The 112860-nt window shown below is 71.0% G+C and carries 107 protein-coding genes (2 of these 107 cut by a window edge); 51 read left to right on the forward strand and 56 right to left on the reverse strand.

The annotated features are described in order from the left end of the window. Positions 1–8: the beginning of a S8 family serine peptidase gene (locus AC2DFQ_RS11235; protein WP_484533949.1), read on the reverse strand. Its footprint begins 3595 nt before the window's first position; 8 of the gene's 3603 nt are visible here — the first part of the coding sequence; its start codon is at positions 6–8; its stop codon lies off the left edge, out of view. Positions 9–195: 187 nt separating this feature from the next. On the opposite strand from AC2DFQ_RS11235, the gene AC2DFQ_RS11240 reads away from it, so the two are divergent. The 4 genes from AC2DFQ_RS11240 to AC2DFQ_RS11255 all read left to right on the forward strand — a co-directional run bounded on the left by AC2DFQ_RS11240 (position 196) and on the right by AC2DFQ_RS11255 (position 4833). After that, complete coding sequence (locus tag AC2DFQ_RS11240) at positions 196–750, forward strand: ECF transporter S component (protein ID WP_484510084.1); 555 nt, start codon at positions 196–198, stop codon at positions 748–750. 80 nt (positions 751–830) lie between these two features. Beyond that, positions 831–2672, forward strand: a complete 1842-nt coding sequence (locus AC2DFQ_RS11245; RefSeq protein ID WP_484533950.1) for an ABC transporter ATP-binding protein — start codon at positions 831–833, stop codon at positions 2670–2672. Continuing rightward, positions 2669–3484, forward strand: coding sequence for an energy-coupling factor transporter transmembrane component T (locus AC2DFQ_RS11250; RefSeq protein WP_484533951.1), 816 nt, complete (start codon positions 2669–2671; stop codon positions 3482–3484). Before AC2DFQ_RS11245 ends, AC2DFQ_RS11250 begins: the two co-directional genes overlap by 4 nt. Positions 3485–3564: 80 nt before the next feature. Then, a complete protein-coding gene (locus AC2DFQ_RS11255; protein ID WP_484533952.1) occupies positions 3565–4833 on the forward strand; it encodes an LCP family protein in 1269 nt (422 codons plus the stop codon). Positions 4834–4915: 82 nt separating this feature from the next. Here the strand turns inward: AC2DFQ_RS11255 and AC2DFQ_RS11260 are convergent, their stop codons facing one another. Both AC2DFQ_RS11260 and AC2DFQ_RS11265 read right to left on the reverse strand, forming a co-directional pair. Beyond that, positions 4916–6079 carry an acyl-CoA dehydrogenase family protein gene (locus AC2DFQ_RS11260; protein WP_484533953.1) on the reverse strand — a complete coding sequence of 388 codons (1164 nt, stop codon included), beginning with the start codon at positions 6077–6079 and terminating at the stop codon, positions 4916–4918. Between the two features lie 256 nt (positions 6080–6335). Next, positions 6336–7439, reverse strand: coding sequence for a M15 family metallopeptidase (locus tag AC2DFQ_RS11265; protein WP_484533954.1), 1104 nt, complete (start codon positions 7437–7439; stop codon positions 6336–6338). A 107-nt stretch (positions 7440–7546) separates the two neighbouring features. On the opposite strand from AC2DFQ_RS11265, the gene AC2DFQ_RS11270 reads away from it, so the two are divergent. Next, positions 7547–8650: an Rv2578c family radical SAM protein gene (locus AC2DFQ_RS11270; RefSeq protein WP_484533955.1), complete on the forward strand. Its 1104-nt coding sequence runs from the start codon at positions 7547–7549 to the stop codon at positions 8648–8650. Positions 8651–8753: 103 nt separating this feature from the next. Here the strand turns inward: AC2DFQ_RS11270 and AC2DFQ_RS11275 are convergent, their stop codons facing one another. Next, positions 8754–11348, reverse strand: a complete 2595-nt coding sequence (locus tag AC2DFQ_RS11275; protein ID WP_484533956.1) for a DEAD/DEAH box helicase — start codon at positions 11346–11348, stop codon at positions 8754–8756. Between the two features lie 263 nt (positions 11349–11611). Here AC2DFQ_RS11275 and AC2DFQ_RS11280 point away from each other — a divergent pair, with 263 nt between their 5' ends. Next, on the forward strand, positions 11612–12526 hold the full coding sequence (locus tag AC2DFQ_RS11280; protein WP_484510076.1) for an aldose 1-epimerase family protein: 915 nt from the start codon (positions 11612–11614) through the stop codon (positions 12524–12526). Positions 12527–12662: 136 nt separating this feature from the next. Here the strand turns inward: AC2DFQ_RS11280 and AC2DFQ_RS11285 are convergent, their stop codons facing one another. The 5 genes from AC2DFQ_RS11285 to AC2DFQ_RS11305 form a co-directional block, all read right to left on the reverse strand. Continuing rightward, positions 12663–13406 (reverse strand): hypothetical protein, encoded by a 744-nt coding sequence (locus AC2DFQ_RS11285; protein ID WP_484533957.1) that lies wholly within the window; start codon positions 13404–13406, stop codon positions 12663–12665. A gap of 28 nt (positions 13407–13434) precedes the next feature. After that, on the reverse strand, positions 13435–16689 hold the full coding sequence (locus AC2DFQ_RS11290) for an efflux RND transporter permease subunit (protein WP_484533958.1): 3255 nt from the start codon (positions 16687–16689) through the stop codon (positions 13435–13437). An 83-nt stretch (positions 16690–16772) separates the two neighbouring features. Beyond that, positions 16773–17141, reverse strand: a complete 369-nt coding sequence (locus tag AC2DFQ_RS11295; protein WP_484510073.1) for a fluoride efflux transporter FluC — start codon at positions 17139–17141, stop codon at positions 16773–16775. Further along, positions 17138–17509: a fluoride efflux transporter FluC gene (locus tag AC2DFQ_RS11300; RefSeq protein WP_484533959.1), complete on the reverse strand. Its 372-nt coding sequence runs from the start codon at positions 17507–17509 to the stop codon at positions 17138–17140. Before AC2DFQ_RS11300 ends, AC2DFQ_RS11295 begins: the two co-directional genes overlap by 4 nt. A 23-nt stretch (positions 17510–17532) precedes the next feature. Then, positions 17533–18498 (reverse strand): DNA topoisomerase IB, encoded by a 966-nt coding sequence (locus tag AC2DFQ_RS11305; RefSeq protein ID WP_484533960.1) that lies wholly within the window; start codon positions 18496–18498, stop codon positions 17533–17535. A gap of 317 nt (positions 18499–18815) precedes the next feature. On the opposite strand from AC2DFQ_RS11305, the gene AC2DFQ_RS11310 reads away from it, so the two are divergent. The 3 genes from AC2DFQ_RS11310 to AC2DFQ_RS11320 all read left to right on the forward strand — a co-directional run bounded on the left by AC2DFQ_RS11310 (position 18816) and on the right by AC2DFQ_RS11320 (position 20665). Beyond that, on the forward strand, positions 18816–18980 hold the full coding sequence (locus AC2DFQ_RS11310) for a hypothetical protein (protein WP_484510070.1): 165 nt from the start codon (positions 18816–18818) through the stop codon (positions 18978–18980). 225 nt (positions 18981–19205) lie between these two features. Further along, the gene (locus AC2DFQ_RS11315) at positions 19206–20057 is read left to right on the forward strand and encodes a DUF4097 family beta strand repeat-containing protein (RefSeq protein ID WP_484533961.1); all 852 of its coding nucleotides are present in this window, start codon (positions 19206–19208) and stop codon (positions 20055–20057) included. Then, complete coding sequence (locus AC2DFQ_RS11320) at positions 20057–20665, forward strand: PadR family transcriptional regulator (RefSeq protein WP_484533962.1); 609 nt, start codon at positions 20057–20059, stop codon at positions 20663–20665. The genes AC2DFQ_RS11315 and AC2DFQ_RS11320 overlap by 1 nt, the downstream gene beginning before the upstream one ends. A gap of 2 nt (positions 20666–20667) precedes the next feature. On the opposite strand, the gene AC2DFQ_RS11325 is transcribed toward AC2DFQ_RS11320, so the two are convergent. Continuing rightward, positions 20668–21213, reverse strand: a complete 546-nt coding sequence (locus AC2DFQ_RS11325; protein WP_484510067.1) for a universal stress protein — start codon at positions 21211–21213, stop codon at positions 20668–20670. A gap of 149 nt (positions 21214–21362) precedes the next feature. Here AC2DFQ_RS11325 and AC2DFQ_RS11330 point away from each other — a divergent pair, with 149 nt between their 5' ends. Next, positions 21363–21560, forward strand: a complete 198-nt coding sequence (locus tag AC2DFQ_RS11330) for a DUF3073 domain-containing protein (RefSeq protein WP_484510066.1) — start codon at positions 21363–21365, stop codon at positions 21558–21560. Between the two features lie 60 nt (positions 21561–21620). Here AC2DFQ_RS11330 and phoA read toward each other — a convergent pair whose 3' ends face one another. The 3 genes from phoA to purM form a co-directional block, all read right to left on the reverse strand. Continuing rightward, the gene (gene phoA, locus AC2DFQ_RS11335; RefSeq protein ID WP_484533963.1) at positions 21621–23495 is read right to left on the reverse strand and encodes an alkaline phosphatase; all 1875 of its coding nucleotides are present in this window, start codon (positions 23493–23495) and stop codon (positions 21621–21623) included. A gap of 117 nt (positions 23496–23612) precedes the next feature. After that, entirely contained in the window at positions 23613–25175 is a 1563-nt protein-coding gene (locus AC2DFQ_RS11340) for an amidophosphoribosyltransferase (protein WP_484533964.1), read from the reverse strand. Between the two features lie 6 nt (positions 25176–25181). Further along, the gene (purM, locus tag AC2DFQ_RS11345; protein WP_484510063.1) at positions 25182–26327 is read right to left on the reverse strand and encodes a phosphoribosylformylglycinamidine cyclo-ligase; all 1146 of its coding nucleotides are present in this window, start codon (positions 26325–26327) and stop codon (positions 25182–25184) included. Positions 26328–26493: 166 nt separating this feature from the next. On the opposite strand from purM, the gene AC2DFQ_RS11350 reads away from it, so the two are divergent. Next, positions 26494–27105: a zinc-binding alcohol dehydrogenase gene (locus AC2DFQ_RS11350; protein WP_484510062.1), complete on the forward strand. Its 612-nt coding sequence runs from the start codon at positions 26494–26496 to the stop codon at positions 27103–27105. An 8-nt stretch (positions 27106–27113) separates the two neighbouring features. Here the strand turns inward: AC2DFQ_RS11350 and AC2DFQ_RS11355 are convergent, their stop codons facing one another. Next, complete coding sequence (locus AC2DFQ_RS11355; RefSeq protein ID WP_484533965.1) at positions 27114–27449, reverse strand: potassium transporter Trk; 336 nt, start codon at positions 27447–27449, stop codon at positions 27114–27116. Between the two features lie 62 nt (positions 27450–27511). Continuing rightward, positions 27512–27880, reverse strand: coding sequence for a sterol carrier family protein (locus tag AC2DFQ_RS11360; RefSeq protein WP_484510060.1), 369 nt, complete (start codon positions 27878–27880; stop codon positions 27512–27514). Between the two features lie 49 nt (positions 27881–27929). On the opposite strand from AC2DFQ_RS11360, the gene purD reads away from it, so the two are divergent. Continuing rightward, complete coding sequence (gene purD / locus AC2DFQ_RS11365) at positions 27930–29201, forward strand: phosphoribosylamine--glycine ligase (protein WP_484533966.1); 1272 nt, start codon at positions 27930–27932, stop codon at positions 29199–29201. 10 nt (positions 29202–29211) lie between these two features. On the opposite strand, the gene AC2DFQ_RS11370 is transcribed toward purD, so the two are convergent. Beyond that, complete coding sequence (locus tag AC2DFQ_RS11370) at positions 29212–29391, reverse strand: hypothetical protein (RefSeq protein ID WP_484533967.1); 180 nt, start codon at positions 29389–29391, stop codon at positions 29212–29214. A gap of 1 nt (position 29392) precedes the next feature. On the opposite strand from AC2DFQ_RS11370, the gene AC2DFQ_RS11375 reads away from it, so the two are divergent. Both AC2DFQ_RS11375 and AC2DFQ_RS11380 read left to right on the forward strand, forming a co-directional pair. Further along, positions 29393–30328 (forward strand): phosphoribosylaminoimidazolesuccinocarboxamide synthase, encoded by a 936-nt coding sequence (locus AC2DFQ_RS11375; protein WP_484533968.1) that lies wholly within the window; start codon positions 29393–29395, stop codon positions 30326–30328. A gap of 169 nt (positions 30329–30497) precedes the next feature. Next, positions 30498–31850: a uracil-xanthine permease family protein gene (locus AC2DFQ_RS11380; protein WP_484533969.1), complete on the forward strand. Its 1353-nt coding sequence runs from the start codon at positions 30498–30500 to the stop codon at positions 31848–31850. Between the two features lie 321 nt (positions 31851–32171). Here AC2DFQ_RS11380 and AC2DFQ_RS11385 read toward each other — a convergent pair whose 3' ends face one another. Beyond that, positions 32172–33185, reverse strand: a complete 1014-nt coding sequence (locus tag AC2DFQ_RS11385; RefSeq protein ID WP_484533970.1) for a LacI family DNA-binding transcriptional regulator — start codon at positions 33183–33185, stop codon at positions 32172–32174. A 24-nt stretch (positions 33186–33209) separates the two neighbouring features. Then, complete coding sequence (locus AC2DFQ_RS11390; protein ID WP_484533971.1) at positions 33210–34688, reverse strand: GH1 family beta-glucosidase; 1479 nt, start codon at positions 34686–34688, stop codon at positions 33210–33212. A 142-nt stretch (positions 34689–34830) separates the two neighbouring features. Here AC2DFQ_RS11390 and purS point away from each other — a divergent pair, with 142 nt between their 5' ends. The 3 genes from purS (at position 34831) to AC2DFQ_RS11405 (ending at position 36779) form a co-directional block, all read left to right on the forward strand. Continuing rightward, positions 34831–35079 carry a phosphoribosylformylglycinamidine synthase subunit PurS gene (gene purS, locus AC2DFQ_RS11395; protein ID WP_484510054.1) on the forward strand — a complete coding sequence of 83 codons (249 nt, stop codon included), beginning with the start codon at positions 34831–34833 and terminating at the stop codon, positions 35077–35079. Beyond that, positions 35076–35783, forward strand: coding sequence for a phosphoribosylformylglycinamidine synthase subunit PurQ (purQ, locus tag AC2DFQ_RS11400; protein WP_484533972.1), 708 nt, complete (start codon positions 35076–35078; stop codon positions 35781–35783). Before purS ends, purQ begins: the two co-directional genes overlap by 4 nt. Positions 35784–35849: 66 nt before the next feature. Beyond that, on the forward strand, positions 35850–36779 hold the full coding sequence (locus AC2DFQ_RS11405) for a 2-hydroxyacid dehydrogenase (protein ID WP_484533973.1): 930 nt from the start codon (positions 35850–35852) through the stop codon (positions 36777–36779). 98 nt (positions 36780–36877) lie between these two features. Here AC2DFQ_RS11405 and AC2DFQ_RS11410 read toward each other — a convergent pair whose 3' ends face one another. After that, the gene (locus tag AC2DFQ_RS11410; protein ID WP_484533974.1) at positions 36878–37630 is read right to left on the reverse strand and encodes a lytic murein transglycosylase; all 753 of its coding nucleotides are present in this window, start codon (positions 37628–37630) and stop codon (positions 36878–36880) included. A 71-nt stretch (positions 37631–37701) separates the two neighbouring features. Beyond that, on the reverse strand, positions 37702–38274 hold the full coding sequence (locus AC2DFQ_RS11415; RefSeq protein WP_484533975.1) for a nucleotidyltransferase family protein: 573 nt from the start codon (positions 38272–38274) through the stop codon (positions 37702–37704). 70 nt (positions 38275–38344) lie between these two features. On the opposite strand from AC2DFQ_RS11415, the gene AC2DFQ_RS11420 reads away from it, so the two are divergent. The 3 genes from AC2DFQ_RS11420 (at position 38345) to AC2DFQ_RS11430 (ending at position 41827) form a co-directional block, all read left to right on the forward strand. Beyond that, positions 38345–39382 carry an XdhC family protein gene (locus AC2DFQ_RS11420; RefSeq protein WP_484533976.1) on the forward strand — a complete coding sequence of 346 codons (1038 nt, stop codon included), beginning with the start codon at positions 38345–38347 and terminating at the stop codon, positions 39380–39382. A 319-nt stretch (positions 39383–39701) separates the two neighbouring features. Beyond that, complete coding sequence (locus AC2DFQ_RS11425; RefSeq protein WP_484533977.1) at positions 39702–40469, forward strand: nucleoside phosphorylase; 768 nt, start codon at positions 39702–39704, stop codon at positions 40467–40469. Further along, on the forward strand, positions 40469–41827 hold the full coding sequence (locus AC2DFQ_RS11430) for an 8-oxoguanine deaminase (RefSeq protein WP_484533978.1): 1359 nt from the start codon (positions 40469–40471) through the stop codon (positions 41825–41827). Before AC2DFQ_RS11425 ends, AC2DFQ_RS11430 begins: the two co-directional genes overlap by 1 nt. 115 nt (positions 41828–41942) lie before the next feature. Here the strand turns inward: AC2DFQ_RS11430 and AC2DFQ_RS11435 are convergent, their stop codons facing one another. Beyond that, positions 41943–42899 (reverse strand): hypothetical protein, encoded by a 957-nt coding sequence (locus tag AC2DFQ_RS11435; protein ID WP_484533979.1) that lies wholly within the window; start codon positions 42897–42899, stop codon positions 41943–41945. Further along, complete coding sequence (locus tag AC2DFQ_RS11440; protein ID WP_484510045.1) at positions 42896–43459, reverse strand: RNA polymerase sigma factor; 564 nt, start codon at positions 43457–43459, stop codon at positions 42896–42898. Before AC2DFQ_RS11440 ends, AC2DFQ_RS11435 begins: the two co-directional genes overlap by 4 nt. A 256-nt stretch (positions 43460–43715) precedes the next feature. Between AC2DFQ_RS11440 and AC2DFQ_RS11445 the strand changes: the two genes are divergently transcribed. The 9 genes from AC2DFQ_RS11445 (at position 43716) to AC2DFQ_RS11485 (ending at position 55485) form a co-directional block, all read left to right on the forward strand. Continuing rightward, positions 43716–44528, forward strand: coding sequence for an FAD binding domain-containing protein (locus tag AC2DFQ_RS11445; protein WP_484510044.1), 813 nt, complete (start codon positions 43716–43718; stop codon positions 44526–44528). Then, positions 44525–47356, forward strand: coding sequence for a molybdopterin-dependent oxidoreductase (locus AC2DFQ_RS11450; protein ID WP_484533980.1), 2832 nt, complete (start codon positions 44525–44527; stop codon positions 47354–47356). The genes AC2DFQ_RS11445 and AC2DFQ_RS11450 overlap by 4 nt, the downstream gene beginning before the upstream one ends. Positions 47357–47382: 26 nt before the next feature. Beyond that, positions 47383–48777: an SPFH domain-containing protein gene (locus tag AC2DFQ_RS11455; RefSeq protein WP_484510042.1), complete on the forward strand. Its 1395-nt coding sequence runs from the start codon at positions 47383–47385 to the stop codon at positions 48775–48777. A gap of 389 nt (positions 48778–49166) precedes the next feature. Next, complete coding sequence (locus AC2DFQ_RS11460; RefSeq protein WP_484510041.1) at positions 49167–49745, forward strand: helix-turn-helix domain-containing protein; 579 nt, start codon at positions 49167–49169, stop codon at positions 49743–49745. Positions 49746–49838: 93 nt separating this feature from the next. Next, entirely contained in the window at positions 49839–51350 is a 1512-nt protein-coding gene (locus AC2DFQ_RS11465; protein ID WP_484533981.1) for an aldehyde dehydrogenase family protein, read from the forward strand. Beyond that, complete coding sequence (locus AC2DFQ_RS11470) at positions 51350–52744, forward strand: NtaA/DmoA family FMN-dependent monooxygenase (protein ID WP_484533982.1); 1395 nt, start codon at positions 51350–51352, stop codon at positions 52742–52744. The genes AC2DFQ_RS11465 and AC2DFQ_RS11470 overlap by 1 nt, the downstream gene beginning before the upstream one ends. Positions 52745–52811: 67 nt before the next feature. Continuing rightward, a complete protein-coding gene (locus AC2DFQ_RS11475; RefSeq protein ID WP_484533983.1) occupies positions 52812–53312 on the forward strand; it encodes a thiamine pyrophosphate-binding protein in 501 nt (166 codons plus the stop codon). Next, on the forward strand, positions 53309–53923 hold the full coding sequence (locus tag AC2DFQ_RS11480; protein WP_484510037.1) for a thiamine pyrophosphate-dependent enzyme: 615 nt from the start codon (positions 53309–53311) through the stop codon (positions 53921–53923). Before AC2DFQ_RS11475 ends, AC2DFQ_RS11480 begins: the two co-directional genes overlap by 4 nt. After that, entirely contained in the window at positions 53923–55485 is a 1563-nt protein-coding gene (locus tag AC2DFQ_RS11485) for a GMC family oxidoreductase (RefSeq protein WP_484533984.1), read from the forward strand. Before AC2DFQ_RS11480 ends, AC2DFQ_RS11485 begins: the two co-directional genes overlap by 1 nt. Before the next feature lie 358 nt (positions 55486–55843). Here AC2DFQ_RS11485 and add (AC2DFQ_RS11490) read toward each other — a convergent pair whose 3' ends face one another. From add (AC2DFQ_RS11490) to AC2DFQ_RS11530, 9 genes are all read right to left on the reverse strand, one after another. Further along, the gene (add, locus tag AC2DFQ_RS11490) at positions 55844–56887 is read right to left on the reverse strand and encodes an adenosine deaminase (protein WP_484533985.1); all 1044 of its coding nucleotides are present in this window, start codon (positions 56885–56887) and stop codon (positions 55844–55846) included. Continuing rightward, positions 56884–57492: a helix-turn-helix domain-containing protein gene (locus tag AC2DFQ_RS11495; protein ID WP_484533986.1), complete on the reverse strand. Its 609-nt coding sequence runs from the start codon at positions 57490–57492 to the stop codon at positions 56884–56886. The genes add (AC2DFQ_RS11490) and AC2DFQ_RS11495 overlap by 4 nt, the downstream gene beginning before the upstream one ends. A 13-nt stretch (positions 57493–57505) precedes the next feature. Continuing rightward, complete coding sequence (add, locus tag AC2DFQ_RS11500) at positions 57506–58546, reverse strand: adenosine deaminase (protein ID WP_484533987.1); 1041 nt, start codon at positions 58544–58546, stop codon at positions 57506–57508. 46 nt (positions 58547–58592) lie between these two features. Then, positions 58593–59474: an ABC transporter permease gene (locus tag AC2DFQ_RS11505; protein WP_484533988.1), complete on the reverse strand. Its 882-nt coding sequence runs from the start codon at positions 59472–59474 to the stop codon at positions 58593–58595. Beyond that, complete coding sequence (locus tag AC2DFQ_RS11510; RefSeq protein ID WP_484533989.1) at positions 59471–60307, reverse strand: ABC transporter permease; 837 nt, start codon at positions 60305–60307, stop codon at positions 59471–59473. The genes AC2DFQ_RS11505 and AC2DFQ_RS11510 overlap by 4 nt, the downstream gene beginning before the upstream one ends. Next, positions 60297–61121 carry an ABC transporter ATP-binding protein gene (locus AC2DFQ_RS11515; RefSeq protein WP_484533990.1) on the reverse strand — a complete coding sequence of 275 codons (825 nt, stop codon included), beginning with the start codon at positions 61119–61121 and terminating at the stop codon, positions 60297–60299. The genes AC2DFQ_RS11510 and AC2DFQ_RS11515 overlap by 11 nt, the downstream gene beginning before the upstream one ends. A 29-nt stretch (positions 61122–61150) precedes the next feature. Beyond that, positions 61151–62230, reverse strand: coding sequence for an ABC transporter substrate-binding protein (locus AC2DFQ_RS11520; RefSeq protein ID WP_484533991.1), 1080 nt, complete (start codon positions 62228–62230; stop codon positions 61151–61153). Positions 62231–62468: 238 nt separating this feature from the next. Beyond that, positions 62469–63173 carry an SDR family NAD(P)-dependent oxidoreductase gene (locus tag AC2DFQ_RS11525; RefSeq protein WP_484533992.1) on the reverse strand — a complete coding sequence of 235 codons (705 nt, stop codon included), beginning with the start codon at positions 63171–63173 and terminating at the stop codon, positions 62469–62471. Then, on the reverse strand, positions 63173–64129 hold the full coding sequence (locus AC2DFQ_RS11530; RefSeq protein ID WP_484510027.1) for a quinone oxidoreductase family protein: 957 nt from the start codon (positions 64127–64129) through the stop codon (positions 63173–63175). The genes AC2DFQ_RS11525 and AC2DFQ_RS11530 overlap by 1 nt, the downstream gene beginning before the upstream one ends. A 49-nt stretch (positions 64130–64178) precedes the next feature. On the opposite strand from AC2DFQ_RS11530, the gene AC2DFQ_RS11535 reads away from it, so the two are divergent. Then, positions 64179–64763 (forward strand): TetR/AcrR family transcriptional regulator, encoded by a 585-nt coding sequence (locus AC2DFQ_RS11535; protein ID WP_484533993.1) that lies wholly within the window; start codon positions 64179–64181, stop codon positions 64761–64763. A gap of 113 nt (positions 64764–64876) precedes the next feature. Here the strand turns inward: AC2DFQ_RS11535 and AC2DFQ_RS11540 are convergent, their stop codons facing one another. The 6 genes from AC2DFQ_RS11540 to AC2DFQ_RS11565 all read right to left on the reverse strand — a co-directional run bounded on the left by AC2DFQ_RS11540 (position 64877) and on the right by AC2DFQ_RS11565 (position 72583). Further along, positions 64877–66184: an allantoate amidohydrolase gene (locus tag AC2DFQ_RS11540; RefSeq protein WP_484533994.1), complete on the reverse strand. Its 1308-nt coding sequence runs from the start codon at positions 66182–66184 to the stop codon at positions 64877–64879. Between the two features lies 1 nt (position 66185). Continuing rightward, positions 66186–67382 (reverse strand): pyridoxal-phosphate-dependent aminotransferase family protein, encoded by a 1197-nt coding sequence (locus AC2DFQ_RS11545; protein ID WP_484534105.1) that lies wholly within the window; start codon positions 67380–67382, stop codon positions 66186–66188. 44 nt (positions 67383–67426) lie between these two features. Then, positions 67427–69088, reverse strand: a complete 1662-nt coding sequence (locus tag AC2DFQ_RS11550) for an AtzH-like domain-containing protein (protein ID WP_484533995.1) — start codon at positions 69086–69088, stop codon at positions 67427–67429. Then, entirely contained in the window at positions 69085–70236 is a 1152-nt protein-coding gene (locus AC2DFQ_RS11555; RefSeq protein WP_484533996.1) for an acetamidase/formamidase family protein, read from the reverse strand. The genes AC2DFQ_RS11550 and AC2DFQ_RS11555 overlap by 4 nt, the downstream gene beginning before the upstream one ends. Beyond that, complete coding sequence (gene allB / locus AC2DFQ_RS11560; protein WP_484533997.1) at positions 70233–71588, reverse strand: allantoinase AllB; 1356 nt, start codon at positions 71586–71588, stop codon at positions 70233–70235. Before allB ends, AC2DFQ_RS11555 begins: the two co-directional genes overlap by 4 nt. 134 nt (positions 71589–71722) lie before the next feature. Beyond that, positions 71723–72583: an alpha/beta fold hydrolase gene (locus AC2DFQ_RS11565; protein WP_484533998.1), complete on the reverse strand. Its 861-nt coding sequence runs from the start codon at positions 72581–72583 to the stop codon at positions 71723–71725. A gap of 96 nt (positions 72584–72679) precedes the next feature. On the opposite strand from AC2DFQ_RS11565, the gene AC2DFQ_RS11570 reads away from it, so the two are divergent. The 4 genes from AC2DFQ_RS11570 (at position 72680) to hpxO (ending at position 75333) form a co-directional block, all read left to right on the forward strand. Then, positions 72680–73192 (forward strand): CGNR zinc finger domain-containing protein, encoded by a 513-nt coding sequence (locus AC2DFQ_RS11570; protein ID WP_484533999.1) that lies wholly within the window; start codon positions 72680–72682, stop codon positions 73190–73192. A 73-nt stretch (positions 73193–73265) separates the two neighbouring features. After that, complete coding sequence (gene uraD / locus AC2DFQ_RS11575) at positions 73266–73793, forward strand: 2-oxo-4-hydroxy-4-carboxy-5-ureidoimidazoline decarboxylase (RefSeq protein WP_484534000.1); 528 nt, start codon at positions 73266–73268, stop codon at positions 73791–73793. Then, the gene (uraH, locus tag AC2DFQ_RS11580; protein WP_484510018.1) at positions 73790–74140 is read left to right on the forward strand and encodes a hydroxyisourate hydrolase; all 351 of its coding nucleotides are present in this window, start codon (positions 73790–73792) and stop codon (positions 74138–74140) included. The genes uraD and uraH overlap by 4 nt, the downstream gene beginning before the upstream one ends. Further along, complete coding sequence (gene hpxO, locus AC2DFQ_RS11585; RefSeq protein ID WP_484510017.1) at positions 74137–75333, forward strand: FAD-dependent urate hydroxylase HpxO; 1197 nt, start codon at positions 74137–74139, stop codon at positions 75331–75333. The genes uraH and hpxO overlap by 4 nt, the downstream gene beginning before the upstream one ends. A gap of 499 nt (positions 75334–75832) precedes the next feature. Here the strand turns inward: hpxO and AC2DFQ_RS11590 are convergent, their stop codons facing one another. Beyond that, positions 75833–76363, reverse strand: a complete 531-nt coding sequence (locus AC2DFQ_RS11590) for an adenine phosphoribosyltransferase (protein WP_484510762.1) — start codon at positions 76361–76363, stop codon at positions 75833–75835. A 527-nt stretch (positions 76364–76890) separates the two neighbouring features. On the opposite strand from AC2DFQ_RS11590, the gene AC2DFQ_RS11595 reads away from it, so the two are divergent. From AC2DFQ_RS11595 to AC2DFQ_RS11630, 8 genes are all read left to right on the forward strand, one after another. Then, entirely contained in the window at positions 76891–78570 is a 1680-nt protein-coding gene (locus tag AC2DFQ_RS11595; RefSeq protein ID WP_484534001.1) for a glycoside hydrolase family 13 protein, read from the forward strand. A gap of 63 nt (positions 78571–78633) precedes the next feature. Continuing rightward, a complete protein-coding gene (locus tag AC2DFQ_RS11600) occupies positions 78634–79644 on the forward strand; it encodes a LacI family DNA-binding transcriptional regulator (RefSeq protein WP_484510760.1) in 1011 nt (336 codons plus the stop codon). Between the two features lie 110 nt (positions 79645–79754). Beyond that, a complete protein-coding gene (locus tag AC2DFQ_RS11605; protein ID WP_484510759.1) occupies positions 79755–80969 on the forward strand; it encodes an amidohydrolase in 1215 nt (404 codons plus the stop codon). 75 nt (positions 80970–81044) lie between these two features. Continuing rightward, on the forward strand, positions 81045–82976 hold the full coding sequence (locus AC2DFQ_RS11610) for a helix-turn-helix domain-containing protein (RefSeq protein WP_484534002.1): 1932 nt from the start codon (positions 81045–81047) through the stop codon (positions 82974–82976). A gap of 112 nt (positions 82977–83088) precedes the next feature. Continuing rightward, positions 83089–84366 carry a hydroxymethylglutaryl-CoA reductase, degradative gene (locus AC2DFQ_RS11615; protein WP_484534003.1) on the forward strand — a complete coding sequence of 426 codons (1278 nt, stop codon included), beginning with the start codon at positions 83089–83091 and terminating at the stop codon, positions 84364–84366. After that, on the forward strand, positions 84363–85367 hold the full coding sequence (locus AC2DFQ_RS11620; RefSeq protein WP_484534004.1) for a hydroxymethylglutaryl-CoA lyase: 1005 nt from the start codon (positions 84363–84365) through the stop codon (positions 85365–85367). Before AC2DFQ_RS11615 ends, AC2DFQ_RS11620 begins: the two co-directional genes overlap by 4 nt. Next, on the forward strand, positions 85364–86608 hold the full coding sequence (locus AC2DFQ_RS11625; RefSeq protein ID WP_484534005.1) for a CaiB/BaiF CoA transferase family protein: 1245 nt from the start codon (positions 85364–85366) through the stop codon (positions 86606–86608). Before AC2DFQ_RS11620 ends, AC2DFQ_RS11625 begins: the two co-directional genes overlap by 4 nt. Further along, entirely contained in the window at positions 86605–87423 is an 819-nt protein-coding gene (locus AC2DFQ_RS11630; RefSeq protein WP_484534006.1) for an FAS1-like dehydratase domain-containing protein, read from the forward strand. The genes AC2DFQ_RS11625 and AC2DFQ_RS11630 overlap by 4 nt, the downstream gene beginning before the upstream one ends. Before the next feature lie 81 nt (positions 87424–87504). Here AC2DFQ_RS11630 and AC2DFQ_RS11635 read toward each other — a convergent pair whose 3' ends face one another. The 10 genes from AC2DFQ_RS11635 to AC2DFQ_RS11680 form a co-directional block, all read right to left on the reverse strand. Next, the gene (locus AC2DFQ_RS11635; protein WP_484534007.1) at positions 87505–88077 is read right to left on the reverse strand and encodes a hypothetical protein; all 573 of its coding nucleotides are present in this window, start codon (positions 88075–88077) and stop codon (positions 87505–87507) included. Next, positions 88065–88610, reverse strand: a complete 546-nt coding sequence (locus AC2DFQ_RS11640) for a hypothetical protein (protein WP_484534008.1) — start codon at positions 88608–88610, stop codon at positions 88065–88067. Before AC2DFQ_RS11640 ends, AC2DFQ_RS11635 begins: the two co-directional genes overlap by 13 nt. A gap of 12 nt (positions 88611–88622) precedes the next feature. Next, positions 88623–89204, reverse strand: a complete 582-nt coding sequence (locus AC2DFQ_RS11645) for a hypothetical protein (protein WP_484510751.1) — start codon at positions 89202–89204, stop codon at positions 88623–88625. A 118-nt stretch (positions 89205–89322) separates the two neighbouring features. Continuing rightward, on the reverse strand, positions 89323–90012 hold the full coding sequence (locus AC2DFQ_RS11650; protein WP_484534009.1) for a response regulator: 690 nt from the start codon (positions 90010–90012) through the stop codon (positions 89323–89325). Further along, positions 90009–92531, reverse strand: coding sequence for a DUF4118 domain-containing protein (locus AC2DFQ_RS11655; RefSeq protein WP_484534010.1), 2523 nt, complete (start codon positions 92529–92531; stop codon positions 90009–90011). Before AC2DFQ_RS11655 ends, AC2DFQ_RS11650 begins: the two co-directional genes overlap by 4 nt. A 12-nt stretch (positions 92532–92543) precedes the next feature. Continuing rightward, the gene (kdpC, locus tag AC2DFQ_RS11660; protein ID WP_484534011.1) at positions 92544–93149 is read right to left on the reverse strand and encodes a K(+)-transporting ATPase subunit C; all 606 of its coding nucleotides are present in this window, start codon (positions 93147–93149) and stop codon (positions 92544–92546) included. A gap of 11 nt (positions 93150–93160) precedes the next feature. After that, complete coding sequence (kdpB, locus tag AC2DFQ_RS11665; protein ID WP_484534012.1) at positions 93161–95326, reverse strand: potassium-transporting ATPase subunit KdpB; 2166 nt, start codon at positions 95324–95326, stop codon at positions 93161–93163. 2 nt (positions 95327–95328) lie between these two features. After that, positions 95329–97002, reverse strand: coding sequence for a potassium-transporting ATPase subunit KdpA (gene kdpA / locus AC2DFQ_RS11670; RefSeq protein WP_484534013.1), 1674 nt, complete (start codon positions 97000–97002; stop codon positions 95329–95331). Then, positions 97002–97091: a potassium-transporting ATPase subunit F gene (locus AC2DFQ_RS11675; RefSeq protein ID WP_484510745.1), complete on the reverse strand. Its 90-nt coding sequence runs from the start codon at positions 97089–97091 to the stop codon at positions 97002–97004. The genes kdpA and AC2DFQ_RS11675 overlap by 1 nt, the downstream gene beginning before the upstream one ends. Then, positions 97088–97291 (reverse strand): hypothetical protein, encoded by a 204-nt coding sequence (locus tag AC2DFQ_RS11680; protein WP_484534014.1) that lies wholly within the window; start codon positions 97289–97291, stop codon positions 97088–97090. Before AC2DFQ_RS11680 ends, AC2DFQ_RS11675 begins: the two co-directional genes overlap by 4 nt. A gap of 165 nt (positions 97292–97456) precedes the next feature. Between AC2DFQ_RS11680 and AC2DFQ_RS11685 the strand changes: the two genes are divergently transcribed. The 4 genes from AC2DFQ_RS11685 to AC2DFQ_RS11700 all read left to right on the forward strand — a co-directional run bounded on the left by AC2DFQ_RS11685 (position 97457) and on the right by AC2DFQ_RS11700 (position 99829). Next, the gene (locus tag AC2DFQ_RS11685; RefSeq protein ID WP_484510743.1) at positions 97457–97786 is read left to right on the forward strand and encodes a PadR family transcriptional regulator; all 330 of its coding nucleotides are present in this window, start codon (positions 97457–97459) and stop codon (positions 97784–97786) included. A 2-nt stretch (positions 97787–97788) separates the two neighbouring features. Continuing rightward, the gene (locus AC2DFQ_RS11690; protein WP_484534015.1) at positions 97789–98151 is read left to right on the forward strand and encodes a DUF1048 domain-containing protein; all 363 of its coding nucleotides are present in this window, start codon (positions 97789–97791) and stop codon (positions 98149–98151) included. Positions 98152–98267: 116 nt separating this feature from the next. Further along, a complete protein-coding gene (locus tag AC2DFQ_RS11695) occupies positions 98268–99071 on the forward strand; it encodes an ABC transporter ATP-binding protein (RefSeq protein WP_484534016.1) in 804 nt (267 codons plus the stop codon). After that, positions 99068–99829 carry an ABC transporter permease gene (locus AC2DFQ_RS11700; RefSeq protein WP_484534017.1) on the forward strand — a complete coding sequence of 254 codons (762 nt, stop codon included), beginning with the start codon at positions 99068–99070 and terminating at the stop codon, positions 99827–99829. The genes AC2DFQ_RS11695 and AC2DFQ_RS11700 overlap by 4 nt, the downstream gene beginning before the upstream one ends. A gap of 84 nt (positions 99830–99913) precedes the next feature. Here the strand turns inward: AC2DFQ_RS11700 and AC2DFQ_RS11705 are convergent, their stop codons facing one another. Both AC2DFQ_RS11705 and AC2DFQ_RS11710 read right to left on the reverse strand, forming a co-directional pair. After that, the gene (locus tag AC2DFQ_RS11705; protein WP_484534018.1) at positions 99914–100891 is read right to left on the reverse strand and encodes an SRPBCC family protein; all 978 of its coding nucleotides are present in this window, start codon (positions 100889–100891) and stop codon (positions 99914–99916) included. 40 nt (positions 100892–100931) lie between these two features. Then, a complete protein-coding gene (locus AC2DFQ_RS11710; RefSeq protein ID WP_484534019.1) occupies positions 100932–101276 on the reverse strand; it encodes an ArsR/SmtB family transcription factor in 345 nt (114 codons plus the stop codon). Positions 101277–101395: 119 nt separating this feature from the next. On the opposite strand from AC2DFQ_RS11710, the gene AC2DFQ_RS11715 reads away from it, so the two are divergent. From AC2DFQ_RS11715 to AC2DFQ_RS11735, 5 genes are all read left to right on the forward strand, one after another. Next, on the forward strand, positions 101396–101800 hold the full coding sequence (locus tag AC2DFQ_RS11715) for a hypothetical protein (protein ID WP_484510737.1): 405 nt from the start codon (positions 101396–101398) through the stop codon (positions 101798–101800). A gap of 180 nt (positions 101801–101980) precedes the next feature. After that, positions 101981–104290 (forward strand): phosphoribosylformylglycinamidine synthase subunit PurL, encoded by a 2310-nt coding sequence (purL, locus tag AC2DFQ_RS11720; protein ID WP_484534106.1) that lies wholly within the window; start codon positions 101981–101983, stop codon positions 104288–104290. A gap of 9 nt (positions 104291–104299) precedes the next feature. After that, positions 104300–104434, forward strand: coding sequence for a hypothetical protein (locus AC2DFQ_RS11725; RefSeq protein ID WP_484510736.1), 135 nt, complete (start codon positions 104300–104302; stop codon positions 104432–104434). Positions 104435–104492: 58 nt separating this feature from the next. Continuing rightward, positions 104493–105320, forward strand: coding sequence for a hypothetical protein (locus AC2DFQ_RS11730; protein ID WP_484534020.1), 828 nt, complete (start codon positions 104493–104495; stop codon positions 105318–105320). 38 nt (positions 105321–105358) lie between these two features. Next, entirely contained in the window at positions 105359–106276 is a 918-nt protein-coding gene (locus tag AC2DFQ_RS11735) for a hypothetical protein (RefSeq protein WP_484534021.1), read from the forward strand. A gap of 102 nt (positions 106277–106378) precedes the next feature. Here AC2DFQ_RS11735 and AC2DFQ_RS11740 read toward each other — a convergent pair whose 3' ends face one another. The 6 genes from AC2DFQ_RS11740 to AC2DFQ_RS11765 form a co-directional block, all read right to left on the reverse strand. Further along, on the reverse strand, positions 106379–107839 hold the full coding sequence (locus AC2DFQ_RS11740; protein ID WP_484534022.1) for a DUF4832 domain-containing protein: 1461 nt from the start codon (positions 107837–107839) through the stop codon (positions 106379–106381). Between the two features lie 135 nt (positions 107840–107974). Continuing rightward, positions 107975–108718 (reverse strand): DeoR/GlpR family DNA-binding transcription regulator, encoded by a 744-nt coding sequence (locus tag AC2DFQ_RS11745; RefSeq protein WP_484534023.1) that lies wholly within the window; start codon positions 108716–108718, stop codon positions 107975–107977. 50 nt (positions 108719–108768) lie between these two features. Further along, entirely contained in the window at positions 108769–109668 is a 900-nt protein-coding gene (locus tag AC2DFQ_RS11750; protein ID WP_484534024.1) for a carbohydrate ABC transporter permease, read from the reverse strand. Continuing rightward, positions 109661–110626 carry a carbohydrate ABC transporter permease gene (locus tag AC2DFQ_RS11755; RefSeq protein ID WP_484510730.1) on the reverse strand — a complete coding sequence of 322 codons (966 nt, stop codon included), beginning with the start codon at positions 110624–110626 and terminating at the stop codon, positions 109661–109663. The genes AC2DFQ_RS11750 and AC2DFQ_RS11755 overlap by 8 nt, the downstream gene beginning before the upstream one ends. Beyond that, a complete protein-coding gene (locus tag AC2DFQ_RS11760) occupies positions 110623–111930 on the reverse strand; it encodes an ABC transporter substrate-binding protein (protein ID WP_484534025.1) in 1308 nt (435 codons plus the stop codon). The genes AC2DFQ_RS11755 and AC2DFQ_RS11760 overlap by 4 nt, the downstream gene beginning before the upstream one ends. Continuing rightward, positions 111927–112860, reverse strand: partial view of a Gfo/Idh/MocA family protein gene (locus tag AC2DFQ_RS11765; RefSeq protein WP_484510728.1) — the 3' portion only. 299 nt of this gene lie beyond the right edge of the window; only the last 934 of its 1233 coding nucleotides appear in the window; its start codon lies beyond the right edge, outside the window; its stop codon occupies positions 111927–111929. Before AC2DFQ_RS11765 ends, AC2DFQ_RS11760 begins: the two co-directional genes overlap by 4 nt.

Consider the following 112860-nt stretch of genomic DNA (forward strand, 5'->3'; position numbering starts at 1 on the left):
ACGGGCATATGCGCTCCAAGAGGGGGGATGATGTGAGCGGTCCGCGCGACGACGGCGCACGTGCGTTAAACATAGCTCACAGCACAATCCCAGCCAACGGTCGGTTTCGGGCGGATGTTCAGGGCCGTGCCCGCACCCACCGACCGCGCCCTCGCCGGCGGCCGGTGCCGAGGAGGCCGGGAGTACGCTGAACCGGTGACCGCGGCATCCCGGGTTCCCACGCGGATCCTCCTCATCTGCGCCGCGATCGGGGTGGGGACGGGCCTCCTCTCGGCCGGGTGGGCCGTGCTGCACGCGGTCGCTGCCGTCGGCGCCGTCGCCGTCTACGGCCTGGTGCTGGGGTTTCATGCGCTCCCCGGCGTCATCGCACAGGAGTTGCTGCGACAGCCCTGGGTGGCGCTGCTCACTCACGCGATCGCCGCGATCGTGGCGTCGGCCATCGCGCCGGCGATGGTGGCGGGCTACCTCGTGGCAGCGGTCGTGTTCGGCGGCGTGCAGGAGGGGGTGGCGGCCCTGACCCGCTACCGGCACTGGGAACCGTGGCGGTTCTTCCTGTCGGCAGCGGTCACCGGCATCGTGCTGGCCGTCCCGCTGTGGTTCGCGTTCGACCTGGCCCGGTTCGCACCATGGGCGCAGGTGGTCTTCGTCGCGCTGTTCATCCTCGGGCCGGTCGCCTGGACGGCGGTCGGTCTCGGCGTGGGTGCGGGGCTCCGGCGAGCGGGCGTCGCGCGCCCCGCCGTGCGGCGCTGAGCCGTCACTGCGCCGTCCTCGTCGGCGTCCGGCGGGTAAGGATAGGCTAAGTTCCTCCTCGAGCCTTCCGACTGGACGCCGTGAACCCTTCCGAGCGCGATGCCTCCGGCCGCGCTGCGCCCCCTGTCGGCCCGCCGCTGGCGCGCGTGCGGAACCTGGCCGTGACCCACGACGGGACCGATACGGCCACCCCGGCAGACGTGAGCTTCGACGTCGCTCCCGGCGAGGTCGTGCTGATCCTCGGCCCCAGCGGGTCGGGGAAGTCCACCATCGCGCTCTCCTTGAACGGCCTCATCCCCTCCGCCGTGCCCGCGCACGTCAGCGGCACCGTCGAGGTGTCGGGGATGGATGCGGCGACCACACCGGTGCCGGTTCTGAGCACGCGCGTGGGCATGGTCTTCCAAGACCCCGACGCGCAGTTGGTGACCGGAACCGTCCTCGACGAGGTGGCCTTCGGTCCGGAGAATCTGCGGCTTCCGGTCGATGACGTGCGGGCGCGGGCCGCGGACGCCCTGCGGCGCGTGGGGCTGGAGGGCCGGCACGCCGACAACCCCGACCACCTCTCCGGCGGCGGGCGCCAGCGCCTCGCCCTCGCCGCGGCGCTGGCGATGGGCTCGCCCCTCCTCGTGCTCGACGAACCCACCGCCAACCTCGACCCCCGCGGCATCGAGGAGGTCTACGCGACACTGGCGGACGTCGTCGCCGCCGGCGATCGCGCGATCGTCCTGATCGAGCACAACCTCGACTCCGCCGTGGGGCTGGTGGACCGCGTCGTCGTGCTCGATGCCGACGGCCGGCTCGTCATCGACGGACCGGTGGATGCGGTGTTCCGCGAGCGCGCCGAGGAGCTCCACGCGAGCGGGGTCTGGCTGCCGACGTCCACCCTGGCGGCGCTCCGCCTCCGCCGCGCGGGGTACCGCCTCGACCCCCTGCCACTGACCCCTGCCGAGCTGCGCACCGCACTCGAGCGGACGCCCGCGCCCGCCGCATCCGCCCCACCGGGCCCGCTCGGGCGGGCCGGCCGGGTGCGGGAGGACACCGCTCCGGATGGGCGGGACGCGACGGATCCGGCCGCTTCCGCGAGGGTGCGACCGGCAGGTGGCGAGGAGCCGGTCGTCCGGGTGCGCGGGCTCACGCTCATCCGGGGCCGCGGGCGCTCCCGCACGACCGTGCTCGAGGGCATCGACCTGGATGTCGCCGCCGGCGAGTTCGTCGCCGTCGTCGGGGAGAACGGCGCCGGGAAGACCAGCCTCGTGCAGGCGATCGCGGGCGTCCTCCGCCCGCCGCGGGGGACGGTGCACCTGAACGGGCTCGACGTCGCCCGCACCGATGCCCGCACCCTCGCAGCCCACGTCGGCTTCGTCTTCCAGAACCCCGAGCACCAGTTCATCGCGCCCACCGTCTTCGACGAGATCGCGCACGGGCTGCGGATGCAGCGCCTCCCCGACGAGATCGTGCGCGAGCGGACGCACGACCTCCTGCGCCGCTTCGCACTGACCCGCCACGCGCGCACGCACCCGTTCCTCTTGTCGGGCGGGCAGAAGCGGCGCCTGTCGGTGGGCACCGCGGTGGTGGCCGGAGCGCGCACCCTGGTGCTCGACGAGCCGACATTCGGGCAGGATCGGGCGCGCGCGGACGAACTGATGGCGCTGCTGGAAGATCTCCGCGGCGGCGGCACGACCATCGTCGTCGTCAGCCACGACATGCAGCTCGTCACCGACCATGCCGACCGCGCGGTCGTGCTCTCCGGCGGGCGGATGCTGGCATCCGCGGCCACGTCCGCGGTGTTCGCCGACGACGCGCTGCTCCGCCGCGCAGGCCTGCGCCCGCCACCCCTGCGCGTGGCGCTGGCGGATCTGACGCAGCATCCCGAGCTCAGCGGTGCGACGCGTCTGAGCGACCTTCCCGGGGGGCGCGCGTGAGCTCGGTCGCCGACCCCTTCGCCACGGCCGCGGCGGGCCGGGGCCTGCGGTTCCTCCCCGCTCTCAACCCGCTCGCCAAGCTCGCCGGGCCAGCGCCGGCGATGGTGCTCCTCGTCTTCGTGCGCGATCTGGGGACGCCCCTGACCTTCCTGGTGCTCGCCTGCGGGGTGCTGCTCGTCGGCGCGCGGTGGTCGGCCCGAAGAGCGGCAGCCGTCTTCCTCGCGTTCCCGGCGGCCATCGCCGCGGTCGGGGCCGGTTTCTCCCTCTGGGCCGACGTCGACCGCGTCGACCGGTCGGTCACCCTCTCGCAGCTGGGCCCATGGACCCTCTACGCCGGCGCCCTCGACGTCGGCTTCGCCACGGCGCTGCGCCTGGGCGCGATCATCGCCCTCGCCCTCATCGCCGGGATGACGACCGCCGGGCCGGACCTCGTCCGTTCGCTCGTGCAGCAGCTGCACGTGCCCTACCGGATCGGGTACACCGCACTCGCGGCATTCCGTTTCGTGCCGCGCTTCGGCTCGGAGCTCGACGTCATCCGCCAGGCGCACAGGGTGCGCGGACGACGCCGCGGCCGAGGCCCGTTCGCCGCTCTCGCGCGGTGGGCGGGGTACCTCATACCGCTCCTGGCCGGCGCGATCCGTCACGCGGAGCGGGTCGCGCTCGCGATGGATGCCCGCGCCTTCGGCGCGTACCCCGATCGCACCGAGCGCCACGTCGTGCCGTTCCGTGCGCGCGATGTCGTCTTCGTCGCGGCGGCGTGGATGCTCTCGGCCGCCGTGTTCTGGTACTTCCGGCCCTGGCAGGCGGGCTGAACCGACCCGATATCCCCGGATCGGCCGAGGCCGTTGCCTAGAATCGGGCCGATGCCTCGACCGGCGTCGAAAGGGGAGCCATGGTGCGGCGACGCAGAACAGTGGCCCGGCACGCCCGGCTGCGTTCCCCCAGCATCGCCGGTCAGCTCCTCACCCTCGTCGCCGTGGCGGTCGCGGTGGTGCTGGTGGCGACAGCGGGCACGATCGGGTACGCGACCTACGACCTGGCCGCCAGCTTCACCGAGGACGCGGTCGAACTCCAGGACCAGCCCGCGCCGCCCCCCGACATCGGCGAGATCGAGGGCGGGGTGAACCTGCTCCTCACCGGCATCGACGCGTGCGAGCCCGAGTACGCCCACCTCTTCGGGGCCCGCTGCACCGGGCCGGATGCATCCAGCACCCTCAACGACGTCAACATCCTGCTGCACATCTCCGACGACCCACGGCGGGTGACGGTGGTCTCCTTCCCGCGCGACCTCGTCCTGCCGTCGCCGGGGTGCACGCGGGTGGACGGATCGACGTGGCCCGGCGGATCCGTGCAGATCAACGAGCTGTTCGACATCGGCGGGCTCAACTGCGTGGTCGATACCGTGTCCGACATCAGCGACCAGGACATCCAGTTCGCCGCGACGGTGACCTTCGGCGGCGTCATCGAGATCACCGACGCGGTCGGCGGGGTCGAGGTGTGCCTCGCCCGGGGGATGCGCGACCGCAACACCGGCATCGATTGGCCGGCCGGTCCGCGCACCATCCAGGGGATGGAGGCGCTGCAGTTCCTGCGCACCCGCTACGGCGTCGGGGGCAGCGACCTCGCCCGCATCAGCAACCAGCAGCAGTACATGTCGCGGCTGGCCCGGAAGCTCGTGAGCGAGGAGGTGCTCACCGACCCCGCCACGATGTACCGGCTGGCCTCGAGCGCCCTGCGCAGCGTCGATCCCTCGACGAGCCTGACAAATCCGCTCACGCTCGTGCAGATCGCCCTGGCCGTGCGCGACGTGCCGTTCGAGGAGATCGTGTTCGTGCAGTACCCGACGAACGCCGCGCCCGGCGACCCGAACCGCGTCGTACCGAACTACGCCGCCGCGGAGCCGCTGTGGCAGGCGCTCGCCGACAACCGGCCGATCGCGCTCACGGGCGAGGTCGGCGCCAACGACGGCGTCGTCGAGGTGGCACCCCAGGAACCGGCCGAAACCCCCGCGCCCGACCCCACGGTCACGACGCCCGACCCCACGGTCACGACGCCCGCTCCGCCGGCGGACCCCGGGGACGAGGCGGTCGAGCTCCCCCCGAGCATCACGGGGTCCACGGCGGCCCAGGAGACCTGCTCGGCCGGCAACCTCTCCCGCTAACCACCGGTCGACTCGCCAACAAACGTCGCGAATCTCGGCGATTCCGCGCGTTTGTTGGCGAGTCGACGGGGGGACGAGGAGCTCAGCGGCGGCCGGCGAGCTGGCGGCCGACGATCTCGCGCATGATCTCGTTCGTGCCGCCGTAGATGCGGTGCACCCGGGCGTCGAGGTAGGCGCGGGCGATCGGGTACTCGGTGATGTACCCGTAGCCGCCGTGCAGCTGCACGCACGTGTCGAGCACCTCGCCCTCACGCTCGGTCGTCCAGAACTTGACCTTCGCCGCTTCCTCGGGCGTGAGCTTGCCCTCGCCGTAGAGCGCGATGGCCCGGTCGACATACGCCCACTGCACGTCGACGGTGGTCGCGACATCCGCGAGCCGGAACCGCGTGTTCTGGAAGTCGATGACCGGCGTGCCGAACGCCTCCCGGCTCTTCACGTATTCCAGCGTCCAGACGAGGCCCGCTTCGGATGCGGCCGCGGCGGCGACACCGATCGAGAGGCGCTCGAGCGGCAGGTTGCGCATCAGCTGGATGAAGCCGTGCCCTTCCTGCCCGCCGATGAGGTTCTCCTCCGGGACGAACACGTCCGTGAAGGACAGCTCCGCGGTGTCGTGGCCCTGGAAGCCCATCTTGTGCAGCTTCTTGCCGTGCTCGAAGCCCGCCATGCCATTCTCGATCAGCAGCAGGCTGAACGCATCCGGCCGGTTGCCCTCCCCCGTCTTGACGAAGGTGACGACGAGGTCGGCGGTCTTGCCGCTGGAGATGAACGTCTTGGCGCCGTTGACGAGGTATCCGCCGTCGACCTTCTTCGCGGTCGTGGTCACCCCGCGGAGGTCGCTGCCGGTGCCGGGCTCGGTCATGGCGAGCGCGCCGATCACTTCGCCGGTCGCCATTCCCGGGAGCCACTTCTGCTGCTGCTGCGGCGTGCCGAAGTGCGCGAGATACGGCACGGCGAGGTCGTCCTGGATGCCGAAGGCACCGGCGAGCGAGCCGGCGCCCGCCTTGAGGATCTCCTCCATGACGATCGTGCGGAACCGGTAGTCCTGCAGCATCCCGGCGCCGCCGAACTCCTCCGGCACCGACAGTCCGATGAGGCCGGACTGCCCCGCCGCGAGCATCGTGGCTCGGTCGATCTCGCCCTCCGCGTCCCAGCGCTCGCGCGCCTGGTTGCTGACGTAGCGCTTGATGAATTCGCGAACGACCTCGCGGAACGCCTCGTGGTCTTCGTCGTAGATGTCGCGGTCCATGCCGACTCCTCTCCGCTCCGAGTGGATGCTGCGGGCCATGGCCGATCGACCAGGCAGCGCGAGCGAGTCTAGGTCAGCACGCGGTCGCTCGCGCGTTCGCTGTCCGGAACCGCATCCCACCTCTCGTGACACCGCGTGCCGCGTTGGAGGTTGGCGCCAGGTGCGCCCTCCGTCGAGTGCACGGCATCCTGCCGAACGCACGACCTGTGCACGCCGATACGCCGTGCACTGGGCACCACGTCGTGCAGTCGCGGAGTTACTGCGCGTAGCCCGGTGCGGCGGGCAGTCCGAAGAACTCCTCCAGCGTCGTCCATCCGCCGTCGTGGTAGGCGCGCGCCAAGTCGGTTCCGATGTAGCGCAGGTGCCACGGCTCCGGCGCGTAGCCGGTCACGTCGGTGCGCCCCTCGGTATAGCGGACGATCCAGCCGTACTCCCATGCGTGCTCCGCGAGCCAGGCGCCCTGCGGCGTCGCGGCGAGGTCGTCGATCGTTCCGCAGACCTCGGCGCACGGGAGCACGTCCACGGTGAGACCCGACTGGTGCTCGCTGAACCCGGGGCGAGCGCTCACGAGGTCGGCGCCCTCGACGCCGCGGTCGGCGACATGCCCGGCGTAGGTGGACTCCTGCGTCGTGAACGAGCGGTACGCGCTCTCCAGCGCGACCTCACCGGCTCCGGCATCCGCGGCCGCGCGCACGAGCGCCGTCAGCGCAGCCGCCGCATCCCGCCGCAGGTCGCTTCCCACGAGGCCCCGGACCCCCTCCGGCTGCACCAGGGGCGCGGGAACGGCATCGATCGGCGCGTACGGCCGCTGCTTGTTGACCACCACCCACACGCGTGCGGGATCGTCCAGGCGGATGCAGGGAGCCGTGCCCGCCGCGACCGCCGCGCGGAACGGCTCTGGACCGCCGGTGGCGGCGATCGTCGCGGCATCGTCCCCGGCCGCGAGCGCCCCGAGGAGCGCGGGCTGCTCGCAGAGCGTTCCGGCAGCGGTGACCTCGGCCGCCTGCTCGGGGACGGGCAGGCCCTCGGGCGGAAGGGCGAGGATGCGGGCGTTCACGTTCACGCTCACGCTCTCGCTCGGGACGGGGGCGGGCGTGGCACGGGCGGCGGGAGAAGAGTGGCTGATCGGGGACGACATGGCCGGCGGGGCCGTCGTCGCCACCGTGGCCCCCGTCGCCACCGTCGCGGCCGTCGCCCCGGCGACGAGGATCACGGCTCCGGCTGCGGCAACGGCCATCCGCGGTCCGAGGCGCCGACGGCGCGCGTGGCGAGCGATCGGAGTGGGCGCGCCCGCGGCAGCGCGCTGCGCCGCCTCGCGCAGTGCGCGCCGCGTGAAAGCGTGCGGTTCGGGTTCCGTCACCGCTCCATTGTCCCCCGCGGCGGCGCGCGTGCCATCAGGCCGCTGACGTGTTCGACCTGGGACCGGTACGTCTTGACACAGGTTCGTATATCTGTTCCCATTAAGGCATGAGATGGCAAGGGCAGCAGTTGGGCGTGGATGACCCCGCTGCCCTTCCCGGCATGGAGCGGATGGACGGCCTTGTGCGCTCCGTGACCACGCCCGAGTTCACCGGCATGACGTTCCACGAGGTGCTCTGCAAGACCGCGCTCAACCGGGTGCCCGGAGCATCCGCCATGCCCTTCGACTGGACGGTCAACCCGTACCGGGGATGCAGCCATGCGTGCACGTACTGCTTTGCTCGTGGCACGCACGAGTACCTCGACCTCGATGCCGGCAGCGACTTCGACTCGCAGATCGTCGTGAAGGTGAACGTCGCCGATGTGCTGCGCACCGAGCTTCGCCGCGGATCCTGGTCGCGCGAGCCGGTGATGCTGGGGACCAACACCGACCCGTATCAGCGCGCCGAGGGCCGGTACCGGCTCATGCCCCAGATCGCCTCCGCCCTCACCGAGTCGGGCACGCCGTTCTCGATCCTCACCAAGGGCTCGTTGCTGCGGCGCGATCTGCCGCTGCTGACGGAGGCGGCGGCCTCCGTGCGCGTGTCGCTGGCGATGTCGATCGCGGTCTTCGACGATGCGCTGCAGAAGTCGATCGAGCCGGGGACGCCGACCGCACAGGCACGCCTGGACACCGTCCGGGCTGCCACCGAGGCGGGCTTCCGCGTCACGGTGTTCCTCATGCCGGTCATGCCCCACCTCACCGACTCCGTCGCCGCGCTCGACGACGCACTCCGCCGCATCCGCGAGGCGGGAGCGGCGCGCGTCATCTACGGAGCCCTGCACCTGCGCCCGGGCGTGAAGCCCTGGTTCTTCACCTGGCTCGAGCGCGAGCACCCCGAGCTGGTCTCGTCCTATCGCGGTCTCTACCCCGGAGCCGCCGCGCAGGCGCCCAAGCCGTATCGCACGTGGCTCGCCAAGCGCGTGCGCCCGCTCCTGCGGGTGCACGGCCTGAATGGGCGGGATGAGGACGAGCATCCGCGCGCGCGTGCCACGCCCGGCCTCGCCGACCGCACCCCCGGTGCGTCCGATCCGGGTTCACTCCGCGGACTCGGACCCATCAGGACGACACGGCCGCGCGTGGCCCCGGCGAGCGAGCCGACCCTGTTCTGACGCCGGGCCCCGGAAACCGCGAAACCGCACCCTGCCGACGAAGCAGCGACATAATGTCGCCGTCTCGTCGGCCGGATGCGGTCTCGCGGAGTGGCTGCTCCGATCAGGCGGGGGCGTCGCCGGTCCGCGCGGGCACGGCGGGCTCCTCGTCGAGGAGCTCGGTCCGCTCAGCGGCGGCCTCGGGCTCCTCAGGCGCGGCCGCGGGAGACTCGGGCGCCTCAGCGGAGAGCTCGGACTCCTCAGCGGAGACCTCGGTCGCCTCAGCGGAGAGCTCGGGCTCCTCAGCGGAGACCTCGGTCAGCTCGGGCTCCTCAGCGGCGAACTCGGGCTCCTCAGCGGAGACCTCGGTCACCTCGGGCTCCTCAGCGGCAGCCTCGGGCTCCTCGGCGAACTCCGTCGCCGCGGGCTCGGACACCTGGCGCGGTGCCGGCACGGCAGGCTCGGCCACCTCGGCCGTGATGCCGAGACGGATGTCCTCGAGGAGGTCGTCGCCGACGCGCACGTCGTCGAAGGGCGCCTGAATCTCCGCACGCTGCAGCATCTCGGTCATGCGCCGGCGGCGCTGGCGCGGGATGAGCGTCACGACGGTACCCGCGCGCCCCGCGCGACCGGTGCGGCCCGAGCGGTGCAGGTACGTCTTGTACTCGTCCGGGGCGTCGGCCTGGATCACGAGGTCGATGTCGTCGACGTGGATGCCGCGGGCCGCGACATCCGTCGCCACCAGGACGTTGACGCGGCCCGAGGTGAGCCGCTCGAGGTTGCGCGTGCGCTTGGCCTGGTTGAGATCGCCATGCAGCGCGACGGCTGAGATGCCGGCGTCGTCGAACTGCTCGGCGAGCATCTCGGCGTAGGCGCGCGTGCGGGCGAAGACCAGGGTCTTGCCGTCGCGGTCGACGAGCGAGGTGAGGATCTCGGCCTTGTCGCGGTGGTCGATGACGAGGATGCGGTGGTCGATGGTGCTCGACTCCTGCGTCTCGCCGGCGACCTCGTACACCGCGGGATCCACGAGGAACTCGTCCACGAGGGCTGCGACCTCACGGTCGAGCGTCGCCGAGAACATCAGCTTCTGTGCACCGTCCTGCACCAGGCGGAGGATGCGCTGAATCGGCTCGAGGAATCCGAGCTCGCTCATGTGGTCGGCCTCGTCGAGCACGACGATGCGCACCTCGGAGAGGTCGAGCTTGCCCTGGCGGATGAGGTCTTCGATACGCCCGGGGGTTCCGATGATGATGTCGACACCCTTGCGGAGCGCACCCACCTGGCGCGCCTGGGGCACGCCGCCGTAGATCTGCGTCGTGAACAGGCCGACGCTGCGAGCGATGGGCTGGATGGTGCGGTCGATCTGCAGGGCGAGCTCGCGCGTCGGAGCGAGGATGAGCGCCTGCGGCAGGCGAGCGAAGGCACGCTTCTGACCGGCCTGCGAGCGAAGAAGGCTCTCGACCAGGGGCGCACCGAAGGCGATCGTCTTGCCCGAGCCCGTGCGCCCACGTGCGAGCACGTCACGGCCCTCGAGGATCGGGGCGACTGTAGCTGCCTGGATCGGGAACGGCGTGGCCGCACCGAGGTCGGCGAGCGTGCGGACGATGTTGTCGCCCAGTCCGAGGCTCGTGAACGTCACATCCGAGCTCTCCTGCGTCTGGACGGCCTCGGCCTGCAGCTTCTCGTGCACGACGTCGACGTGCTGCTCGTGCGCCTTCGACGCGGTCTCCGACTTCCAATCCGAGCGGTTCGGTCCGGCGTCGCGGCGCGGGCGATCGTCGAAGGAGCGGGCCGGGCGGTCATCGCGACGCGGGCGGTCATCGAACGAACGCGCCGGGCGGTCGTTGAACGTCCGCGCGGGACGGTCATCGCGTGCCGGACGGTCGTTGAACGTCCGCGCCGGACGGTCATCGCGTGCCGGACGGTCGTTGAAGGAACGCGCCGGACGGTCATCCCGCGCCGGACGATCGTTGAAGGAACGCGCCAAACGGTCATCCCGCGCCGGACGGTCATCGCGACGCGGGCGGTCATCGAACGAACGCGCCGGGCGGTCGTTGAAGGAACGCGCCGGACGGTCATCGCGTGCCGGACGGTCGCCGAACGACCGCGCAGGACGGTCATCACGGGCCGGACGGTCGCCGAACGAACGAGCGGGACGGTCATCCCGGCGGGGGCGGTCGTCGAAGGAACGCGCCGGACGGTCGTTGTAGGGCCGTGCGGGACGGTCATCGCGCGCCGGGCGGTCGCTGGACGTGCGCTCCGGACGGTCATCCCGAGTGGGACGGTCGTTGGTGCGCGCGGGACGGTCGTTGTACGGCCGTGCGGGACGGTCATCGCGGGCCGGGCGGTCATCGAACGAACGCGCGGGGCGGTCGAAAGACCGAGCGGGGCGGTCGTCGTACGAACGTGCCGGGCGGTCGTCGAAGGAGCGACGCGGGCGGTCGTCGAACGAACGGGCCGGACGCTCGCCCGAGCGGATGCCGCGTGCCTCGTCGCGCCCGGCGCGCTCCTGCGCGGTCCAGCGGCGCTTCGGCTCTGCCGCGCCCGCCTCGGCGGGGCGATGGCCGCGGTGGTTGGGGCTCTTGGTCCCGGGCTTGGACGCCGCGGGGCGCGCGTCGTCGGGGCGGCGCTTGCGGTCCTGGTACGACGGCTTGTCGCCGTAACGGGGCTCGAAATTCTTGGCGGGGCGGCCGCCGGCCGGGTTCTTGCTTTTCGGCATGGGGATCTTCCTGGGTTGTATTCGCGCAAACAGCACGCGCCGTGCACGCGGCACGGCACAAACCCGGACATCCGTCGGCCGGGGCCATTAACTCTGATGATCGTCGGAGCGGATTCGCTCCTCCCATCGGCCCCTTGGACTCACAAACCCATCCGCGCACAGCGCGGTGTCCAAAGCCGACTCATCAACGCTAGCGCACCCACCTGGGAAGGTGCCCGACGCGCCGCCCACGGCGTGTACGCCGCGGGCCATACCCTGGGCGTATGACGTGGCTCCCCGCAGATCCGACGGGGCGACGGTTCCGCCTCACGACGGACACGGCGACGGCCGAGGTCGCCCAGGTCGGCGCCGCCCTGCGCGCCCTCACCGTGGGCGGCGTGGACCTCGTGCCGCGGTATCGCGACGACATCCCCACGCCGGCCGCGTCGGGGATCGTGCTGGTGCCGTGGCCGAACCGCGTCCGCGACGGCCGGTGGACGCAGCGCGGCGTGACCCGTCAGCTCGCGATCAGCGAACCTGCGCTCGGCAATGCCAGCCACGGCCTGCTCCGCTTCGCCCCCTACCGGGCGGAAGAGGAGGCGACAGATCGCGTCACCCTCTGTGCCGACATCTTTCCGCAGACCGGCTACCCCTTCACTCTGCAGACGCGCGTCACGTACACCCTCACCGACGACGGGATCACCGTCCACCATGATGTGCGCAACGCCGGCGCCGATGACGCCCCGGTCGCCGTCGGCGCACACCCTTTCCTTCAGATCGGCACCGCGAACACCGCCGATCTCGTGCTGCGCTCCTCCGGCGCCACGCGCGTGCTGACCGACGATCGGAAGCTCCCTGTGGGCGAGGCGCCCGTGGATGCGGCGACCGACCTGAGGGAGGGCCGCCGCGTCGGCGACCTCGATCTCGACACCGCTTATCGCGACCTCGATCGCGACTCCGGCGGTCGGGCGCGCACCACCCTCACCGCCCCGGATGGCACATCACTCACGCTGTGGCAGGGCGAGGGGTTCGAGTGGACCCAGGTCTTCACGACCGACCGCTTCCCCGACCACCCCGTCGCCCTCGCGGTGGAGCCCCTGACGGCGCCTGCGGATGCCTTGAACTCCGGCACCGGCGTGCGCTGGCTGCATGCCGGTGAGGCATGGTCCGTCGAGTGGGGGATCACCCGGACGTCGTAAAAACGCTTCCGACCGCGCAGGAACGCCCACTTGTGAGAGAACTCTCACGCCCCTGAGCCAAATTGGTCGTCCTGACGCCCATCTGGCCTCCCTGTGCATGCCTTCGGCGGGATACCATGACCGAGACGGCATGCCGTCACGCTGGGGGAGTTGATGTGGGCCATCCGGCGTTCGCAAGCCGACGAGCGGCGGGGGCCAAGGGAGCTCGACGGTACGTGGACGCCCTGTCCGTGCTGGGTGGAGAGACCCGAGAATGAGTGTCGTCATACCGGTCACCCGAACGGTGTTCATCGTGTCGCCCCGTGCCGTCCTGGCGCGGGCCACTACGATGCAACTCGCGTTGGGGGTCCTGGTCGTGCTCGTCGGCGGCATCCTTCTGTCCGTCCTGACGACCACCGATCCGCTCTGGTGGCACCTGCACTTCAGCAGGCTCGGCACCTTCCACGACACCTCCGGGGTTCTCTTCAACGGCACACTCGTCGCCGCCGGCTCGCTGGTCGCCATCTTCGCCAGCCGCGTGGGGCGCGACCTCGCCCGCCTCGGCCGGCTGGCCGGTCGCCGCGGGTCGGGCTTGGCCGCCCAGACCTTCCTCACCACGATCGGCGTGAATCTCGCCCTCGTCGGCTGCGTACCCCTCAACGTCAACCAGACCGTGCACGATCATGTCGCCGCGGCCATGGTGCTCGGCTTCGCCGCTCTCCTGCTGACGTCCCCGCTGCTTCTTCACCGGATGCCGCGACGCCTTCACCTGACGACGGCGGTCACCTTCGCGTTCCTGTTCGCGTCGGCGTGGCAGTTCGTCGGCGGCAGCATCAACCTCGCACTGTTCGAGGTCCTCGCCTTCAGCGCGATGTTCGCCTGGTCGGGGATGTTCACGCACAGCATCGCCGTGCGCTCCAAACCCGCTCTCAGCGTTCCGGCTGCGCCGGCCGATCGCGTCGCAGCGCACGCCGTGTCGCCGAATCCGACGCAGCCGGCGCGCTCGCACCTGGCTCCTCGTCGGCGGGTGCGTTCGCGCCAGTTCGCGACGACTCCCGGCGTTCGCGCCGCCGCCGCGCCCGGTCTGCCCGGCGCTCGGTATCGGCAACCAGCCGCTCGGGGCGCCTCTCCCGCCAGCCCTCGACCAGGTTATACAGCGTCGGGAGCACGAGCAGCGTCAGGACGGTCGACGATATCAGTCCGCCGATCACCACGATCGCGAGTGGCTGAGAAATAAACCCGCCGTGCCCGGTGATGCCCAGCGCCATCGGGGTCAGCGCGAAGATCGTCGCCAAGGCGGTCATCAGGATCGGACGCAGTCGCCGTGATCCGCCGGCGACGGTGGCGTCGTGGGCGCTCAGCCCGCTGACCCGGTACTGATTGACCAGATCGACGAGGACGATCGCGTTCGTCACGACGATGCCGATCAGCATCAGTACGCCGATCAGCGACGCGACGCCCAGCGGCACACCGGTGGCGATCTGCAGCAGGATCGCGCCGGTGGCAGCGAACGGCACCGAAACGAGCAGGAGCAGCGGCTGGCGCAGCGACTTGAACGTCGCGACCATCACGATGTAGACGATGAGGATCGCGGCCAGCATCGCGAGGCCGAGCTGCGTGAACGCGTCCGTCTGATCGGCGAGGACCCCGCCGATCTCGGCGTCGGCCCCGCTCGGGAGCTCGGCGTCCTCCAGCGCAGCGGTGACCGAGGCCGACGCCGCCGTCAGGTCGTCGGTGGACGGGGTCACCGTCACCGTCGCCGTGCGCAGACCGCGCTCGGTCGTGATCGAGGTGGGTCCTTCGCTCTCCTCGACGGTGGCGATGGCGTCCAGCCGCACCGGGCCCGCGGCAGAGGGCACCTCGAGGGCGCGCAGCTCGTCGAGGGTCGCCGGCGGCTGGGATGCGGCGAGGTACACCGTCAGCGACGTCCCGTCGATCTCCACCGTGCCGATCTGGCGCGGCTGCATGGTGCTCGACACCAGGCCGCCGACCGCCACCTCCGACAGGCCCCGCTCTGCCGCCGCATCCCGGTCGACCGTCACGGCGATGTACGGCAGCGACGCGGCAAGGTTGCTCGTGACCTGACCGATGCCGTCGCGGCCCTCGAGTTCGGCGACGAGGGCGTCGGCGGCCTCCTGCAGGGTCGCGCCGTCGGGGGCCGCGACGTCGATCGCGATGTCGGACGAGCCCAACCCGCCACCCGCGGCGGCCACGGTCACGGTACCGACGTCCTCGAGGTCGGCGACGGCCTCCTGCACGCTCTCACGGACGACGATCTGGTCGGCATCGGGGTCGGTGGTGACCGAGTACGTCACGCCGCTCCCGCCGCCGGAGAACGCATCGCGCAGCGCCGAGCCGCTGGAGCCGATCGACACCTGCACCGTCTCGATGCCGTCGACCTCGGCCAGGGCCTCCTCGACACGCTGGGCGGCGGCATCCTCGGCTTCCAGGCTCGCCGCGGGGCCGATCTCCTGCGTGACGGTGAAGGTGTTCTGACCGGAGTCACCGAGGAAGTTCGTCTTCATGAAGGGCGCCGCCGCCGCGGTGCCTGCCAGAACCAGCACCGCCAGCCCGAGCGTGGCCCACGAGTGCCGCAGGGTCCAGTTCAGCACCGGCAGGTACGCCTTCTGCAGGCGGCTGGGCGGAGCTTCCGGCGCCTCGGGGTCGACCGGGTTGCCCTCGGCGTCGTGCAGTTGCTTCCCCGGCCGGAGGAACCAGTAGGCCAGCACCGGCACGATGGTCAGCGCGACGAACAGCGACGCCGCCATGGCGATCGTCACAGTGAGCGCGAAGGGGCGGAACAGCTCACCGGTGACGTCGCCGACGAAGGCGATGGGGAGGAACACCGCGACCGTCGTGATGGTGGACGCCGTGATCGCCGCGGCCACCTCGCGGACCGCGCGGAGAATCGACCCGAGCTTGTCGGCATCGCCCACGTAGTGGCGCTTGATGTTCTCGATGACGACGATCGAGTCGTCCACGACGCGGCCGATCGCGATCGTGAGGGCGCCCAGGGTGAGGATGTTCAGCGAGTAACCGAACGCCTGGATGCCGACGAACGTGATCAGGACGCTCGTGGGGATCGAGATGGCCGTCACGAGCGTCGAGCGCACCGACAGCAGGAACAGCAGGATCACCAGTACGGCGAAGGCGAGACCGAGCAGGCCCTCCTGCGCGAGGGCCTCGATGGACTGCTGGATGTACGGAGCCTGGTCGAAGACGACCGTGAAGGACGCGCCCTCCAGCGATGCTTCGAGATCGGGAAGGGCCGCCAGGACGCCGCGGGAGACGTCCACCGTGTTGGCGGCGGGGAGCTTCGTCACGGCGATGGTCAGCGCGGGCTCACCGTCGACGCGCGAGATGCTGGAGACCGGGTCGGAGTCCTCGACCACGGTGGCGACGTCGCCGATCGTGGTGAGACCTTCCCGGAACTGGGCGGCATCGGAGGGGACGAGCGGGAGCGCGGCCACGTCCTCGACGGAGGTGAGCTTGGCGCCGGTCTGGACGGTGAGACTCTCCCCACCCTCCGTGATGTCACCGCCGGGGAAGAGCACCCCGTTCTGGTCGAGGGCGTCGGTGATGGCCTCCTGCGAGAACCCCCGGTCCGCGAGCCGCGCGGGATCGGGGGTGATCGTGACACGCTGGCCGAGCCCGCCCACGATCTGCGCTGCGTTGACCCCGTCGACGTCTTCGAGGTCGGGGATCACCGTCGATTCCAGCGTGGCTTGCGCATTTTCCGCATCATCGAAGCCGGTGACGGCGATCTGGATGACCGGGAAGTCATCGATGCTCGCGGAGATCACGTTCGGCTCGACCGACTCCGGCAGTTGGCTGCTGACGCGATTGATCGCCTGGGTGATCTTCTGCTCGGCGGTCGCGAGGTCGGTGCCGTACGTGAACGACGCGGAGATGATCGAGGCGTTCGTGGTGCTGGTGGCGCTGGTGGCCTCGAGCCCGGGTACACCCTGGATGGCCGTCTCGATCGGGGTCGAGACGTCGTTCTCGACGACTTCGGGCGAGGCGCCGGGGTAGGTCGTGACGACCGCGAGCTGGGGGAACTCGATCGAGGGGATGAGCTCCTGCTTCAGGTTCACCAGCGCGAGTCCGCCGAACACCGCCGCCACGATCGTGATGAGCGCGATGAGCGCCCGGTTCTTCAGGCTCAGGACGGCGAGATTCGACACAGGGGCCCTTCGGGCGGATCGTCGGGGACCCGATACCCACGTGTATCGGGGCCTCAGTATCCCATGCCCGACCCTGTGTTTCCTCAGACGAGGAGCGCCACCGACCCCGCCCCGAGGAGCGCACAGGCCACGGATCCCGCGAAGGTTCCCACGGCGTACCCGACGGCGGCGCGGGGACGCCGTTGCTCCGCCATCGACACCGTCGAGAGGGCTACCGCACTGAAGGTGGTGTAGCCGCCGAGCAGGCCTGTGCCGAGCACCCACGACCCCGTCGCATCCGCGGCGCCGGCCGACAGCACGCCCATCGCGAAGGCGCCGGTCAGGTTGACGACGAGGATGCCCCAGGGCGCGCGCGACCCCACCGCCCGCTGAAAGACGAGATCGACCAGGTAACGCAGGCCCGCACCGACCCCTCCCGCCACGGCGACCCCGGCGAACAGGAGCGGGGTCATGCCGCCGCACCTCGTCGCCGCGCGAGGACGAGGCCGGCCCACGCCGCCGCGGTGCCGGCCACCACCGTGCCGATGCCCCACGCGACCTGCGAGGGATCGGCCGACTCGACGGCGAGCGCGCTGTACGTCGTGAAGCCGCCGAGGAGGCCGGTGCCGAAGAACTGGTGCGCCGCGCGGCGACGCGGTGACGGGCCGCCGCGGGAGAGAAGGCCGACGACGACCCCGAGGGACAAAGCCCCGAGCACGTTCACGATCGGCACGAGCGCGGGGCCGAGGCGCTCCCCCGCGGCGAGCACGAGGCCGGCCCGCGCCGCCGTTCCGAGCGCCCCGCCGAGGACGACGAGAGCGAGGTGGGCCCACGAGAACACACCGACACCCGAGACCGCCGGCGTCACTGGCCGAGGACGAGGCGGCGGATGGCCGCGTCCCGCGACCCGTCCAGGTCCATGAGCTGCCCGCGACGATACAGCGTGAACACGCGCGGATCGATGTAGCTGCTGCGAGCCACCGAGGGCGTGTTCCCGAGCTTCTCGGCCGTGGCGCGCACGGCCAGCAGTTCGGCGCGCTTGAGGTCGGTCTTGGTGTCGACGGTGCCGATGCGGGCGAGCGCGTCGGCGGCGAGAATGGTTCCGCGCAGCGTCCGGAAGTCCTTCGCCGTGAATGACCCGCCGGTGAGGGCGCGGACGTAGGCGTTGACGTCGCCGGGTGTCAGGGGCACATGGCGGCGTCCGCGCCGATAGGCCAGCAGGGGTGCGCGCGGCCGACCGGCGGCAAGCTCCGAGATGGCCGCGGCGAGATCCTCATCGTCGAGTTCGAGAAGCGCCCGCTTCCCGCTCTTGGCGGGGAACGACAGCGTCACGTGAATGCCGTCGACCACCGCATCGCGGCGCTGCAGCGTGGTCAGGCCGCGGCTGCCATTGCTCGCGAAATATCGCGCCGATCCCACGCGGGGGGCGACCTGATCGAGGAGCCGGAACGCGACCGCCAGGACGCGCTCGCGGTCCAGCTCTTCCCTGCGCAGCGACTGGGTGACCCGTCGCCGCGCGCGCGGAAGCGCCTCGGCCAGCGCGAGTGCGCGGGCGTATTTGCCCTTGTCGCGGCGCTTGGACCACTCCGCGTGATAGAGGTACTGCTTGCGTCCCGCCTCATCCACACCCACCGCCTGGATGTGTCCGCGCGGTTCGCGCGAGATCCATACCTCCCGCCACGCCGGCGGGATGACCAGGGCGTGCGCGCGCTCGGCGTCATCGACGGGGGCAGAACCGCCGGTGTGATCGACGTACCGGAACCCGCGGCCGGCGCGGAGGCGGCGATACCCGGGGTCCTCGTAAGGTCGCACCCGGACCAGTCGCGCCACCGTCAGTGCTTGCGGAGCATCGAGATGAGCTCCGACATCTTCTTGCCGAAGCGGTCTTTCCGATTCGATCCACGTCCACCGGGCATGAGGACTCCTCTCTGGATGATCCGACGGTACGAGACCCGCACGGGGTCGTGACGGGGCTTGACACGGGGACCCCTCTGTCCTCGCGCGGACGCGCTGGTACCATTGGTTGTCGAGGGGGTCAAGCCCCTCCGTCCCCGCACCTGGATAGGGAATAGTTGGGCTGCGCCGTCTGCGGTGCCCGGCGCCCTGCCTCAGCGGGACGCCGGCTCAAACAAGGAGTAGACCTCGACATGAACATCGCCCTCATCGTCATCATCGTCATCGCCATCATCCTGGCAATCGTGGGCGGGCTGAACGCCGCTCTGAACTGGCTGCTGTGGGTGGCGCTGATCGTCGGCGTGATCGCGCTGATCGCCTTCCTCTTCCGCGTCATCAGCGGCCGTAAGAGCGTATAACCCCGGGATGGGTCGATGCCTCGGTGCATCCACCCATCGCCCCGGCGGTTGCAACGACCGCGAGAACGAATGCCACGCCCTCTCCGGAGGCGTGGCATTCGTCATGTCTGGAGTCCCGCGAGAGATCGCTGCAGGTCGCTGGCGGCCTTGACAGACTCGCGATATATCGTGTTACCCTCCTGACACGCGATATATCGCGACTCCCCCTCACCTCCTGGAGTTCTCATGACCATCGAGAAGTGGCTCGTCCACCCCGGCGAGACCCGCGTCATCGACATCGAGTCCGCGCGCAAGCTGAAGGTCGGCCTCGTCGGCGGGCAGATCGACATCGTCGCGCACGACCAGCCGGGCGTCCGGATCGAAGTGCATTCCGTCACGGTGAAGGACCTGCGCATCGAAGTGACCGATGACGGTCTGGAGATCGACCACCCGCAACTGCGCTGGGACAACTTCCTCGAAGTGTTCCGCAATTTCGGTGCGGGCGGCCCCAAGGCGGAGATCAGCGTGGCCGTCCCGCGCGACATCGCGCTGACCCTCGGTGTGGTCAGTGCCAGCGCCCTGGTCTCGGGCCTGCACAGCGACGCGCGGCTGAACACCGTCTCCGGCGACATCATCGTCGACGGACTCGCCGGCGACCTCAACGTCAACGCCGTCTCGGGCGATGTGCAGATCCGGCAGCTCGAGGGGGCCCTGAGCGCCAACAGCGTCTCCGGTGACATCGCCGCGACCGGCGCCGTGAGCAAGGCGTCCATCGACACCGTCTCGGGAGCGATACTCGTCGACTCCCATGGCCCCGTGCACTCCATCGGACTGAACACCGTCAGCGGCACCACGACCATCCGCCTGGACGACGAGCTTCCGGCCAACTACGCCGTGCGTACCGTCAGCGGGCGCGTGCTCGTGGACGGCGTGACCCGTTCCGGGTCGGGGCCGACCAACTACGCCGGATCCACGGGTGAGCTCAGCGGATCCTTCGTCGACATCCGCACCCACTCCGTGTCGGGGAACGTGACGGTCCTGCGCCGCGGCGCCTCGGGCGTCCGCCAGTCCGACCTGGAAGCCGAGGAGGAGTGGTGATGAGCCCCGTCTTCTCCCACGGCGACCTGCGCCTGTATCTGCTGAGCCTCCTCGACGAGTCGCCCCGGCACGGGTACGACCTCATGCAGGCGCTGTCCGACCGCACCGGCGGCACCTACACCCCCTCCGCGGGCACCGTGTACCCGCGTCTGGCGAAGCTCGAGGAGGAGGGCCTCGTCTCCAAGACCGTGGAAGGTCGGAAGACCGTCTACGAGATCACCGACGCGGGGCGGGCGGAAGTGGCGCGGCGCGCGGGCGACCTCGACGGCATCCAGGAGGGACTCGCCGACAGCGTGCGACTCATCGCCGACGAGGTGCGCGGCAGCGTGCGTGAGGCGATGCGGAGCCTACGCGCCGATCTCGCCGCAGCGGCCGAAGGTGAGCGGGGTAACGCCGCGAAGGCACCGCCCGTCGATGACCCGCGCGTGCTCAGCCGGCAGCAGCTGCACCGCGCGGACGCGATCGTCAACCACTTCCGCGCCCACGTCCGCTCCGAGTTGCGGACGCACGTGGCGCGCGGCGGCGACCTCGGCGATTCCGTCGTCGACTCGCTCGAGACCGCTCTGGACGAGACGTCCCGCACTCTCACCCGGGGGCTCGGCGGCTGACGTCAGCTCCAGACGATCTCCTGATCATCGGGGACCGGATCGCCGAGCGGAATGACGAGTATCGGACGGTGCTGGCGGTGGCTCAGCCGGGCAGCGACCGAACCCGTGAAGAACTCGCGAAGCGACTCGCCGAACCCGCGCTTGCGGGTGCCGACCACGAGGAGCTTCGCGTCGATCCGCTCGGCGAGATGCTTCATCGCCAGGGCGGGATCACCCACGAGCTGGTGCACGGTCCACGGCACGGGGCAGTCCACCAGAGCGGCCTCCGCGGCCACGCGCACCTCGGCGAGCTCGGCATCTCCACCGCCGATATCGATATCGACCGGAGCCGAGTGGACGAAGCCGTCCGGGTCCTCGAAGGTGACGAAACGGGTGACGTCGACGTGTACGATCGCCAGCGGTGCCGACAGCAGTCGTGCGTATCGCGCGGCCTCGATGACGACGCGCGGCGACTGCCCGGGCACCGTTCCCACGATCACTGCACCCTGGGGAGCGTCCGCGGAGGCGGCCGTCTGCTGTTCCGGACTCTCAGATGCTGCATCCGACATGGCTCCGCGACTCCTGTCCGCCTGACGAACGGGGAGGGGCGCCAGACCACCGTGATACCCTGAATGCTACTCTTACCGGTTCGTATCCGGATCCATGAATGCGTCGGGCCCAAGCTTAGCCCGCGATGTCGAACATGAGGGGGTCTCGCATGGGGCGTGGCCGTCAAAAGGCGAAGAACACCAAGATCGCCCGTGAGTTGAAGTACGACACGTACTCCGTGAATTACGCCGCCCTCGAACGCGAGCTCGGCCACCCGCCCACTGAGGACGAGTACGTCGACAAGTGGGCCGACGAGTACGACGGCGACGAGGACGAGACTTCGGCGGTCTCATCGTCGAAGGCGTGACATCCACACGAAACGGCCGGGGGCAGCTCAGATGAACTGCCCCCGGCCGTTTCGCGCTGTTCAGACGGCTCGTCGCCGGCGTAGGAGTGCGTAGGAACCCACGGCGAGGAACGCGGCACCGATCGCACCCAGGAGCCACGGCGCGTCGGCGCCGGTGACCGCCAACGGTCCGCCGCGTCCGCCCCCGGACACCGCTGCCGCGCCCGTGGAGGGCGACGGGGCCGGCGCACCCTGGTCGGGGGCAGCGGTCACCACCACCGACGCCGCGAGTGCGACCTCGGTCTGGGCGCCCGTGATCGTGACGGTGTGCTCCCCGGTCTCCTCCGGCGCGGTCACGGCGAAACTGACGCGCCCGTTCAGGACGTCGCGCTGGCCGAGCTCGGCCGGGTCGGAGGCGAGGACACCGGTGGCCTGCCAGTCGGCGTCGAGACCCTCCACGGTCACCGTGAAGGATCCGCCCGGGGCGACCTCGGCCACATCCGTCGTGATCGTGGCGTCCGCGCTCAGGCTCCGTAGGTCGCGCTCCAGGTTCAGCGCCCGCGCGGCGGTGAAGAACAGATCGGTCTGATCCGTGAGGCCGACGACGTTCGCCGCCCCCGGCCCGTAGCCGGCGATGCGCACCTGCGCCCCGGTGTGCTGCTGCGAGCCGCCCGGCGACGACGTGCCGTAGGCCACGATCATCGGCTCCCCGTCCGCGGTCAGCAGGTGGGTGTTCAGCCCCGGAATCGCCGACCCGACGATCTGGCTGGTGTGGGCGTGGTCGGCGGTGACGACCACGAGGGTGTCCTGACGCTGCTGCGCGAACTCCAGTGCGACCTGCACGGCCTCGTCGAGGTCGACCGTCTCGCCGATCTGACCGCACGCGTTGGCTGCGTGGTCCTGCTTGTCGATACTGGCGCCCTCGACCTGAAGGAAGAAGCCCTCCTCGTTGTCGAGGAGATCGATGGCCTTGTCGGTCAGCGACGCGAGCGACAGCCCGCTGTCCAGCCGCTGGGGGTTGTCCGTGCAGGAAACCGGCGGGGGAAGCGTGCCGCCCGCGGTCAGGTCCACCGCCTGCGGACCGAGCCACCGGACGGGAAAGTTCCCCCCGGAGAACATGCCGAGCAGGGGCGCGTCTGCGTTCGCCTCCGACACGGAGGCCAGCGCAGCGGCGTCATCGACCACCCGGTAACCGCGCTCTGCCGCCTGGTCGAACAGCGTCTTCCCCTCCCACGGCCCCGCCTTGGCGACCTGGCCGAAGCTGGCCGCCCCGCCGCCGAGCGTCACGTCGGGCCGCACGTTCAGCAGCTGCTCGCTGATCGAGCCCAGCCCCCCGTTCTCGAGCGCCTCGTCGGTGCACGTCGCCGTCGTCTGGTCGGGGCCGTAGCAGCCGCGCGCGGAGATGTGGGCGATCTCGGCACCGGGGGTGGCGTCCTGGATCTCCGACGTCGACACGTTGCCGGTCTTGCGTCCGTTCGCCTTCGCGAGCTCCAGCAGTGTGGGCTGGGCGACACTGTCGACGTCGACGCTGAGCCGGCCGTTGACGGTCTTCGTGCCGGTCGACCATGCCGAGGCGGTCGAGGCCGACTCCGAGGCGTAGTTCGGAGCGCCCTCGGGGGTCAGCGCCCAGTGGAGGTACTGACCCGTCAGCGGCAGCGCGTCGATGCCGGCGAAGGTTCCTGCCGCTCCCTCGGCGTAGTTGCGCGCGACGGTGATCTCCGAGTCGCCCATGCCGTCCCCGATGAGGAGGATGACGTTCTTGGCGGGTCCGTCGATCAGGGCGTCGCGAATCGCCTGGGTCTGGTCCTGATCGAGGCGCGCGGCGCCGCCCGGGTCGGTGATGGGGGCGCCGGCCGCGGAAGCGGGGAGAGCGAGCGCTCCGGATGCGAGGAGCACGGTGGCAGCGGACACGGCGATCGCCGCGCGCCTGCGGCCAACAGAGGGGGGATTGGTCATCGAGGGATCCTTCACTGGGATGAGCCGTCGGCCGACGGCGCAGCATCCAGCGAACTCTGCCCGGGCTAACGCCGCGGAAGCAGCAGGTGAAGATCGGACGAATAAGGACCGACCCGGTCAGCTCTGCTGGCTGCCCTCGACCCACTCGAGGTACTCGGCCGACACCGTGCCCGTGACGTAGCGCCCGTCGAAGCAGCTCATGTCGAGGTCGTCGAGATCCGAGCCCTCCAGGATCGCGGCCTTGAGGTCTTCGACCTCCTGGTACACGAGGTAGTCGCATCCGAGCTCTTCGGCGATCTCGGGAACCGTGCGACCGTGAGCGACGAGTTCCTGACGCGAGGGCATGTTGATGCCGTACACGTGCGGGTAGCGCACGGGCGGCGCCGCGGAGGCGAACGTGACGGTCTTGGCCCCCGCATCCCGGGCCATCTGGATGATCTCGCGGCTCGTCGTGCCGCGGACGATCGAGTCGTCGATGAGGAGGACGTTCTTGCCCTTGAACTCGCTCGACATGGCGTTGAGCTTCTGGCGCACGCTCTTCTTGCGCACCGCCTGCCCGGGCATGATGAAGGTCCGCCCGACGTAGCGGTTCTTGTAGAAGCCCTCGCGGTACTCGATGCCGAGTTTGCGGGCGACCTGCATCGCCGCCGGCCGGGACGAGTCGGGGATGGGCATCACGACGTCGATCGTTCCGGGCGGGGTGTACTTCGCGATGGTGTCGGCCAGCCGCTCCCCCATCCGCAGGCGCGCCTCGTACACCGAGATGCCGTTCATGATCGAGTCGGGCCGGGCGAGATACACGTATTCGAACGAGCACGGCTTGAGCACGGGGTTGGGCGCGCACTGCCGCGTGTGCAGCGTTCCGTCGAGGCTGACGAAAACGGCCTCTCCCGGAAGCACGTCGCGTACCACCTCGAAGCCCGCGTTCTCGAGCACGAGCGATTCGGATGCGACGACCCACTCGTATCCGCCGACCACCGTGCCTGCCGAGAGGCTGGCCCCTGAGCTTGTCGAAGGGTCGGTCCCTGTCGAAGGGTCTGAGCCTGTCGAGAGGGCGGTCCCTGAGCCTGTCGAAGGGTCGGCCTTACGCGTCCCGAGGATGAGGGGGCGGATGCCGAACGGGTCGCGGAAGGCGAGCAGTCCGTACCCGGCGATGAGCGCGATGGCCGCGTACGACCCCTCGACCCGCTCGTGCACGCGCGAGACGGCACGGAACACCTGGTCGGGATCGAGGTCGGGTTCGATGATCTCCGACTGCAGCTCGGAGCCGAGGATGTTCACGAGCAGTTCCGTGTCGGAGCTGGTGTTCAGGTGCCGGCGGTCCTTGTGGAACAGCTCATCGGTGAGTTCGCGCGTGTTGGTGAGGTTTCCGTTGTGGACGAGGACGATGCCGTACGGGGCGTTGACGTAGAACGGCTGCGCCTCCTCCTCGCTGGATGCGGTGCCCTTCGTCGCGTAGCGGACGTGACCGAGCCCGATCTCGCCGAGGAGCGACCGCATGTCACGCGTGCGGAAGGCCTCGCGCACCATCCCGCGCTGCTTGTTGATGTGGAACACGCCGTTGGACTCGGCGGTGGCGATACCCGTGGAATCCTGTCCTCGGTGCTGCAGGAGCAGCAGGGCGTTATAGATCTCCTGATTGACCGGGCCGCGCCCGACCATGCCGACGATGCCGCACATGGGGTATTACTTCGCTCCATTCCGGGCTGGTCCGCCGCTGGCGGCCGGCCCGTCACCGTCGGCGTACTCGCCCACCAGGCGCACGGCACCGCCGTCCACGCCCTTCGCGCCCTGCTCGAAATCACCCTCGGGCCGCGCGTCGTCGCGGACCACGCCCACCTGCCAGGTCGCGATGCCGTCGGCGGCGAGCGCAGCGGCGGCCGCATCCGCGGATTCCGGCGAGACGACGGCGAGGAATCCGATGCCCAGGTTCCACGTGGCTTCCGTGTCGGCCAGGGAGAGGTCGCCGAGGTCGGCCAGCACGCGGAAGACGGGGGGCGGCGACCACGTCGAGCGGTCGAGCTCGACCCATGCGCCGCGGGGCAGAACACGCGCGAGGTTGGCGGGGATGCCGCCGCCGGTGACGTGGCTGAGCGCGTGCACCCCGGTGGTGCCGGCGAGGAGGCGCAGAAGAGGGGAGGCGTACAGGCGAGTCGGCTCGAGGAGCACCTCGCCCCAGGTCGCGCCGAAGTCGGCGGCGGGATCGCCGTAGCCGATGCCGCGGCCGGCCACGATGTGGCGCACCAGCGAGAAGCCGTTGGCGTGCAGGCCGCTGGAGGCCAGGGCCAGGACGACGTCGCCCGGGCGGACCCGCTCGGCACTGAGAACCTTGTCGGCCTCGACCACGCCGGTCGCCGCTCCCGCGACGTCGTAGTCGTTCGCGCCGAGGAGGCCGGGGTGCTCGGCGGTCTCCCCGCCCACGAGCGCGGTGCCGGTTTCGGAGCATCCGCGGGCGATCCCCGACACGATCGAGGCGATCCGCTCGGGAACGACTTTGCCGCAGGCGATGTAGTCGGTGAGGAACAGCGGCTTGGCCCCGACGACGACGATGTCGTCCACGACCATGCCCACGAGGTCGAGGCCGATCGTGTCGTGCTTGTCGATCGCCTGCGCGATGGCGACCTTGGTGCCCACGCCGTCGGTGCTCGTTGCCAGGAGCGGCTTCGTGTACGAGCGGAGCACTGTCGCGTCGAAGAGTCCCGCGAAGCCGCCGACGCCGCCGAGGACCTCCGGACCGTGGGTGCGGCGCACCGCCGCCTTCATCAGTTCGACCGCACGGTCACCCGCAGCCGTATCGACGCCGGCAGCGGTGTAGGGGTTGTGGGAGGCCACGGGATCAGCCTACCGGCGCACCCGACGGCATCGGCGCGCTCCCCCCACGAGAAACGACGAAGCGGATGAAACACGACGCGGCGCGTCGTGTTTCGACCGGAACGTGGTTTCTCGCGGCCGCAAGAGGGGAGGAGCGGCGGGGGCCGGGGCTCCTAAGATGGGCGGCATGCGGGACGGCAGCGGTCCGGAGTGGGTGATCCGCGAGGACGCGGGCCAGCCCGTGCTGCTCGCGCTCTTCCTCCGCCAGGCCATCGGCATCCGCTCCCCCGACGAGTTGCCGCAGCTGCGCGGAGCGCCCCCGCGGGTCGCGCCCGACCGGCCCGACGACGTGCAGGCCCTGCTGGAACGGCAGTGGCGCGCGTACTGGGCCATGACCGTCGAGCCGCAGGCTCACCCCTCCCCCGAACCGCTCGACCTCGTGGACGGATTCGACACGCTCCTCGCCCTGCCCGAGTCCGCCGGCGCACTCCGCGACGCGATCCAGCCGCACTCCGGGGCGGCACTGGCCTACGCGCGCGAGGCGCACGACCGCTATCGCGCCGACTCCTCCGCCAAGCCGGGGGTGTCCTATCGCGCCTACGCCAGCGCGATCGCCGAGCACGAGCGGCAGGTGGGCCGCCGCGCGCACTCCTTCGAACTGAACGTGCAGGTGCTTCCGCTTGCTCAGCGCGGTGTCTGGTGGATCGGTTCCCTGACGGTGGCGGTGACCGACGGGCTCCGCGGCGACGTCGCGGCCTTCGATGCGGCCATCCACCCGATCATCGCCGAGTTGGCCTGACGCGGGCCTCAGTCGGGGAGGCGCACCGACTCGTGGTCGACGCGCACGTCGCGCGACCGTCGACCCACGACCCGGTCGAGCACCAGGGCCAGAGCGCCGCCGAGCGCGACCCCGATGGGCACGCAGATGAGCGCGACGAATCCGAACACCTGCGTGGTCGAATACCGGACGCCGGAGTTCATGCTCGCCTGCGTGGTGCCGTCGAAGGTCAGCGTGAGCACCGCTGCGACCAGAACGCCGAGCACCGCCCCGAGGAGGAGGAACACGCCGTACTTGGGCGATCGCCGCACTCGCACCGTCACGACCTCGTCCCGGATGGACGGCGCGTGCTGCGGATCGGACATGCCCCCATTCTCGCACCCGGGGCTGGGCGCCCACTGCGTATCGGGCCGCGGATGACGCGGCGTCAGGGGCGCAGCGGGAGGAGTGCCGACAGATCGGCGCGCGTGCCCGACGCGGCGATGCGCCCCGCGCCCGCCGCATCCCCCCACGACTGCCGGCCGGTAGCCAGCGCGATCCAGGTGGCGGGGTCGGTCTCGACGACGTTGGGGGGCGTCCCGCGGGTGTGCCGGGGACCCTCGATCACCTGGACGGCCCCGAACGGCGGGACGCGCACCTCGACGGTCTGCCCGGGCGCCTTCTCCGCCAGGAGCTGCAGGAGATACCGGACCGCGGTGGCCAGATCGGCGCGCGGGGGCTTGGCCCCGCCCGCGTCGGCGGCGGCCACGGCGGCGAGGGCGGCGCGGCCTTCGGCGGTGTCGATCCTTCGCGGCATGCTCCCACGGTACGCCGGGCGGCCGGACGTGCGTCGGTAGGCTGAGCCCGTGCGAATCCTCGTCCTCGGCTCCGGTGCCCGCGAGCACGCCCTCATCCTCGCCCTCCGCGCCGAGGATGCCCGCCACGCGATCTTCGCCGCCCCCGGTAACGCCGGCATCGCCTCCGAGGCCCACGTCGTGGCGGTCGACCCGGTGGACCCGGTCGCGGTCACCGAGTTCGCCGGCACCGAGCAGATCGATCTCGTCGTGATCGGTCCGGAAGCGCCCCTGGTCGCGGGTGTGGCCGATGCACTGCGGACGCGCGGCATCCCGGTCTTCGGCCCCGGCAAGGCCGCCGCACAGCTGGAGGGGTCCAAGGCGTTCGCCAAACGGGTGATGGATGCCGCGGGGGTTCCGACCGGTCGCGCCATCCGCGCGCAGAGTGCCGCGGAGGTCGCCGCCGCCCTGGACGAACTCGGCACGCCGCACGTCGTGAAGGCCGACGGACTCGCCGCGGGGAAGGGCGTGCTCGTGACCGACGATCGCGCGGCCGCCCTCGCGCACGCGGAGCTCTACCTCCCGGATGCCCCGGTGCTGGTCGAGGAGTTCCTCGCCGGCCCGGAGGTGTCGCTGTTCTTCCTCAGCGACGGCGACACGGTGCTCCCGCTCAGCCCGGCGCAGGACTACAAGCGCCTGCGCGACGGCGACGTCGGCCCGAACACGGGCGGGATGGGCGCGTACTCGCCCCTTCCGTGGCTGTCCGAACGCTTCGGCGGCGAAACGGAGTTCGTCGACCTCGTCACCCGCGAGGTCGCCGAGCCCATCATCCGTCAGCTGGATGCCGAGGGCACGCCGTTCATCGGACTGCTCTATGCGGGCCTCATCCTCACCGACTCGGGCGTGAAGGTCATCGAGTTCAACGCACGCTTCGGCGACCCCGAGACGCAAGTGGTGCTGCCCCGCCTCGTCGACCCCCTCTCCGAGCTCCTGCTGGCCGCCGCATCCGGCGCTCTCGAAGGGCGCGCCCGTCCGGCCTTCGCCGAGGCGACCGCGGTGACCGTCGTCCTGGCGAGCGAGGGCTACCCCGAGGCGCCGGTGACCGGGCGCCCCCTGCGGGGGCTCGACGCGGCCGCCGAGGTCGAGGGGGTGCACCTCGCCCACGCCGCCACGCGCCGGGACGGAAAGCGGTTCATCGCCACCGGCGGCCGCGTGCTCAACGTCGTGGCGCTGGGCTCCACCTTCCGCGAAGCACGCACGCGGGCGTACGACGCGATCGGCCGCATCGGCCTCGAGGGCGGCCAGTACCGCACCGACATCGCCGAGCGGGTCGTCGAACACTGACCCACCCCGGTCACCCAGGGGGCGGTGGATCGCCCGACGGGCCGTGGTCATGCCGCCGACGCGGAGCCGGCAGCACTCCCTCCTCGTTCGGCTTCTCCACCTCGAGGCCGTAGTAGCGCCCGATCCGGTCGCGGAACTGGGCCCGCTCCGCACGGTGCGCGCGGGGGTTGAGGTCGCGGCGGGCGGCCATAATGGGGCGGGTGACCCACACCCTCGAGCTGCCCGGCTGGCGCCACGTCTACTCCGGCAAGGTACGCGACCTGTACGTGCCCGTCGGCACCTCCGAGGGCTCCCGCCCCACCCGCATGCTCGTGGTGGCCAGCGACCGGGTGAGCGCGTTCGACCACGTCCTGTCCCCCGGCATCCCCGGCAAGGGCACGATTCTCACGACCCTCAGCCTGTGGTGGTTCGACCGTCTGGCCGGCGGCGACGGCGGCCGCCGCATCCCCAACCACCTCATTCCCGATCACGTGCTGGTGGGAGACGCGGCTCTGGAGCTGATCCCGGAGGAGGTCACCGGACGGGCAATGGTCGTCGCGGCGCTGGACATGCAGCCGATCGAGTGCGTCGTCCGCGGATACCTCACCGGCTCGGGGTGGGCCGAGTACCGCGAGAGCGGCACCGTGTGCGGCACCCCCCTGCCCGCCGGGCTGAACGACGGCGACCGGCTCCCCGAGCCGCTGTACACGCCGGCCTACAAGGCACCGCTCGGCGAGCACGACGAGAACATCTCGTACGAGCGCAGCGTCGAGCTGGTCGGGGCCGAGACCGCGGCCGAGGTGCGCGACCTGTCACTGGAGATCTACCGTCGGGCCGCGGCGACGGCGGAGAAGCGCGGGCTCATCCTCGCCGACACCAAGTTCGAGTTCGGCCGCAACGCCGCCGGCACGCTCGTCCTGGCGGACGAGGCGCTCACCCCTGACTCCTCCCGGTACTGGGATGCCGCGGCCTGGCGCACGGGCAACACCCCGGACGAGCGGATGGCGAGCTTCGACAAGCAGATCGTCCGCGACTGGCTGGCGGCGAACTGGGATCGGCAGGGCGAGCCGCCGGCCCTCCCCGAGGAGATCGTGGCGCGCACGCAGGCGCGCTACGCCGAGCTCCTCCAGCGCCTCACCGGCGCCTGAGCGCGCCGCCTGCCCGGCGACTGAACGGCTTCGCGCCCGGCGCACGGGTTATGGACGCCGTCAGGCCGTGCACTCGGTGGGAACTCGTGCAGGCGATGGCCGGGGGCGCCGTAACCACGCGGTAACGCGGCGTGTCGCTACAGTGACGGAGGCGATACGAGGAGGACCCATGGCGCTGTGGAAACTGCACGGGAACGGCCGCACCGTTGAACCGGGCGCGGTCGTCCGGCCCGATGAGCGGCTGAACTGGCCCGCGACGATCGCGGTGGGCGTCCAGCACGTCGTCGCCATGTTCGGCGCGACGTTCCTCGTCCCGGTGCTGACCGGCTTCCCCGTGTCCACGACGCTGTTCTTCTCCGGCGTGGGAACGCTGCTGTTCCTCCTCGTCACCCGCAACAAGCTGCCCAGCTATCTCGGTTCGTCCTTCGCGTTCATCGCCCCGGTGACCGCTGCCACCGCATCCGCCGGGATGGGGTCGGCGCTCGCGGGCATCGTGGCCGTCGGCATCCTGCTCACCATCGTCGGACTCGTCGTGCAGTTCGCCGGTCTCGGATGGATCGACAAGCTCATGCCCCCGGTGGTCGCGGGAGCGATCGTGGCGCTGATCGGTTTCAACCTCGCCCCCGTGGCGTGGGGCAGCTACCAGCAGCAGCCGTTGCCTGCCACCATCACGCTGGCCGCGGTCATCCTCTTCAGCGTCCTCTTCCGTGGATTCCTCGGCCGCATCTCGATCGTGCTGGGCGTGCTCGTCGGCTACCTCGCCACGGTGCTCCTGCAGCTCGCGACCGGCGAGCAGCTCATCGACTTCGCGCCGGTGGCGGATGCGGCGTGGATCGGTTTGCCCGAATTCCAGCTCGCCGACTTCGCCTCCCCCGGCACGTGGAGCGTCATCGCGATGTTCCTGCCCGTCGTCCTCGTCCTCATCGCCGAGAACGTCGGACACGTGCGCGGGGTCGCGACGATGACCGACCCGTCGGTCAACCGCTCCACGGGCCGCGCGCTGATCGCCGACGGCGCCGCGACGACGCTCGCCGGCGCCTTCGGCGGATCGGGCACGACCACCTACGGCGAGAACATCGGTGTCATGGCCGCCACTCGCGTGTACTCCACGGCCGCGTACTGGGTCGCCGGCACCGCGGCGATCGTCCTCAGCCTGTCGCCGAAGATCGGCGCGGTGTTCAACACCATCCCGCCGGGGGTCCTCGGCGGCGTTACCACCGCGCTCTACGGCCTGATCGGGATCATCGGCATCAAGATCTGGGTCGACAACCGCGTGGACTTCTCCCGCCCCGTCAACCAGTACACCGCGGCGGTGTCGCTCGTGATCGCGATCGCCGGGTTCACGATGGTGTGGGGCGACTTCGAGCTCGGCGCGATCGTGATCGGCGCCGCAGCCGCGCTCCTCATCTACCACCTCGGCAACCTCGTCGCGCGGCTGCGCAAGACCGGCGCCGACGACGGCGGGCCCATCCCGTCGGTCGGACCCCTGGGCGGCGACCCGCTCGGCGACGGCCCGCGGTAGCCACGGGCCGCTCGCCGTGGTAGCCCCGGCCGCTCGCCGCGGTAGCCCCCGGCCGCTCGCCGCTGTAGGCCCCGGCCGCGCGCCGCAGAACGAGGACTTCTCACGGATAGAGGAGCGATGCGGCGCATCCGGCCCTCGATCCGCGAGATCCCCTCGATTTCCGCGGCGGTTGGCGCGGGAATCGACGCCGAGCGGGCGACTGGGCGGAGTCGGTCGGCTCCGTCCCCTCACCTCCCCCCGACCATGTCTCACTTTCCGCAGAAAACAGACCCAAAAACTGCGGAAAGTGAGACATGAAGGGCGCGAAGCGAAGGGACGCGCCTAGGCGGAGTCGCGGACGACCAGCTCGGTGGGGAGGATCGTCGAGTGCGGGGCACCCCGGCCGGCCAGAAGATCCAGCAGGACGTCGGCCATGCCGGCGCCCTGAGCGCGCGACGGCTGGCGGATCGTCGTCAGGGCAGGGATCACGGATGTGGCGACGGGCGAGTCGTCGAAGCCCATGAGAGCGAGGTCGCCCGGCACGGAGACACCCCGCTCCCGCAGCACGGCCAGCGCGCCGCGCGCCATGAGATCGCTCGCAACGAACAGCGCGTCGATCTCCACACCGGCGTCGAGGATGCGGCGCATCGCCGCCGCGGCGCCCTCCTCGGAGAAGTCGCCGTCCTCGACGGCCACGAGATCGAGCCCTGCCTCCTCGACGGCATCACGGAAGCCCTCGAGCCGGTCGGTGGCGGAGGTCATGGTCGGCGGCCCGGAGATGGTGCCCACCCGCCGATGACCGCGGGAGGCCAGGTACCGCCCGGCTTCACGCCCGCCGGCGACGTTGTCGACGTCGACGAAGTAGTGGGAGTCGCCGATGTGCGGCGGCCGCCCGCCGTACACGACGGGCAGGTCGGCGGCGATGCGATCGACGAAGGTGTCGCTGGTGTGATGAGAGGCGATGATGACGCCGTCCACGCTCCCGCCGCGCAGGTACGTGGTCGCCTTGTCGTGGGGGTCGTTGCTGGCGATGATCAGGTTGAGCACGTACTCCGACCGCGAGATGCGCTCGTGCACGCCCGCCACGACGGCGGCGAAGAACGGGTCGCCGAAGAACCGGTCGGTGTCCTCGGGGATGACGAAGGCGAGGGCGTGCGTCTGCCGGCGGGCGAGCGAGCGCGCGGCCCGGTTGGGCACGTAGTTGAGGTCGGCGATCGCGCGGCGCACCGCTTCCAGCGCCGCGGGCGAGACGGCGGTGGAGCCGTTCACCACGCGCGACACCGTGGACCGGGAGACACCGGCGCGCGCGGCGACCTCTTCGATCGTGACCGTCCCCCGAGCGGTGTTGATGCTCATGCCTCTCCTCGCCGAGCGGGACCGCTACGCGTCGGCGGGTACGTCCAGCGCGCGATCGGCGATGATGCGACTGTAGCGAAGCCCGGAGTCCTTCACCGACCGCTCCTGGCTCTGGTAATCCACGTGCACGATGCCGAACCGCTTCGAGTAGCCCCATGCCCACTCGAAGTTGTCCAGGAGCGACCAGTAGAAGTAGCCGCGCACGTCGGCGCCGGCCTCGATCGCATCCAGGACGGCGCCGAGGTGAACCTCGACGAACGTCGTGCGCTCGGCGTCGTGCACCTGCACGTGACCGTCGACGACCTCGGGCTCGTCGTCATAGGCGGCACCGTTCTCGGTGACGACCAGCGCGATGCCGCGCTCGCCGGTGTACTCGTCGTGCACGCGACGCAGCAGGCGCGTGAGGCCCTCGGGCTGCACCTCCCAGTTCATGTCCGTCCGTGCAAGTCCGCGGTCGTGCCAGAAGATGTTCTCCGACGAGGGGAACGGCGACTGCGTCCGGCGCTCGGTCGGCGCGTCTCCGCCGCCGGGCTCCTGGGCGGGAGCCTCCCCGCCGACGAACTCGCCGTGGTAGTAGTTCACGCCCAGCGTGTCCACGGGCGCGGCGATCGTCTCCAGGTCGCCGGGCAGCACCGCGGCTTCGAGCGCCTCGACGGCCGCCGCATCCACCCGGCGGAAGTCCTCGAGAATGTCTGCGGGGTACGAACCGCGGAACACGGGGTCGAGGAACCAGCGATTGAACTGCCCGTCGATACGACGCGCCGCATCGGCGTCGGCCGGGGCGGCCGGGTCGACGGCGTCGGCGACGGTGAGGTTCAGCGTGATGCCGAGATTGAGGGATGCGTCGCGGGCGCGCAGCTCGCGGATCGTCTGACCGTGGCCCAGCAGCAGGTGGTGCGCGGCCAGCATCCCCTCGCCGGCCGAGTAGTGGCCGGGGGCGTGAACGCCCGCGGTGTAGCTGAGGAAGGAGGAGCACCACGGCTCGTTGAGGGTGGCCCAGTCCTGGACACGATCGCCGAGCGCGTCGTGCATATCGAGGGCGTACTCGGTGAAACGCTCGCTGGTCTCGCGCGCCGTCCAGCCGCCGCGCTCCTGCAGGGCCTGCGGCAGGTCCCAGTGATACAGCGTCAGCCACGGGCGGATGCCGGCGTCCAGCAGTTCGTCGACGAGCCGGCTGTAGAAGTCGACGCCGGCCTGATTGAGTGCTCCGCCGTCCGGGCGCACCCGCGACCATGACGTGGAGAAGCGGTAGGTCTGCAGGCCGAGTTCCTTCATGAGCGCGACATCCTGCGGATACCGGTGGTAGTGGTCGCAGGCGACATCGCCGGTGTCCCCGTGCAGCACGGCGCCCGGAACACGGCAGAACGCGTCCCAGATGGAGGGTCGACGACCGTCTTCGTCTGCGGCTCCCTCGATCTGGAAGGCCGCCGTCGCCGCACCGAAACGGAAGCTCGGCGGGAAGGAGCGTGGAACCCGCCGTTCCACGAAGTCGGTGGTGCTCATGACGCCGGGTCCTCTCATCGGAACAGCGCGACTTGGGATCGCTCCCATACTCTAACGGGCAGGCCCCGCGCGACGTCAGCCCCCAAACGGGCGCGGCCCGTAGGATGGAAGGGCCTGCTTCCCCGCGATTTCTGGAGCTCGAATGCCCACCATCGTCGTCGACGTCATGCCCAAGGCCGAGCTGCTGGATCCCCAGGGCAAAGCCGTGTCGGGGGCGCTCGCGCGTCTCGGCGTGACGGATTTCTCCGCTGTCCGCATCGGCAAGCGCTTCGAGCTGACCGTCGAGGGCGAGGTCGACGAGAATGTCCTCGCCACCGCCCGCCGCATCGCCGATGACATCCTCTCCAACTCCGTGATCGAGGACGTCGTCGGCATCGAGGTCGTCGAATGACCGCGCGCATCGGGGTCATCACCTTCCCCGGGTCGCTGGATGACCGGGACGCGCAGCGCGCGGTCGCCAGAGCCGGCGCGGAACCCGTCGCCCTGTGGCATGGCGACCACGACCTGCGAGGCGTCGACGCCCTCATCCTCCCCGGTGGCTTCAGCTACGGCGACTACCTGCGCGCCGGCGCGATCGCGGCGCGGGCACCGATCATGTCGGAGGTGAAGGATGCGGCGGCCAAGGGCATGCCCGTGCTGGGTATCTGCAACGGGTTCCAGATGCTCGTGGAGGCGCACCTGCTCCCCGGCGGCCTCATCCGCAACGCCCACCAGCAGTTCATCCGTCGCGACCAGCGGCTCCGCGTCGAGAACGCGTCCACGGCATGGACGAGCGACTTCACCGCGGGCGAGGAGATCGTCATCCCGCTCAAGAACGCCGACGGGGGCTACATCGCCGACGCCGAAACGCTCAAGCGGGTCCAGGGCGAGGGGTTGGTCGCGTTCCGCTACCTCGGCGTGAACCCGAACGGCTCGATCGACGACATCGCCGGCCTCACCAACGAGCGCGGCAACGTCGTCGGCCTCATGCCGCATCCCGAGCACGCGGTGGAGGCCGGGTTCGGTCCGGGCACGCCCGCGGCGATGCGCTCGGGGACCGATGGGCTGGGGTTCTTCACGTCGGCGGTCTCCGCCGTGGTGGCCGCCGCGGTCTGATCCACCTGTGACCGCTCCGGTCCTGCCGGGCGGGGCACTGCCGCGGCCGCGCACTACGGTGAGAGGGTGACTCCCGAGAACACGCTCGTCGTCTCCGTGCCCTCCGACCAGCTGGCCGCCGACATCCAGCCTCTGCCCGACGGGGTGGATCTCGTCGTCTGGGATCTGAAGTCGCCCGCACCGCGCGAGCGGTTCGACGTCGTCGTGCCCCCGTACATGGGGCTCGGCCAGCTCTTCGAGAGGCTCCGCGCCGTGGAGGTCGGCCTCGTCCAGAGCCAGTCGATCGGCTACGACGGCGTGGAAGACGTCCTGCCCGAGGGGCTGCGGTTCGCCAACGCCTCCTCGGTGCACGAGACGTCCACCGCCGAGCTCGCCGTGGCTCTCGCGCTGGCAGCGCAGCGGGGCATCCCGGGCTTCGTCCGTGCGCAGGATGAGGGGAAGTGGTCGCCCGTCTTCGCCGAGAGCCTGGCCGACCGGCGCGTGACGCTCCTCGGGTACGGCGGAGTCGGAAAGGCGATCGCGGCGCGCCTGGCCGGCTTCGAGGTGCAGCTGCGCGCGGTGGCCAGCCGCGCACGGGAGGAGGACGGCATCGACGTCGCCGCCCTCGACGATCTCCCCGCGGTTCTCGCCGACACCGAGATCCTGATCGCGTCGCTCCCCGGCGGCGAGGCGACCACGCACCTCCTCGACGACGCCGCGCTGTCGGCGCTGCCGGACGGCGCCCTGATCGTGAACGTGGGCCGCGGTCCGCTCATCGACACCGAGGCGCTCATGGATCACCTCCGGCGGGGGCGCCTTCGCGTGGCCCTCGACGTCACCGATCCGGAGCCGCTTCCCGACGACCACCCGCTGTGGACTCTCCCGGGCGTGCTCATCGCGCCGCACGTCGGTGGAACCAGCAGTGCCATGCGCCCCCGCATCGCACGCCTGATCCGCACGCAGATCGAGCGCCTCAGCGCGGGAGAGCCGCCGCTGAACGTCGTGCTGGGCGGCTGACCCGCGTCATCCGGTTCAAAATTCAGGAGAATCGTCACCCTCGGCGCCTGCCGGGGCACGGGGATCGGCGTGTCTCCTGAATTTTGAACGCTGAGGGATCATCGACCCTCGGCGCGGGCCGCGTATGTGTCGGCCACCGACGCGACATCGTTCACGTAGGCCTCGAGGTTGTTGTAGCTGAAGATCGCGCGGCGCCAGCCGTCGACGGTCGTCATCTCCCCCGCCGCGCACAGGTAGCGCGCAGCGGTGAGGGCCGCGTCGTCGATCTGGTCGGGGTCGGCAGCACCGTCACCATCGGCATCCGCGCCCCAGCGCTCCCACGTGTCGGGGATGAACTGCAGGGGGCCGACAGCCCGGTCCCACTCGGTGTCGTCGTCCCACCGCCCGCCGTCGGTGTCGTCGATGCGGGCGCTGCGGGTTCCATCCAGCGGGATGCCCCGGATCGCGGGCCGCGAGTAACCGTCGTCGCCCAGCGTGGCGCCGTCGTGACTGCCGTGACGGGACTCGATCGAGCCGATTCCCGCGAGCGTGTTCCATCCGATGCCGCACGCCGGCTGCTCCCGGCCGATGAGAAGCGCCGCGGTCGCGTAGGCCTGCAGCGCGCGCGGAGTGATGCCGGTGGCCTCGGCGACGCGGGTCGTCCACGTCGGGTCGGCGCGAAGCGCCGCCTGTGCCGAGTCGGCGACGGGCGCCGCTGCGACCTCGGGCGCGGGGACGGGGGGTTCGCTGCTCGAGATGGTCGCCGATTGCGCGATGAGAGCCACCGTCCCGCCGATGGCCACGGCTACCGCCGCCGCGGCGACCAGCGGGCGCCACCACCGCGCACTCGTGCGCTTCTTGCCTCTGGCCATGTCCGCCCTCCGGCGCGAGACGCTACGTCCGCCGGATGAAGAAATGCCGTGCGTACGCCGACGAGCCCGTGTCAACCCGGCCGATCCTGATCGTCGCCGGACCACAGGTCATCGCACTCCACTGCTGCGGCTCCGTGGCGCGCCAGATAGGCGCCGGCACCGACGTCGCCCGACAGTTCCGCGCGCAGCGATTCCCAGTGCTCGGCGCCCACGAGCACCGGATGCCCGGGGCGACCGCGGTAGGTGGCGCGGATGAGGGCGCCGCGGGGGCTCGGGGCGGCAGCGAGAACCCGCGCCACCGCCGCCGCCGGCAGTCCGGGGGTGTCCACGGGCACGATCATCGCCGCATCCGCACCGGCCGCCGCATCCAGTCCCGCACGAAGCGACCGCGAGAGGCCGCCCGCCCAGTCCCGTGCGATGACAGTACGGACGCCGGCGGGCACCAGGCCGGCCGCCCGCTCGGCTTCGGCCCCGAGGACGACCAGGATCTCGCCGCACCCTCCCCCGCGGAGCGCATCCACGGCGCGGACCACCCACGGCACGCCGTCGTCGCCGCCGACCAGCGCCTTGGGCCGCCCGTACCTCGTTCCCGCGCCCGCGGCCAGGACGATCCCGGCGACGCGGGGCGGCGCGGGGTCGGTCACCGCGCCAGCGTATCCGGCGGGGACTCGGAGCCGTAGCGTCCGCGAAACATCACGGGTCTACCGTGTGGCCATGCTCGAGCTGGCCGATGCCCTGCTGCCGCTGCTGCGCGGCGGGGAGCCGGTGGCGGTCGTCACCGTGACGCGGGTTGCTCGGAGCGCCCCCCGCGGCCCGGGTGCGGCGATGGCGGTCCGCCGCGACGGATCGGTCATCGGATCGATCTCGGGCGGATGCGTCGAGGGCGACGCCGTCCTCCTGGCAACACAGGTGCTGGCGACCGGGCGTGCCGTGACCGCGACCCTCGGCTTCAGTGACGACGCCGCCCACGCTGCCGGCCTCGCGTGCGGCGGCAGCGTGGATGTCGTCGTGCACCGCATCGATCCATCGGATGCGGTGGCCCTCGCCGCGTTGGAAACGCCCCGTGATCGTCCGGCCCGGGTCGGCATCGTCCTCTCCGGCGCCGAGACGGGTCGCCTCATCCGTTCCGATCCCCCGCCGCGGGACGGTGCGCTCCCTGCGGCGACGGGCGGCGGCGACGTCTTCGTCGTGGAGCGCGAGCCGCGGTCGCGCCTCGTCATCGTCGGTGCCGGCGAGCACGCCATGGCGCTGGCCCGTGTCGCATCGGCGGCCGGGTACCTCGTCGGCGTGTGCGACGTGTGGGAGCGGCTCGTGACGCGGGAGCGCTTCCCCACCGCCGACGATCTGGTCGTCGGCTCACCGCACGAACACCTCGGCGACCTCGTGGGGGCGGACCCGTCGGCCGCGGCGGTGTGCGTGCTCAGCCACGATGAGCGGGTCGACGTCCCTACGCTCGCCGAGGCGCTGCGCCGAGGCGTCGGGTTCGTCGGGGCGATGGGCGCGCGCGGGACGGTGGCACATCGAGGCGCCCTCCTCGCGGCGGACGGTGTCGCGGCGGCCGACATCGCCCGCATCCACGCGCCCCTGGGCCTGGATCTGGGCGGCTCATCGCCGGAGGCCACCGCCCTGTCGGTGCTCGCCGAGATCGTCGCCGCACGCCACGGCGGCACGGGGCTGGCTCTCCGCGACCTCGCCGGTCCGCTGCACCGTCGGCTACCCGCCGCGTGCACCGCGCCCCTTCCGGTCGCCTGACTCCCCACCCCGCCTCCGTTCCCGCCCGGCTTCGTGCGCAAAATTCAGGAGACACGCCGCGCGCGGAGGCCGCCGGGGACGGAAACGGCCGGAATCTCCTGAGTTTTGAACGCCGCCGCCCGCCCGACGCCGCCGCCGCCTCCGCCCGCCCGACCACTCGCCCGCGACCGGGCGCCGCGAAACCAGCGTGCAACACGGCGTCGCTATGCTCGCAACATTGCGGGTCCTATCAACCATGACCGACCTTCCGCAGGTCGGCAGGCGGTTCAGGGCGGGGACTGCGGCGACACCTTTCGTCACAGCACCCTGAAGGAGCACCATGTCCGTCACCGTCGACAAGTCCCAGGTCGGTCTCACCGACCGCCAGTACCACATCGGCATCGCCCCGGGTGAGGTGTCGTCGGTCGCCCTGCTGCCGGGCGACCCTTTCCGCGTTCCCTTCGTCGCCGAGTTCCTCACCGACGTGAAGGAGGTCGCGCACAACCGCGAGCACCGCACGATGACGGGCTGGTACAAGGGCCGGCACATCACCGCCACCTCCACGGGCATGGGATGCCCCTCCACTGCGATCGCGGTGGAGGAGCTCGCCCGGGTCGGCGTCACGAGCGTCATCCGCGTCGGGAGCTCCGCGGGCCTCCAGCCCGGCATCGCGCCCGGCGACCTCCTCGTCAGCGAGGGCAGCTTCCGCAACGACGGCACGACCGACGCCTACGTGCCGAAGGGCTTCCCCGCCGTTCCCGACCTCGGCCTGACCCTGGCGCTGTCCCGTCACGCCGAGCGCTTGGCCGCGGCATCCGGAACCACCGCGCACACCGGGATCAGTGCGAGCGACGACGCGTTCTACGCGGAGACGCCCGAGTGGATCGCGCAGCTGAGCGGCATGGGCATCCTCAACGTCGAGATGGAGGCCTCGGCGATGTACGTCGTCGCGCGGCTGCGCGGCATGCGGGCGGGCATGATCTGCGCCTGCTCGAGCAACCTCGTCGACGGCGCGTCACTGTACTCCGAGAAGAACGCGGCACTGAAAGACGGCTGGATGCGCTCGATCGAGGCCGCGCTGGAGACCGCGGTCGAGCTGGAGCTGTGATGGGGCGCACGATCATCGAGGGCGGCCACGTCGCGACGGTGGATGCGGCGGGCACCGAGTACGGCGGCGGGCACGTGGTGCTGGAGGGCAATCGCATCGTGGCCATCGGGCCGGGCGCCGCCCCCGCGCCCTGGCGTGCCGACGCCGAGGTGATCGATGCGACCGGGTGCCTGATCACGCCGGGCCTCATCAACACCCACCACCACCTGTACCAGTGGCTCACGCGTGGCTACGCGCAGGACAGCATCCTCTTCGACTGGCTCACGGCGCTGTACCCGCTGTGGGCACGGATCGACGCCGGGCTCGTCGGCACCGCCGCCGCCGGCGCGATGGCCGTGCTCGCCCGGTCGGGCTGCACGACCGTCGGCGACCACCATTACGTGTTCCCGCAGGGCTCGGGCGACATCGTCGGCGGCATCGTCGAAGCCGCGGGGCGGATCGGCGTACGCCTGCACGCGACCCGCGGGTCGATGGACCTGGGAGCATCCCAGGGCGGGCTGCCGCCCGACTTCGCCGTGGAGACGACGGATGCAGCGCTGCGGGCCTCGCAGGAGGCGGTCGAGCGCTACTCCGACACCTCCTTCGATGCGATGGTGCGCGTGGCCGTCGCGCCGTGCTCACCGTTCTCGGTCACCGGGGATCTGCTGCGCGAGGCCGCCTCGCTGGCGCGGTCGCTGGGGGTCCGGCTGCACACGCACGCCTCCGAGACCGTGGAGGAGGACGCGTACTGCCTGGAGAAGTTCGGGCGCACCCCGACGCAGTACCTGGACGATCTCGGGTGGCTGGGCGAGGACGTGTGGATGGCGCACGCCGTGCAGCTGGATGAGCCGGCCATCGCCCGGTACGCGGCCACCGGCACCGGAGTGGCGCACTGCCCGTCGTCCAACGCGCGGCTGGCCGCCGGGATCGCGCCGGTGCGCGACATGCTGCGAGCGGGTGTGCACGTGGGGCTCGGGGTCGACGGCGCCGCGTCGCAGGAGTCCGGGCAGCTCGGTACGGAGATCCGGCAGGCGGTGCTGATGAATCGCCTCCGCACGGGGTCGGACTCGTTCTCCGTACGCGACGGCCTGCGGATCGCGACCATGGGCGGCGCGCAGGTGCTGGGGCGCGCGGAGGAGATCGGCTCGCTCGAACCGGGGAAGCTCGCCGACGTGGCGGTGTGGCGCATCGACGGGGTGGAGCACGCCGGCATCCTCGATCCCGTCGCCGCGCTCGGGCTGGGCGCGATGCCGCCGGTGGAGCGGCTGTTCGTGAACGGACGGGTCGTGGTCGAGTCGGGAAGCCTCGTCACCGCGGAGGAGCCGATGATCGCCGCGGAGGTGGCCGCCGCATCCCGCGAGCTCGCCGAGCGCCTCTGAGCGCGGCGGGGTACTCACTCGGCGATGCGAGTGCACGGCCTCCCGCCGAGTGCACGGCGTGTGTGCGTCGGGAGGTCGTGCACTCGGCACGAGGTCGTGCACTCGGGTTGATGGATCAGGGTGCGGAATCGACGACCGTGACCGTGACGGCGGTGTAGGTCTCGACGGTGCCCGCCGGGATGGGGCCGAGGTCGGCGGGGGTGAGGGTGCGTTCCCCGATGAACTGCCCGGTCTCGGGATCGACGATGATCTCGGGCACGCTGACATCGCCGTCGAGGCTGAACGCGGTGCCCGTCCGCCCATTGAGGGTCGCGCTGCCGTCGGTGATGCGGATTCCGGGAAGAAGGGCGAGGGCGCGGTACAGAGTCGCGCGCTCTGCGGCCGTCATGGTTCCTTCGCGAAGGAGTTCAGCGGCGAAGCCCAGTGCTCCGGCGTCGGTGCCGTCGCCGCCGGAGCGCTCGCGCAGGAACGCCAGAGCTCCCTCCGCGTCCGACGGCATCCGCGCGGCTTCCCGCTCGCCGCCCAGCTCTGCAGCGTGCACGAAGTCACCGTCGGGGTCGCGGGTGATCGTCACGATCCCGTGCTCCAGGGCCGCCGCCCAGCTCAGCGCCGCAGCGGCACGGGAGGCGTCTCCGTAGAACTCCGTGGCGGGTTGCGCGGTACGTCGCTGCACCCATTCCTCTCCCGGAGCGGAGGGGATGAACACTTCCGTCACGCTCGGTGACAGGTAGGCGCTGTAGTCGCCGGTGGCATCCATCTCATAGGCGAGGTAGGCCGCCTCCGTCGTGATCTTCACGTACTGGCCGGGTGCGACGACGGGGTCGGACGCGGTGATCGACGTATGTGCCGCGCCGCGCAGCGCGTCCGATGCCTGAGCCTGCTCCGGGTTGGGGCTCAGCACGACTCCGATGACCAGCGCGGCGGTGAGCGGGACGGCGACGAGACCCGCGAGAACCGACCGGCGGGGTCGCCGCCCCGCCGGGTGAGGGGAGCGCTGGAGGGCCGACTCGTCGACCTGCTCGGCAAGAAGCCGGCGCAGGGCAGTGGTCTGGTCTGATCCGAGGGAAGTCATCGGTACTCGCTCATTTCTGTCAGAGGTGCGGCGTCGCTGCGCACGCGCGCGGCGAGCGCCTTCTTGGCGCGGTGCAGGCGCGACTTGACGGTTCCGATCGGAAGGCCGAGGGCATCCGCGGCTTGGGCTTCGCTCAGTCCCTCGATGATGCAGAGGGTGATGATGACGCGGTGCTGCTCCGACACCTGGCGCAGCGCCGCGACGGCGGCCCCCTCATCCAGGAGCTCGTCCGGGCTGAGGGAGGCCTCCATGCGGGGTACCCGCTCGAGGAGATCCCGATATCGGCGAGCCGAACGCGCGACATTCCGTGCGGCGTACGACGCGGTCACCAGGAGCCAGGGAAGGAGCGAGTCGTCCACGAAGCGCACGCTGGCGCGCTTCCGCCACGCCTCGAGGAACGCGATCGCCACGACGTCCTGGGCATCGGTGGTCGTCGGGACGAGGGCGAGGCTGTGCCGGTAGACGCGATGCTGATGCCGGTCGAAGATCCGCGCGAACGCTTCCCCGTCCCCCGCGCGCGCGGCGGCCCACTCTTCGGCGTCGCTGGACGGGATGCTCATACCTGAAGTGTCCGGCACCGCGCCAAAGGTTCCCCGCAGCGCGATCACACGATTGTGGGATGCGAGTGCACGGCCTCTCGCCGAATGCACGGACTGTTCGCGCCGGAACGTCGTGCACTCGGCAGGAGGTCGTGCACTGGGCGGCATCGCGTCACGCGGGATGTTGATGCGGGAAACATCCGGGTAATCCGCGGGTGCTTGACTGACGCGACCCGGGCCACGGAAGGGCCGGGATCGCGCCGGGGAAGGGGGGGACGTGGACATCCACACCGTCACGAGTTTCCGCCGCGCCCGCACCCGCGCCGACCTGGCGCTCGAGCCCGGCGAGGTCTTCCTCGGCGGCGGCACCTGGCTCATGAGCGAGCCGCAACCCGAGACGACCGGTTTCGTCGACCTCACGACCCTGGGGTGGCCCGACCTCGAGGTGTCCGACCAGGGGCTCCGGATCGCGGCGACGTGCACGATCGCGCGCCTCGTCGCGTGGGCGCGCACCGAGGCGCCTGCGGGCTGGCGCGCCGCCGCAGCCGTCCCGCATGCCGCCGACGCCCTCCTCGCGAGCTTCAAGATCTGGAACACCGCCACCGTCGGCGGCAACGTCGCCCGGTCGTTCGCGGCAGGGGCGATGGTCGCCCTGGCCTCGGGGCTGGACGGGATCGCCGAGATCTGGACACCGGGCGGGGAGCGCCGCATCCCGGTCGCCGACCTCGTCACCGGCAACGGCACCAACAGCCTGGCCGCGGGCGAGGTGATCCGCGCGATCGCACTCCCCGCCGCCGCCCTGGCCTCCCGGCTGGTCCTCCGGAAGATCGCCCTCGCCGAGTACGGTCGCTCCGGTGCCGTCGTGACCGGCCGGGTGGATGCCGACGGCTCGGCGGTGTTCGGGATCACCGCGGCCACCGAGCGCCCCACCGTGCTGCGCTTCGCGGGGCTGCCGGATGTCCCGACGCTCCGGGCGGCCGTCGAGGCCGCATCCGGCTACTACAGCGACCCGCTGGGATCGGCCGACTGGCGCCGTGGCGTCAGCGCCGTGCTGGCCGAGCGCGTGCGCACAGAACTGGCGGCGGCATGAGATTCGACGTCAACGGCGAACCTGTCGAGGCAGACCCGCGCGCCGGCCAGTGCCTGCGGACACTCCTCCGCGAACACGGGCACACCGAGGTGAAGAAGGGATGCGACGCCGGCGACTGCGGCGCCTGCGCGGTGCTGCTCGACGGCGAGCCGGTGCACTCCTGCCTCATCCCCGCGCAGCGCATGGACGGCCGCGCCGTGACGACGGCGGTGGGCCTCGCACCCGGCGACGAACTGCACCCCGTGCAGGAGGCGCTCGCGACGGGGTTCGGGTTCCAGTGCGGATTCTGCACGCCCGGCATGTCCGTGACGGCATCGACGCTCTGCGCCGATGACCTGCCCGACCTCGACCGCACGATGCGCGGCAGCCTCTGCCGCTGCACGGGGTACCGCCCGATCCGCGAGGCGATCACTGCCTCGGTCCTGGGTCCCGTGCGCGCGACCGGCGCGGCCGTAGCCGCCAGCCCGGACGCTGAGCGGGACGAATCGCCCGACCCGCAGGGCGTCGGACGCTCCGTCGCCCCGCCGGCCGCGCGCCGGATCGTGCAAGGACTCGAGCCCTTCACCTTCGACGAGCCGCTCCCCGGCGCCCTCACCCTCCGCGTGCTCGGATCGCCCCACGCGCACGCGCGGATCCTCTCCATCGACACGACCGAAGCCCGGGGCATCCCCGGCGTGGTCGCGGTCTTCACGCACGAGGACGCGCCGGCCACGCGCTACTCGACCGCCCGCCACCATCACCGCACCGACGACCCCGACGACACCCGGATGCTCGACGACGTCGTCCGCTTCCGCGGGCAGCGGGTGGCCGCCGTGGTCGCCGAAACCGCCGCCGCCGCCGAAGCGGCGTGCCGGGCCATCCAGGTCGAGTACGACGTGCTGCCCGCCGTGTTCGATCCGGAAGAGGCCCGTCGCCCCGGCGCCCCGCTGCTGCACCCCGACCGGACGCCGGACGACCGCGTGCACGAGGCATCCCGCAACGTCGTCGCCGCGATGCATGACGGAAGCGGCGGGGATGCGGCGGCCGCTCTCGCCGCGAGCCCGGTGACCGTCAGCGGCACCTGGCGGACGAGCCGCGTGTCGCACGCGCAGCTGGAGACGCACGGCGCCCTCGGCTGGCTCGACTCCGACGGCCGGCTCGTGATCCGCTCGAGCACCCAGGTCCCGTTCCTGACACGCGATGAGCTCGCGCGCATCCTCGACCTCGACCGCGATCGCATCCGCGTGCACACCGCGCGCGTCGGCGGCGGATTCGGCGGCAAGCAGGAGATCTTCGCCGAAGACCTCGTGGCGCTCGCGGTGCTGCGCACGGGGCGGCCGGTCGCGTACGAGTTCTCCCGCACCGAGGAGTTCACGCGCACCTCCTTCCGCCATCCCATGCGCGTCTCGGTGTCGCTCGGCGCGGCCGAGGACGGGCGCCTCACCGCGATGACCGTCGATGTGCTCAGCGACACCGGCGCGTACGGCAACCATGCGATCGGGGTGATGTTCCACGGGGTGGCCGAGTCCACGATCGTGTATCGCGCGCCCGTTCGCCGGATCGACGCGGAGGCCGTCTACACGAACAACCCGCCCTCCGGCGCCTTCCGCGGGTACGGCCTGGGGCAGGTGATGCTCGGCGTCGAATCGGCGATGGACCTCCTCGCCGAGAAGCTCGGCATCGACCCGTTCGAACTGCGCCGGCGCAACGTCCTGCGCGAGGGCGATCCGATGCATCCCGACGAGGATAAGTACGAGGAAGACCTCGTGTGGGGCAGCTACGGTCTCGACCAGTGCATCGATCTCGCCGAGGCGGCCCTCCGCCGCGGCAACGGCGTCGAGCCGCCGGCGGGTGCGAACTGGCGCGTCGGCGAGGGGATGGCCGTCGCGATGATCGCGACGATCGCCCCCCGCGGGCACGTCTCGCACACCTCGGCGACGCTCCGCCCCGACGGCACCTTCCTCCTCCGCGCCGGCACGGCCGAGTTCGGCAACGGCACGACCACCGTGCTCCGGCAGATCGCCGCATCCGACCTGTCCGCGTCCTTCGATCGCATCGCCCTCCGCTCCGCCGACACCGATGCCGTTCGGCATGACACCGGCGCGTTCGCGTCGACCGGCGTGACGGTGGCGGGTAAGGCCCTGCACGCGGCCTGCCTGGCGCTGCGCGAGCGGATGCTGCAGCTCGCCGTGACGCTCACCGACGGCGGCGCGGGCGACCCGGAGCTCACGGCAGAGGGTGTGCGGGTGGGTGAGCGGCTGGTGCGGTTCGACGAGATCGTCGCGGCCGCAGCCCCCGCGGAGCGCGACGATGACGGACTGGTCGCCGAGGGCGCCGAATACGGCGACCAGCGTTCGGTCGCGTTCAACGTGCACGCCGTGCGGGTCGCCGTCGACGTCGAGACCGGGACGGTGCGCGTGCTGCAATCGGTGCAGGCCGCCGACGCCGGGTTCCTCATGAACCCCGCGCAGGTGCGCGGCCAGGTCGAGGGCGGCGCCGCGCAGGGCCTGGGCAGTGCGCTGTATGAAGAGGTGTTCGTCGAGGACGGACGCGTGCTCAACCCGATGTTCCGGCAGTACCGCGTGCCGCAGTTCGCCGACATCCCCGAGACCGAGGTGTATTTCGCCGAGACCTCCGACCGGGTCGGACCGTTCGGGGCCAAGTCGATGAGCGAGTCCCCGTACAACCCGGTCGCCCCCGCGGTGGGTAACGCGATCGCGCGGGCGCTCGGCGTCCGTGGCTACGAACAGCCCTTCTCCCGGGATCGCGTGTGGCGCCTGGCCGCCCCGCTTCGCGCCGACGGGAGCGAGGCGGTGGCGATGAGAGCTCCTGCCGGCCCGATAGGTTGAGAGCAACGCCGTCAGAAGGGGCATCCATGGATCTCGTCGCTCTCGGAGGGGTCGGACTCCTCGTTCTGATCGGGGTGGGCGTCGCCGTCGCCGCGCTCATCGTCATCCTCATCCTGATCCGCGCGTGGTATCGCGTCGCCCGCGCCGACGAGGCGCTCGTGATCGTCGGTAAGAAGCAGCGCACGACGCCCGGCGGCGAGTCCTCCCGCATCACCGTCATCACCGGCGGCGGCGCGATCGTGAACCCCCTCACCCAACGCGCCGAGATGATCTCGCTGCGCGCGCGCCAGATCAAGATGGAACCCGTCGCGCAGACGTCCAACGGCGTGACCGTCAACGTCAGCGGCGTCGCACTGGTGAAGATCGGCTCCGACCCCGACTCCGTCCGCCGGGCCGCCGAGCGGTTCGCGTCTCAGGATGCGGCGATCGAGCAGTTCACCACCGAGCAGCTCGAGGGCGCGCTCCGCGGAGTCGTTGCCACCCTGACCGTCGAAGAGCTCATGCGCGACCGGCAGCGGCTGTCGGACCAGATCGCCGACGGCATCAAGCAGGACCTGTCCAGTCAGGGCCTCATCCTGGATTCCTTCCAGATCCAGGGCATCACCGATTCCCACGGGTACGTCGGAGCACTTGGCGCCACCGAGGTCGAGCGCGTCAAGCGCGACGCCGAGGTCGCGAAGATCAACGCCGATCGCGAGATCCGTCGCCGCCAGATCGCCACCGACGAGGCGAACCTCATCGAGCAGACCGCCCTGGACAAGAACACCGCCGCCGCCAAGGCCGAGGTCGGCCGCGCGAACGCGGAGGCCGAGCAGGCCGAGGCTCTCGCCCGCGCCGAACGGCAGCAGGCCGTGCTCGTGCAGGAGGCCCAGAACACCCAGGCCCGACTCGAGTCCGAGGTCGGCCGCGTCGCCGACGCCGACCTGTACCAGCGCCAGCGCCGCGCCGACGCCGACGCCTACGCGAACGTCAAGGCCGCCGAGGCGCAGGCCGAGATCGCCCAGCAGGACGCCAGCGCGGTCCGCGTGCGCGCCGAAGCCGCTGCCGACGCCGAGCGGCTGCGCGGCGAGGCCCGCGCCGCGGCGATCAGCGCCGAAGCCGAGGCGCTCGCGCAGAACCAGGAGGCACTCCTGGCCCAGCGCGCGCTCGAGGCTCTCGTGCCGCTGATGGCCGAGTTCGCCAAGGGCTACGACAAGGTCGGTTCCATCACGGTGCTCGGCGGCGAGGGCGCCAGCTCCCACCTCGCCACCGAATCGGCCACCGGACTGCGCGCATCGTTCGAGGCGGTGCGGGCGGCGACGGGCATCGACCTGACCGCGATCATCCAGGGCCGCGCCATGGGTGAGGGATTCGCCGCCGGCTCGCAGCCCGGCACGATCGCTGCAGCCGCCCCGGCCGCGGCCGCGGCTTCCGCTGACTGAGGCAGCGGATCGCGGGCCGGCCCGCCGGCCGCAGCTGCTGCCCCGGCCGGCGACTGACGGCGGTCCGGCGCATCCGCCGGCGGCGACTGACGGCGCGGACCGCCGCTCGGCCCGAGGCACAGTCCGGCGCGCGGTTGACCCGGCGGCCGATCTCCCTCCCGATGTCTCACTTCCCGCAAGAAACCACCTCGTCTTCAGCGCCAGTGAGACATTGAGTGCCGCAAGTGAGACATGGAGTGCGGCAAGTGAGACATGCTTCACGCGGGCACGGCGGGCGGCAGCGACCGCAGCTTCCACCGACTAGGGCAGCGGATCGCGGGCTGGCCGGCGGCGGTGGTCGCCCTGTGCGCCGCACCGCTCGCCTCACGCGGCATGGGTAGGGTGGGCGGGTGACGACGGATGCGGGCGGCGATGCGCTGATCGGCGTCTCGCTCGGGCGCGAAATCCGCGCGGCGCGGACGGCGAAGAAGCTGTCGATGCGCGCGCTGGCCTCGGCGGCCGAGATCAGCCAGCCGTTCCTCAGCCAGATCGAGTCCGGTCAGACGATGCCGTCGATCGTCACGCTGTTCCGCATCGCAAAGGTTCTCGAGATCTCGCCCTCGTCCCTCCTGCCGAACGAGGCGGAGCCCGACCCGATCTCGGTCACCCGGCGCGGCGAGGGACGCCGCGTTCCCGTGAGCGAAGGGGACGGGTCGGCCGTCAGCCGCATCATCTCCGCCGGCGTCGCACACGCGGCCACGGTGCAGGAGTACCGCATCCCCGGTCGGTATCGCGGCGAATGGTTCGAGTCCGACGGCGAGAACACCGTATACATCGTCGAGGGCGAGGCCACCGTCGAGATCGAGGGCCGCGGCGAGTGGACCCTCGGCCCCGGTGACGCGCTCGCGCACCCCGGCGCCCTGCGCAACCGGTGGGAGGTGCGCGGCGACGAGCCCGCGACCATCCTGCTGATCCACGCCGGCGCCTGAGCCCGACCGGCCCGCGGGGGCCGAGGTGTCACGAAACGCGGCCGTAACGCGATCGGTATTTGCAATCAATGATTGCTCTCTACTATCGGTTTCGTGACGATCACCCTTCCGACCCTCGCTCTGCGCGACCGGGTCACCGCGTTCCTCGCCGACCACCCCGGGCGCCTCCTCATCGGCGGACGGTGGGTGGATGCCGCGGACGCCGAGACCTTCGGAACCTTCGACCCCGCCTCCGGCGCCGAACTCTCCCGCGTGGCGCGCGGCCGCGCCGAAGACGTCGACCGTGCGGTGACGGCGGCCCGCGCGGCACTGGACGGCGAAGCGTGGCGCCGCATGACGCCCGCCGACCGCGGCGCGCTGCTGTGGCGTATCGCCGACCTCATGCAGGGCCACCTCGACGACCTCGCCGAGCTGGAGTCGCTCGACCAAGGGAAGAACCTCCGCACCGCGCGGTTCGGTGAGGTCCCCGCGGCGATCAACCAGTTCCGCTATTACGCCGGCTGGCCCACGAAGATCGTCGGCGAGACGATTCCGACGTCCCTCAGCCGCACGCCGCCGGGCAAGGAGGTGTTCGCGTACACGCGCCGCGAGCCCGTCGGCGTCGTCGGGGCGATCGTGCCGTGGAACTCCCCGCTACTGATGGCCGCGATGAAGCTCGCACCCGCTCTCGCCGCCGGCTGCACGGTGGTGCTCAAGCCCGCCGAGAACACCCCGCTCACCGCTTTGTACCTCGGCCGGCTCCTGCAGGAGGCCGGCCTCCCGGAGGGCGTCGTCAACATCGTCACCGGCTACGGCGGCGAAGCCGGTCAAGCCCTCGCCGAGCACCGCGGTGTCGACAAGGTCGCCTTCACCGGATCCACCGCGGTGGGCAAGCGCCTCGTGGCCACCGCCGCCGGCGATCTCAAGCGCCTGACCCTCGAGCTGGGCGGCAAGTCGCCCGCCCTCGTGCTTCCCGACGCCGACCTGGAGGCCACCATCGAGGGCATCTCGCGCGGCATCTTCGACAACGGCGGGCAGGTGTGCGTGGCATCCGCCCGCGTCTATGCGCACCGATCGCTGTACCGCGACGTCGTCGACGGGATGGCCGCCTTCGGTGCCAACCTGCGACTCGGCCACGGACTCGACCCCGACGCCGACCTCGGCCCGCTCGTGAGCGTCGCGCAGGCCGAGCGCGTGAGCGCGTTCCTCGAGGAGGGACGCGCCGACGGGGTGGAGGTCGTGGGCGGCGGCGAGCGCAGTGGCCCCGCGGGAACCTTCTTCGCCCCCACCGTCGTCACCGGGGTGAAGGCGGACGCGCGGCTGCTCCGCGAAGAGATCTTCGGCCCCGTCGCCGTGGTGACGCCCTACGACGACCTCGACGAGGTGGTCGGGTGGGCCAACGACTCCCCGTACGGGCTGGCGGCGAGCGTGTGGACGCGCGGGCTCAGCGACGCGCACCGCGTGGCGGCCCGCATCCAGGCCGGCACCGTGTGGGTCAACTGCCACTCCTTCCTCGGCCCCGAGCTGCCCAAGGGCGGCCACAAGGAGTCGGGCTGGGGCTACGAGAACGGGCCCCAGGGCCTGGAGAACTATCTGGAGACCAAGACCGTGGTGATGGTGATCTGATGAGCGATACGACAGGCAAGCGCATCGTGCTGGGCGTCTTCGAGATGATGAACCCCAGCAACGGGATGCCGACGTGGACCGACCCCCGCGGCCGGGGCGACGACTGGGACCGGCTCGACTACTGGGTCGGCCTCGCCCGCGAGCTGGATGCGGCGGGCTTCGACTTCCTCTTCTTCGCCGACACCTACGGCTATGCCACGCTCGACGGACGGATGCCCGAGGAGGTCGCCGCCCACGGCATCCAATTCCCGGCCCTCGACCCGATGCTCGCGATCGCCGCTCTCGCTCGCGAGACGGAGAGCCTCGGCTTCGTCGTGACCTCCCCCACCACGGTGGAACGCCCCTACGCCACCGCGCGCCGGTTCGCGACGCTCGACCGGTTCACCGGTGGCCGCATCGGCTGGAACGTCGTCACCGGCAGCTCGCAGGCCACGACCGACGGGCTGTTCGGCGTCACCGAGCAGCTGGCGCACGACCAGCGTTACGACGCGGCCGACGACTTCCTCGACACGTGCCTGCGGTACTGGGAGCACAGCTGGGACGACGACGCCGAGGTCCGCGACCGGGTGCGCGGCGTGTACGCCGACCCCGCGAAGCTGCACCGGGTGGAGGTGGATGCCCCGTACCAGCGCTCGGCCGGCATCTTCGCGGTGCCGCCCACCCCGCAGCGGACGCCCGTGCTCTTCCAGGCGGGCACGTCCGACCGCGGCCGCGCCTACGCTGCGCGCAACGCCGAGGCCGTCTTCATCCAGGGGCAGTCCATCGCCTCCGCCGCGGCACACGTCCGCGACATCCGGGAGCAGGCCGTACTGCAGGGCCGCCGGCCGGAAGACGTGCGTGTCATCACCGGGATGACGGTGACCGTCGCATCCACCTCCGCCGAGGCCCACGCGCTGCGGGCGGAGTACGAGGCGCTCCTCGGCCGCGACGACGCCGCGGTGATGTTCGCGGGCATCACCGGGCTCGACCTGACCGGGCTCGACCCCGACACCCGCGTGGTCGACCTGAAGACGGATCTCGGGCAGACGCTCGTGCAGCGCTACGCGCGGCAGAACCCCGAGATGCGGGTGGGCGAGATCCTCGACTCCTTCCGCACGAAGGCCATCCGCGGATTCCAGGTGACCGGCTCGCCCGAGGAGGTCGCGGACGAGATCGAGGCGATCGTGGACGGCTCCGGCATCGACGGCATCATGCTCGAGCCCACCTTCGGCGGGCCGGACGCGTATCGCGCGTTCATCGAGCTGGTCGTCCCCCTCCTCGCCGCCCGCGGCCGCGCCGGCACCCCGCCCGGCACGACCCTGCGCGAGCACCTCTCCGGCGCCCCGCGCCTCGCCCCCGCCCACCGCGCGCACGCCCTGTCCGCGCGCGCCCCCCAACTCGTCGACTCGCCATAAACCGTCGGGTTTTCGCGCGAAAGTGCGCGTTTTTTGGCGAGTCGACCCAGGAGAGAAAGAGCACGCAATGAGACACGACGCCGTCGAGGCGGTGATCCGGGGCCTGAAGAAGGCCGGGGTCAGCGTCGCCACGTACCTGCCGGATTCGCTCCTGAAGGAGCTGTACCCGGCGCTTGACGCGGATGCCGACATCCGCACCATCCCCGTGACCAACGAGGGCGAGGGTGCCGCGATCGCCGGCGGCGTGTTCCTCTCCGGCAAGCGGGCCGTGCTCGTCATGGAGAACTCCGGGTTGCGGGCCGCGACCGAGCACCTCGCGCGGATGGGCCTGGGCGCCGGCATCCCGGTTGTCATGATCATGAGCTACCGGGGCGAAATGGGCGAGAACAACTGGTGGGCGATCCCCCACGGGATCACCATGGAGCCGCTCCTGAAGACCCTCCGCACCCCGTACACGATCGTTCACGACGTCGACGCGATCGAGCAGGCCATCGTGAACGCCTACGAGACGGCGTACGCCTCGTACTACCACGCGGCCGTCGTCCTCGGAGGGGATCTGGTCCGATGAGTTACTCCCGGTTCGAAGCCATGAAGCTCCTCGGTGCGCGCCTGTCCGACGAGCTCGTCATCCTCTCCCTCGGCGGCGCGGTCGACGAGTGGTACAACGCCGCCCCGCACATGCGCGCGGCGAGCCTCTTCCAGCAGCAGCTGGGATGCGTCACGCCCGAAGCGTTCGGACTCGCCGTGGGCCTGCCCCACCGCCGCATCGTCTCGCTCGACACCGACGGGGGCCTCCTGTTCAACCTCGGCATCCTCGCCACCCTCGGTAACGAGCGGCCGGAGAACCTCTTCGTGGTGGTGTGGGACAACGAGCAGTACCAGTCCATCGGCGGCCCGCGCACGCACACGAAAGGCGGACGCGTCGACCTCGCCGCGATCGCGCGCGGCGCCGGGGTCGAGCAGGCCCACACCGCGGCCACGCTCGAGGAGTTCGACGCGCACTGCGCCGCCGGGCTCGCCGCATCTGAGCCCTACGTCGTCGTGGCGAAGACCGACGGCATCCTCGAACCGGGAATCAGGCGCAAGCACTCCGACGGCCGCGAGGACAAGTACATCTTCGTGCGCCACGTCGAGGAGACCGAGGGCATCACGATCATGGGCCCGAGCGAGCACAACTGATGCCCGTCGTGCGTGAGCCCGCCGCCGGCTACGACGTCATCGTCGTCGGCGGCGGGGCCGCCGGATGCGTCCTGGCCGCACGCCTGTCGGAAGATCCGGCGATGCACGTGCTGCTGGTCGAATCCGGCCCCGACCACCGCGGTGCGCGGGAGGTGCTGGATGCCGCGCACTGGGACGCGCTGATCGGCGGGCCGTACGACTACGGTTACCGCTCCACCCCCACCGAGCACGTACTGGGCCGGGCCCTGGCGATGCCGCGGGGCAAAGTGCTCGGCGGCTCCTCCTCGACCAACGCGATGCTCTGGTACCGCGGCGCGCGCGCCGACTACGACGCGTGGCACCAAGCCGGCGCCGACGGCTGGGGGTACGACGATCTGCTGCCGTACTTCCGCCGCTCGGAAACCCGCCCCGGCGGCGACCCGACCTACCGCGGGCTGGAGGGCCCGATGAAGGTCGGGCCGCTCGCCGACGTCCACCCGATCGCGCATGCGTTGCTGGCCGCATCCGCCGAAAGAGGCCTGCCGGTCATCGACGACGCCAACGCGGCCTCGAACGAGGGCGCCGTCTACGCGGACTACAACGCGGTCATCGGCGAGGACGGCGCGTTCGAGCGGTGGAGCACCGCCCGCGCCTACCTGGAGCCGGCGCTCGGCCGCGCGAACCTCGACGTGGTGCTGGGCAGCCGGGTGCTGGGCCTGATGCTCGACGGGACCGTGGTCCGCGGCATCCGGCACCTCATCGACGGTGCGATGGTCACCACCTCCGCCGCCCGCACCGTCCTGTCGGCCGGCGCCCTCGACACCCCGCGGCTGCTGCAGCTCTCCGGCATCGGCGACCCGGCCCGGCTGCGGGCTGCCGGCATCGCGCCGGTGCATCCGCTCCCCGGCGTCGGCGAGAACTTCCAGGACCATCCGCTCATCCTCGGGATGAACTTCCGCGCCCGCGCCGACCTCGGCCCCGTGATCGGCAACGGCGGCGGGGCGATGCTCAACTGGCGGAGCTCCTATGCCGACGCCGGGCCCGACCTGCACGCGGTCATCGCGCACGGCTCCCGCGGCGACGAGGCGCTGCATGCCGCGCACGACCTGTCGGGCAACCGCGTCTTTGCGCTGGTGCCGGGCCTGTACCGCTCGCGCAGCGTCGGGTGGGTACGGGTGCGCTCATCCGACCCCGACGTCGCGCCCGACATCCACCCGAATTACCTCGCCGACCCGACCGACCTCGCCGCCATGGTCGAGGCGGTGGATGCAGTGCACGATCTGGTCGCGACATCCGCCTACGCCGAGCTCGCAGAGGGCCCGATCACCCCGCGGCGCGGGCTCGATCGGGCCGAGAAGACCCGATTCGTGCGGCAGAACATCGGCACGTTCTTCCACTGCTCCGGCACGGCACGGATCGGCACCGACGACCTCGCCGTGGTCGACCCGCAGCTGCGGGTGCGCGGGATCGAGGGGCTGTGGGTGGCGGATGCCTCGGTGATGCCCAGCATCCCGACCTCCAACACGCAGGCCCCCACCGTCGCGATCGCCGAGCGCGCCGCCGACCTCCTCCGCACCGCCTGAGGCGCGGCGCATCCCGGGATCATGTCCCGCTTTCGCAGGTTCTCAGCCCGCAGAACCTGCGAACCCGGGACATGACCCGGCGCTGTGGGTCAGGCCGGGGGCTCCCCCGCCTCCTGGGCCGCACTCCCCCGCGCCCCGCCCCCCCCCCCCCCCGGGTCCTCGGGCCCCTCGGGCCCAGGTCACCATGTCTCACTTTTCGCAACGATGTGCCTCATTTCTTGCCGAAAGTGAGACACAGGATGCGGAAAGTGAGACACAAGGATGGGGCGGGTGGGGCGGGATGCCGAAAGTGAGACACAGGATGCGGAAAGTGAGACACGAGGATGCGGCGGGTGAGACATACCTCGCAACGGCGCGGTCAGGCCGGCTCAAGCAGGGCGTCGAGGGCGAGGAACTGGGCGCGGAAGTCGGCGCGGAGCGCAGCCTTCTCCTCATCCGAGCAGAACGCCACATCGATCCCCTCCAGCGCGATGCGCTTCGCCGTCGTGGCATCCACGCCCATCGCCGCGAGACCCTCGCGGTATTCGCGGCCGAGGTCGGTGCGGAAGAACATCGCATCGTCGGTCGACACGGCAAGCGGCAGTTCCGCGTCGATCATCGCGCGGATGCGGTGGCCGGCGTCGAGGGTCCACCCCGAGCAGATCGTGGTCGACACGGGGGTGACGGTGAACCCGATCCCGCGCTCCCGCGCGAGCTGCAGCACCGCGGGGTCATCCACGATGCGATACCCGTGGTCGATACGGTCGACCCCGAGCACCTCGATCGCCTCCCGCACGGCCTCGGGTGACGCCGCATCCGTCTCGCCCGCGTGCGCGGTGAGCTTCAGTCCGTGCGCCCGGGCGAGGGCGAACGCGGCGGCGAAACGCGTCGGATCCTCGGTGTTCTCCGGCGTGAGGTCGTCCTGCCCGAGGCCGACGACCTCGGCCCGCGGATGCGCGATCATCTGCTCCACGAGGGCGACGGCCGATGCGGCCGAGTCGCGGCGGTTGACCGCGACGACGACGCGGAAGCCGACGCCGAAGTCGCGTTCGGCCGCACGCAGGCCCGCGATGATGGGGTCGACGACCTGCGGATACGTCAGGCCGCGTTCGGCGAAGTACTGCGGGTTGACGTAGTACTCGCGATAGCGGAGGTTGCTGTCGGCGACCGCCCGGCGGACGCCCTCGTACGCGACCCGCTCGAAGTCGTCCGCGTCACGCAGCACGTCGTGCGCGAAACGGAAGGCGACGAGGAACTCGACGAGGTCGGCGAAATCGAACAGCGTCGACGGGTCGGACTTCCACAGCCGGACGCCGTGCTTGCCGGCGAGTTCGAGGAACAGGGCCGCATCCATGGTCGAGACGAAGTGGCAGTGCAGCTCGGTCTTCGGCAGCAGCTGGAGGTAATCGCCGTACGTGATCATGCGTCGCTTCCCGGCAGGGTCGCGCCCTGCTTCACCACGAGGAGCCGGTACGGCGCGGCACTCGCCGACCACCAGCGATGCGGCACCCCGCCGGCGTAGTACGCCGAGTCGCCCGGTGCCATCCGGAGTTCCTGATCGCCCAGCTCCACGCGGACCTCCCCCTCGACGACATAGACGAATTCGTCCTCGTGGTGGATGAACACCTCTCCGGGCTCGGTGTTGTCGCCCTCCATCTCGAGGGGATGCAGCGGTCGCACCCCCTTCGCGAGCATCCGCGCGGCGCCCCCGGCGAAGCTCTGGTCCATGCCGCCTTCCCCCCGCCGGTGCACTTCCACCTCCACGATGGACGGGTTGGGCGGTTCCGCGGCGGCGATCAACTCGATCGGGCTCGTCTGCAGCGCCAGGGCGATGCGGCGCAGCGACGACAGACTCGGCTGCGCGAGGCCGCGTTCGAGCTGGCTCAGGAACGGATGCGACAGGTCGGTGGCCTCGGCCACCTGCACGAGGGTCATCCCGCGGGCGTGGCGGAACTGGCGGATCGAAGCGCCCAGGCGGAGGTTGGCCGCAGCATCCCCTGCCGCATCGTCGGCGAGCGTCGTGGTCATGGGTGCTCCCCTCCTACGCCGGGAGTGGCACTCCCCGCGCGGTCGCATACTCCTCGACGGCCGCGACGTACGCGGCGCGACGCGCCGGGGTGAGCCAGGACGCGTCGAACGAGTTGATGGCGAGCTGCACGAGGTCGGTCGGCGTGAGGCCCGCCTGCTCGGCGAGGGCGACGTAGTTGTCACCGACGTACGCACCGAAGTACGCCGGGTCATCGGAGTTGACCATCACCCGCACGCCCTGGCGAAGCAGCCCCACGATCTCGTCCGCCTTCATCTGCTCCGTCACGAACGAGTTCGAGACGGGGCACGTGGTGAACCCGATGCCGCGTTCCTTCGCCAGCTGCACGAGCGCCGGATCTTCCACGATGTTCGTGCCGTGGTCGATCCGGTCGACACCGATCTCCTCGAGCACCGCGCGGATGTGGTCGATCGAGCCGACCTGGTCGATGTCGCAGTGCATCGTGAGGAAGAACCCCTCGGCCTTGGCGCGCGCGAAGACCTCGGCGAACTTCGTCGGCGGGTTGTCGCGCTCATCCGAGTCGAGACCGACGCCGATGATCCACTGCTTGTACGGCAGCGCCTCCATCAGCGTCGCCATCGCGTACTCGGCGGAGAAGTCGCGAAGGAAGCACAGGATGAGTTCGGCCGAGATGCCCAGCTCGTCCTGGGCACGCGCGGCCGCGCGGCGGTAGCCGGTGATCACGGTGTCGAACGGCACCCCGCGGCTCGTGTGCGCCTGCGGGTCGAAGAACATCTCCGCGTGCACGACGCCCTGCTCCTTCGCCTTGAGCAGGTACGCCCACGCGAGGTCGTGGAAGTCCTCCGCCGTCTGCAGCACCCGCATCGCCGGGTAGTACACGGCGAGGAAGCTCGTGAGGTCGGTGAAGTCGTACGTCGCCCGCACCTCCTCCACGGTCTTCTCCGGCAGCTCGATGCCGTTGCGGGCGGCGAGGGCGAACTTCAGCTCGGGTTCGAGGGTCCCCTCCAGGTGCAGGTGCAACTCGGCCTTGGGGAGGCCGTGGGCGAACGGGATGGGCTCGACGGACGTCGTCATAGGAGGTTCCTTCGGGTTGGGGCAGAAGAACGGATGCGGGGGGCAGTCAGGCGCGGTCGGCCATCCCCATGCGGGCCAGGGCGACCGACTCGATGATCTGCACGAGGTTGTACAGGACGAGCGCGGCGCCGGTGACGAGGACGACCGCGGTCCACACGGCGGAGAACTGCGCCGCGTTGACGTATCCGCCGACGGCGCCGCCGATCCCGCCGCCCACGGCGAGCCACTCGGCCAGCAGCGCCCCGGTGATGGCGCCGGGCACCGAGATGCGGACCGCGGCGAAGAACTCCGGGAGGGAGCTCGGCAGGGCGACCTTCCGCAGTCGCGTCCACGCCGTGCCGCCGTACACGGAGATGAGGTCGTTCATCTGCGGTGAGGCCGACTTGAGGCCGAACGCGATGTTGACGAGGGCAGGGAAGAGGACGACGATCCCGCCGATGACGGCGACCGAGGCGAACTCGCGACCGAAGATGAGGATGATGACCGGGGCCATCGCCACGAGGGGCACCGACCGCAACAGCATCGCCATCGGCATCAGCGCGTGTTCGATCCCCTTGCTGAGCTGGAACAGGACCGCGATGAGCAGCGCGACCACGAGACCCGCGGCGAAGCCGACGACGGCGTGCCCCAGCGTGACGGCGAGCTGTCCGAAGAGCTGAGCGCGGTTCGCTTCGGCGTTGGGCATCGTGACCAGGAAGTTCCAGACGTCGACCGGCCCCTTCCCGACGTACGCCGAGACCCCGAACAGCCACAGGGACCCGACCCAGATCACCACGACCGCGACGATCGTCAGGACGAAGGTGAGGAGGCTGCGGGCGAGCGCGCGCCGTGTCGACGCACGCGTCTCCCGACGGATCTGCCCGTCCAGTTGCGACTGCTGCGCGGCCGCGGCCGGGGTGCTCACGGCGGCGAAGGCGGTGTCTGTCATCGGACCGCTCCCTTCGACCAGGGGGCCACCGCACGCGAGATCAGGCCGAGGAGCGCATAACCGGCGAGGGCGACGGCCCCGGAAACGAGGGCGATGTCCCACACTCGCGCCGCGTTCAGCGCCTGCTGCGCGGCGATCATCGCCGGCCCCACCCCCACGGTGATCTTGCCGAAGAACTCGCCCAGTACCGCGCCGAGGAAGGCGGCGGGCACGGCGATCTGCAGCGCGTTCAGGATCGCCGGAAGCGAGGCGATCAGGCGCACCTTGCGCAGCTGGGTCAGCCGTGAGCCGCCGTAGACGGTGATGAGGTCGAGGCTCGCCTTGTCGGCGGCCTTCAGTCCGAGCAGCGCCCCGACCACGGTCGTGAAGAAGCAGCTGAGCGCGGCGAGGAAGATCGCGGTCGTCGACGGCTGCCCGGCGGTGGGGATCGGGACGATGACGGTGAGGAGCAGGCCGAGGGCGACGATGGGGATGCAGTAGGTGATGATTGCGATCTGCATCACGGCGCCTTCGAGGCGCGGGACGATCAGCACGACGGTGGAGAGCACCAGCGCGAGACCGTTGCCCCACACGTAGCCGATGCCCGCCTCGGTCAGAGTGATGGTGAAGTTGCGGACGTAGAAGTCGAACCCCGTCTCGGCGAACTCCACCACGACCTGCAGCGGGGTGGGGATGGCCTGCGCGCCTCCCGGCCCGACGCTGGAGAAGACGGTCGCTGCGAGGATCCACCAGAGCGCGATCACTCCGATGCCGCCGATCAGGCCGGTGACCCACGCAGGAAGATGGATGTCCTCCCACTGGACCGCGCGTGCCTTTGCCGCGTCAGTGGTCATCGGCAGCAGCGCCCCCCACGCCGAAGAGCAGTTCCTGAGCGTGGTCGACGTACGCGTGGAACTCCGGCGTGCGCATCATCTCCGGCGTCCGCGGACGCGGGAGGTCGATCGTCATGACCTCCTTGATGCGCCCCGGTCGGGGGCTCATGACCGCGACCTGGTCGGAGAGGAAGATCGCCTCCGAGATGCCGTGCGTCACCAGCAGCGTGGTCGCCGGCTTCTCGGTCCAGATGCGCAGCAGCTCGAGGTTGAGCTTTTGCCGGGTCATGTCATCCAGCGCACCGAAGGGCTCGTCGAACAGCAGCACCGACGGCTTCATGATGAGCGAGCGCGCGATCGATACCCGCTGGCGCATGCCTCCGGACAGCTGCGCCGGCTTGGCCTTCTCGAAGCCCTTCAGACCGACCAGGTCGATCATCTCCGCCACGTAGGCCTTGTCGACGGGCTTGCCCGCGACTTCGAAGGGCAGCTGGATGTTGGATTGCACGCTGCGCCAGGGAAGCAGCGCCGAATCCTGGAAGGCGATGCCGAGCTCATTGCCCCGGCGAAGCTCCTTGGGGCTCTTCCCATCCACCCGGGTGGAGCCGCTCGTAGGGTCTTCCAGTCCCGCGAGAATACGGAGAATCGTCGATTTCCCGCATCCCGACGGCCCCAGCAGCGCCAGGAAGGTGCCCTGGTCGGTGTGGAGGTTGGCATCCTGCAGCGCCACGACGCTCTTGCGTCCCACGCTGAAGACCTTGTTCAGTTCGGTGATCTGCAGACCGGTGCCCAGGGTCGTCGCCTGGGCACCGGTCTGGGTGGCCGTATCGGTCACAGTGGTAGCTCTCGGTAGGGGTGGAGATCTCAGCCCATGTAGGCGACGAGATCCGGGTTCTCTTCGTAGACCTCGGCCAGCAGGCTCATGTCGAACAGGTCGGATGCCTCCAGTTCGATGCCCGCACCGGCGAGGCTCTCGATGGTGGTCGCCTGCAGTTCTTCGGAGATGGTGAACAGACCGTTCTCCTCGGTCTCCTCAGACACCACGAGGAGGTTCTGCGCCTCGGAGCCGGCCAGCGTCTTGGCCGGGTCGAGGTCGAGGTCCACACCGTAGGTCTCGAGGGCGAGGTCGGCACCGGCCTGCGGGTCGGCGAGCGCGTCGGTCCAGCCTCGGATCTCGGCGACGAGGAATGCCTTCAGCATCTCGCGGCTGCTCTCGATCGTCTCGTCGGTGACGGTGAGCGTCTCGGCGACGAACGGAAGGCCGTTCTCCGCGAACGGGAGGTTGGTGGTGGCCATGCCTTCCATCTCGACGGAGATGGACTCGTTGGTGAGGTAGGCGACGAAGCCGTCGACCTCGCCGTTGACCAGCGGCGCCGGATCGTACTGCACGGGAACGATGGTGAGCTCCGACGCATCGATGTCGTTCGCGGCGAGAAGCGCGGTGAACAGCGTGAGGTTGGAGTCCTGCACACCGATCTTCTTGCCCTTGAGGTCATCGGGCGTCGCGATGTTGCCGCCGTCTTCGAGGGACAGGACGGTGAACGGGTTGGCCTGGAAGGTCGCGCCGATGATCTTCAGCGGAGCTCCCTCGTTCGCCACGGCGGCCCCGACCTGCACGGCATCACTCAGCGCGATGTCGGCCGTGCCGCCCAGCAGCTCGGGAACACCGCCCGAGGGGCCGGGCACGAGGGTGACCTCACCGAAGCCGGCCTCCTCGTAGTAGCCGTTGGTGTCGGCGAGGTACTCGCCGGCGAACTCTTCGTTGAAGATCCAGCTGAGCTGGACCGTGATGTCGCCGAAGCCTTCGTCCGATCCTTCGGCGGGCTCGCCGCTGGATCCCGTGGATGCGCCGCTGGCGCAGGCGGTCAGGGCGAGGGCGGATAGGGCGACCCCGGCGAGGGCCGCGGTGGCGCGCGAGGTGCGCCGGGAAGAGAAGAAGGTCATGTGCTGTGTCTCCAGACGCCGGTGGTGCATTCGGGTAGGGATGCGGCGCCGCCCTCGGAGCTCGGCGGTGCTCGGCTGCTTCTGCCAGGACTGAGCCTCGCTCGGCATTGGCCACGGTAGGCGATGTAGATTTCACGAACACTGGCCGGGTGTTTCGGTGCCGTTACACGCTGCATAACCGAAGCCAACACGAAGGCCGCCCCGGTTCTCCGGGACGGCCTTCATGTTGGGACGCGTGTCAGCGCATCGTGAGCCCCCCGTTGACGACGAGCACCTGTCCGGTCATCGCCTCCGCCCCCTCTGAAGCGAGAAAGGCCACGGCGTTCGCGGTGTCTTCGGGCGTGAGGCGGCGCTTCATGGCCTGCCCGGCGACGACCGCATCGAACTGCGCGGGGTCGGCGACGACGCTCTGGGCCATGGGTGTCTCGGTCAGGCCCGGGGCGACAGCAGTCACCGAGATGCCGTGGGCGCCGAGCTCTGCCGCCAGGGCGCGCACGGCCCCCACCATCGCCCCCTTCGCGGTGACGTAGGGCAGGAAGCCGCCCGCTTGCGGCGGGATCCACAGCGAGTCCGACACGACCATGACGATGCGTCCGAACGACCGCTCGATCATGCCGGGAGTGAAGGCCTGCGCGAGCCAGAGCCCGGCCTCGACGTTGACCGACAGCAGGGTGCGCCAGCGGTCCGCGTCCAGCTCGGCGAGCGACATCGGGGCGACGATGGCCGCGGCGTGAACGAGGGCATCCACCCGGCCGTATCGGTCGAGTACCTCCGCGGCGGCCCGTCTCGTGGTCGCTTCCGACGTCAGGTCGACGTTCACCTCGCCGCTCCGACGGCCGAGCGCGACCGTTTCGTAGCCTCCGGCGCGGAGGGCGCGGGCGATGGCGGCCCCGATCACTCCCGTTCCCCCCGTCACGACCGCCACGCGTTTCTGGTCGTCCATCACGGGATCAGCAGCATCTTGCCGGTCGTGCGGCGCGACTCGATCTCCTTGTGCGCCTGGGCAGCATCCTCGAGCGGGTAGCGCTTTGCGATGGTGACTGTGAGCTCGCCCCGCTGAACACGGGTGAAGAGTTCGGACGAGCGCGCCTTCATCTCTTCCGCCGTGCGGACGTGGTCGTTCGTGATGGGGTAGGTGATCTTGATGCTCCGAGGAATCTCGTTCATCTTGATCGAGGGGACCGCGCCGATGAGGGGCCCGTAGTAGACCATCGTGCCGTGCGTGCGAAGCACCTCCAGGGATGCGTCGAAGGTCGACGCGCCGGCGCCGTCGAACACGACGTGCACTCCTTCGCCGCCCGTCAGTTCCTTCACCCGGTCCAGGAACGCGCCGCCCGTGGAGACCAGCACGTGGTCTGCACCGGCATCCTTGACGATCTGGATCTTCTCCTCGCGGGAGACCAGCCCGATGACCGTGCCGCCGCGCGCCTTGATGAGCTGCGTGAGCATGAGCCCGACCCCGCCCGCCGCCGCGTGTACGAGGGCGATGTCACCGGGCTGTACCGAGTGGGAGGCGGTGGCGAAGTGGTCCGCGGTCACTCCGTGGAGGAGCACTGCCGCAGCCGTCTCGATGTCGATCGTCTCGGGAAGCGGCACGACGTAGCGCACGGGAATGACGATCTGCTCGACGTAGCTGCCGTGGGAGTCGATCGTCAGCCACGCCACCCGGTCGCCCGGTGCGTACTCGTCCACACCCTCACCGACCTCGATCACGACGCCCGCACCTTCCATGCCGGGCACCTCCACGACGCGTTGGGCTCGGATGGCGGTGTCGAAGTAATTCACGCCGATCGCCCGGACGTCGACCAGGACCTCGCCCGCACCGGGGCGCGGGGTGGGATGTTCCTGCACCTGAAGAACCTCGGGGCCGCCTGCTTCGGAAATGACAACTTTTCTCATGGGGGCAACGTATGGCGGCAAAATTGTACTCGCAAGTACAATTGCTCCCATGGCCACACTCAAGGGCATCGCGACCCGCCGTCGCATCGTGGAAGCAGCAGCCGAGGAGATCCGCGAGCGCGGCACGAGCAACACGACACTCGAGGATGTGTGCGCTCGGAGCAACACGGGCAAAGGGCAGCTGTTCTACTACTTCCCCGACGGACGGGAGCAGCTGCTGCTGGCTGTGGCCGAACGGGAAGCTGCTCGCGTGTTCGACGACCAGATGCCCTACCTCAGCGAACTCACGTCCCGCGAGGCGTGGCAGAAGTGGCGAGATCTCATCGTCCAGCAGTATCGCGATCAAGGTCTGCACTGCCCGCTCGCGGTGCTGATCGCGGACGTGGGAAGGTACAGCCCCACCGCCCAGGCGGTCACCGCGGAACTCGTGCGACGATGGCAGGCCAGTCTCCGGGCCGGCATCGAGGCGACGCAGGCTGCGGGTGAGGCCGACCCCGCCCTCGACCCCGGCTACACCGCAGCGGCGCTGATCGCCGCGATCCAGGGCGGGGTCACGGTCTTGCTGTCGACCGGCACCGCAGAGCACCTGGAAGCCGGCCTCGACCTCTGCCTCGACCGCCTGCTGACCGCGTGAACTCCGGATCCCGCCCGCGTTCGCGCACGCCGAGAAACGAGATTACGGACGAGACATAACGCGCCGCGCCGTTTCTCGTCCGGAACGTTGTTTTTCGGCGAAGATGCGGGGTGCTAGCGGGGCTCGGCGGCGAGGTGGAGGACCGACTCGGTCAGGGCTCGGATGCCGGCGCCCACGTCGGCGGCCGACACGGCCTCGGCGGGGTGGTGGCTGATGCCGTCGGGGTTGCGGAGGAACAGCATCCCGACCTCGGTGATCGCGCCGATCGCCATGGCGTCGTGGCCGGCTCGGCTGAACAGCGCGGCGGGATCGTCGGCCCCGGGTGCGAGGGTGCTGCCGATCCCGGCGCGCACCACGTCCTGCAGCAGGGGCGCGCAGAACACCGCCGGCGCGGAGTGCACCTCGGATGCCCGCCACCGCAGGCCGCGTCGGCCCATGATGGCGTCGAGCTCGAGGGCGATGGCATCCCAGGCGGAGTCGCGGTGCGCGTCGAACTCTCCGCGCAGGTCCAGCGAGAAGCGCGCCTCACCGGGGACGATGTTGACCGCCCCCGGGAACGCCTCGAGCTGCCCGACAGTGCCGACGATGTGGTGCTCGCCCCGGCAGATGCGCTCGACGGCGAGCGCGGCCTCGCTCGCACCCAGGAGCGCGTCGCGGCGCATGTCGTAGGGGGTGCCGCCGGCGTGGCGCGCTTCGCCTTCGACGACGAGCTGGAACCGGCGGGCACTGGCGATGGATGACACGACCGCGAGCGACTCGCCCCGCCGGTGAAGCTCCGGCCCCTGCTCGATGTGCGCCTCCAGATATCCGACGAGCTCCTCGGGGCGACGCGCAGCCTCGCCGACGCGACCGGGGTCGAGGCCGAACTCGCGGAACGCGTGCCGGAGCGTCACCCCGTCGCGGTCGGTGAGCTCCCACCACGCGTCGTCCCACGTGCCGGCCACGGCCGACGAACCGAGCAGAGCCTTGCCGAACCGGGTGCCCTCCTCATCGGAGAACGCGATCACCTCCACCGCGAAGGGAAGCGGCGCGAACACCCCTCCGTCCTCGCCGGTCGCGCGCAGCAGCCGGACGACCTCGAGGCCCATGAGCACCCCGGCGATGCCGTCGAACCGGCCGGCGTCGGGCACGGTGTCCAGGTGCGACCCGATGAGCAGCGCCGGCGCGTCGCCCTCCGGTGAGACGGCCGAAGGGTCGAGTCGCCCGACCTGGTTGCCCGCGGCGTCCTGCCACGACCTCATGCCGATCTCGCGCATCCACTCGGCGACCAGGCGGTTGACCCGCGCGTGCTCCGCGGAGAGGTAGACCCGCTCGATGCTCCCGGGCGTCGCCGTCACGCGAGCGAGCTCGTCGCACCGCGCCATCACGCGATCGGCCGCAGCGGCGATCGCGTCGGGCCCGACCTGAAGGCGCGTCCGCATGTCAGTCGCCGCCCGGCGCGTCAGCGGCGTAGACGCCCTCGGCGGCTTCGACCCCGCCGCCGACGGGGACGGATGCGCCGAACCGGCGCAGCACGGATTCCAGCGCGGCGAGAGTCTGGACCACCGCATCCGTCCGGGCGTTGTACCCCATGGTGCCGATACGCCACACGCGACCGTGCAGGGGGCCGAACGACGTGCCGATCTCGATGCCGAAGTCCTCCAGCAGCGCCGAACGCACCGCATCGCCCGGGACGTCCTCGGGGATCTCGACCGCGACGACGTTCGACATCTTGTGCGCGATATCGCCGAAGACCGACAGCCCGAGCCCGCGCACACCCGCGAGCATGGCCTCGCCGTGCAGGCGGTGCCGGGCGATGACGGCCGCGCGTCCCTCGAGCAGCAGCACGCGGGCGCACTCGCGCGCGGCGTAGAGCATCGACGTGGCCTCGGTGTGGTGGTTCAGACGCCGCGGACCCCAATAGTCCAGGATCATGCCGAGATCGAAGTAGTTCGAGCGGACGAAGTCCGCCGCGTCCGGGTCGCCCTCTTCGCGGATCCCCGCCTCGACGCGGGCGCGCGAACGCACCACCTCGACGGCCCGGTCGGAGAGGGTGAGCGGAGCGGAACCCGACGGTCCGCCGAGGCATTTCTGCAGACCCGCCGTCGCCGCATCCACCCCCCACGCGTCCATCTCGAACTCGTTGCCGCCGAGGGATGCCGTGGCGTCGGTGTAGAACAGCACCCCGTGCGCGCGGCAGATCTCGCCGATCTCATCGAGCGGCTGGTTCATGGTGGTGGAGGTGTCGCCCTGGACGAGAGCGAGGAGGTGCGGCTGCACCCGCTCGATGGCCTCTCGGATCACCGACACCGGGAACACCGAACCCCACGGCACCTCGATGGTGTGCACCTCGGCGAGCGCCCGCTCGGCGATCTCCGCGAGGAGGTGCCCGAAGCGGCCGAAGACCGGCACGAGCACGCGATCGCCCGGGCGGATGAGGGAGATCATCGCCGCCTCGATCCCGGCCCGCGACGTGCCGTCGATCAGGAGCGTCGCGTCATTGCGGGTCGACCACACCTGCCGGTACAGCTCCTGCGTCTCGGCCATGGTCGCGGTCATGAACGGGTCGTACTGGCCCACAAGCGGCGCCGACATGGCGCGGAGCACGCTCGGGTACGCCGAGATCGGCCCCGGCCCCATGAGGAGCCGGGCCGGGGGATCGATCGGGCCGGGGATGGTGTCGGTCACGGGTTCTCCGGGTTCGGGATGACGGATGCCGCCACACGGCGGGCGAGGCGGATGAGGGCGGTGTCGGTGCCGGCGCGCGAGACGAACGAGACGCCCACGGGGGCCGGGCCGGCGGAGGTCGACACGGTCAGGAGCGGCACCGAGAGGGCGGGGAGCCCGGCGACGGCGGCCGGCGCGGTCATCCGGAGGGTGGCGCCGCGCGTGGCGTCGATGGCGGCAGCGTCCGCCGTCCGGAGCGGGGCCGGCCCCGGGACGCTCGGGAAGAGCAGGACAGCGTCGTGGGTGAGCGCGGAGAACCGCTCCCGCAGGTGCCTCAGCGTCTCGCGGGCGGCGGCCTCCTCGGCGGCGGTCACGGCGGCGGCGATGCGGAACCGGTCCGCGACGGCCGGTCCGACCGCCCCCGGGTGCTCCCGCACCCACGGTCCGTGATGGCGCCACGCCTCCGCTCCCTGGACGACGCGAAAGGCTCCGACGTACTCGTCGAGATCACCCGGATCCGCCGTGCCCAGTTCGGGCGCAGCATCCGACGCGGCAAGCGCCGCGATGAGCGCATCGAATGCCGCCCGCGTCGCGGGCTCGGCCTGTGCGCGGAGGGACTCCGGGACGAGGAAGCGCCACGGGAGCTCTCCGTCGGACGGCTGCTCCGTCGATTCCGGCCCGTCACCGGGGAGGCACCGGTCGGCGACGCTCTGGAGCGTATCGCCGTCGCGCGCGAGCCAGCCCACGGTGTCGAACGACGGCGCAAGGGGCAGGAGCCCCTCCCGGGCGACGAGGCCGTGGGTCGTGCGGAGCCCCCACAGACCCTGGTACGACGCCGGCACGCGGATGGAACCGGCGGTGTCGGTGGCGAGGCCGACGTCGGCCTGGCCGGTGGCCACGGCGGTGGCCGGTCCGCTGGACGACCCGCCGGGGAGTGTGCCGGGCACGGCACCGTTGGGCGGAGTGCCGTAGTGCGGGTTGTCGCCGGCGATCGAGTACGCGAACTCGTCGGTCCGCGCGATCCCGCGCACGGATGCTCCGGCTCGGAGCAGCTGGGCGACGGCCGGTGCCGTCGCGGGTTCGACGCGCGCCTGCTCGAGGTAGGTGGGATTGCCGGCACCGACGGGGAAACCCTCGACGGCGAACAGGTCCTTCACCGCGACCGTCAGGCCTGCGAGCGGCCCCTCCCCGGCTCCCTGGACGAGCGGGTCGCCCACGCTCCGCCAGACCGAGCGGTCGAACGCCGCCGCGCGCGGCGTGACGTGCGCCGCGGTGATCAGCCAGCGCCCGTCGATGCGCTGCCACACCTGGGTCTGCAGCCCCCGGCCGCCGCCGGCGTAGCGCGACACCGACATCAGCAGGGCCACGTCGTCGCCCAGGGGACGGTAGTGGATGCTGTCGATGCTCCGCTGCGTCACCCCGCCGCGCTGCGACCGGAACGCACGGATGGCGTCGTGTCCGAGGAGCAGCCCGGCGCCGTCGCCGCGGAGCACCTCCGGCCCAGGGGCGAAGGACGCGTCGAGCACGTCGAGGTCGTTTCCCACCACGGCGCGCTCGTACGTCTCGAAGGCCTGCCGCAGGTCGTCCGGGAGGTGCGGAGTGAGGTTGTCCGGGAGGCGGGGCGCGAGGTCGTCCGGGAGGTCCTCCGTGCCGGTCCGGGGCTCCGCCGCATCCGTCATCGCTCCCCCTCCGCAGCCTCGCGGGAGACCGCAGCGAAGTCGGACTCGCGGATGCGCGCGTGGACGCCGCACACGATGTCGACGACCTGGGAGATGTCGAAGTCGGTGGCCGCGCTCAGATACGCGTAGGCCAGGTGCTCGTCGAGCCCCCACCGCGCCTGGATGAGCGCGACCGCGGCACGGACGCACCGCCGCATCGCCTCGTTCAGATCGGAATGCAGCCCGGTCGGCACGAGGTACTCATCGGTGCGCACGAGCGGCCCGGTCACCTCGCCGAACTCGGTGAGCGCCTCCTCCCGCGGTACGACGTCGAACCGCAGTGTGGCGCGGAGCGACGCCTCCAGCGCGGTGAGCGCGACCTCCCCGTCGCCCTGCGCGAAGTGCGGGTCGCCGACGTACGCGAGCGCCCCGTCGACCTGCACCGGCAGGTAGAGCACCGTGCCCTCGACGAGGAGGTTGATGTCGATGTTTCCCCCGTGCGCACCCGGCGGCACCGAGTGGGGACGCTCGGACTCGGCGACGGCGACCCCGATGGTGCCCAGGAACGGCGCCAGCGGGAACGCGACGATCCGCTCGCCGCCCTCGGTCACGGGGAGGGTTCCCACGAGGCGCCCGTCGCGCTCCTCCACGGCGGCGAAGACGCTCACGTTCCCGGGCGTCCGCGGCAGTTCGCCCACGAGCGCGCCCTTGCCGTGGCGATTGGAGATGACGCCGTACGGCACCCGCGGCTGCAGCGTGCCGATCGTGATCTTCAGCAGGTCGCCCGGCCGCGCACCCTCGACCCGGATGGGTCCGGTGATCACGTGCGGACCATCGGATGCGGCATCCCTCGACACCGTGGCGGCGACCGCGATCGCGTCATCCAGCACCGCGGATGCGGCCACGCCGTGTCCGCCGAAGTAGGCCAGCGGGTCTTTGCCCTGGTCATCGAGGATGCCCTCGTGGCTCACGGTGTCGATCGTCACCGTGTCACCGGCCGCGATCGTGAGGACCGCTGCATCCGTCGCGCTCGGCAGACGGCCCCACAGGACCGTGTCGGGCGTCGTCGGCAGGTAGAAGGAGCCGGGGATCTCGCCCACTCCCGGCTGCAGGATCTCGAACGCGGGCGAGCCGGCGCCGGTGTTCCCCGGTGTGGTCGCGGTCGTCATCGGTCGCTCCCCCACCCCGCGAGCGTGGCCGGTTCGGCCAGGATCTCCCGTCCCGCCCGCGCGAGCACGCCGTCGCCGGCGCGGTAGGCCGGCACGCCGTGAACCCACGTCGTGCTGACGACCCCGTGGAGGGTCCGTCCGTCCCACGGCGACATCTTGTTGCGGTACTCCAGGTCGGCCGCGCGCACCGTGTGCGCCGCATCCGGGTCGAACGCGACCAGGTGCGCGGGCTCGCCGGCGGCGAGGCGCCCTCTCCCCCCGAGTCCGCCGATGCGTGCGGGGCCGGTCGTGAACAGCGGCAGCATCCGCTCGAGGGGGATACCTCGGCGCCGGGCCTCGGTCCACACCGCGGAGAACCCGGTCTGCAGGCCCGAGATGCCGCCCCACGCCAGGCCGAAGTCGCGCGACTCCTTCAGTGCGGGCGTGGACGGGGAGTGGTCGCTCACGATCGCATCGACCGTGCCGTCCAGGACGCCCGCCCAGAGGAGGTCGCGGTTGCCGGCGTCGCGGATCGGCGGGCAGCACTTGAACTCCGCGGCGCCCGCCGGCACCTCGTCGGCCGTGAGCGTGAGGTAGTGCGGGCACGTCTCGATCGACAGAGGTACCCCGTCGGCCTTCGCGGCGCGGATGTCGTCGAGGGCGCCTCCGTCCGACACGTGCACGATGTGCGCGCGCCCGCGCGTGCGGCGGGAGGCCTCGATGACCAGACGGATGGCGGACCGCTCGCCGGCGGCGGGACGCGAAGCCTCGAAGTCGCGGTAGTCGCTGCCGAGCGCGCCGTCGGCGTGCAGCTGCGCCGGGTCTTCGGCGTGGACGATGAGGATGCTGCCGAGCTCGGCAATCTCGGCGAGGGCGGCGTCCAGCTGCGCGGCGTCGAGGTGACCGAACTCGTCGATGCCCGACGGGGACAAGAAGGATTTGAAGCCGACCACGCCCGCCGCATCCAGCGCCGCCAGCGCACCGAGGTTCTCCGGCACTGCACCGCCCCAGAACCCCACATCGACCGCGAGCTGCCCGGTCGCCGCCGAACGCTTGGCGGCGAGGGCCTCCGGGGTGGTGGTCACCGGGATGCTGTTGAGCGGCATGTCGAGCACGGTGGTGACGCCGGCCGCGGCTGCCGCGGCGGTCCCCGTGGCAAACCCCTCCCACTCCGTGCGGCCGGGCTCGTTCAGGTGAACGTGCGAGTCCACCAGGCCGGGCAGCAGCACCTGCGAGTCGGGCAGGACGACGTCGGCCTCGGGGTCGAAGACATCCACCGCGGCGATCACGCCGTCGGTCACGTGGACGGTCGCGGGGACGAAGGAGCCGTCGAGGTACACGCGCTGCGCGGCGACCGAAGCGGGGGTGCTCATGGCGCCACCGTACGGGTCTCGCATTTCCCGGATGTTACCCACGGCAACATCCGCGTTCCGCGGCTGCGCCGGCGGCTCTGCGCGCAGCTCCGGCAATCCCCGCCGGGCACAGGTCCGACGGAGCTACCGCCCGTTCAGAAGCCCGCGCGCCACTCCCGGATGATGCGGACCACGTCATCGAGGTGGGATTCCAGGAGGAAGTGACCACCGTCGATCAACTCGACGCGCGTCTGCGGCGCGTCTCGGCGGAAGGCCTCCGCTCCGGCTGCGGCGAAGATCTCGTCGTTGCGGCCCCACACCGCCAGCACCGGCACCCGCGTGGCGCGCAGCCACTCGTGCACGGCGGGGTACAGGTCGCGGTTGGTCGCATAGTCCCCGAACAGGCGGAGCTGCGCCCGGTCGACACCCGGCCGAGCCAGCAGCGCGAGGTCGTGCTCCCACGCGTCGGGATCGATCGTGGTCACATCGGGCACCCCGTGCGTGTACTGCCAGTACACCGCCTCCCGGCCGAGCGCCGGCCGGAGGGCCGCCTCGTTTTCCGCGGAGGGGTCTGCGCCGTAGGCCCAGATCGCACCCCAGAACTCGGGCACGAACCCGTCCTCGTACGCGTTCCCGTTCTGCGAGATCACGCCCTCGATCGACTCCGGGCTCGCCAGCGCCAGCCGCCAGGCGATCGGAGCGCCGTAGTCCTGCACGTACACGGTGAATCTGGTGACTCCGATGACCTCGAGGAACGAGCGCGTGACGTCGGAGAGGGAGGCGAAGGTGTAATCGAAGTCGTCCACGGACGGGGCCGACGAACGGCCGAAGCCGATGTGGTCGGGGGCGATCACGCGGTACCGGTCGGCGAGCGCCGGGATGAGGTGACGGAACATGTGTGAGCTCGTGGGGTAGCCGTGAAGCAAGAGGAGCACGGGCGCATCCCCCGGACCTGCCTCCCGGTAGAACACGTCGAGCCCCCCGACGGCCACGGTGCGGTGATGAACGGTCGCCATTACTAACTCCCATACGTTGGTTAACTGGTTAGCCGGACGCTAGCATGAAAGGGCGACCGGCAGCCAGAGCGAGGTCGACACGGAGGGATACGCGGGATGGGCGACGAGGAGCTGTTGATGGCGCTGCTGAACAGCGCGCCCGTGGTTCGGGGCGTGCACACCGACGTTCTGGACGGCGCGGCCGGTGCCGGGATCGCGCAGCGGTTCGGCGGCACGGGATCGGAGGCCGAGATTCGTCACCTCCAGGGAGTGCGGGGCGCGCTGCAGGCGGTCATCCGCGGCGACACCGCCGGTCTGGACGAGCTCCGCTCTTCGATCAGCACCGCCGCACTCACCCCCCACGTGCAGCAGGGCGGGGTCCACTGGCAACTGCAGGCACCGGATGACGAACGGCTCGGGGTGCGCGCTGTGCTGGCGTGGTCGGCCGTGATGGACCAGCTGCCCGGACGCCTGCGCGCCTGCGCGAACGACGAGTGCACCCTCTTCCTCGTCGACCGCAGCCGCCCGGGCACCGCCAGATGGTGCTCCATGGGCACCTGCGGAAACCGGATGAAAGCCCGGGCTCATGCCGACCGCCGGCGCAGCGCGACCGCGCGCACGGACAGCTAGCCGACCCACCCCGACGCGGGCACCCCGCCGCCGTGTCACGAGCCGGAAACGCGGCGGCGCTAGCGTGACCGACATGGAGTTGGATGAGTTCAACAGCGCCGATCCGGCCGATGCCGCGGCCATCGTGCGGGTGTGGGCCGCCGTGCCCGGGTGGGTGGATGCGGTGGTCGAAGGCCGCCCGTACGCCTCGGTCGGCGCGCTTGCGGCGTACGCCGGTGCGCTCGCGGCGACGTGGGCGCCGGCCGACCTCGAGGCCGCGCTCGCCCACCATCCGCGCATCGGCGCCCGGGTCAGCGGCGGCGGCGCGGAAGCCGCCGCATCCCGGCGTGAGCAGGCGTCCATGTCGGCCGCCGGCGACGACGTCACCGCCGCGATCGCCGCAGGCAACGCCGCCTATGAGGAGCGCTTCGGACGGGTCTTCCTCATCCGCGCGGCCGGCCGCACCCCCACCGAGATGCTGGCCGAACTCCAGCGCCGGATGGGCAACGCCCCCGATGTCGAGACCGCCGAAGCCACCGCGCAGCTCGCCGAGATCGCCCTGCTCAGGCTGCGCGCCACGATCTCCGACGACAGCGCGCCGACACCCGAGGACCCCGAGTGAGCCAGCTGACCACCCACGTCCTGGATGCGGCGACGGGCGAGCCTGCGGCGGGAGTCGCCGTCGTGCTCACCCACGCCTCCGGCGGGGCCGTGACCGCAGAGGCACCGGGCGCGATCGTCGCGCACGGCGCGACCGACGACGACGGCCGCGTAGCGCTCGGACCCGATCGGCTCGACGCCGGCGACTACTCCCTGACATTCCTCACCGGCGAGTACTTCGCCGCCCGCGGCACGGCGACCTTCCACCCGTACGTGACGGTGACCTTCACCGCCGACGACTCGGGGCGGCACCTGCACGTGCCCCTGCTCCTGAGCCCGTTCGCCTACTCCACCTACCGCGGGTCATGAAGGTTCTCATCATCGGCGCCGGCATCGGCGGCACGAGCGCTGCGATCGCCCTTCAGCGCCTCGGGCACGACGTGGTCGTCTACGACCAGATGCGCGAGAACAAGCCCGTCGGCGCCGCGTTGTCGCTGTGGTCCAACGGCGTGAAGGTGCTCAACTGGCTCGGCCTCACCGACGAGGTGGCGGCCCTGGGCGGCCAGATGGACGACATGGCGTACATCGACGGACACACCGGCGAGCAGATGTGCCGGTTCAGCCTCGAGCCGGTCACGACGCAGACCGGTCAGCGCGCGTATCCCGTCGCACGCGCCGACCTGCAGGCGTTGCTGATGGAGAGGGTCGGGCTGAGCCGCATCCATCTCGGCATGCGCCTGGTCGGGATCGACGACGACGGCACCACCGTCACGGCGACCTTCGCCGACGGCACGACTGACACCGGTGACCTCCTCATCGGCGCCGACGGCGCGCGCTCGTTCACCCGCGATTACGTCACGGCGGATGCGGCGACCCGGCCCGAGCGCACCTACTCGGGGTACACGAACTTCAACGGGCTCGTGCCGATCGACGAGCGGATCAGCCCGCCGAACCAGTGGACCACCTACGTCGCGGAGGGGAAGCGCTGCGCGGTCATGCCGGTCGCCGGCGACCGGTTCTACTTCTTCGTCGACGTACCGCAGCCCGCGGGGCTGCCGTATGACCGCGACGCCGACGGGAAGCAGCCGCTCGAGGACGCGTTCGGGGCGTGGGGCGCACCGGGGGTGCGGGCGCTCCTGGACGCCATCGACCCCGCCGCATCCCTCAATCGCGTGGAGATCTGGGACATCGACCCGTTCCACACGTGGGTGCGGGGGCGGGTGGCGATCCTCGGGGACGCCGCCCACAACACCACGCCCGACATCGGGCAGGGGGCGTGCTCGGCGCTGGAGGACAGCTTCGCCCTCGGCATCGTGTTCGCCACGAACACCCTCGGCGTCGAGGACGCATTGGCGCGGTACCAGCGCATCCGCTCCGAGCGGGCGGGCGACCTCGTGCTGCGCGCCCGCAAGCGCGCGGTGGAGACCCACGCGTTCGACCCCGCCGTGACGGAGGCCTGGTACGACGGGCTCCGCCGCGAGGACGGCACCGGGGTGATCCGCGGGATCGTCGGCAACATCGAGGGCAGCCCGGTCAACCTCGGCGGCGGCATCCTGGCCTGACGCAGAACTCAGGATCTCGGCCTCCAGGCCCGCGGCAACCTCGCGGGCGGCATCCCGCCTGAGCGCGCAAAACTCAGGAGATTCCGGCCTCGCCACCGGTGACACGGGGCCGGACGGGCCGATTCTCCTGAGTTCTGAACGACGAACGGGCCTCAGCCCTTGCCCCCGCGCCCCACCTGAACTCAGGAGATCTCCGCCTCCCAGGGCGGCAACCTCGCGGCGGCAACCTCCCCGGCGGCATCGCGCCCGAGCGCGCGAAACTCAGGAGATTCCGGCCTCGCCACCGGTGACACGGGGCCGAACGGGCGGATTCTCCTGAGTTCTGAACGACAGACGAGCCTCGGTCCCTTGCGACCGCGCCCCCCATGCCGCATCCGGGGTAGACCTCAAGACCTCGTCGGGGTCTCCGCCGGCCGGGAGGGGCCGGCTCCCCGCTCGGCAATCACGCGCGCGGGCCGCCGAGACCGGCGGTGCGGACGGCGGTGCGGCCTCTGCCGCCTCAGACGTGGAAGAGCGCGTGCAGGGGCGCGTCGCCGAGCGCCTCACGCCCGCCGAGGGCGTCGATCTCCAGCAGGACCGCGCTCCCGACCACGGTGCCACCCAGCTGCTCGACCAACTCGCGCGCCGCGGCGATCGTGCCGCCGGTGGCCAGGACGTCGTCGAGCAGCAGCACGCGCGCACCGGGGGCGAGGTCGTCGTGCATCTCGATCTCGGCCGTGCCGTACTCCAGCGCGTACGAGACGGATGCGGCGGGGCGCGGGAGCTTGCCGGCCTTGCGGATCGGGACCAGACCCGACTGAGCCGCGATCGCGGCGGCTCCGGCAAGGAGGAATCCGCGCGCCTCGATGCCCGCTACGACGTCGAACTCGCCCGCGAAGGGGGCGAGCAGGCCATCGATGCAGGTGCGCAGCGCTGCAGCGTCGGCCAGCAGCGGGGTGATGTCACGGAAGACGACGCCCGCTTCCGGGTAATCGGGGATGCTGCCGATCAGGCCCTCGGCGCGAGCCAGGTCGGCGGAGTGTTCGGACACCCGCCCACCATACCCGCGCACACCCGATCCCCCGGGCCGCCCGGGCTCGGGTGGGTTTCGGGCGGATCCGTTGCGTTGGGGCGCGCGCATCACGCCCCAACGCACCCCGGGCGCCCAAACCCGCGGAACTAGCGCGGAACTCGCGGGAATGCGCGGGAGCCCACACGCCCCAACACGCATAACTGCCCCCGTTCCCGCGGACCGCCCCCAAACCGCAGGAAAACCCGCGGGAAGCACCCCGGTCACACCGCCGGCACACCGGCGCCCCGCCGCCGGCACAGCGGCGCCCCACCCCCGATACAGCTGCGCCCCACCGCCGACACACCAGCGCCACACCGCCGACCCAGTGGCGGCACGGAGCGGCACGAGGCGCCCCACCGCCGACCCAGCGGCGCCCCATCGCCGGCACACCAGCGCCACACTGCCGGCACACCGCAGCCACACCGCGGGCCCACCGCCGGCACGGAGCGGCACGGGATGGCCCCGGCATCGCCAACCATGTAAGCGTTTGCAGTAGCCTGTTCGGCATGACTTTCACGCAAGAGGACGCTCGCGCCGACACGGCCACCGCGCCCGGATCCGAGTGGTGGCGCACCGCCGTCATCTACCAGATCTACCCCCGCTCCTTCGCCGACAGCTCCGGCGACGGCGTCGGCGACCTGCCCGGGGTCACCTCTCACCTGGATGACCTGCGTGATCTCGGCATCGACGCGATCTGGCTGAGCCCGTTCCAGCGTTCGCCGCAGAAGGACGCGGGATACGACGTCGCCGACTACTGCGACGTCGACCCGCTGTTCGGCACGCTCGGCGACTTCGACGACATGCTCGCCGGCGCGCATGACCGCGGCATCCGCATCATCGTCGACCTGGTCCCCAACCACTCCTCCGACCAGCACGAGTGGTTCCAGGCCGCTCTGGCCGCCGCCCCCGGCAGCCCCGAGCGCGCGCGGTACATGTTCCGGGACGGCACCGGCGAGAACGGCGAGCTGCCGCCGAACAACTGGGAGTCGGTCTTCGGCGGGCCGGCCTGGACCCGCATCATGGAGGCCGACGGCACACCCGGCCAGTGGTACCTGCACCTCTTCGACGCCTCGCAGCCCGACTTCGACTGGTCGAACGAGGAAGTGCGTGAGGAGTTCCGCCGCATCCTGCGATTCTGGCTCGACCGGGGCGTTGACGGCTTCCGCGTCGACGTCGCGCACGGACTCGTGAAGGAAGCGGGCCTCCCCGACTACACGCCCAACCCGGATGCCGGGTCCATGGGCGGCGACGAGGGTTCGGTGCCGTACTGGGGCCAGCCGGGAGTGCACGAGATCTACCGCGACTGGCATGCGCTCCTCGCCGAGTACGACGGCGATCGCGCCCTGTGCGCCGAGGCCTGGATGCCCAGCGTCGCCCAGACCGCGCTGTGGGTGCGCCCCGACGAGATGCACCAGGCCTTCAACTTCGAGTACCTCGAGACGCCGTGGGATGCCGCCGCCCTCCGCTCCGTCATCGCCGAGTCGATCGAGGTGTACCCGTCGGTGGGCGCGCCGAGCACGTGGGTGCTGTCCAACCACGACGTGGTCCGCCACGCGTCGCGCCTCGCTCTGACCGCCGAGAACCCGCAGGGTGCCGGAATCGGGCCCAAGTCCCCCGGGAAGCCCATCCCGGAGGTCGGCCTTCGCCGCGCGCGGGCGGCCACGACGCTCATGCTCGCCCTCCCCGGGTCGGCCTACATCTACCAGGGCGAGGAGCTCGGGCTTCCCGAGGTCATCGATCTGCCCGACGACGCGCGCCAGGATCCGACGTGGTTCCGCACCGAGGGAGCGCGCTACGGACGCGATGGATGCCGCGTACCGATCCCGTGGAGCGCGTCGGCGCCGGCCTACGGGTTCAGCGAGACCGGAGAGTCGTGGCTGCCGCAGCCGTCCGAGTGGGCGGGGCTCGCCCGCGACGCCCAGGTGGGCGACCCGGACTCGACGCTCTCGCTCTACCGCGCGCTGCTGACCGAGCGTCGCGCACGGGGCCTCGGCAGTGGCGCGCTGGACTGGCTCGACGGCTTCGGCGACGGCGTCGTGGCGTTCCGCCGGGGCGATCTCACGGTCGTGGCGAACGTCAGCAGCACCACTGTGCCGCTGCCGGAGGGTACGCTCGTGGCCGCGAGCGGTCCGCTCGCACCGGAGGGGATTCCCGTCGACACGACGGTGTGGGTCGCCGCGGGCTGACGCCGCGGAGCCCGTGCCGACCGAGCGCGCCGAGGCGGAGCATCCCGTGAGGGGCAACCGTCAATGGTGAGTATCGACGAGGTCGCGCGGCGAGCGGGCGTGTCCACCGCGACGGTGTCGCGCGCGCTCAGCGGACGCGGCCATGTCTCGGACGCATCCCGGGCGCGCGTGATCGCCGCGGCGGAAGACCTCGGATACGTGGTCTCGGCGTCGGCGTCGAGCCTGGCCTCCGGGCGCACGCGCAATGTCGGCGTGCTCGTGCCCTTCGTCGATCGCTGGTTCTTCAGCACGGTGCTCAGCGGGGTCGCCGCGGCGCTCATGCGGCGCGGGTACGACATCACGCTGTACAGCGTGACCGACGACCCCGCCGAGCGGCGCACGGTCTTCGAGACCTTCCTGCGCCGGCGCCGCATCGACGGGATCATCGCCATCTCGATCGAGCTCGGCGCGGAGGAGTCGCAGCGCCTGCACGACCTCGGCATCCCGGTCATCGCGATCGGCGGGCCGAACCCGCAACTGAGGACGCTCACGGTCGACGACACCGCCGTGGCACGGCTCGCGACCGAGCACCTGCTCTCCCTCGGTCACACGCGCATCGCGCACATCGGGGCCAACGCCCAGTTCGACATCGACTTCCACATCCCCACGCGGCGGCGGCAGGGCTTCGAGCGGGCGTTGGCGGATGCGGGGGTGCCGGTGCTCCCGGCCCTGTTCGAGCCGGCGGACTTCACCATCGAGGGCGGGTTCCGCGCGGCCAAGCAGCTGCTCGGGCGGCCCGGAAGCCGCCCCACGGCCCTGTTCTCCGCATCCGATGAGATGGCGATCGGCGCGCTGCTGGCCGCCCGCGAACTCGGGTACCGCGTTCCGGAGGATCTCTCGGTGATCGGCGTGGACGGACATGAGCTGGGCGAGTTCTTCCGCCTGACCACGATCGACCAGTTCCCCCGCGGGCAGGGCGAGCTTGCCGGCGACGCGATCGTCGCGGAGCTGGAGTCGCCCGCATCCGTCCCGCACCTCCCCACGCCCCTGCCGTTCGAGCTGGTCGTCCGCGGCACGACGGCGCGGCGGCGCTGAACACCGCGGCCGGCACCCCGCGCCCCGCGGATGCTGCGCCCCCAACCGGAGCGCGGGCCGCGAGAAGCGCGGGACGACGGCGCGCGGGCTCGCGGCCCTAGGCTCGGGGGATGAGTATCGACCTGGAGAGCCTGTACCGCGATCTGCACCGCCATCCGGAGCTGTCGTTCCAGGAGACGCGCACGGCCGGCGTGATCGTGCGGCACCTCACCGAGCTCGGGCTCGAGGCCGAGGAGGGCGTCGGGCGCACCGGTGTGGTGGCCGCGATCCGCAACGGCGACGGCCCGGTCGTGTGGCTCCGCGCCGACATGGATGCGCTTCCCGTCGAGGAGCGCACGGGCCTCGACTACGCCAGCACGGCCCGCGGCACGGATCCGTCGGGCGCGGAGGTGCCGGTGATGCACGCGTGCGGACACGACATGCACGTCAGCGCGCTCCTCGGGGCCCTCGAGCGGCTCGTCGCCACCCGCGCCGACTGGTCGGGCACCGTCGTGGCGGTGTTCCAGCCCGCCGAGGAGTACGGCTCGGGATCGCAGGCGATGATCGCGGACGGCGTGCTGGAGCGCTATCCCACGCCCGACATCGTCCTCGGTCAGCACGTGACGCCCCTTCCCGCCGGCGTCATCGGCGTCCGCCCGGGCACCCAGATGGCCGCCTCCGACGGGCTCACCGTCGTGCTCCACGGGCGGGGCGGGCACGGGTCGCGCCCGCAGGCCACGATCGACCCCATCGTGATGGCCGCGGCCACCGTGATGCGCCTTCAGACGATCGTCTCGCGTGAGGTCGACCCCCGCGATGTCGCGGTCGTCACCGTCGGCGCCATCCACGCGGGCCTGAAGAACAACATCATCCCCGCGGAGGCTCGCCTCGAACTCAGCCTGCGCTACCCCGACGACGCGGCGCGCGACCGCGTGCTCGAGAAGGTCGAACGGATCGTGCGAGCCGAGGCCGTGGCATCCGGCGCCGAGCAGACGCCCACGATCTCCACCCTCCACACCCTCCCGCCCACCATCAACGACGCGGATGCCACCGCCCGCCTGACCGCCGCCTTCGAGCATGCGTTCGGTGCGGGGAGCGTCGTTGACCCCGGGATGTTCACCGGCAGTGAGGACGTCTCGTGGTTCGCGCGCGACTCCGGCGCCCCCCTGGTGTTCTGGTTCTGGGGCGGTGCCGACCCGCAGACCTACGCCGACGCGCTGGCCGCCGGCGCCGTGGAGAGCCGCATCCCCACGAACCACTCGCCGTTCTTCGCCCCGGTGCTCCAGCCGACCCTCAGCCGTGGCGTGGAGAACCTCGTCGTGGCCGCGCGCGAGTTCCTCGCCTGACCCCTGGCCCTCCCTCGCCGGGGAGGGCATGTGCCGGGAGCACACGGACCGCGGGCGATCGTGAACAATGAGCACATGAGCCTGCTCCGCGACGATGCGCCCGGCGCTCGTGACGAGACGCTGGTGCGCGCCGTCGTGGATGCGGTGGCCGGCCGCACTCCCGATGCCCTTTCGCGGTTGCGCACGATGCCGGAAGCCGCCGCATCCGTCCCCGTCGTCGAGGCCGCGCGCCGCGAAGTGGAGGGCCTCCGTCGCCGCGAGCAAGAACTGTCGGCGCTGTTCTCCAGCGCCCGCGAGCTCGCCGGCGTCCGCGACACCGACGCGCTCCTCACTCGGCTGGTCGAGCGCGCGCACGACATGCTCGGCTCCGACGTGACGTACCTGTCCGAGTACGCCCCGGAGACCGGGCAGCTGCAGGTGCGCGCGACCTACGGGGCGGTGTCGGCGGAGTTCCGTGAGCTGGTCGTACCGCCCGGTCGGGGTCTCGCGAGCGTGGTCGTGGAGACCGGCACGGCTCAGGCGGTCAGCCGCTACGCCGACTATGCCGCCGACCGGCGCGAACCGGTCATCGACGACGCGGTCGCGGCGGAAGGCATCGTCTCGATGCTCGGCGTACCGCTGCGCACCGAGACCACCGTGCTCGGCGTGCTCTTCGTCTCGATGCGCCAGGAGCGCACCTTCACCCCCGACCAGACCGCGCTGCTGTCCGCCCTGGCCGACCACGCCTCGATCGTGCTGCAGACCGCCGGCACGTTGCGGTCACTGCGCCGCTCCGAAGAGGAGGCGCGCGCCGCCGTCGAGCGGCTGTCGGCGCACCTGGCCGAGCGCGACCGCGCCAACACGGTGCACCAGCACCTCGTCTCCGCCGTTCTGACGGGCGGCGGTTTCTCCCGCATCGCCGAGACCCTGGCGGGCACCCTCGATCGTGCCGTGCGGATCGTCGACGAGCGCGGGAACGAACGCGCCGGAGCCGGGGACACCGCGGCCCTCGCACGCGACGGCGGCACGGACGCGCTCGATGCCGCCGTGGCGACGAGCCGGGCGTCCGGTCACGCCGCCACCGTGGACGCCGGCGGGGGCCACCGTGTCGTCGCAGCCCTGTCGGCGGGCGCGCGGCACTTCGGTGCCGTGCACATCGAGGTGGGCGACTTCGACCTGGGGGCCGTGGACCTCCGCACCGTCGAACGCGCCGCGCAGGTGGGCGCGCTGCTGGCTCTCTCGGAAGAGGCGGTGCTCGACGCGCACCAGCGCCAGCAGGGCGACCTCGTGACCGATATCGTGCGGGCCTCGCCCGATCGCATCGCCGACGTGAGCGCACGGGTGCGGCGGGCAGGTCTGGACCTCGCCGGGCTGGACCGGCTCGTGCTGGTCGCGGTGCCCGGAGACCGCCGCCCCGACGCCCTCCGGGTGCTCCGGCGGCGCCTGGACACGGTGGGCCTCGTCGGAGAGATCGACGGGAGCCTCGTGGTCCTGGCCCCCGGCGATCGCACCGGCTCCGAGGCCGCCGCCCTCCACGCGCTGCTGAGCGACGCTCTGGATGACCGCGTGGTCGCCGTCGACAGTCCCGCCGGGCATGGGTCGGCCGCCGAGCGGTACGACCTGGCGCGGCGCGCCCTCCGCATCCTCCGGGGGCTGGAGATCTCCGACGGGGCTGCGGCCACCGATGACCTGCTGCCCTACGCGGCTGTGCTCGACCCCGACCAGCACTCCCTCCGTGCCTTCCTCGACACCCAGCTCGGCCCGGTCCGCGCCTACGACGCGGCGCGCGGCACCGAACTGCTCGCGACGCTCCGCGCCTTCATCCGATCGGGGGCGAGCCCCACCCGCGCCGCGCGGGCGCTCACGTTCCACCCCAACACGATCTTGCAGCGTCTGGACCGCCTCGACGCGGTGCTCGGGGCCGGCTGGCGCGACGACGAACGGCTCTTCCGCCTCTCGCTCGCGGTGCGGCTGGACGAGCTGCGGGAACGGCTCGCGAGTGTGAGCACGCCCCACTCCTCCCGGTGATACGTGGGCGACGGGCCCATACGCCCCGGCCCGCGCGCCCCCTAGGTTGAGGATCGCGCGGCATCGTGATCGCCGTGGACGGCGGCCCACCGCCGCGCGAGAAGGAGCATCGATGCCGATTTCCAGCCGCCTGTCCGGCCTCCGCGACCACACTCCCGACGAACGGCTGGCCCTCGTCGGCGCGGCCGCGGGAGTGGATGCTGAGGCCCTCGCCGCCCTCCGGCCCTCCTCCGGCCTGCGGCTCGATCAGGCCGACCACATGATCGAGAACGTCGTCGGCATGATCGGCATCCCCGTCGGCGTCGCGACGAACTTCCGCGTCGACGGGATCGACCGGCTCGTCCCGATGGCCACCGAGGAGCCGAGCGTCGTGGCAGCCGCCTCCAACGCGGCACGCATCGCCCGCGGGCACGGCGGGTTCTCCACCTCGCACTCCGGCGACCTCATGATCGCCCAGGTCCAGGTGCTCGACGCCGTGGATCCGGATGCGGCGCGCCTGCGCCTGCTCGAAGCCCGGGAGGAGCTGCTCGAGCTGGCCAACCAGCAGGACCGCGTACTGGTCGGTCTCGGCGGCGGTGCCCGCGACATCGCTGTGCGCACGCTCCCCACACGCGTCGGGACGCACGTCATCCTGCACCTGCACGTCGACGTCCGCGACGCGATGGGCGCCAACGCGGTCAACACCATGGCCGAGGCCCTCGCCCCCCGCGTCGCCTCGATCGCGGGAGGCCGCACGCTCCTGCGCATCCTGAGCAACAAGGCCGACCTGCGCCTCACGCGCGCCCGCGCCACGTTCGACGCGGAGATGCTCGGCGGGGCCCAGGTCGTCGACGACATCGTGGCGGCGAGCGCGTTCGCCGAGGCCGACCCGTACCGCGCCGCCACCCACAACAAGGGCATCATGAACGGCATCACCGCCGTCGTGCTGGCCACCGGCAACGACACCCGCGCCGTCGAAGCCGGGTGCCACTCGCACGCCGCGCGCGACGGTCGCTACCGCGCGCTCTCGAGCTTCGAGAAGGACGCCGACGGCAACCTCACCGGAACGCTCGAGGTGCCGCTGGCGGTCGGCCTGGTCGGCGGCGCCACCCGCGTGCACCCGACCGCGCAGGCAGCGGTGCGCCTCCTCGGCGTGCAGACGGCGCGCGAGCTGGCGGGCACCATCGCGGCGGTGGGCCTCGCCCAGAACCTCGCCGCCGTGCGGGCTCTGGCCGCCGAGGGCATCCAGCGGGGCCACATGACGCTCCACGCCCGCACCATCGCCGCCAGCGCCGGCGCCACCGTCGAGGAGGTCGGCGCCGTCGCCGAGCGGATCGTGGCCGACCGCAACATCCGCGTCGAGTACGCACGGGAGGTGCTCGCGCAGCTGCGAGAGCAGGCGCCGGTATGACGCCCGCCTGGATACCGCATCCCCTCGTCGCCCCCATCGACGGGTTGCCCGCGCGCGTGCGCGTCTACGAGGTCGGACCGCGCGACGGCCTGCAGGCTGAACCCGATCCGGTACCCGCACCCGTCAAGGTCGAGCTCTGCAGGCGGCTCTACGCGGCCGGGGTCCGCGACCTCGAGGTGTCGAGCTTCGTTCCCCCGTCATGGATCCCGCAGCTCGCCGACGCCGCGGACGTGTTCGCTCGGCTCGAGACCCCGGCGGGCGCTCGCGCCGTGGCGCTCGTACCCAACCTCCGCGGCCTCGACGATGCGCAGGGAGCGGGCGTGACCGAGGTCGCGGTGGTGGCCAGCGCCACGGAAGCGTTTGCGCGCGCGAACCTCAACGCCGACCGCCGTTCGGCGCTGCGGCGGGCCATGGAGACGGCGGAGACGGCACGGGCACGCGGCATCCGCGTGCGCGGCTACGTGTCGATGGCGTTCGGCGACCCGTGGGAGGGGGCGGTCGATGCCGCCGTCGTCGCCGAGACGGCGGCGTCCCTCCGGGATGCCGGCTGCACGACCATCGCGCTGGGCGACACGATCGGCGTCGCGACCCCGGGGCAGGTCGCGGCCGTCGTCGCCGCCGTGCGCGACGCCGGCGTGCCGGCGGATGCGATCGCACTGCACCTGCACGACACCTACGGGCAGGCCCTCGCGAACGTCCGGGAGGCTCTGCGCCTGGGCATCGTCGAGTTCGACGCCTCGGTCGGGGGGCTCGGGCGATGCCCGTACGCGCGCGGAGCCACCGGTAACCTCGCCACGGAGGATCTGGTGTGGATGCTGCAGGGGCTGGGCATCGACACGGGGCTCGACCTGATCGCCCTCGCGCGCACGACGGCCTGGCTCGCAGAGGTGCGCGGGGTCCCTGCGCCCTCCCGCGTGGCCCGGGCGCTCGCCGCCGCCGGGGCGCTCGACGCCGCCCACCCCCACCCGACCACCCCCGCTCAGGAAGCACCTCGACCATGACCGACGCCTCGCAGTCCGCCGCCCTCCTCCCCTCGCCCGGGGCGCTGAGCGGCGTGCTCGTCCTCGACCTGTCGCGGGTGCTCGCAGGACCCTACGCCGCGCAGATGCTCGCCGACCTGGGCGCCACCGTGGTCAAGATCGAGAACCCGCGCGACCCGGACGTCTCTCGCGGGTTCCCGCCCTACCTGACCGACGGCGACGAGGAGTTCAGCGCGTATTACGCCCAGTACAACCGCGGCAAGCTCGGGATGGCCCTGGACCTGGCCGCTTCCGGGGGCACCGACGTGCTGAAGGACCTGGTCGCGAAGGCCGACATCCTCGTGGAGAATTTCCGGCCCGGGACGATGGCCAAGCTGGGGGTGGGCTACGACGTGCTGCGCAAGATCAACCCCCGCCTGGTCTACCTCGCGATCTCGGGGTACGGCCAGACGGGGTCGCGCAGCCGCCGCCCCGCGTTCGACAACACCGCACAGGCGGCCGGCGGGCTGTGGTCGATGAACGGGTACCCGGATTCCCCGCCGGTGCGCGTCGGCGTCACGATCGGCGATCTCTCCGCGACCCTGTTCGGCGTGGTCGGCGCCCTGGCCGCACTCCGGCACGCGGAGCGCACGGGGGTGGGTCAGCTCGTGGACGTCGCGCAGGTGGACAGCATCCTCGCCCTCACCGAGACCGCCGTCGTGGATTACACCGTCTCGGGCACGGTGGCGACCCCGGCCGGCAATGCGCACGCGTGGGTGCGGCCGTACGAGCTGTTCGCCTGCCGGGACGGGCAGGTGTTCTTCGGCGCGTACACCGACAAGCTCTGGAACGCCGCGTGCGACCTGTTCGGCACCCCCGAGGTCAAGGACGACCCGGAGATCGACTCCATGCGCAAACGCTTCGCGCCGGAGGTCTACGAGCGCAAGGTCCAGCCGCTCGTCGCCGGATGGCTCGCCGATCGGACGAAGGCCGAGCTCGAAGATCTCGCCGGCGACGTCATCCCCCTCACCGCGATCAAGGACATCGGCGAGGTCGTGGATGACCCGGGCACCGCCGAGCGGGACATGATCGTCGAGGCCGACTACGGCGACCTCGGAACGCTCCGGATGTTCGGGCAGCCCATCAAGCTGAGCGAGACCCCCGCCACCGCGGCGCGCACGGCCAACCGGTTCGCCGAGCACGCCGACGCGGTGCTCGCCGGTGTCGCCGGGTACGACGCCGCCCGGGTCGCGGAGCTGCGGGCCACCGGGGTGATTCCATGACCGCGGCGCGGCACGGCGCTCTCGACACCGAGACCGCGGAGGCGTACCGCGGCACCTTCGCGGCCGCCGACGCGCCCCTCCTCGACGGCGCGGCACTTCCGCCGGGATGGGAGGGGGTGTACTTCCCCTTCGCCGTCGCCCTCGCCGATCTCCGCCCCGACGGCTCTCCGGCGCGCGACGGCGTGGTACCCGAGATCGACCTTCCGCGGCGCATGTACGCCGGGGAGGACACCGAATTCCTCGCGCCCCTCCGCCTGGGCGACGCGGTGCGGCAGACCACGTCGCTCGGGCCCGTAGTGGACAAGACCGGATCGAGCGGGCGCCTGGTGTTCGTCGACATCCTCCGCGAGTACGCCGTGGGCGAGAAGGTCGCCGTCCGGAGCGTGTGGCATGACGTGTTCCTCGAGCAGCAACCCGCCGGCGTGCCCGCGCGCGAACCCCGCCGTGCGGCCGACGCCGCCGCCCAGGCCGACTGGGTGGACTCGGCGGTCCTCGACATCCGTCAGCTGTTCCGCTTCTCCGCGCTCACCTTCAACACCCACCGCATCCACTACGACCGGGCGTGGGCACGGGAGATCGAAGGCCTCCCCGACCTCCTCGTGCACGGACCCCTCACCCGCATCCTCCTCATGGATGCGGCGCGCCGCCACGCGCCCGACGCCACCGTCGCGCGGCTCTCGGTGACGGCGGTCGCCCCCACCCTCGTCGAGCGCGAGATCCGCTTCGCCGGCCGCACCGCGGGTGACACGACAACCGTGACGGCCGTCGACCCCGACGACGTCCTCCTCGCCACCGCGACGGTGACCTGGGCCTGACCCCCTAACCCCCGCGGTCGACTCGCCACTTTCCGCGCTATCCGCCCTCGAAAAACGACGGAACGTGGCGAGTCGACGTGGTTAGCACGTGGCTTCGGCTTCGGCGAGGGAGATCTCCCGCGCGGCGATCGTGCTCCAGTGCACCCCGAACCAGGGCCGCCACGACGCGCGCCGCACGCGCTGCTCGATGCGGTCGGCCAGCAGATCCGCCTTGGCGTCGTCATCGGGGTGGTCGTCGATGACGCACGTGACCGTCAGGTCGGCCGCGCACGTCATCTGGAGGGTGACGTACACGGTGTTGGCGAACACGTCGGCGAGGTTCACCCAGTGCGACGGGCTCTCCCCCGCCGGCACACCCAGGACGTAGACCAGATGGCGCAGAGCCGGCAGCTCCCGACTCATCCGCCGCCCGACGACGCGTTCCTGTTTCAGAGCGCGCCGCACGACGGTGGAAGATCCGCCGGTGAAATCCAGCCCGGTGACCACGCTGCGGATCCCCGGTTGCAGAGCCGACGGGTAGCCGCCGGGGTGGTCTTCCACGACCCCCGGGCGCCGACCGAGCGCGCACAGTGAGCCGAGTCGGTCGCCGCGAACGATCATCGATCGCGGCACCGCCGGGTCCGCGGTCGATGCGGGCTCCGTCATCTCATGCATCGCGCGCTCCAGTCATCCTCCTCCGGGCCTGCGGGCGCGACCGTGACAGCGCGGGCCTTCACCTGGCTGAGGGGAACCGTCCCCTCGTACGGCAGGACGATGATGTCGCCCGGGGCGACGTCGCCGGCCACCCGCGCGCGGACGCGGGTGGCCGGGTCCGCGCTTCGGAGGGCGACGCTGCGTTGCTTGGCCGACGAGGCGCGGCCGAGCACGCGACCGGCGGCCGCGGGTGAGCCGGCGGGAAGCTGCCCGTTCACCGCGATGACGCTCTCAGGGTCGGACGCGTCCACGGACACGATCCGGTACAGGATGAGGGTGGTGGGGCACATCCTGGGCGTCGAGTCCTCACCGGAGCAGACCAGGACCGCGGGCGTTCCGCGGGTCAGTGCCAGCTCGAGGAGTGATCGGCCGGCGACGACGACGTCATCCGCCGTGTGCCTGGTGTCTGCCGGCCACCCCTCTCGGGATCGCCGGTCGGGGAGAGGACGACTGCCGAGCGTACGCGCGGCGAGAATAGTGCGCAGGAGCGTCATGTGCCGGTCCCGTCACGAGGCGCGCGGGAGGGAACGAACGGGGCGCGGCTGCGCGGCAGCCATCGGGGCGGCGGACGGCGTCTCCGCGCGCACCGGGCGGACGTCGTGGAGTGCGGTGAGGCCATCGCAGGGCACGGCCAGGATGTCGCCCTCCCGGATGTCATCGGGCAGGAGCACGGGGGGACGCCGCTCGATCATGGCGGACTCGTTGCCGTCGAGGACTGCGGCGGGTCTGCGGTGTCCGGTGGAGGCGCGCCCGATCAGGCGGGTCTCCGCCCACGTGACGGGGAGGGCGCCCAGGCGCGCGTCGACGATGACCACTCTGCCGACGCCGGGAGCGTCGACGACCATGGTCACCGCGGTGAGGATGACGGCGCGGTCGGCGCGGACGATCCGCCGCGACCCCGTCCCGCCGATGCTGAACTCCCCGGTGTGCACGGCGGGGGTGCTGCAGAGCACCGCCAGCGCGTTCATGGATACGCCCGCGATGACGAGGTCGGTCGTCGTGGCGGTGGTGTGGTCCGGCCAGGCGCTGCGCGCGAGGGGGTCGGGAAGCGATCGCCGGAGGCTGGGAAGGATGTCTGTGAGTGTCACGTCTTCCGTCCTACCCGGCGGGGGCCGGCAGGGGATCAGCCCTCACGAAACGCATACGGGGATCAGGCCGCACCGAACGGGACCCTGACACACGGCCGGGAGCGGGCGCTCGCGGCCGTCACTCCTCCAGCTGCAGCCGGTACCCCATACCGGCCTCCGTGAGCAGATAACGCGGCTCGCTCGCGTTCGGCTCGAGCTTCTTGCGCAGCTGCGACATGTACAGCCGCAGGTACCCGGTGTCAGCGACGTGCTCCGAGCCCCAGATGCTGGTGAGGAGGGTCTGGCGCGTCACGAGCTTCCCCGGGTTGCGCAGCAGCACCTCCAGCATCTGCCACTCCGTCGGCGTCAACCGCACCTGACGTTCCTCGCCGTCGATCCGGCGGGTGACGCTGTGGGCGGCCAGATCCACCGACACCTCCCCGAAGGTCACCACGGGGTCCGCCTCCTGGTTCGGAAGCCGGCGCGTCAGGGCGCGGATGCGGGCGAGGAGCTCCTCGATCGAGAACGGCTTCGTGACGTAGTCATCCGCGCCGGCGTCCAGCGCCTCGACCTTGTCGGCAGCGCCGGTGCGGCCGGAGATGACGAGGATGGGAGCGGCAGACCACCCCCGGATGCCGTGGATGACGTCGATGCCGTCCAGCTCCGGCATCCCGAGGTCGATCAGGAAGATGTCGGGGTGGTGATCGATCGCGCCGGCGATGGCCTGCGTGCCGTTGGCGGCCACGAAGATCTCGTATCCCTTGGCCGTCAGGGTGATGCGCAGTGCGCGCAGGATCTGCGGGTCGTCGTCGGCGATCAGGATCCTCATGCGCTGTCACCACGGCGTGAGCTGCCCGCGGCCGTCGGCGACGCGGCGGCCGCGGGCAGCGAGACCACCATCGTCAGGCCCCCGCCGGGGGTGTCTTCCGGGTCGAGCGACCCGCCCATTCCCTCGACGAATCCTTTCGACAGCGCCAGTCCCAGCCCGAGCCCAGTGGAGTTGTCGGTGTCGCCCAGCCGCTGGAAGGGGACGAAGATGTCATCCCGACGGTCCGGTGCAACGCCCCGGCCGTGGTCGATGATCCGGATCTGGACGGCGCCGGCGAAGAAGCTCGTGGTTATCCGCACCTTGCTCCCCGGCGGCGAGTGCCGGAGGGCGTTCGCGAGGAGGTTGACGACGACGCGCTGGAGCAGGACGGGGTCTGCCTGCAGCGCGGGGGTGTCCGGAGCGAGGTCGAGTTCGACCTGCTGCGGTCCGACCTCCAATTCGTCCAGTGCCGGAAGAATCACGTCCGCCGGGTCGAGGGCGCTGGTGGTGATGCGCAACGCACCGGCCTGCAGGCGGCTGACGTCCAGCAGATCGGTCACCAGCGCCGCCAGCGCGGTCAGGCTCTCGTCCGCGGTCTCCAGGAGCTCGTCGTGATCGCGTTCGGAAAGCGCCCCGCCCGCGGCGCGGAGTCCGCCCACGGCGGCGGTCGCAGCGGCGAGCGGACGGCGGAGGTCGTGGCTGAGGGCCGACAGCAGTGCTCCGCGGACTTTGTCGGAGGCGGCGAGAGGTGCCAGGTCGCTGGCCACCTCTTCGAGCGCGTCGTGATCGAGGGCCGCTCGCAGCTGCGCGACCATGACGGCGAGGAGCCGTCGCTCCGAGGCTGCCAGGTCGGGGCCGTGCAGCTCGAGTTCGACCCCCTCTCGGACGGGAAAGGGGACGAACCGGTTGTCGCTGAGGGGCTCGCCGCTTCGAGCGAGGACCGTTTCGCCGGCCATGAGACGCACCCCGGCCAAGCCGAACGATTCGCGCGTGCGGTCGACGAGGGCCTGCACGGCACCCTCGCCGCGGAGCACGCTCCCCGCCACCGACTGCAGAAGCTCCGACTCGGCGGCCGAACGCCGGGCGGCGCGCGTCTGCCGCGCTGCCCGGTCCACCATGACGCTCACGAGCACCGCGATCGTGACGTACAGCGCGAGGGCGAGCAGGTGCAGTGGATCGCTGATCCTCACCGTGTAGTACGGCTCGATGAACAGGAAGTCCAGGGTGATCCCCGACAGCACCGCGGCGAAGAGGGCCGGCCAGATGCCGCCCACCAGCGCCACGACGACCACGAGCAGCTGGTAGCTCAGCACGTCGCTGGTGATCGAATCGGCGCTGCGCAGAGAGACCAGCAGCCACGACATCAGCGGTCCGCACACCAGCGCGAGGGCGAATCCGGCGAGCCGCCGACTCATGCTCAGCGCGCCGCCCAGAGGAGGCAGCGCGAAACGTCCCCCCGCCGCGGCATGGTTGACGATGTGCACGTCGATGTCGCCCGACTCGCGGATCACGGTCGCCCCGATGCCCGGCCCGGTCAGCAGGGCGAGCAGGCGGCTGCGGCGGCTCACGCCGATGACCAGTTGCGTGGCGTTGGCCGATCGCGCGAAATCGACGAGCGACTGCGGGATGTCATCGCCGACGACCTGGTGGTAGGAGCCGCCGAGTTTCTCCACCAGGGCCCGCTGCTCCGCGAGGGCCACCGGGTTGGCCAGCCGCAAGCCGTCCTGGCTGGTGACATGCACCGCCAGCACCTCCCCCCCGGCCGATCGCGCGGCGATGCGGGCGCCGCGGCGGATGAGCGTCTCACCCTCTGGACCGCCCGTGAGGCTCACCACGACCCGCTCACGGGCCTCCCACTGGCTGTCGATCCCGTGCTCGGCGCGGTAGTCCTTCAGGGCCTGATCGACTTCGTCGGCCAACCACAGCAGCGCCAGCTCTCGAAGCGCGGTCAGGTTCCCCAGCCGGAAATAGTTCGACAGCGCGGCGTCGATCCGTTCCGCGGGATAGATCAGACCGCCCGACAGGCGGTCGCGGAGCGCCTGCGGCGCCAGGTCGACCACCTCGACCTGGTGAGCCGTACGCAGAATCTCGTCGGGAACGGTCTCACGCTGAGGCACACCGGTGATCTTCTGCACCACATCGTTGAGCGACTCGATGTGCTGGATGTTGACCGTGGAGATGACGTCGATGCCCGCATCCAGCATCTCTTCGATGTCCTGCCAGCGCTTGTCGTGCCGGGATCCGGTTGCGTTCGTGTGGGCCAGCTCGTCCACGAGCGCGACGGCCGGGCGCCGCGCCAGAACGGCATCCAGGTCCATCTCGGTCAGCTCCACATCGCGGTGGACGAGGACGCGACGGGGGATGAGTTCAAGCCCCTCCGTCATGGCAGCGGTGGCCGCGCGGCCGTGGGTATCCACCACGGCGATCACGACGTCCTTGCCCTCCGTCCGGAGCCGCCTGCCCTCCTCGAGCATCGTGAAGGTCTTGCCGACGCCGGGGGCAGCGCCGAGGATGACGCGAAGCCGCCCCCGTCCGGGCATATCTCAGTCCCCCTACTCGTCCAACGCCAGATTAATCTCCAGCACGTTGACCGTGGGCTCACCGAGGTAGCCGAGATCGGGGCCGTTGCTGTGCTGCCCGACGATATCGCGAACCTCCTCGGGAGACATTCCGCGCGCCTCCGCCACCCGCTCGATCTGAATCGCGGCGTACTCGGGGCTGATGTGCGGGTCCAGGCCGGACGCTGACGCGGTGACCGCGTCGGCGGGCACGGCCTCCTCCGCGACGCCGTTGAACTCCGCGACCTGCGCCTTCCGTTCGGCGATGGCGGCGATGAGGTCCTCGTTCTCCGGGCCGTAGTTCGACCCCGAGGAGGCGCCGCCGTCGTAACCGTCGCCGGCTGCCGAGGGGCGCGGCTGGAAGTACTCCGCCAGCGGGGCGCCCTCCGCGTCGGTGAACGGTTGTCCGATGAGCGACGAGCCGACCGGGGCGCCGTCCGCGTCGCGCACGAGCGAACCGTTGGCCTGCGCGGGGAACACGAGCTGTCCGACACCGGTCATCGCCGCGGTGTAGACCACGCCCAGCACCACGGTGAACAGGGCCATGGCGCGTACGGCGACCCCGATCGTCCGTCCGGTGGAGCGAGTGGATGCGTTCATTGTCTTTTTCCTCAGAAGCCGGGGATGAGGCGGATGATCAGGTCGATCAGCCAGATCCCGATGAAGGGTGCGATGAGACCACCGAGCCCGTAGACCAACAGGTTGCGGTTCAGCGTCTTGGCCGCCGTCTGCGGGCGGTACTTGACGCCTCGCAGCGCCAGGGGGACGAGGAAGACGATGACGATCGCGTTGAAGATGATGGCGGACAGGACCGCCGAGGCCGGGGAGTGCAAACCCATGACGTTCAGCACGGCGAGCCCCGGGAAGACGCCCATGAACATCGCCGGGATGATCGCGAAGTACTTCGCGATGTCGTTCGCGATGGAGAACGTCGTCAGCGCACCCCGGGTGATGAGCAGCTGCTTGCCGATGCTGACGATGTCGATGAGCTTCGTGGGGTCGGAGTCGAGATCGACCATGTTGCCGGCCTCTTTCGCCGCAGAGGTTCCCGTGTTCATCGCCACACCCACGTCCGCCTGGGCAAGGGCGGGTGCGTCGTTCGTGCCGTCTCCGGTCATCGCGACGAGGTTGCCGCCGGCCTGCTCCTTCCGGATGTAGGCCAGCTTTTCTTCGGGCGTCGCCTCGGCGAGGAAATCGTCGACGCCGGCTTCCGCGGCGATGGCGGCGGCGGTGAGCGGGTTGTCACCGGTGATCATCACCGTCCGGATCCCCATGCTCCGCAGTTCGGCGAACCGCGCGGGCAGTCCGTCCTTGACGACGTCCTTCAAGTGGACGACGCCGAGGACTCGGCCCTCCCCCGCGGCGTCCTTCGTTGCGACCACGAGCGGGGTGCCGCCCGACCGCGAGATGCGTTCGGTCTGCTCGTCCAGCTCGGCGAGCAGGCTGCTCGGCTGACGTCGGCCGTCCTCCTCGAGCCACGCCACGACGGCTGCGCCGGCGCCCTTGCGGATCATCCGCCCGTCGGGGAGGTCGAGGCCCGACATGCGCGTCTGCGCCGTGAAAGGCACGATCTCACCCTGCGGAGGGGTGGCGACATCCATCCCCTGGGCGGCGGCGAGCGAGACGATCGATGACCCTTCCGGGGTGGGATCGGCCATCGACGACAGTGCCGCAGCGCTGATCATCTCCTGTTCCGCCACCCCGGCCAGGCGCACGAACTCGGTCGCGCGGCGGTTGCCGTAGGTGATGGTGCCGGTCTTGTCCAGGAGCAGGGTCGTCACGTCCCCGGCGGCCTCGACCGCGCGGCCCGACATGGCCAGCACGTTGCGCTGGACCAGCCGGTCCATCCCCGCGATCCCGATGGCCGACAGCAGCGCACCGATCGTCGTGGGGATGAGGCACACGAGAAGGGCGATCAGGACCGTGATGCTGACGGGCGCTGCGGCGTAGGACGCGATCGGGTTCAGCGTCAACGCGACCACGACGAAGACGATGGACAGTGCGGCGAGCAGGATCGACAACGCGATCTCGTTCGGCGTCTTCTGCCGCGCCGCGCCTTCCACCAGCGCGATCATCCGGTCGACGAAGGTCTCGCCCGGCTTCGAGGTGACCCGCACGACGATGCGGTCCGATAGCACGCGGGTGCCGCCCGTGACCGCCGAGCGGTCGCCGCCCGATTCGCGCACCACGGGAGCGGACTCGCCCGTGATGGCCGACTCGTCCACGGATGCGATTCCCCAGACGATGTCACCGTCGCCTGGGATCAGCTCGCCGGCGGAGACGACGACGATGTCACCCAGCTGCAGTTCGGCCGACGAGACGTCGGCGGATCCCGCGCTCAGCGCCGCCGGATCCGCTACGGGGTCATAACCCTCGATGCGGTGGGCGATGGTGCTCGTGCGGGTCTTGCGCAGCGTCTCGGCCTGCGCCTTGCCGCGGCCTTCGGCCACCGACTCGGCGAGGTTGGCGAACAGGACCGTCAGCCACAGCCAGATGGCGATGCCCCACGTGAACGACCACGGCACGGCAGTGCCTCCGGAATCGGCGGGGCCGCCGAGGAAGGGTTCCGCGATCGCCAGCGCGGTGGTCAGGGCAGCGCCCACCCAGACGATGAACATGACGGGGTTGCGCCACTGCTGTCGCGGGTCGAGCTTGCGCAGGGCGCCGGGCACCGCTGCACCCAGCTGGCGCCACGAGAACGCGCCGCGGGGGGCCGCCCCCGCCGGCGTGGCCGGTGCGCTCGCGGGAGGCACCGTGGGGGTGATGAGTGTGGACATGGTCAGATCAGCCCTTCCGCCAGGGGACCCAGCGCGAGAACGGGGAAGAAGGTCAACGCCGTGATGAGAACCGTCACGGCGGCAAGGAGGCCCACGAACTGGGGGCGGTGCGTGGGCAGCGTGCCAGCCGTGGACGGCACCTTGTCCTGTGCCGCGAGCGAGCCCGCCAGGGCGAGGACGAGCACGATCGGCAGGAATCTGCCCAGCAGCATTGCGACACCCAGAGCGATGTTCATCCACGGGGTGTTCGCGGTCAGGCCGGCGAACGCCGATCCGTTGTTGTTCGACGCCGAGGTGAAGGCGTACAACACCTCGGACATGCCGTGGATGCCGGGGTTCCAGATCGAGGTGTTCTCGACATCCTCCCGCACGCCCGGGATGGCGAAGCTCAACGCGGTACCGGTGAGCACGAGCGTGGGCGTCACGAGGATGTACAGCGCGGCCAGCTTGATCTCGCGCGGTCCGATCTTCTTGCCCAGATACTCGGGGGTCCGGCCGATCAGCAGACCGGAGATGAACACCGCGATCACCGCGAGGACCAGCAGGCCGTACAGACCCGAGCCGACTCCACCCGGGGCGACCTCGCCGAGCATCATGTTGAGCATCGGCATCATGCCGCCCAGCGCCGTGTAGGAATCGTGCATCGAGTTCACCGCACCCGTGGAGGTGCCTGTGCTCGTGGTGGCGAAGAGGGTGGAGGCGATGATCCCGAAGCGTTGCTCCTTGCCCTCCAGGGCCCCACCCGCCAGCTCCGGCGCGGTACCCCGGCCGGCCGACTCCAGCGCGGTGAGGATCGCGAACGATGCCACGAACAGCACCCCCATGACCGAGAGGATCGCGTAGCCCTGGCGGTTGTCGCCGACCAGGCGCCCGAAGGTGCGGGGCAGCGCGAAGGGGATGAGGAGCATCAGCACGATCTCGAACGTGTTGGACCATGCGGTCGGGTTCTCGAAGGGGTGGGCGGAGTTCGCGTTGAAGAACCCGCCGCCGTTCGTGCCCACGAGCTTGATGGCCTCCTGGGAGGCGACCGGGCCGCCCGGGATGACCTGCGTCCCGCCGCTGAGAGTCGCGACCTCCGTGAATCCGTTGACGTTCTGGATCACGCCTGCCGCCATGAGAACGACGGCGGCGACCGCGGCGATGGGCAGCAGGATGCGGGACAGGCCGCGGGTCAGGTCTACCCAGAAGTTCCCGATCGTCCCCGACCGGCGGTACGCGAACCCGCGTACGAGGGCGATGGCCACGGCCATCCCGACGGCGGCGGAGGTGAAGTTCTGCACGACGAGCGCCGCGAACTGCACCGTGTACCCCAGCGTCAGCTCAGGGGAGTACGACTGCCAGTTCGTGTTCGCGACGAAGGATGCGGCGGTGTTGAACGACAGGTGTTCGCTGGGGGCCGGCAGGCCGAGGGAATAGGGCAGCCACTGCTGCAGCCGCTGCATCCCGTAAACCAGGAGAACGCCGACCGCGGAGAACGTGAGCACGCCCCGCAGGTACGCCTGCCATGTCTGCTCGGCCCGGGCGTCGACGCCGATGACGGCGTACACGCCCCGCTCGATTCTCCAGTCCTTGCGAGTCGTGTACACCCACGCCATGTAGTCACCGAGCGGGCGATACAGCACCGCGAGGATGACGGCGACGGTCAGCAACGCAAGCAGGGCCGACAGCCACGCCATCAGAACCGCTCCGGCTTCACGAGGGCGAACAGGAGATAGCCGATCGCAGCTATGGCGAGGACGACAGCGATGAACGCGAAGACGGTCACAGCTTCTCCACCGCCTTCCCGAGGACGCCGAGGATCACGAAGAGGGTGATCACGCCCAGCACGAAAACGAGGTCAAGCACGGAGGGACTCCATTCGGAGAGCAGCGGCCCCCACGGGTCGGGCGCCGCGTGCCGGGTCAGGCACGAATCCCGATCAAACACCCGCATCGCGCGCCGGAGGACCGTCCTAACGGAACCCATACGGCTCCGTGGCGAAACCTCACACCATCCATACCGGCGACCGTGACGTCGCGCCGGCGTGGCTTCGTACCTACATACCTCCGTACCTAGTGTTGCTATCTACCGGTACTCGGCGTTACTATCTACCGGTACCCAGCAACGCTGAGTAGCGCAGGAGGGGCCGTCATGGGCAAACCGGACACCGAGATGCTCAAGGGCGTCCTGGAGGGGATCGTTCTCGCGGTGCTCGCGCAGCGGTCCGCGTACGGGTACGAGATCACCGCGGGGCTGCGTGAGCGCGGTTTCGCCGACATCGCCGAGGGGACGATCTACGCACTCCTCGTCCGCATCGAGCAACGCGGACTGGTCGACGTGGAGAAGGTTCCCTCGGAGAAGGGGCCTCCCCGCAAGGTCTACACACTCAACACCACCGGGCGGGAGCAGCTCGCCGAATTCTGGAAGACGTGGGGTTTTCTCGCCGAACGGCTGGAACAGCTCCGCGAGGAAGGGGACTGACCGTGGCCTGGTACGAGAAGATCATCGGAGATCTGGGACAGAAGAAGCGGTATCTGGCCTACAAGGCGCGCGTCCGGCGCCTTCCCGGTCCCTACCGTCACGCCGCGGCCGCCCTCGAGCGCTACCTCCTGCATCTGGGGCCGAGCAACGACGGCGCCAGTCTCGTCGCGATGCTCGACGACCTCGGCGAACTCCTCGAACAGAGCGCGGCCGCCGGCATCTCGATCCGCGACGTCGTCGGCGACGATCCCGTCTCCTTCGCCGACACCTTCATGCAGAACTACGGCGGGGGGAGCTGGATCCGTACCGAACAGTCCCGCCTCGAGAAAGCCATCGACTCGGCCGACCAGGAGCAGAAGCCCTGACCAGCGCGCGCAGCGCCTGACATCCTGCACGACACGCCCTCCGGCCCCGCGGCTCGAGGCGATGGCTTCGTGCGGCCTCGGACAGCACCCCGCCACCGTTCAAGAAGGAACCCATCATGACAACCGCCATCCACGTCCGAGGCCTGGAGAAGGCCTTCGGCGATGTGTCCGTCCTCCGCGGCGTCGACCTCGACGTCGCCCGCGGCAGCGTCTTCGCCCTCCTCGGTTCCAACGGCGCCGGGAAGACGACGATCGTGAAGATCCTGGCCACCCTGCTTTCCGCCGACGCCGGATCGGCCGTCATCGATGGGCGCGACGTGTTCACGGAGCCGGCCGGGGTCCGTTCGTCGATCAGCCTCACCGGCCAGTTCGCCGCCGTGGATGAGGTGCTCACCGGTCGCGAGAACCTCATGCTCGTGGCGCGGCTCAGGCACCAGCAGGACCCGGGCCGGATCGCCGACGACCTGCTTGCGCGTTTCCAACTCACCGATGCCGGCGTTCGGAGGGCCGGGGCCTACTCCGGAGGAATGCGCCGACGACTCGACATCGCGATGAGCCTCATCGGCGACCCGTCGGTGATCTTCCTGGACGAGCCCACGACAGGACTCGATCCCGAGGCCCGGATCGAGGTCTGGCACGCGGTGCGCGAACTCGCCGCACACGGTACGACGGTGCTGCTCACGACCCAGTACCTCGACGAGGCCGAGCACCTGGCCGATCGCATCGCGATCCTTCACGACGGCCGGATCATCGCCGACGGCACGCTCGCCGAGCTGAAGGCGCTCCTTCCTCCCGCGAAGGTCGAGTACGTCGAGAAGCAGCCCACCCTCGAGGAGATCTTCCTCGCGGTCATCGGCGGCACGAGCCGCACCGCGTCCGCCGGTGATTCCGCCACCCACGACGAGAGGACCGCACCATGACCACGCACTTCTTCGGCGACACCGCCGTTCTCACCGGCCGCTCGCTGCGCCACATCCTCCGCAGTCCCGACACCATCGTCACGACCGCGGTCACCCCGATCGCGCTGATGCTGCTGTTCGTCTACGTCTTCGGCGGGGCGATCGACACCGGCACGCAGTCATACATCGACTACATGCTCCCCGGGATCCTCCTCATCACTGTCGCATCCGGCATCGCGTACACCTCGTACCGGCTGTTCCTGGATCTGCAGGGCGGGATCTTCGAGCGCTTCCAGTCCATGCCGATCGCACGCTCCTCCGTGCTGTGGGCGCACGTGCTGACCTCGCTCGTGGCGAACGTCGTCTCGCTCGTGATCGTGGTGGGCGTCGCGCTGCTGCTCGGCTTCCGGTCGGGAGCCGGGGTGCTGGAGTGGCTCGCCGTCACCGGGATGCTGCTCCTGTTCACCCTCGCGCTGACGTGGATCGCGGTCATCGCCGGCCTGTCGGCGAATACGGTGGACGGCGCGAGCGCGTTCTCCTATCCGCTGATCTTCCTCCCCTTCCTCAGTTCGGCGTTCGTTCGTACCGACACGATGCCCGGCCCGGTGCGCTGGTTCGCGGAGAACCAGCCGGTGACGTCGATCGTGAACTCGATGCGCGACCTGTTCCTGCACCAGCCGGTCGGTTCGGACATCTGGATCGCCCTGGCCTGGTGCCTCGGCATCCTCGTCCTGGCCTTCGCGGTTTCGATGCGCCTCTATCGCCGCAGGGCGCGCTGACCCGGGACCCCCCACCGGTCGACTCGCCACCATCCGCGCCGGATCGGCCCGAAGCCGGACGGAAGGTGGCGAGTCGACGGGAGATCAGGCCAGGACGAGCGACTCCAGGCGGGCGTAGCTGGATTCCATGCCGTCGACCATGCCCGTGGCCAGGATCATGTCGCGCGTCTCCTTGTCGGGGTACTCGATGAGGAGCGTGAGGAGCGTCGCACCGTCCTCCTCGTAGAGGGTCATGTCGTTGACGGTGCCCTCCCCCTCCATCCCGATCATGCGCTCGGTGGTCACCGCGCGCCGCGGGGGGTCGGAGAGGAGCGTCTCACCTTCGAAGCCGAACCTCTCCCCGGGCTGGCCGGGGGCGGGCTCCCACTCGTACCGGTAGTGCCCGCCCACGGCGGGGTCGACCTCCGCCACCGGCATGGTCCACCCGTCGGGGCCGAGCAGCCACTGCTTCAGCAGCTCCGGCTCGTGGTGTGCGCGCCACACGAGGTCGCGCGGGCCGTCGATGACGCGCGTGATGCGCACGTGCGTGTCGTCGAGCACCTCCAGCTCGGTCCCCGCGCCCCGCGAGTACTCCCGGAGGTCGCGCAGCACGGTGTCCAGCTGGCTGATCGCCATCGTCGCGCCCTCGGCCATGCCCATCGCCGTGAGCTGCTCGAGCGCCTCGGTCGAGGGGAAGGAGGTGACGAGAGTCAGTCGCGACCCCGCGTCCGTTGCGGTGACGGCGAAGGTCATGCGCGAGGCGGGCATGTCGGGGGATGCGGCGCCCGACTCGTCGGCGAAGGTATCCAGCACCTCGTATCCGGCGGAGGCGGCGATCGAAAGGAACTCCCAGCGGCCGCGCGAGACGTCGCCGCGGGGGCCGGTCATCGCGTACGTGGCGACCCCGCCGGGGACGAGGTCGAACGCGTCGAAGGTGGCCGGATACCCGGGAGGCCCCCAGAAGCGCTCCAGCTGGCGTGGGTCCGAGAGGGCCTTCCACAGCCGCTCGGGACCGACCGGGAAGTCGGCGACGAGCGTCATCGTGAGGCCCTCGGGGTCGGTGGTCACAGATGTGACGGGCATGACGTTCTCCTTCGGACAGGTGGATGCCGCAGCATCCGGATCAGGTCGCGGGGTCTTCCCGCAGCAGGTCGTCGAGGCGGTCGATGCGCGACCGCCAGAGCCGCTCGTATTCGGCGAGCAGTCGGCGGGCGCGGGCGATCGTCTCCGGATCGGCGCGCACGAGTCGCTCCCTTCCGTCGGCTCGCTTCCGAACGAGGTGAGCCGCTTCCAGCACGGCGACGTGCTTCTGGACGGCGGCGAAACTCATGTCGTAGTCGGCGGCGAGCGCCGACACCGACTGCTCGCCGGTGAGGGTGCGGCGCAGGATGTCGCGCCGCGTGGCATCGGCGAGGGCTCGGAAGATCCGGTCCACCGCCGCGTCATCGAGGACAGTTTGTACAACCATTTGGTTGCACGTTAGCCCTCGGTGAAGGGCCCGTCAACCCCATGTCCGCCGCCGTCCTGCCTTCCGCGCCGTCCCGAGGCGGGGATGCCGGGAGCCCCCGCGCCCGATACCCTCGCGGTATGACGTCCCCCGACGGTGCCACCCGGGCGAAAGACCGTCTCGCCGACGACAACCTGCCCGACCCGCTCAACCCCGGCAAGGGTGTTCCCCGGGCCGACGGACCGTCGAACCTCCCGAAGGGCGACGTGCGGGTGGCGTCGTGGATCGCGCTGGTCAGCGGTGTCATCGTCGTGGCGTGGTACCTCAGCATCCTCGTGCTCGGCGGCGTGTACCTCGAGGACTTCAGCACTCCCGCCCAGGTGGGCGCCTGGATTCTCGCCGCGGTCTCGTTCATCTGCGGCCTCGTGTCGTTGAACGCCCGCCGCGCGCGCGAACTGGCCTCAGCCGGGTTCATCGCCGGAATCGTGTCGATGCTCGTGAGCCTGACGATCGGCCTGCCGACCGGATTCCAGATCCTGTACTGACGCGAGCGCCCCGTCGGTGGGGCCCAACTAGACTGAACGCGTCCGGCATCCCCGAATCTGTTCGGCCGAATCCTGGAGTGCAGCCGCGTGACAATCCCCGCTGAAAACGCCGTCGCGAGAGCCGCGGCACCACGCGATACCCTCGCCGAGGCATCCGGTGCCGACGACGCGCGAGCGTCTCTGGCCGACACCGTCGACAACGCCCTCGCCACGCCGGACCGGGAGCAGCCCTACGGCGCACTGGGCCTCAAACCCGACGAGTACGCGCGCATCCGCGAGATTCTGGGCCGCCGGCCGACGAGCGGCGAGCTGGCGATGTACTCGGTCATGTGGAGCGAGCACTGCTCCTACAAGTCGAGCAAGATCTACCTGCGCCAGTTCGGCGAGAAGGTCTCCGACGAGATGAAGACCCGCCTCATGGTGGGCATGGGCCAGAACGCCGGCGTCGTCGACATCGGCGAGGGCTGGGCGGTCACCTTCAAGGTGGAATCGCACAACCACCCCAGCTACATCGAGCCCTTCCAGGGGGCGGCCACCGGGGTCGGCGGCATCGTGCGCGACATCATCTCGATGGGCGCGCGCCCGGTCGCCGTCATGGACCAGTTGCGCTTCGGCGCGATCGACCACCCCGACACCGCCCGCGTCGTCCACGGCGTCGTGTCGGGCATCTCCTTCTACGGCAACTGCCTGGGCCTGCCCAACATCGGCGGCGAGACCGTCTTCGACTCGGTCTACCAGGGCAACCCGCTCGTCAACGCCCTCGCGGTGGGCGTGCTGCGTCACGAAGACCTGAAGCTCGCCAACGCCTCCGGCGTGGGCAACAAGGTCGTGCTGTTCGGCGCGCGCACCGGCGGCGACGGCATCGGCGGAGCATCCATCCTCGCCTCCGACTCGTTCGACTCCACCGGCCCCACCAAGCGGCCCGCCGTTCAGGTGGGCGACCCGTTCGCCGAGAAGGTGCTCATCGAGTGCTGCCTCGAGCTCTACCAGGACGACCTGGTCGAGGCGATCCAGGACCTCGGGGCCGCCGGTATCTCCTGCGCCACGAGCGAGCTGGCCGCCAACGGCGGCAGCGGCATGAAGGTCGAGCTCTCCCACGTCCTGCTGCGCGATCCCTCGCTCACTCCCGAGGAGATCCTCATGTCGGAGTCGCAGGAGCGCATGATGGCGATCGTCGCCCCCGACAAGCTCGACGCGTTCCTCGCCGTCACCGGGAAGTGGGATGTCGAGACCAGCGTGCTGGGCGAGGTCACCGGCGACGGGCGCCTCGTCATCGACTGGCACGGCCGCGAGATCGTCAACGTCGACCCGTCGACCGTGGCCGTCGACGGCCCCGTGTACGAGCGTCCGGTCGCGTACCCCACGTGGATCGACGCGCTGCGCGACGACTCGGCGAGCGCCCTCCCGCGGGAGAGCGACCCCGACGCCCTGCGCAGCCAATTCATCCGGCTGCTGTCGAGCCCGAACCTCGCCGACACGGCGTGGATCACGAACCAGTACGACTACTACGTCATGGGCAACACGGCCCTGTCGTTCCCCGACGACGCGGGGATGATCCGCGTCGACGAGGAGTCGGGCCTCGGATTCGCGATCGCCACCGACAGCAACGGTCGCTACTGCCAGCTCGACCCGTACGAGGGCGCGAAGCTGGCGCTGGCCGAGGCGTACCGCAACGTCGCCGTCACCGGCGCTGCCCCCGCCGCCGTCACCGACTGCCTGAACTTCGGCAGCCCGGAGAATCCCGAGGTCATGTGGCAGTTCTCGCAGGCCGTCGCGGGCCTGGCCGACGGATGCCTCGAACTGGGCATCCCCGTCACCGGCGGGAACGTCTCGTTCTACAACCAGACCGGCGACGCTCCCATCCACCCCACGCCGGTCGTGGGTGTGATGGGCATCATCGACGACGCCGCCCACCGCATCCCGAGCGGCTGGCAGGACCCGGGCGAGAACCTCTACCTGCTGGGCGTCACCGCCACCGAGCTCTCGGGTTCGCAGTGGGCGGGCACCATCCACGGTCACCTCGGCGGGCGTCCGCCGCGGGTGGATCTCGCTCAGGAGCGCCGGCTTGCCGAGCTGCTGCGTGCCGGCAACGACCAGGCGCTCATCTCCAGCGCCCACGACCTCTCCTCGGGCGGCCTCGCGCAGACGCTGGCCGAGGGGGTGCTGCGCTTCGGTGTCGGCGCACGCGTGTGGCTCACCGAGATCATGGAGCGCGACGGCGTGGATGCGACGGCGGCGCTCTTCTCCGAATCCACCGGTCGCGTGCTGGTCTCCGTGCCCCGCGAGGAGGACGTGAAGTTCCGCGGGCTGTGCGCCGGCCGGGGATACCCGGTCCTGCGGATCGGCGTGACCGACTCCCCCGGCGACGGCACCGAGCCCGCCCTGGAGGTGCAGGGCGTGTTCACCCTCCCCGTGTCGGAGCTGCGCGACCTGTCGACGTCCACGCTGCCGGCTGCTTTCGGGCCGACCGTCACCGAGCCCGCCGCTTAGACTGACGCCATGACCGACTCGGAGGACTACGGACCGCTCGGACAGACCCGGCAGCGCCGCATCCGTATCGTCGCATGGGTCGTCATCGCGTCACTGGTCCTCGTGGGCGGCGGCGCGACGGTGATCTCGCTGCTGCTCGGCTGACCCGGAAGGTTCCTGAGCGGGCGGAGCGAGACGAAGGGCGCGCGATTAGCATGAAGGCGTGGATCCGCTCTGGCTCGCCGAAGTGTGGTGGATCGCTCCGGCTGCGGTCGGCGCGGGCGCTCTCGGTTGGGCGGGGGTCCGCATGAGCCGGGGCTCCGGACGGGCGCGTCGCCTCGAGCTCGAGGCCTCGCGCCACGACGTGCGCAGCGCGTACGAGGCACTGACCCGCGCCCGCGCGGGGGTTCTCAGCGCTCGCGCAGCCGTCGCGCGCGCGGACGCCGACCGGGTGGCCGGCCGCGGCGCCCCCGGCGCGACAGCCGCCGCCCGTCGATCGCTGGCGCAGGCCGAGCGCGACGTGCAGGCGGCCTACGCCGACCTGCGGGCCCGCCGGGCCGGGGTGCGCGCAGCCCGGGCCGCCGTTCCGCCGGCGCGGGCGGGGCGCGATGCGCTTCCGCTGGCCCGGCTGCTCGCCGAGCACGACGCGCTGCGCTCGCGGTGGCTCGCGTACGAGACGGATGCGGGCAAGGCCATCGACTATCCGTCGATGAGCGACCCGCAGCATCCCCTCACCGCCGAATTCCTCCGCGCACAGGCCACCGCACAGTGGCTGCGGCCGGCGAACGCCGATGTGAAGATGCGCCCGGCCGACTTCGCCGCCTACCGCGACGCGGTCCGGGAGGCCGAGCGCACGTTCGCGGCGGCCGAGCATGCGGCGCGTCGGGCGCACGGCGACCCGGACGAGACACCCTCCCCCGCCGACCGGTGGTCGGACCTCGCGCGCGACGTCATGGATTCGACGTCCCGCGCGGTCGCGCGATCGGCCGAGGCCGTGGCGCGCGCCGCGGAAGCCGGCTGGAAGAACCGGAAACGCCCGCCTACCGAGTAGCCGCCTCCTCCCGGCGAGCCCCCGCGTAGCATGGCGACGTGGACTTCTGGCAGTTCCTCCGCGACTACTGGTGGCTGGCGTTTCCGCTGTTCGGCATCGCCGGCGGCGTGGCCAGCAGCTGGGAGAGGGCCACGCGCCGCCGACACAAGCGGCGCCTGGAGATCCTGAAGGCCAAGAGCGAACTCCGGGCCGCGCAAGCCGCGGGCCTCGCCCGACCTGCCGCCGCATCCGGTGAGCTGCCCGCCGAGTCGCAGTCCGCGCAGCTGGAACGGCTGTTCGCGGCACACGACGCCGTGACCGCCCGGTGGTTGGAGTACGAGCTGGACGTGGCGAAGATGATCGCCTATCCCGCGATGAGCGACGGCCGTCAGCCGCTGACCGCCGCCTACCTGCGGGCCAAGCGTGCGGCCGACGGGCTGCGCCCCGCGTCGGCGAAGGCGCGGCTGACGCACCAGGAGCTGACCGAGTATCGCAACGCCGTCACCGACTACGAGGTCGCCTTCGAGGTGGCCGAGCGCGACGCGCGCCGGGTGAAGGCCTCCTCCTTCACCGACGCGGAGCGGAAGCGCCTCGACACGGCCCAGCAGCTGCTGACCGTCGCGGTGGACCAGGCAGCCACCCCCGCCGAACGCCAGCTCGCGTACCGACGGGTGCGCGAAGAACTCGACGGCCTCCTCTCCCTTTCGGACGAGGCCATCGACGTGCTCGAGCAGAGGGTCGCGCTGGAGCTTCCCGCCGGGGCGGATGCTCCCCCCGCGCCCCCGCGGGCAGCGGATGCTCCGCCCCCGCCCCGGGCGGCACCGGACGCGGCGTTTCCGCCGCCCGTGCCCCGGGCGGCACCGGATGCGGCGCCTTCCCCACCCGCGCCTTCCCACGCACCGAAGACGGCCGCCCGCCCGGTGCCGTCCGGCGACAGCGCCCCCGGCCGGGTGATCCGCCCCAAGCCGGCCCCCTGACTCCTGCCCGCCCCACTCCACGCGCGAGAAACAACGTTCCGGGCGAGACACCACGCGTCGCGTCGTGTCTCGCCCGGTTCGTTGTTTCTCGGCGAGGGCGGGTCAGCCTTCCGGCGTCGGCGCGGCGCCGATGACGACCTTCTGCTGCAGACGGTTGACACCGCGCTCGGCGTCCCATGTTCCGATGTTGGCCGTGCGGATGGCGAAGCGCGGGTCGTCGGCCAGCGACTCCTCGGGCGCGGGAAGCGCGAGCGACGCGGTGTACTGCCCGGCCGGCAGGCCCTCGAGGGGCACGGTCAGCGTGACCTGCTTCCCCGGCGCCCACGTCCGCGGATCTTGGTCGAGACGCACCGTCACCGGACCCGACGGCCCGTCGAGCACCACCGAGACGGGGCGCGCGTTGTAGGGCGCCGCCCATCCCTCATTGCGAAGGACGATCTCCAGCGAGGGCTTCGCTCCGCCCACGACGCGGGACTGCTCGAGCACGAACCGGTACCCGAGCTGCTTGGCCACCTTGGTGAGGTTCTTCTGACCCCAGGAGTTCAAGACCTCCTCCTTGTAGCCGCGGTTGAGGTAACTGAAGTGATAGCGCGCCATTTCGGCTGACGCCGACTTCCAGTTCGTACGGGGTTCGTTCAGTTGGCACGTCTCCCCGCCCATCGGAACGAAGCGGGTCTCCGCCGCCAGGTAGTCCTGGTCCAGCTCCGGGGGATCGGAGAGGAAGGTACCGGCGTCGTTCCAGGGGGCAAGGAAGCAATCGTTGTGATGGCCCACCCGCGAGATCGGCGCGCCACTGTACGCCTCGCCCTCCGACAGCGCGCCGGCCTCGCCGGTCGGGCGATCGAAGGCGCGCTGCTTGGCGCGCGGCACGCGAACCTGGACGGATCTCGAGGACGGAAGAGCCTCCAGCAAGGCGTCGACCACGGCGCTGCGCTTTTCCCAGTCGGCGTCAGTGACGACACCGGGATTCGCGGGATCCGCGACGAAATGGTCGGTGTAGTACCACTCGCCCCACACCCCGATGAAGCCCGCCTGCAGCACCGTGATGACATCCGCGTTCGCGCGCAGCACCGGCGTCAACTGGTCGATGTGAGCGAGCACGCGCTCCAGAGGCGCATCGCCATGCGGTCCCCCGACCGGACCCTGGGTCTCCGTGTATGCGAATCGCAGGATGACCGACACTCCCGCCGCTCGGGCGGTGGCGAAGTCGGCGGCGAGCGCGTCGAGCAGCGCCGCGTCCAAGTCGGCCGCGACGTAGCGCTCCAGATAGACCACGCGAAGGATCTGCGACACGCCCTCCGCGCGGTAATCCGCCAGCTCTTTCGCGGTGAGCGGCGCCCATCCTGTGCCGCCGGCGAGCGAATGCGTCTCAGTGTGGCGGTAGAAGCCGCGCGCGGGGTTGGCGATCACCGCCTCGTCTTCCTGGTAGGTCACGACGCTCGGCTGGGCCGTGGGGCGCGGATGGGCGGCGGCGGCAGGCATGGCGGCCGCCAGGACCGCCGCCGCTGCCATGGCGGCGGTCAGCGCGGTCAGACCGGCGCGTCTTCGGTGGATCGTTCGCATCGATGTCTCCTCATGTTCCGGGGGGGGTCGCCCGGGTTCTCCGGGTCCGAGACGGACGCTAATGCGGCGGCGGCTGACTGTCCACGAGAGGCGGGAAACGCGCAGCCCCCGTGCGCGGATGCTTCGCAGCCCGGGTCAGGCCAGCACCACGCGCACGCCCGCGGCGCGCAGGTGCGCCAACTCGCGCGGGTCGGCCGCGGCATCCGTCACGAGAATGTCGATCTTCGACGTTTCCGCGATGGACGCTCCGGATCGGCGACCCACCTTGGACCCGTCGGCCACGACGATGGTCCGCCGCGCGGAGGCGACCATTGCATGGTTGGTGCGGGCCTCGGCCGGGTCATGGGTGCTCACGCCACCGGTGGCGCTGACGCCGTCGGCGCCGAGAACCGCGATTCCCGCGCGGGCTGCCTGGAAGCCTCGCTCCGCCGGAGTGCCGACCAGTTCGGACGACTGCGGCCGGAGCCTGCCGCCGGTCATGAGAACGGCGCAGCACGTGTGGCCTCCGGCGATGGCGGCGATGGTGAGGGAGTTCGTGATGATCGTCACACCCTCGCGGTCGGGCAGCTCCCGTGCCACCTCGGCGGTGGTCGTTCCGCCTCCCATGGCGATCGCCAGCGCCCCGGGCGGAAGCAGGTTCACGGCGGTCCGCGCGATCCTTCGCTTGGCGTCGCTGAACCGCGCGTCCCGCAGCGCTTCGGGCCGCTCGAGGTTCGCGCCGGCCGCGCGCGCCCTTCCGTGCGTGCGCACGACGAGACCGCGCGCGGCCAACTCCGCGAGGTCACGCCGGATCGTCGCGCGCGAGGCTCCCGCGGTCGCGGCCAGGCGGTCGACGGTGATGCTGCCGCGCTCGGCCAGCGCGTCCAGGATGTCGTTCATCCTGCGCGTGCGCCTCGCCGTCGCGTCCGACACCTCCGTCTGCGCGGTCCTTACTTCAGTCCCGATGACGCCAGGCCGTCGATCACTCGGCGCTGCAGCACGATGAACATGATGAGGACCGGCGCCATCGCGAGAAGGCTCGCGGCCATCGCGACCGGGTAGTCCGTCGTGCGGTCGCTGAGCAGGGTGGCGAGCCCGGCGGAGAGCGGCATGTCGGTGCTGTAGCTGGTGACCACCAGGGGCCACAGCAGCTCGTTCCAGGACCACAGCACCGTGGTGATGGCGAGCACGCTCATCGTGGGGGTGGCCAGAGGCAGCATGACGCGCCAGAAGATCTGGAACGTGTTGGCCCCATCCAGGCGCGCCGCTTCCTCGAGCTCCGTGGGCATCGCAAGGAACGCCGTCCGCATGAGGAAGGTGCCGAACGCGCTGAACAGTCCCGGCAGCACCAGCCCGCCGATGGAGTTCAGTAGCCCGAGGTTCTGGATGATCTGGTACTGCGAGAGCAGATAGACCTGCGACGGCACCATCAGGATCGACAGGACCACTCCGAGCAGGATGCCTCGGCCACGGAATCGCAGCCGCGCGAACGCGTACCCCGCCATCGTGCACAGCACCAGCTGGGCGACGGTGCGGATGAGCGTGATGAGCACCGACGTGCCGAACTGCTGGAAGAACGGCAGGCGCTCGAACACCTCGGCGTAGTTGCTCCACTGCAGCTCACCGGGCCAGAACACGGGGGTGACGGACTGCACCTGCTCGTTGGTGGACAGCGACATGATGATCTGCCAGAGGAACGGGAAGGCCATGATGACCGCCCCGACGCCCAGCACGATATGCGCCACGACGTACTCGGTGCCGCCCCGGATGCGTCGTGGTGGACGGTTCGCCGCGCCGCGGAGCGTCCCTCCACCGGTGATGAGCGTGCGCGTGGTGATCGCCTCAGTCACTGTGCACCCACCTCCGCTGGAACCGGAACTGAAGGAAGGTGACGAACCCGATGATGACGAAGATGATCATCGCCACGGCGGCGGCGTACCCCTTCTCGTTGTTGACGAATCCGGCTTGGTAGAAGTAGTAGACGAGCGACATGCTGCGCGGCAGCGTCGAGTTCGTGGCGGTCGTTCCGAGGATGGCGTACAGCAGGTCGAACAGCTGGAAGCACGAGATGACCGTGATGATCGTGACGAAGAAGATGCTGGGCGTCAGGAGCGGGACCGTGATGGCGCGGAACTGCCGCCACCGGCTGGCGCCGTCGAGGGAGGCCGCCTCGTAGAGCTCGGGCGGGATGGTCTTCAATCCCGCCCCGAGCACGATCATCGAGAATCCGATCGAGCTCCACAGCCCCACGATCGCCACGGCGACGATGGCGAAGCCCGGGGTGCTGATCCAATACGGCCCTTCGACGCCGACGAGGGAGAGCTGATGATTGACCAGCCCGAAGTCGCCGTTGAAGATGATGCGCCAGACGAACGCGATCGCGGTGGGCATGGCGACGTACGGCAGGAAGAAGAGGACGCGGTAGAGGGAGGCGAACCGCAGCCCCGGAAGGTTCAGGAGGCTCGCCAGGAGGACGGCGAGAGGAACGCCCGCGAGCACGATGAGCGTGTAGAGGAGCGTGTTGCCGAGGGAGAGGTAGAAACTCGGCTCCGAGAACAGGCGGGTGAAATTGTCCAACCCGGCGAAGGCCGCGTCGCCGAACACCCCGAAGCTCATGAACGAGAACCCCGCGGTCTGGATGATGGGCCAGATGTAGAAGGCGCCGATCCCCAGCGCCAGGGGGCCGATGAACACGACGGCCCACCACCCGTCGCCTCGCCGAGCGGCGCGGGGCGGGCGCGGGTCGCCGCCCCCGCCGCTGCGTGCAGGAGCGGCGGGGGCAGCCGAGACGCGCTCGGCTAGGGTCAACGCGATTCCTTCGCGAGCGCCTCGTCCATCTTCTCGGCGAGCTCGTCGGTCACCTCGGCGACAGGACGCTCACCCGAGAAGGCCTGCGGAAGCAGTTCCGCTTCGAGGGCGTTCCAGGCGGCGGAGTTGGCGCTGACCGGCAGCGGACGGGAGTATTCCACCGCATCCAGGAACACCTGGAGGTTCGCCTGGGGCATCGACGCGGCGAACGACGACTGGGTTCCGTCGAATGCCGGGATGATCGACCCGAACTCGCCCTGCGCCTGCTGGGCCTCCTCACCGGCCAGGTACACCTGGAGCGCCTGGGCGGCCTGCTTGTTGTCGGAGTTCGCCGCGACGACGTTGGCCACACCGTGGATGACGGTGGCCTGCTCCTCCCCGTGAGGCAGGGGCAGCACGTCCACGCTGTCCACGAATGGCACATCCGTGAGCGCGGAGCGGAACCAGCTGCCGCCCATGTACATCGCCAGCTTGCCGGAGGTGTACCACTGGTCGGCGGTGGTGTCGGTGAGCTGGGCGATGGTGGGGGAGGCGCCGGATGCGATCAGGTCGGCCCAGAACTGGATGCCCGCCTGCGCCTCAGGGGTGTCGTACGCGGAGCTCTGTCCGTCGATCACGTCGCCGCCGGCCTGGAAGATGGTGTTGTAGTAGGTGGTCTGGCCGTCCATGCCACCGGCCGCGCCGTACACCCCTTCGCCCTCCAGCGCCGTCGAGATCTGTGCAGCCGCGGCCTGAAGGTCGTCCCATGTCCAGTCGGCACCGGGGACGGCGACACCGGCCCGCTGGAAGAGTTCCTCGTTGATCCACACCCCGATGGTGTCCATGTCCTTCGGTACGCCGTAGGACACGTCATCGACGGTGTAGAGGTCCACGAGCGACTCCGGATAGTCGCCGGGGTCGATGTCTCCCGCATCCAGGGCTCCGGTGATCGGCTCGAGCTTGTCGTTGAGCGCGTACAGCTGGACGTTGGGGCCGTTCATCCAGAAGATGTCGGGGAGCGTGTCGCTCGAGGCCTGGGTCTGCAGCTTGGTCCAGTACTCGCTGTACGGCGTGACGCTGAGGTTCACCGTGATGTTGGGGTAGAGCTCGTTGAACCCGGCGATGCTGTCCTCGATCGCGTCGACCTGCGCCTGGTCCCACAGTCCATACGTGATCTCGGCGGTGAGGTCGTCCTCCGGGACGGCGTACTCGCCGGATCCACCCGGTCCCCCCGTACCGCCGCCGCAAGCGGTCGCGGCGAGAATGACGGTGCTGGCCAGGGCGAACGCGCCGAGCGCCCGGCGCCCCCATCGGGTCTGTGTCATCGGTCGTTCCTTTCGGTCGGATGCTGCGGCGAGGCGTTCGAGGGCGAGGAGAAGTGGGCGACGACGTGCGCGGGGAGGGCGGGCACGTCGAACGGGCGGGAACCGTTCCGGATGGAGTCAGCCGCAAGGGCACCGGCGGCCACGGCGGCACGGGCGGCGAGTGGGGACACCACCGTGGGCGTGCCATGGACGAGATGCGAGAGGAACTCGCGCATCGTCGCCACGTCGGCAGCGTCGTGGCCGCTCGCGTCGCCTTCGATGGCGTACTCCGCGTCGCCGGCGACGGCCCAGTCCCGGCGACGGTTCCACACCTTCACCACGCCCCCCGCGGTGTCGCCCACGTTCTCCAGGCGCCCCTCGGTACCGATGACGGTGTAGTTGCGCCAGTAGTCGGGGGTGAAGTGGCACTGTTCGTAGCTGGCGAGCACCCCGTTGTCGAGTGTCATGAGCATCAGGGAGACGTCCTCGACGTCGACGACCGGATTCAGTCCGGTGGCGTCGGCCGGTGGCCAATTGTCGAAGGAGAACCAGTCGGGCATCGTCTCCCCCGCACGGTCGCGGCGGTCGGTGACCCCGCCGTAGACCATGAGGTCACCCATGCCGACGACCCGCCGCGTGTACGCCCCGGAGAGGTAGTGCACCACGTCGAGGTCGTGGCTGGCTTTCTGCAGCAGGAGCGTGTTCGTCCGGGAGCGGTCGGCGTGCCAGTCCTTGAAGTAGTAGTCGCCGCCGTTGCCCACGAAGTGGCGCACCCAGATGGTCTTCACCTCACCGATCTCGCCGCGGTCGATGATCTCCTTCATCCGGCGGACGACGGCGGCGTGGCGGAAGTTGTGCCCGACGTAGAGCACGCTCCCCGATTCGGCCGCGGCCGCGAGCACGCGGTCGGCATCGGCGAGCGTCGTGGCGAGCGGCTTCTCGAGATACACC

The organism is Microbacterium sp. Z11_20, from assembly GCF_057197605.1.

Bases quoted from the DNA above. Each gene is read 5' to 3' on its own strand.
- AC2DFQ_RS11255 (WP_484533952.1), top strand. From the start codon at position 3,565: ATGGTGCGGCGACGCAGAACAGTGGCCCGGCACGCCCGGCTGCGTTCC.
- AC2DFQ_RS11260 (WP_484533953.1), bottom strand. From the start codon at position 6,079: ATGGACCGCGACATCTACGACGAAGACCACGAGGCGTTCCGCGAGGTC.
- AC2DFQ_RS11270 (WP_484533955.1), top strand. From the start codon at position 7,547: ATGAGATGGCAAGGGCAGCAGTTGGGCGTGGATGACCCCGCTGCCCTT.
- AC2DFQ_RS11275 (WP_484533956.1), bottom strand. From the start codon at position 11,348: ATGCCGAAAAGCAAGAACCCGGCCGGCGGCCGCCCCGCCAAGAATTTC.
- AC2DFQ_RS11280 (WP_484510076.1), top strand. From the start codon at position 11,612: ATGACGTGGCTCCCCGCAGATCCGACGGGGCGACGGTTCCGCCTCACG.
- AC2DFQ_RS11295 (WP_484510073.1), bottom strand. From the start codon at position 17,141: ATGACCCCGCTCCTGTTCGCCGGGGTCGCCGTGGCGGGAGGGGTCGGT.
- AC2DFQ_RS11310 (WP_484510070.1), top strand. From the start codon at position 18,816: ATGAACATCGCCCTCATCGTCATCATCGTCATCGCCATCATCCTGGCA.
- AC2DFQ_RS11315 (WP_484533961.1), top strand. From the start codon at position 19,206: ATGACCATCGAGAAGTGGCTCGTCCACCCCGGCGAGACCCGCGTCATC.
- AC2DFQ_RS11320 (WP_484533962.1), top strand. From the start codon at position 20,057: ATGAGCCCCGTCTTCTCCCACGGCGACCTGCGCCTGTATCTGCTGAGC.
- AC2DFQ_RS11325 (WP_484510067.1), bottom strand. From the start codon at position 21,213: ATGTCGGATGCAGCATCTGAGAGTCCGGAACAGCAGACGGCCGCCTCC.
- AC2DFQ_RS11330 (WP_484510066.1), top strand. From the start codon at position 21,363: ATGGGGCGTGGCCGTCAAAAGGCGAAGAACACCAAGATCGCCCGTGAG.
- phoA (WP_484533963.1), bottom strand. From the start codon at position 23,495: ATGACCAATCCCCCCTCTGTTGGCCGCAGGCGCGCGGCGATCGCCGTG.
- AC2DFQ_RS11340 (WP_484533964.1), bottom strand. From the start codon at position 25,175: ATGTGCGGCATCGTCGGCATGGTCGGGCGCGGCCCGGTCAATCAGGAG.
- AC2DFQ_RS11350 (WP_484510062.1), top strand. From the start codon at position 26,494: ATGCGGGACGGCAGCGGTCCGGAGTGGGTGATCCGCGAGGACGCGGGC.
- AC2DFQ_RS11355 (WP_484533965.1), bottom strand. From the start codon at position 27,449: ATGTCCGATCCGCAGCACGCGCCGTCCATCCGGGACGAGGTCGTGACG.
- AC2DFQ_RS11360 (WP_484510060.1), bottom strand. From the start codon at position 27,880: ATGCCGCGAAGGATCGACACCGCCGAAGGCCGCGCCGCCCTCGCCGCC.
- AC2DFQ_RS11370 (WP_484533967.1), bottom strand. From the start codon at position 29,391: ATGGCCGCCCGCCGCGACCTCAACCCCCGCGCGCACCGTGCGGAGCGG.
- AC2DFQ_RS11375 (WP_484533968.1), top strand. From the start codon at position 29,393: ATGGGGCGGGTGACCCACACCCTCGAGCTGCCCGGCTGGCGCCACGTC.
- AC2DFQ_RS11380 (WP_484533969.1), top strand. From the start codon at position 30,498: ATGGCGCTGTGGAAACTGCACGGGAACGGCCGCACCGTTGAACCGGGC.
- AC2DFQ_RS11385 (WP_484533970.1), bottom strand. From the start codon at position 33,185: ATGAGCATCAACACCGCTCGGGGGACGGTCACGATCGAAGAGGTCGCC.
- AC2DFQ_RS11390 (WP_484533971.1), bottom strand. From the start codon at position 34,688: ATGAGCACCACCGACTTCGTGGAACGGCGGGTTCCACGCTCCTTCCCG.
- purS (WP_484510054.1), top strand. From the start codon at position 34,831: ATGCCCACCATCGTCGTCGACGTCATGCCCAAGGCCGAGCTGCTGGAT.
- purQ (WP_484533972.1), top strand. From the start codon at position 35,076: ATGACCGCGCGCATCGGGGTCATCACCTTCCCCGGGTCGCTGGATGAC.
- AC2DFQ_RS11410 (WP_484533974.1), bottom strand. From the start codon at position 37,630: ATGGCCAGAGGCAAGAAGCGCACGAGTGCGCGGTGGTGGCGCCCGCTG.
- AC2DFQ_RS11420 (WP_484533976.1), top strand. From the start codon at position 38,345: ATGCTCGAGCTGGCCGATGCCCTGCTGCCGCTGCTGCGCGGCGGGGAG.
- AC2DFQ_RS11425 (WP_484533977.1), top strand. From the start codon at position 39,702: ATGTCCGTCACCGTCGACAAGTCCCAGGTCGGTCTCACCGACCGCCAG.
- AC2DFQ_RS11430 (WP_484533978.1), top strand. From the start codon at position 40,469: ATGGGGCGCACGATCATCGAGGGCGGCCACGTCGCGACGGTGGATGCG.
- AC2DFQ_RS11435 (WP_484533979.1), bottom strand. From the start codon at position 42,899: ATGACTTCCCTCGGATCAGACCAGACCACTGCCCTGCGCCGGCTTCTT.
- AC2DFQ_RS11440 (WP_484510045.1), bottom strand. From the start codon at position 43,459: ATGAGCATCCCGTCCAGCGACGCCGAAGAGTGGGCCGCCGCGCGCGCG.
- AC2DFQ_RS11450 (WP_484533980.1), top strand. From the start codon at position 44,525: ATGAGATTCGACGTCAACGGCGAACCTGTCGAGGCAGACCCGCGCGCC.
- AC2DFQ_RS11455 (WP_484510042.1), top strand. From the start codon at position 47,383: ATGGATCTCGTCGCTCTCGGAGGGGTCGGACTCCTCGTTCTGATCGGG.
- AC2DFQ_RS11470 (WP_484533982.1), top strand. From the start codon at position 51,350: ATGAGCGATACGACAGGCAAGCGCATCGTGCTGGGCGTCTTCGAGATG.
- AC2DFQ_RS11475 (WP_484533983.1), top strand. From the start codon at position 52,812: ATGAGACACGACGCCGTCGAGGCGGTGATCCGGGGCCTGAAGAAGGCC.
- AC2DFQ_RS11480 (WP_484510037.1), top strand. From the start codon at position 53,309: ATGAGTTACTCCCGGTTCGAAGCCATGAAGCTCCTCGGTGCGCGCCTG.
- AC2DFQ_RS11485 (WP_484533984.1), top strand. From the start codon at position 53,923: ATGCCCGTCGTGCGTGAGCCCGCCGCCGGCTACGACGTCATCGTCGTC.
- add (WP_484533985.1), bottom strand. From the start codon at position 56,887: ATGATCACGTACGGCGATTACCTCCAGCTGCTGCCGAAGACCGAGCTG.
- AC2DFQ_RS11495 (WP_484533986.1), bottom strand. From the start codon at position 57,492: ATGACCACGACGCTCGCCGACGATGCGGCAGGGGATGCTGCGGCCAAC.
- add (WP_484533987.1), bottom strand. From the start codon at position 58,546: ATGACGACGTCCGTCGAGCCCATCCCGTTCGCCCACGGCCTCCCCAAG.
- AC2DFQ_RS11505 (WP_484533988.1), bottom strand. From the start codon at position 59,474: ATGACAGACACCGCCTTCGCCGCCGTGAGCACCCCGGCCGCGGCCGCG.
- AC2DFQ_RS11510 (WP_484533989.1), bottom strand. From the start codon at position 60,307: ATGACCACTGACGCGGCAAAGGCACGCGCGGTCCAGTGGGAGGACATC.
- AC2DFQ_RS11520 (WP_484533991.1), bottom strand. From the start codon at position 62,230: ATGACCTTCTTCTCTTCCCGGCGCACCTCGCGCGCCACCGCGGCCCTC.
- AC2DFQ_RS11525 (WP_484533992.1), bottom strand. From the start codon at position 63,173: ATGGACGACCAGAAACGCGTGGCGGTCGTGACGGGGGGAACGGGAGTG.
- AC2DFQ_RS11530 (WP_484510027.1), bottom strand. From the start codon at position 64,129: ATGAGAAAAGTTGTCATTTCCGAAGCAGGCGGCCCCGAGGTTCTTCAG.
- AC2DFQ_RS11535 (WP_484533993.1), top strand. From the start codon at position 64,179: ATGGCCACACTCAAGGGCATCGCGACCCGCCGTCGCATCGTGGAAGCA.
- AC2DFQ_RS11540 (WP_484533994.1), bottom strand. From the start codon at position 66,184: ATGCGGACGCGCCTTCAGGTCGGGCCCGACGCGATCGCCGCTGCGGCC.
- AC2DFQ_RS11545 (WP_484534105.1), bottom strand. From the start codon at position 67,382: ATGGGGCCGGGGCCGATCTCGGCGTACCCGAGCGTGCTCCGCGCCATG.
- AC2DFQ_RS11550 (WP_484533995.1), bottom strand. From the start codon at position 69,088: ATGACGGATGCGGCGGAGCCCCGGACCGGCACGGAGGACCTCCCGGAC.
- AC2DFQ_RS11555 (WP_484533996.1), bottom strand. From the start codon at position 70,236: ATGACGACCGCGACCACACCGGGGAACACCGGCGCCGGCTCGCCCGCG.
- allB (WP_484533997.1), bottom strand. From the start codon at position 71,588: ATGAGCACCCCCGCTTCGGTCGCCGCGCAGCGCGTGTACCTCGACGGC.
- AC2DFQ_RS11565 (WP_484533998.1), bottom strand. From the start codon at position 72,583: ATGGCGACCGTTCATCACCGCACCGTGGCCGTCGGGGGGCTCGACGTG.
- AC2DFQ_RS11570 (WP_484533999.1), top strand. From the start codon at position 72,680: ATGGGCGACGAGGAGCTGTTGATGGCGCTGCTGAACAGCGCGCCCGTG.
- uraD (WP_484534000.1), top strand. From the start codon at position 73,266: ATGGAGTTGGATGAGTTCAACAGCGCCGATCCGGCCGATGCCGCGGCC.
- hpxO (WP_484510017.1), top strand. From the start codon at position 74,137: ATGAAGGTTCTCATCATCGGCGCCGGCATCGGCGGCACGAGCGCTGCG.
- AC2DFQ_RS11595 (WP_484534001.1), top strand. From the start codon at position 76,891: ATGACTTTCACGCAAGAGGACGCTCGCGCCGACACGGCCACCGCGCCC.
- AC2DFQ_RS11600 (WP_484510760.1), top strand. From the start codon at position 78,634: ATGGTGAGTATCGACGAGGTCGCGCGGCGAGCGGGCGTGTCCACCGCG.
- AC2DFQ_RS11605 (WP_484510759.1), top strand. From the start codon at position 79,755: ATGAGTATCGACCTGGAGAGCCTGTACCGCGATCTGCACCGCCATCCG.
- AC2DFQ_RS11610 (WP_484534002.1), top strand. From the start codon at position 81,045: ATGAGCCTGCTCCGCGACGATGCGCCCGGCGCTCGTGACGAGACGCTG.
- AC2DFQ_RS11615 (WP_484534003.1), top strand. From the start codon at position 83,089: ATGCCGATTTCCAGCCGCCTGTCCGGCCTCCGCGACCACACTCCCGAC.
- AC2DFQ_RS11620 (WP_484534004.1), top strand. From the start codon at position 84,363: ATGACGCCCGCCTGGATACCGCATCCCCTCGTCGCCCCCATCGACGGG.
- AC2DFQ_RS11625 (WP_484534005.1), top strand. From the start codon at position 85,364: ATGACCGACGCCTCGCAGTCCGCCGCCCTCCTCCCCTCGCCCGGGGCG.
- AC2DFQ_RS11630 (WP_484534006.1), top strand. From the start codon at position 86,605: ATGACCGCGGCGCGGCACGGCGCTCTCGACACCGAGACCGCGGAGGCG.
- AC2DFQ_RS11635 (WP_484534007.1), bottom strand. From the start codon at position 88,077: ATGCATGAGATGACGGAGCCCGCATCGACCGCGGACCCGGCGGTGCCG.
- AC2DFQ_RS11640 (WP_484534008.1), bottom strand. From the start codon at position 88,610: ATGACGCTCCTGCGCACTATTCTCGCCGCGCGTACGCTCGGCAGTCGT.
- AC2DFQ_RS11650 (WP_484534009.1), bottom strand. From the start codon at position 90,012: ATGAGGATCCTGATCGCCGACGACGACCCGCAGATCCTGCGCGCACTG.
- AC2DFQ_RS11655 (WP_484534010.1), bottom strand. From the start codon at position 92,531: ATGCCCGGACGGGGGCGGCTTCGCGTCATCCTCGGCGCTGCCCCCGGC.
- kdpC (WP_484534011.1), bottom strand. From the start codon at position 93,149: ATGAACGCATCCACTCGCTCCACCGGACGGACGATCGGGGTCGCCGTA.
- kdpB (WP_484534012.1), bottom strand. From the start codon at position 95,326: ATGTCCACACTCATCACCCCCACGGTGCCTCCCGCGAGCGCACCGGCC.
- kdpA (WP_484534013.1), bottom strand. From the start codon at position 97,002: ATGGCGTGGCTGTCGGCCCTGCTTGCGTTGCTGACCGTCGCCGTCATC.
- AC2DFQ_RS11680 (WP_484534014.1), bottom strand. From the start codon at position 97,291: ATGGGTTCCGTTAGGACGGTCCTCCGGCGCGCGATGCGGGTGTTTGAT.
- AC2DFQ_RS11685 (WP_484510743.1), top strand. From the start codon at position 97,457: ATGGGCAAACCGGACACCGAGATGCTCAAGGGCGTCCTGGAGGGGATC.
- AC2DFQ_RS11695 (WP_484534016.1), top strand. From the start codon at position 98,268: ATGACAACCGCCATCCACGTCCGAGGCCTGGAGAAGGCCTTCGGCGAT.
- AC2DFQ_RS11700 (WP_484534017.1), top strand. From the start codon at position 99,068: ATGACCACGCACTTCTTCGGCGACACCGCCGTTCTCACCGGCCGCTCG.
- AC2DFQ_RS11705 (WP_484534018.1), bottom strand. From the start codon at position 100,891: ATGCCCGTCACATCTGTGACCACCGACCCCGAGGGCCTCACGATGACG.
- AC2DFQ_RS11710 (WP_484534019.1), bottom strand. From the start codon at position 101,276: ATGGTTGTACAAACTGTCCTCGATGACGCGGCGGTGGACCGGATCTTC.
- AC2DFQ_RS11715 (WP_484510737.1), top strand. From the start codon at position 101,396: ATGACGTCCCCCGACGGTGCCACCCGGGCGAAAGACCGTCTCGCCGAC.
- AC2DFQ_RS11725 (WP_484510736.1), top strand. From the start codon at position 104,300: ATGACCGACTCGGAGGACTACGGACCGCTCGGACAGACCCGGCAGCGC.
- AC2DFQ_RS11740 (WP_484534022.1), bottom strand. From the start codon at position 107,839: ATGCGAACGATCCACCGAAGACGCGCCGGTCTGACCGCGCTGACCGCC.
- AC2DFQ_RS11745 (WP_484534023.1), bottom strand. From the start codon at position 108,718: ATGAACGACATCCTGGACGCGCTGGCCGAGCGCGGCAGCATCACCGTC.
- AC2DFQ_RS11760 (WP_484534025.1), bottom strand. From the start codon at position 111,930: ATGACACAGACCCGATGGGGGCGCCGGGCGCTCGGCGCGTTCGCCCTG.